General features: G+C 63.6%; 102 protein-coding genes and 3 pseudogenes (1 of these 105 running past the window's edge). 55 read left to right on the forward strand and 50 right to left on the reverse strand.

Translation table 11 applies throughout. The features are described 5' to 3' along the window. Window positions 1-160 precede the first annotated feature (160 nt). Window positions 161-433 carry a hypothetical protein gene (locus tag AC6JBC_RS16295; RefSeq protein ID WP_498026521.1) on the reverse strand — a complete coding sequence of 91 codons (273 nt, stop codon included), beginning with the start codon at window positions 431-433 and terminating at the stop codon, window positions 161-163. Between the two features lie 6 nt (window positions 434-439). On the opposite strand from AC6JBC_RS16295, the gene AC6JBC_RS16300 reads away from it, so the two are divergent. The 21 genes and pseudogenes from AC6JBC_RS16300 (at window position 440) to AC6JBC_RS16400 (ending at window position 18716) form a co-directional block, all read left to right on the forward strand. After that, window positions 440-658 carry a hypothetical protein gene (locus tag AC6JBC_RS16300; protein ID WP_498026522.1) on the forward strand — a complete coding sequence of 73 codons (219 nt, stop codon included), beginning with the start codon at window positions 440-442 and terminating at the stop codon, window positions 656-658. Between the two features lie 68 nt (window positions 659-726). Continuing rightward, on the forward strand, window positions 727-1167 hold the full coding sequence (locus AC6JBC_RS16305; RefSeq protein WP_498026523.1) for a hypothetical protein: 441 nt from the start codon (window positions 727-729) through the stop codon (window positions 1165-1167). A gap of 441 nt (window positions 1168-1608) precedes the next feature. After that, window positions 1609-2592 (forward strand): VOC family protein, encoded by a 984-nt coding sequence (locus AC6JBC_RS16310; protein WP_498026126.1) that lies wholly within the window; start codon window positions 1609-1611, stop codon window positions 2590-2592. A 48-nt stretch (window positions 2593-2640) separates the two neighbouring features. Then, window positions 2641-3539: pseudogene (locus AC6JBC_RS16315) on the forward strand (CoA transferase subunit A). Window positions 3540-3550: 11 nt separating this feature from the next. Next, entirely contained in the window at window positions 3551-4348 is a 798-nt protein-coding gene (locus AC6JBC_RS16320; protein WP_498026124.1) for a CoA-transferase subunit beta, read from the forward strand. Between the two features lies 1 nt (window position 4349). After that, a pseudogene (locus AC6JBC_RS16325) lies at window positions 4350-5257 on the forward strand (enoyl-CoA hydratase). Then, window positions 5257-6347, forward strand: a pseudogene (locus AC6JBC_RS16330) (NAD(P)H-dependent flavin oxidoreductase). Before AC6JBC_RS16325 ends, AC6JBC_RS16330 begins: the two co-directional pseudogenes overlap by 1 nt. A gap of 14 nt (window positions 6348-6361) precedes the next feature. Next, window positions 6362-7111, forward strand: coding sequence for an enoyl-CoA hydratase family protein (locus tag AC6JBC_RS16335; RefSeq protein ID WP_498026122.1), 750 nt, complete (start codon window positions 6362-6364; stop codon window positions 7109-7111). Next, complete coding sequence (locus tag AC6JBC_RS16340) at window positions 7111-8265, forward strand: acyl-CoA dehydrogenase (protein WP_498026505.1); 1155 nt, start codon at window positions 7111-7113, stop codon at window positions 8263-8265. Before AC6JBC_RS16335 ends, AC6JBC_RS16340 begins: the two co-directional genes overlap by 1 nt. A gap of 11 nt (window positions 8266-8276) precedes the next feature. After that, complete coding sequence (locus AC6JBC_RS16345; RefSeq protein WP_498026121.1) at window positions 8277-9323, forward strand: acyl-CoA dehydrogenase family protein; 1047 nt, start codon at window positions 8277-8279, stop codon at window positions 9321-9323. Continuing rightward, entirely contained in the window at window positions 9316-10467 is a 1152-nt protein-coding gene (locus AC6JBC_RS16350; RefSeq protein ID WP_498026120.1) for an acetyl-CoA C-acetyltransferase, read from the forward strand. Before AC6JBC_RS16345 ends, AC6JBC_RS16350 begins: the two co-directional genes overlap by 8 nt. A gap of 18 nt (window positions 10468-10485) precedes the next feature. Further along, on the forward strand, window positions 10486-11136 hold the full coding sequence (locus tag AC6JBC_RS16355; RefSeq protein WP_498026119.1) for a gamma carbonic anhydrase family protein: 651 nt from the start codon (window positions 10486-10488) through the stop codon (window positions 11134-11136). Further along, entirely contained in the window at window positions 11133-11579 is a 447-nt protein-coding gene (locus AC6JBC_RS16360) for a nuclear transport factor 2 family protein (protein WP_498026524.1), read from the forward strand. The genes AC6JBC_RS16355 and AC6JBC_RS16360 overlap by 4 nt, the downstream gene beginning before the upstream one ends. 13 nt (window positions 11580-11592) lie before the next feature. After that, on the forward strand, window positions 11593-12498 hold the full coding sequence (locus tag AC6JBC_RS16365) for an SDR family oxidoreductase (protein ID WP_498026525.1): 906 nt from the start codon (window positions 11593-11595) through the stop codon (window positions 12496-12498). Further along, a complete protein-coding gene (locus AC6JBC_RS16370) occupies window positions 12498-13574 on the forward strand; it encodes an acyl-CoA dehydrogenase family protein (RefSeq protein WP_498026526.1) in 1077 nt (358 codons plus the stop codon). Before AC6JBC_RS16365 ends, AC6JBC_RS16370 begins: the two co-directional genes overlap by 1 nt. Further along, a complete protein-coding gene (locus AC6JBC_RS16375; protein ID WP_498026527.1) occupies window positions 13571-14362 on the forward strand; it encodes an SDR family oxidoreductase in 792 nt (263 codons plus the stop codon). The genes AC6JBC_RS16370 and AC6JBC_RS16375 overlap by 4 nt, the downstream gene beginning before the upstream one ends. Before the next feature lie 2 nt (window positions 14363-14364). Next, the gene (locus AC6JBC_RS16380; protein ID WP_498026528.1) at window positions 14365-14844 is read left to right on the forward strand and encodes a MaoC family dehydratase; all 480 of its coding nucleotides are present in this window, start codon (window positions 14365-14367) and stop codon (window positions 14842-14844) included. A 4-nt stretch (window positions 14845-14848) separates the two neighbouring features. Then, window positions 14849-15292, forward strand: coding sequence for a nuclear transport factor 2 family protein (locus AC6JBC_RS16385; RefSeq protein ID WP_498026529.1), 444 nt, complete (start codon window positions 14849-14851; stop codon window positions 15290-15292). A 17-nt stretch (window positions 15293-15309) separates the two neighbouring features. After that, entirely contained in the window at window positions 15310-16512 is a 1203-nt protein-coding gene (locus AC6JBC_RS16390) for an acetyl-CoA C-acyltransferase (protein WP_498026530.1), read from the forward strand. A gap of 3 nt (window positions 16513-16515) precedes the next feature. Further along, window positions 16516-17688, forward strand: coding sequence for an acyl-CoA dehydrogenase family protein (locus AC6JBC_RS16395; RefSeq protein WP_498026531.1), 1173 nt, complete (start codon window positions 16516-16518; stop codon window positions 17686-17688). Window positions 17689-17768: 80 nt separating this feature from the next. Continuing rightward, window positions 17769-18716 carry an alpha/beta hydrolase gene (locus AC6JBC_RS16400; protein WP_498026532.1) on the forward strand — a complete coding sequence of 316 codons (948 nt, stop codon included), beginning with the start codon at window positions 17769-17771 and terminating at the stop codon, window positions 18714-18716. Window positions 18717-18916: 200 nt separating this feature from the next. Here AC6JBC_RS16400 and AC6JBC_RS16405 read toward each other — a convergent pair whose 3' ends face one another. Then, a complete protein-coding gene (locus tag AC6JBC_RS16405) occupies window positions 18917-19399 on the reverse strand; it encodes a nuclear transport factor 2 family protein (RefSeq protein ID WP_498026533.1) in 483 nt (160 codons plus the stop codon). Continuing rightward, window positions 19378-20466 (reverse strand): DUF1214 domain-containing protein, encoded by a 1089-nt coding sequence (locus tag AC6JBC_RS16410; RefSeq protein ID WP_498026534.1) that lies wholly within the window; start codon window positions 20464-20466, stop codon window positions 19378-19380. Before AC6JBC_RS16410 ends, AC6JBC_RS16405 begins: the two co-directional genes overlap by 22 nt. A 103-nt stretch (window positions 20467-20569) precedes the next feature. On the opposite strand from AC6JBC_RS16410, the gene AC6JBC_RS16415 reads away from it, so the two are divergent. Next, complete coding sequence (locus tag AC6JBC_RS16415; protein WP_498026535.1) at window positions 20570-20971, forward strand: VOC family protein; 402 nt, start codon at window positions 20570-20572, stop codon at window positions 20969-20971. A gap of 72 nt (window positions 20972-21043) precedes the next feature. Here the strand turns inward: AC6JBC_RS16415 and AC6JBC_RS16420 are convergent, their stop codons facing one another. Together AC6JBC_RS16420 and AC6JBC_RS16425 are read right to left on the reverse strand one after the other, a co-directional pair. Further along, the gene (locus tag AC6JBC_RS16420; RefSeq protein ID WP_498026536.1) at window positions 21044-22117 is read right to left on the reverse strand and encodes an alcohol dehydrogenase catalytic domain-containing protein; all 1074 of its coding nucleotides are present in this window, start codon (window positions 22115-22117) and stop codon (window positions 21044-21046) included. After that, window positions 22114-22629 carry a nuclear transport factor 2 family protein gene (locus tag AC6JBC_RS16425; protein WP_460988712.1) on the reverse strand — a complete coding sequence of 172 codons (516 nt, stop codon included), beginning with the start codon at window positions 22627-22629 and terminating at the stop codon, window positions 22114-22116. Before AC6JBC_RS16425 ends, AC6JBC_RS16420 begins: the two co-directional genes overlap by 4 nt. 396 nt (window positions 22630-23025) lie before the next feature. Here AC6JBC_RS16425 and AC6JBC_RS16430 point away from each other — a divergent pair, with 396 nt between their 5' ends. From AC6JBC_RS16430 to AC6JBC_RS16445, 4 genes are read left to right on the forward strand one after another with little or no spacing between them, the layout of a single operon-like run. Further along, window positions 23026-24204, forward strand: coding sequence for an HlyD family secretion protein (locus AC6JBC_RS16430; RefSeq protein WP_498026537.1), 1179 nt, complete (start codon window positions 23026-23028; stop codon window positions 24202-24204). Continuing rightward, window positions 24201-25748, forward strand: a complete 1548-nt coding sequence (locus AC6JBC_RS16435; RefSeq protein WP_498026538.1) for an MDR family MFS transporter — start codon at window positions 24201-24203, stop codon at window positions 25746-25748. Before AC6JBC_RS16430 ends, AC6JBC_RS16435 begins: the two co-directional genes overlap by 4 nt. An 8-nt stretch (window positions 25749-25756) precedes the next feature. Continuing rightward, window positions 25757-27166, forward strand: coding sequence for an efflux transporter outer membrane subunit (locus AC6JBC_RS16440; protein ID WP_498026539.1), 1410 nt, complete (start codon window positions 25757-25759; stop codon window positions 27164-27166). Window positions 27167-27208: 42 nt separating this feature from the next. Further along, window positions 27209-28000 carry an SDR family NAD(P)-dependent oxidoreductase gene (locus tag AC6JBC_RS16445; RefSeq protein ID WP_498026540.1) on the forward strand — a complete coding sequence of 264 codons (792 nt, stop codon included), beginning with the start codon at window positions 27209-27211 and terminating at the stop codon, window positions 27998-28000. Window positions 28001-28105: 105 nt separating this feature from the next. Here AC6JBC_RS16445 and AC6JBC_RS16450 read toward each other — a convergent pair whose 3' ends face one another. The 5 genes from AC6JBC_RS16450 to AC6JBC_RS16470 form a co-directional block, all read right to left on the reverse strand. Next, complete coding sequence (locus AC6JBC_RS16450) at window positions 28106-30487, reverse strand: TonB-dependent receptor (protein WP_498026541.1); 2382 nt, start codon at window positions 30485-30487, stop codon at window positions 28106-28108. Window positions 30488-30716: 229 nt separating this feature from the next. After that, entirely contained in the window at window positions 30717-31334 is a 618-nt protein-coding gene (locus AC6JBC_RS16455) for an EthD domain-containing protein (protein WP_498026542.1), read from the reverse strand. Then, complete coding sequence (gene meaB, locus AC6JBC_RS16460) at window positions 31331-32293, reverse strand: methylmalonyl Co-A mutase-associated GTPase MeaB (protein ID WP_498026543.1); 963 nt, start codon at window positions 32291-32293, stop codon at window positions 31331-31333. Before meaB ends, AC6JBC_RS16455 begins: the two co-directional genes overlap by 4 nt. Further along, window positions 32293-32718: a cobalamin B12-binding domain-containing protein gene (locus tag AC6JBC_RS16465; protein WP_097092952.1), complete on the reverse strand. Its 426-nt coding sequence runs from the start codon at window positions 32716-32718 to the stop codon at window positions 32293-32295. The genes meaB and AC6JBC_RS16465 overlap by 1 nt, the downstream gene beginning before the upstream one ends. A 5-nt stretch (window positions 32719-32723) precedes the next feature. Beyond that, window positions 32724-34445, reverse strand: a complete 1722-nt coding sequence (locus AC6JBC_RS16470; protein WP_498026544.1) for a methylmalonyl-CoA mutase family protein — start codon at window positions 34443-34445, stop codon at window positions 32724-32726. A 123-nt stretch (window positions 34446-34568) separates the two neighbouring features. Between AC6JBC_RS16470 and AC6JBC_RS16475 the strand changes: the two genes are divergently transcribed. Together AC6JBC_RS16475 and AC6JBC_RS16480 are read left to right on the forward strand one after the other, a co-directional pair. Further along, window positions 34569-35438: a helix-turn-helix domain-containing protein gene (locus AC6JBC_RS16475; protein ID WP_498026545.1), complete on the forward strand. Its 870-nt coding sequence runs from the start codon at window positions 34569-34571 to the stop codon at window positions 35436-35438. A 137-nt stretch (window positions 35439-35575) separates the two neighbouring features. Further along, window positions 35576-36433 carry a helix-turn-helix transcriptional regulator gene (locus AC6JBC_RS16480; protein WP_498026546.1) on the forward strand — a complete coding sequence of 286 codons (858 nt, stop codon included), beginning with the start codon at window positions 35576-35578 and terminating at the stop codon, window positions 36431-36433. A 35-nt stretch (window positions 36434-36468) separates the two neighbouring features. Here the strand turns inward: AC6JBC_RS16480 and AC6JBC_RS16485 are convergent, their stop codons facing one another. From AC6JBC_RS16485 to AC6JBC_RS16530, 10 genes are all read right to left on the reverse strand, one after another. Continuing rightward, complete coding sequence (locus AC6JBC_RS16485; RefSeq protein ID WP_498026547.1) at window positions 36469-37686, reverse strand: cytochrome P450; 1218 nt, start codon at window positions 37684-37686, stop codon at window positions 36469-36471. After that, a complete protein-coding gene (locus tag AC6JBC_RS16490) occupies window positions 37683-37889 on the reverse strand; it encodes a ferredoxin (protein ID WP_498026548.1) in 207 nt (68 codons plus the stop codon). The genes AC6JBC_RS16485 and AC6JBC_RS16490 overlap by 4 nt, the downstream gene beginning before the upstream one ends. A 122-nt stretch (window positions 37890-38011) precedes the next feature. Beyond that, window positions 38012-38839: a TIM barrel protein gene (locus tag AC6JBC_RS16495; protein ID WP_498026549.1), complete on the reverse strand. Its 828-nt coding sequence runs from the start codon at window positions 38837-38839 to the stop codon at window positions 38012-38014. After that, window positions 38836-39876: an alpha/beta fold hydrolase gene (locus AC6JBC_RS16500; RefSeq protein ID WP_498026550.1), complete on the reverse strand. Its 1041-nt coding sequence runs from the start codon at window positions 39874-39876 to the stop codon at window positions 38836-38838. The genes AC6JBC_RS16495 and AC6JBC_RS16500 overlap by 4 nt, the downstream gene beginning before the upstream one ends. Further along, the gene (locus AC6JBC_RS16505; protein ID WP_498026551.1) at window positions 39873-40916 is read right to left on the reverse strand and encodes a phosphotransferase family protein; all 1044 of its coding nucleotides are present in this window, start codon (window positions 40914-40916) and stop codon (window positions 39873-39875) included. The genes AC6JBC_RS16500 and AC6JBC_RS16505 overlap by 4 nt, the downstream gene beginning before the upstream one ends. Continuing rightward, entirely contained in the window at window positions 40909-42111 is a 1203-nt protein-coding gene (locus AC6JBC_RS16510) for an acyl-CoA dehydrogenase family protein (RefSeq protein WP_498026552.1), read from the reverse strand. Before AC6JBC_RS16510 ends, AC6JBC_RS16505 begins: the two co-directional genes overlap by 8 nt. Continuing rightward, a complete protein-coding gene (locus AC6JBC_RS16515) occupies window positions 42108-44192 on the reverse strand; it encodes a 3-hydroxyacyl-CoA dehydrogenase NAD-binding domain-containing protein (RefSeq protein ID WP_498026553.1) in 2085 nt (694 codons plus the stop codon). The genes AC6JBC_RS16510 and AC6JBC_RS16515 overlap by 4 nt, the downstream gene beginning before the upstream one ends. Before the next feature lie 14 nt (window positions 44193-44206). Beyond that, window positions 44207-45193, reverse strand: a complete 987-nt coding sequence (locus AC6JBC_RS16520; RefSeq protein ID WP_498026554.1) for an NADPH:quinone oxidoreductase family protein — start codon at window positions 45191-45193, stop codon at window positions 44207-44209. Between the two features lie 124 nt (window positions 45194-45317). Next, a complete protein-coding gene (locus AC6JBC_RS16525) occupies window positions 45318-46223 on the reverse strand; it encodes a LysR substrate-binding domain-containing protein (protein WP_498026555.1) in 906 nt (301 codons plus the stop codon). 13 nt (window positions 46224-46236) lie between these two features. Beyond that, window positions 46237-46755 (reverse strand): SRPBCC domain-containing protein, encoded by a 519-nt coding sequence (locus AC6JBC_RS16530; RefSeq protein WP_498026556.1) that lies wholly within the window; start codon window positions 46753-46755, stop codon window positions 46237-46239. A gap of 289 nt (window positions 46756-47044) precedes the next feature. Here AC6JBC_RS16530 and AC6JBC_RS16535 point away from each other — a divergent pair, with 289 nt between their 5' ends. Genes AC6JBC_RS16535 through AC6JBC_RS16550 form a run of 4 tightly spaced genes read left to right on the forward strand, consistent with a single transcriptional unit; the run spans window position 47045 to window position 51323 of the window. Then, window positions 47045-48637: a GMC family oxidoreductase gene (locus AC6JBC_RS16535; protein WP_498026557.1), complete on the forward strand. Its 1593-nt coding sequence runs from the start codon at window positions 47045-47047 to the stop codon at window positions 48635-48637. Between the two features lie 34 nt (window positions 48638-48671). After that, window positions 48672-49616, forward strand: a complete 945-nt coding sequence (locus AC6JBC_RS16540; protein WP_498026558.1) for an SDR family NAD(P)-dependent oxidoreductase — start codon at window positions 48672-48674, stop codon at window positions 49614-49616. 27 nt (window positions 49617-49643) lie between these two features. Beyond that, window positions 49644-50438, forward strand: a complete 795-nt coding sequence (locus AC6JBC_RS16545) for a glucose 1-dehydrogenase (RefSeq protein ID WP_498026559.1) — start codon at window positions 49644-49646, stop codon at window positions 50436-50438. A gap of 30 nt (window positions 50439-50468) precedes the next feature. After that, window positions 50469-51323 (forward strand): SDR family NAD(P)-dependent oxidoreductase, encoded by an 855-nt coding sequence (locus AC6JBC_RS16550; protein ID WP_498026560.1) that lies wholly within the window; start codon window positions 50469-50471, stop codon window positions 51321-51323. A 42-nt stretch (window positions 51324-51365) separates the two neighbouring features. Here the strand turns inward: AC6JBC_RS16550 and AC6JBC_RS16555 are convergent, their stop codons facing one another. Beyond that, window positions 51366-52139 carry an SDR family oxidoreductase gene (locus tag AC6JBC_RS16555; protein ID WP_498026561.1) on the reverse strand — a complete coding sequence of 258 codons (774 nt, stop codon included), beginning with the start codon at window positions 52137-52139 and terminating at the stop codon, window positions 51366-51368. 177 nt (window positions 52140-52316) lie between these two features. On the opposite strand from AC6JBC_RS16555, the gene AC6JBC_RS16560 reads away from it, so the two are divergent. The 5 genes from AC6JBC_RS16560 (at window position 52317) to AC6JBC_RS16580 (ending at window position 58023) form a co-directional block, all read left to right on the forward strand. Continuing rightward, window positions 52317-52847: a nuclear transport factor 2 family protein gene (locus tag AC6JBC_RS16560; protein ID WP_498026562.1), complete on the forward strand. Its 531-nt coding sequence runs from the start codon at window positions 52317-52319 to the stop codon at window positions 52845-52847. Window positions 52848-52861: 14 nt separating this feature from the next. Then, window positions 52862-53290: a nuclear transport factor 2 family protein gene (locus AC6JBC_RS16565; RefSeq protein ID WP_498026563.1), complete on the forward strand. Its 429-nt coding sequence runs from the start codon at window positions 52862-52864 to the stop codon at window positions 53288-53290. A gap of 114 nt (window positions 53291-53404) precedes the next feature. After that, complete coding sequence (locus AC6JBC_RS16570; RefSeq protein WP_498026564.1) at window positions 53405-55672, forward strand: TonB-dependent receptor; 2268 nt, start codon at window positions 53405-53407, stop codon at window positions 55670-55672. Between the two features lie 56 nt (window positions 55673-55728). Then, window positions 55729-56805 (forward strand): helix-turn-helix transcriptional regulator, encoded by a 1077-nt coding sequence (locus AC6JBC_RS16575; RefSeq protein WP_498026565.1) that lies wholly within the window; start codon window positions 55729-55731, stop codon window positions 56803-56805. Window positions 56806-56880: 75 nt separating this feature from the next. Beyond that, window positions 56881-58023 (forward strand): LLM class flavin-dependent oxidoreductase, encoded by a 1143-nt coding sequence (locus AC6JBC_RS16580; RefSeq protein WP_498026842.1) that lies wholly within the window; start codon window positions 56881-56883, stop codon window positions 58021-58023. Between the two features lie 95 nt (window positions 58024-58118). Here AC6JBC_RS16580 and AC6JBC_RS16585 read toward each other — a convergent pair whose 3' ends face one another. From AC6JBC_RS16585 to AC6JBC_RS16600, 4 genes are read right to left on the reverse strand one after another with little or no spacing between them, the layout of a single operon-like run. Then, on the reverse strand, window positions 58119-58919 hold the full coding sequence (locus AC6JBC_RS16585; protein ID WP_498026566.1) for a sugar phosphate isomerase/epimerase family protein: 801 nt from the start codon (window positions 58917-58919) through the stop codon (window positions 58119-58121). 30 nt (window positions 58920-58949) lie between these two features. Beyond that, window positions 58950-59702, reverse strand: coding sequence for an SDR family NAD(P)-dependent oxidoreductase (locus tag AC6JBC_RS16590; protein ID WP_498026567.1), 753 nt, complete (start codon window positions 59700-59702; stop codon window positions 58950-58952). An 11-nt stretch (window positions 59703-59713) separates the two neighbouring features. Further along, on the reverse strand, window positions 59714-60577 hold the full coding sequence (locus tag AC6JBC_RS16595; RefSeq protein ID WP_498026568.1) for an SDR family NAD(P)-dependent oxidoreductase: 864 nt from the start codon (window positions 60575-60577) through the stop codon (window positions 59714-59716). 12 nt (window positions 60578-60589) lie between these two features. After that, window positions 60590-61669 carry an aromatic ring-hydroxylating dioxygenase subunit alpha gene (locus AC6JBC_RS16600; RefSeq protein WP_498026569.1) on the reverse strand — a complete coding sequence of 360 codons (1080 nt, stop codon included), beginning with the start codon at window positions 61667-61669 and terminating at the stop codon, window positions 60590-60592. Window positions 61670-61849: 180 nt separating this feature from the next. Between AC6JBC_RS16600 and AC6JBC_RS16605 the strand changes: the two genes are divergently transcribed. Beyond that, the gene (locus tag AC6JBC_RS16605; protein WP_498026570.1) at window positions 61850-62260 is read left to right on the forward strand and encodes a nuclear transport factor 2 family protein; all 411 of its coding nucleotides are present in this window, start codon (window positions 61850-61852) and stop codon (window positions 62258-62260) included. A gap of 70 nt (window positions 62261-62330) precedes the next feature. Here the strand turns inward: AC6JBC_RS16605 and AC6JBC_RS16610 are convergent, their stop codons facing one another. Next, complete coding sequence (locus AC6JBC_RS16610; RefSeq protein WP_498026571.1) at window positions 62331-63401, reverse strand: hypothetical protein; 1071 nt, start codon at window positions 63399-63401, stop codon at window positions 62331-62333. Window positions 63402-63641: 240 nt separating this feature from the next. Between AC6JBC_RS16610 and AC6JBC_RS16615 the strand changes: the two genes are divergently transcribed. The 5 genes from AC6JBC_RS16615 to AC6JBC_RS16635 are packed head-to-tail and all read left to right on the forward strand — an operon-like array spanning window position 63642 to window position 68046. Further along, window positions 63642-64907, forward strand: a complete 1266-nt coding sequence (locus AC6JBC_RS16615) for a DUF1214 domain-containing protein (protein ID WP_498026572.1) — start codon at window positions 63642-63644, stop codon at window positions 64905-64907. Between the two features lie 4 nt (window positions 64908-64911). Then, window positions 64912-65325, forward strand: a complete 414-nt coding sequence (locus AC6JBC_RS16620) for a VOC family protein (protein ID WP_498026573.1) — start codon at window positions 64912-64914, stop codon at window positions 65323-65325. After that, a complete protein-coding gene (locus tag AC6JBC_RS16625) occupies window positions 65322-66179 on the forward strand; it encodes a sugar phosphate isomerase/epimerase family protein (protein ID WP_498026574.1) in 858 nt (285 codons plus the stop codon). Before AC6JBC_RS16620 ends, AC6JBC_RS16625 begins: the two co-directional genes overlap by 4 nt. Beyond that, the gene (locus AC6JBC_RS16630; protein ID WP_498026575.1) at window positions 66176-67297 is read left to right on the forward strand and encodes a Gfo/Idh/MocA family protein; all 1122 of its coding nucleotides are present in this window, start codon (window positions 66176-66178) and stop codon (window positions 67295-67297) included. Before AC6JBC_RS16625 ends, AC6JBC_RS16630 begins: the two co-directional genes overlap by 4 nt. Next, window positions 67294-68046, forward strand: a complete 753-nt coding sequence (locus AC6JBC_RS16635; RefSeq protein ID WP_498026576.1) for an SDR family NAD(P)-dependent oxidoreductase — start codon at window positions 67294-67296, stop codon at window positions 68044-68046. The genes AC6JBC_RS16630 and AC6JBC_RS16635 overlap by 4 nt, the downstream gene beginning before the upstream one ends. A gap of 81 nt (window positions 68047-68127) precedes the next feature. On the opposite strand, the gene AC6JBC_RS16640 is transcribed toward AC6JBC_RS16635, so the two are convergent. The 8 genes from AC6JBC_RS16640 to AC6JBC_RS16675 all read right to left on the reverse strand — a co-directional run bounded on the left by AC6JBC_RS16640 (window position 68128) and on the right by AC6JBC_RS16675 (window position 78005). Further along, window positions 68128-70071 (reverse strand): flavin-containing monooxygenase, encoded by a 1944-nt coding sequence (locus AC6JBC_RS16640; protein WP_498026577.1) that lies wholly within the window; start codon window positions 70069-70071, stop codon window positions 68128-68130. Between the two features lie 93 nt (window positions 70072-70164). Next, window positions 70165-70767 carry a TetR/AcrR family transcriptional regulator gene (locus tag AC6JBC_RS16645; RefSeq protein ID WP_498026578.1) on the reverse strand — a complete coding sequence of 201 codons (603 nt, stop codon included), beginning with the start codon at window positions 70765-70767 and terminating at the stop codon, window positions 70165-70167. Between the two features lie 38 nt (window positions 70768-70805). Further along, window positions 70806-72077 (reverse strand): sulfotransferase family protein, encoded by a 1272-nt coding sequence (locus AC6JBC_RS16650; RefSeq protein ID WP_498026579.1) that lies wholly within the window; start codon window positions 72075-72077, stop codon window positions 70806-70808. A gap of 40 nt (window positions 72078-72117) precedes the next feature. Next, window positions 72118-73194, reverse strand: coding sequence for a zinc-dependent alcohol dehydrogenase (locus tag AC6JBC_RS16655; protein ID WP_498026580.1), 1077 nt, complete (start codon window positions 73192-73194; stop codon window positions 72118-72120). A gap of 190 nt (window positions 73195-73384) precedes the next feature. Next, a complete protein-coding gene (locus AC6JBC_RS16660) occupies window positions 73385-74821 on the reverse strand; it encodes an NAD-dependent succinate-semialdehyde dehydrogenase (RefSeq protein WP_498026581.1) in 1437 nt (478 codons plus the stop codon). Window positions 74822-74952: 131 nt separating this feature from the next. Beyond that, window positions 74953-75876 carry an acyl-CoA dehydrogenase family protein gene (locus AC6JBC_RS16665; RefSeq protein WP_498026582.1) on the reverse strand — a complete coding sequence of 308 codons (924 nt, stop codon included), beginning with the start codon at window positions 75874-75876 and terminating at the stop codon, window positions 74953-74955. 13 nt (window positions 75877-75889) lie between these two features. Next, window positions 75890-77044 carry an acyl-CoA dehydrogenase family protein gene (locus AC6JBC_RS16670; RefSeq protein ID WP_498026583.1) on the reverse strand — a complete coding sequence of 385 codons (1155 nt, stop codon included), beginning with the start codon at window positions 77042-77044 and terminating at the stop codon, window positions 75890-75892. 88 nt (window positions 77045-77132) lie between these two features. After that, window positions 77133-78005, reverse strand: coding sequence for a LysR family transcriptional regulator (locus tag AC6JBC_RS16675; protein WP_498026584.1), 873 nt, complete (start codon window positions 78003-78005; stop codon window positions 77133-77135). A 106-nt stretch (window positions 78006-78111) separates the two neighbouring features. Between AC6JBC_RS16675 and AC6JBC_RS16680 the strand changes: the two genes are divergently transcribed. The 5 genes from AC6JBC_RS16680 to AC6JBC_RS16700 all read left to right on the forward strand — a co-directional run bounded on the left by AC6JBC_RS16680 (window position 78112) and on the right by AC6JBC_RS16700 (window position 83275). After that, window positions 78112-78912, forward strand: a complete 801-nt coding sequence (locus AC6JBC_RS16680; RefSeq protein WP_498026585.1) for a crotonase/enoyl-CoA hydratase family protein — start codon at window positions 78112-78114, stop codon at window positions 78910-78912. Continuing rightward, on the forward strand, window positions 78909-80153 hold the full coding sequence (locus AC6JBC_RS16685; RefSeq protein WP_498026586.1) for a CaiB/BaiF CoA transferase family protein: 1245 nt from the start codon (window positions 78909-78911) through the stop codon (window positions 80151-80153). The genes AC6JBC_RS16680 and AC6JBC_RS16685 overlap by 4 nt, the downstream gene beginning before the upstream one ends. Before the next feature lie 204 nt (window positions 80154-80357). Then, a complete protein-coding gene (locus AC6JBC_RS16690; RefSeq protein ID WP_498026587.1) occupies window positions 80358-81257 on the forward strand; it encodes an NAD(P)-dependent oxidoreductase in 900 nt (299 codons plus the stop codon). Window positions 81258-81269: 12 nt separating this feature from the next. Beyond that, the gene (locus AC6JBC_RS16695; protein WP_498026588.1) at window positions 81270-82124 is read left to right on the forward strand and encodes a sugar phosphate isomerase/epimerase family protein; all 855 of its coding nucleotides are present in this window, start codon (window positions 81270-81272) and stop codon (window positions 82122-82124) included. Window positions 82125-82336: 212 nt separating this feature from the next. Continuing rightward, window positions 82337-83275 carry an AEC family transporter gene (locus AC6JBC_RS16700; RefSeq protein WP_498026589.1) on the forward strand — a complete coding sequence of 313 codons (939 nt, stop codon included), beginning with the start codon at window positions 82337-82339 and terminating at the stop codon, window positions 83273-83275. Here AC6JBC_RS16700 and AC6JBC_RS16705 read toward each other — a convergent pair. Continuing rightward, complete coding sequence (locus tag AC6JBC_RS16705) at window positions 83272-84009, reverse strand: helix-turn-helix domain-containing protein (RefSeq protein ID WP_498026590.1); 738 nt, start codon at window positions 84007-84009, stop codon at window positions 83272-83274. The two genes, AC6JBC_RS16700 and AC6JBC_RS16705, sit on opposite strands and share 4 nt — an antisense overlap. Before the next feature lie 123 nt (window positions 84010-84132). On the opposite strand from AC6JBC_RS16705, the gene AC6JBC_RS16710 reads away from it, so the two are divergent. Beyond that, window positions 84133-85203: an aromatic ring-hydroxylating dioxygenase subunit alpha gene (locus AC6JBC_RS16710; RefSeq protein ID WP_498026591.1), complete on the forward strand. Its 1071-nt coding sequence runs from the start codon at window positions 84133-84135 to the stop codon at window positions 85201-85203. 30 nt (window positions 85204-85233) lie between these two features. Further along, window positions 85234-86004: an SDR family NAD(P)-dependent oxidoreductase gene (locus AC6JBC_RS16715; protein ID WP_498026592.1), complete on the forward strand. Its 771-nt coding sequence runs from the start codon at window positions 85234-85236 to the stop codon at window positions 86002-86004. 247 nt (window positions 86005-86251) lie between these two features. Here AC6JBC_RS16715 and AC6JBC_RS16720 read toward each other — a convergent pair whose 3' ends face one another. After that, window positions 86252-86662 carry a low affinity iron permease family protein gene (locus AC6JBC_RS16720; RefSeq protein ID WP_498026593.1) on the reverse strand — a complete coding sequence of 137 codons (411 nt, stop codon included), beginning with the start codon at window positions 86660-86662 and terminating at the stop codon, window positions 86252-86254. 71 nt (window positions 86663-86733) lie between these two features. Between AC6JBC_RS16720 and AC6JBC_RS16725 the strand changes: the two genes are divergently transcribed. Further along, a complete protein-coding gene (locus AC6JBC_RS16725; protein ID WP_464789407.1) occupies window positions 86734-86973 on the forward strand; it encodes a hypothetical protein in 240 nt (79 codons plus the stop codon). A 133-nt stretch (window positions 86974-87106) separates the two neighbouring features. Here AC6JBC_RS16725 and AC6JBC_RS16730 read toward each other — a convergent pair whose 3' ends face one another. The 8 genes from AC6JBC_RS16730 to AC6JBC_RS16765 form a co-directional block, all read right to left on the reverse strand. Beyond that, window positions 87107-87784, reverse strand: coding sequence for a hypothetical protein (locus AC6JBC_RS16730; RefSeq protein WP_464780568.1), 678 nt, complete (start codon window positions 87782-87784; stop codon window positions 87107-87109). 121 nt (window positions 87785-87905) lie between these two features. Beyond that, the gene (locus AC6JBC_RS16735) at window positions 87906-88985 is read right to left on the reverse strand and encodes an aromatic ring-hydroxylating dioxygenase subunit alpha (RefSeq protein WP_498026594.1); all 1080 of its coding nucleotides are present in this window, start codon (window positions 88983-88985) and stop codon (window positions 87906-87908) included. Window positions 88986-89225: 240 nt separating this feature from the next. After that, window positions 89226-90215, reverse strand: coding sequence for a ParB/RepB/Spo0J family partition protein (locus tag AC6JBC_RS16740; protein WP_498026595.1), 990 nt, complete (start codon window positions 90213-90215; stop codon window positions 89226-89228). 29 nt (window positions 90216-90244) lie between these two features. Continuing rightward, window positions 90245-91423, reverse strand: coding sequence for an EAL domain-containing protein (locus tag AC6JBC_RS16745; RefSeq protein WP_498026596.1), 1179 nt, complete (start codon window positions 91421-91423; stop codon window positions 90245-90247). Between the two features lie 96 nt (window positions 91424-91519). Then, a complete protein-coding gene (locus tag AC6JBC_RS16750) occupies window positions 91520-92962 on the reverse strand; it encodes a hypothetical protein (protein ID WP_498026597.1) in 1443 nt (480 codons plus the stop codon). Window positions 92963-93418: 456 nt separating this feature from the next. Then, the gene (locus AC6JBC_RS16755) at window positions 93419-93979 is read right to left on the reverse strand and encodes a 2OG-Fe(II) oxygenase (RefSeq protein WP_498026598.1); all 561 of its coding nucleotides are present in this window, start codon (window positions 93977-93979) and stop codon (window positions 93419-93421) included. 36 nt (window positions 93980-94015) lie between these two features. After that, a complete protein-coding gene (locus tag AC6JBC_RS16760; RefSeq protein ID WP_498026599.1) occupies window positions 94016-95713 on the reverse strand; it encodes a ShlB/FhaC/HecB family hemolysin secretion/activation protein in 1698 nt (565 codons plus the stop codon). A 206-nt stretch (window positions 95714-95919) separates the two neighbouring features. After that, window positions 95920-96867: a tetratricopeptide repeat protein gene (locus tag AC6JBC_RS16765; protein ID WP_498026600.1), complete on the reverse strand. Its 948-nt coding sequence runs from the start codon at window positions 96865-96867 to the stop codon at window positions 95920-95922. Between the two features lie 145 nt (window positions 96868-97012). Here AC6JBC_RS16765 and AC6JBC_RS16770 point away from each other — a divergent pair, with 145 nt between their 5' ends. The 4 genes from AC6JBC_RS16770 (at window position 97013) to AC6JBC_RS16785 (ending at window position 103206) form a co-directional block, all read left to right on the forward strand. Further along, window positions 97013-99526, forward strand: a complete 2514-nt coding sequence (locus tag AC6JBC_RS16770; RefSeq protein ID WP_498026843.1) for a cyclic nucleotide-binding domain-containing protein — start codon at window positions 97013-97015, stop codon at window positions 99524-99526. A 145-nt stretch (window positions 99527-99671) separates the two neighbouring features. After that, entirely contained in the window at window positions 99672-100553 is an 882-nt protein-coding gene (locus AC6JBC_RS16775; RefSeq protein WP_498026601.1) for a hypothetical protein, read from the forward strand. 5 nt (window positions 100554-100558) lie between these two features. Continuing rightward, the gene (locus AC6JBC_RS16780) at window positions 100559-102352 is read left to right on the forward strand and encodes a cytochrome c3 family protein (protein ID WP_498026602.1); all 1794 of its coding nucleotides are present in this window, start codon (window positions 100559-100561) and stop codon (window positions 102350-102352) included. A 5-nt stretch (window positions 102353-102357) separates the two neighbouring features. Beyond that, window positions 102358-103206: a metallophosphoesterase gene (locus AC6JBC_RS16785; RefSeq protein WP_498026603.1), complete on the forward strand. Its 849-nt coding sequence runs from the start codon at window positions 102358-102360 to the stop codon at window positions 103204-103206. Window positions 103207-103350: 144 nt separating this feature from the next. Here AC6JBC_RS16785 and AC6JBC_RS16790 read toward each other — a convergent pair whose 3' ends face one another. From AC6JBC_RS16790 to AC6JBC_RS16815, 6 genes are all read right to left on the reverse strand, one after another. Beyond that, complete coding sequence (locus AC6JBC_RS16790) at window positions 103351-104397, reverse strand: nucleoside hydrolase (RefSeq protein ID WP_498026604.1); 1047 nt, start codon at window positions 104395-104397, stop codon at window positions 103351-103353. 668 nt (window positions 104398-105065) lie between these two features. Then, entirely contained in the window at window positions 105066-108974 is a 3909-nt protein-coding gene (locus AC6JBC_RS16795) for an LVIVD repeat-containing protein (RefSeq protein ID WP_498026844.1), read from the reverse strand. A gap of 149 nt (window positions 108975-109123) precedes the next feature. Beyond that, the gene (locus tag AC6JBC_RS16800) at window positions 109124-110962 is read right to left on the reverse strand and encodes a hypothetical protein (RefSeq protein ID WP_498026605.1); all 1839 of its coding nucleotides are present in this window, start codon (window positions 110960-110962) and stop codon (window positions 109124-109126) included. Between the two features lie 2 nt (window positions 110963-110964). Continuing rightward, a complete protein-coding gene (locus AC6JBC_RS16805; RefSeq protein WP_498026845.1) occupies window positions 110965-112887 on the reverse strand; it encodes a heme-binding protein in 1923 nt (640 codons plus the stop codon). 47 nt (window positions 112888-112934) lie between these two features. After that, complete coding sequence (locus tag AC6JBC_RS16810) at window positions 112935-114329, reverse strand: multiheme c-type cytochrome (protein WP_498026606.1); 1395 nt, start codon at window positions 114327-114329, stop codon at window positions 112935-112937. A 79-nt stretch (window positions 114330-114408) separates the two neighbouring features. Then, a protein-coding gene (locus AC6JBC_RS16815) for a histidine kinase (RefSeq protein ID WP_498026607.1) crosses the window boundary here: on the reverse strand, window positions 114409-115343 show its end. Its footprint extends 4843 nt past the window's final position; 935 of the gene's 5778 nt are visible here — the last part of the coding sequence; its start codon lies off the right edge, out of view; it ends in the stop codon at window positions 114409-114411.

The raw sequence follows: 115343 nt of genomic DNA on the forward strand, positions 1-115343 counted from the left end.
TAGCTCTTGCGGGTCACTTCACTGGCCATGGGGATCGTTCCTTTGGGGCATCATGCGAAAAGCTTGGCCCTGGGTCTTGCCTGAGGGGGAGCTGGTTTTCCAGTCCCGCTGAACGTGACGGCAAGGCTGGAGCGCGCGGCGCGCGCTCCAGCGCAAGACGCTAGATAAAGGTGAAGGCGGGCGGTTCGCCGTTCATCGTGCCGATGACGTCGCTGGTGCGGTTGGCCGGGTCGTTGGCGACATGGGCGCGCGCGGCGTGGAGGTCGAGCCAGGGCTGGAGGATCGGGCTCGACATGTAGACCGCCCGGCCGCCCAAGAGCTTGACCATGCCGTCGGCCAGTTCCGCCATGCGGCGCACGACATTGGCGGACTGGTAGGCAAAGAGCGCGCGATTTTCCATCGGGACGGGCTCATTGCGGCCAGCATAGTCCATCGTTCGTTGAAGGTGGTCCTGTGGGTCAGCTCCATCTCATTGGTCTCGGCGATCGCGCGGGCGATGGCGGCGTGGAGATTGGGGTCGGCCTTGGACGCCTTGCCGGTGTTGGTCGAAACGCGGCTTGCCATGATCTCCATCGCGGCCGAGGTGGCGGCGCGGATACCGCCGAAGGCGGCGCTGGAGACCGAGCGGATGAAGAGCTGCGCCCAGGGGATGCGGTAGAGGGGCGCTGTGTTGGTTTCCTGACCCGGATTGGTGCCGGCAAAGCCGTCGCTCGCCTTGTGGGTGCGATGTTCGGGCACGAAGACGCGCTCGACCACGATGTCGAAGCTGCCGGTGCCCTGGAGACCGAACGTATCCCAGGTGCCTTCGATCACCTGATAGTCGGAGCGCGGCAACAGGAAGGTGCGCATGTCGGGCGGGCCGCCATCGGTGTCGAAATTGATCGCGCCCAAGAGCACCCAACCGCAATGCGAGGAGCCCGACGAGAAGCCCCAGCGGCCCGACAGGTAAAAGCCGCCATCGACCTTTTCCACCTTGCCGACCGGCTGATAGGTGGAGGAGACGAGCATGTCGGGATTATCGCCCCACACTTCCTTCTGCGCCTCGTCATGGAAGAGGGCGAGTTCATAGGGGTGGCAGCCCAGCACGCCGTAGATCCAGCCTGTCGACATGCAGCCTTCGGCGAGCGCCTTCTGGATTTCGAAGAAGACATTGGGTGCATCTCATAGCCGCCATAGCGCTTGGGCTGGAGCACGCGGAAGAAGCCTGCCGCCTTCATCTCGGCAACGGTCTCGGGGGGCACGTCATGGGCGATCGTGCAGGCGCGCGCGCGTTCCCGCAGCGTCGGGATCATCGCCTTGGCTTTGGCAATCAGGCTTTCGGGCGAAGCTATCCCGGCATTCGCCTCGTCAATGGGTCGGCTTGCTACTGCCCCGGTCATGATCTTCTCCATTGTAGGCGACTCTTCTTCAAATTTGCTATATGCGTAGTTTATGTAAATTGCTATTACGCAAACTGTCAAGGCAAACAGGGCTTGCGCATTTGGGTCGATGCTTATAGGCGGATCTGGAACGAATTGCCATAAGCTCGTTGAGCGCGCAGATTGCGCCTCCCCATATAAGCGCAAAACATGCGGCAGTGCTTGCCATATGCGGATGGGGGAGGCCATTTTGAAACGCTCTGCGGGAATATGGTCGGCAGACAGGAAGAAGGGCGAGGCGGCGGAAATGGCAGTGATATCGCTGGGCTATGTGGTGATCGAGGCGCAGGACCTGGGATCCTGGCAGGATTTTGCCTGCAATATCGCAGGCCTCATGGCCGCCCCCTCCCCCAATGACGATGTCGCGCTGTTCCGCATGGACGACCGGCCCTACCGCCTGTGGGTGGAGAAGGGCGCGGCCGACCGGTTCGTGGCGCCAGGCTGGGAATGCGCGAATCGCGAGGCGTTCGAATCGCTGCTGGAAAGGCTCGAGGCGGCAGGCCGCCCGGTGGAACGCGCAGGCGTCATGGAAGCGCGTGGCCGTCAGGTCTATGAACTGGCCCGCTCGTCGGACCCGGCAGGCAATCCCATGGAGCTCTTCTACGGCCGCTTCGTCGACTATGCCCCCTTCACCTCGCCCGCAGGCGTCAGCCGCTTCGTGACCGGCAGCCCCCATGGCGCGGATGGCGACATGGGGATGGGCCATGTCGTGCTGACCGCCCCCAATTTCGAGGAAACCCATGCTTTCTATAAAAGCGTGATGGGTTTTGGCGACACCGACCTTGGCCGCTTCTATCTGATGGGTGGCGGGCCTGACGACCCGGGCATCGGCTTTGCCTTCCTGCACTGCAACCCGCGCCACCACAGCCTGGCGCTGGGGCAGCTGCCCGAAAGCCCCAATGGCGCGGTGCACATGATGCTGGAGGTCGGCTCCCTGGAGGATGTCGGCCGCGCCTATGACCGGGTCTTGAAGAGCAAGGGCAAGGTGCCCCTCTCGGCAACGCTGGGCCGTCATGTCAATGACAAGATGACCTCTTTCTACATGCAGACACCAGGCGGCTTTGACATCGAATATGGCTGGAATGGCCTGGTAATAGACCCGGACACATGGGTGCCCACCACCAGCCTTTCGGTAAGCGACTGGGGCCATAAATGGGCTCATGAGCAAGATTAACTGGTAGGACTATTTGCAGGGCAAGCCCTGCAGGACTGACGCAAAAGGATGACTGACACTATGCTCGACAAGCGCATGACGGTGGACGACATCGTCGACCAGATTTCCGACGGGATGACCATCGGCATCGGTGGATGGGCCACCCGCCGCAAGCCCATGGCGCTGATCCGCGCCATCGCCCGCTCGAACCTGAAGGACCTGACCGTCATGGCGGGCTATGGCGGCATGGACATCGGCCTGCTCGCCGCGACCGGCAAGATCAAAAAGCTCGTCTTCGCCTTTGCCAGCCTCGACCATTATCCGCTCGAGCCCCATTTCCGCAACGCCCGCCAGGCGGGCGCCTTTGAAGTGCTCGAGCTTGACGAGGGCATGTATCATTGGGGCCTGCGCGCAGGCGCGATGAAGCTGCCCTTCCTGCCGACGCGCGTCGGCATCGGCACCGACATCATCACGCAAGACGGCTTCGACTTCAAATTTGTGAAGAGCCCCTATGCCGATGGCGAGGAATTCGTCGCCATGCCAGCGCTGGTGCCCGACATTGCCCTCATCCATGCCCATCGTTCCGACGAGCGCGGCAATTTGCTGACGCTCAGCAAGGACGCGCTGTTCGACGAACTGCTGGTGCGCGCTGCGGCAAGAGCTACGCCACGGTCGAGAAGATCGTGCCGACCGGCGAGCTCGATATGCAGAAGAACAGCCGCTACAATCTGGTCGAGCGGGCGATGATCACCGGCGTGGCAGAGGCGCCGCTGGGCGCGCATCCCGCAAGCGCCGATCCCGACTATCAGCTCGATCTCAAGCACATCAAGACCTATGTCGAAAGCGCCGCCTCGCCCGAAGCCTGGGCCGAGTATAAGGCGAAGTTCATCGATGTGTCCGAAGCCGATTATCAGGCAGCGATCGGCGGCGAAGACGCCGTCAAGCAGCTCCCCGTTCCTATTTACTAAGCGAGAGACCCATGACCCAGAACAGCTATTCGCTCGCTGAACTCGTCATCGCCGCCTGCGCCGAGGTGTGGCGCAGTGATGGCGAGGTGATGGCGACCGGCATCGGCCCCCTGCCCCGCATCGGCGCAGGCCTTGCCAAGCTGAGCTTTGCCCCCGCGATCCAGACCACCGACGGCGAATGCTTCTATACCAGCGAACCCGTCGGCCCCGGCAAACGCACCGCCGAACCGGAATTTGAAGGCATCGCCAATTATGACCGCGTCTTCTCCGCCCTGTGGAGCGGCCGCCGCCACGCACTGGTCGGCCCGGTGCAGATCGACCGTTTCGGCCAGGCGAACATCTCGGTGATCGGCGACCATAAGAAGCCCAAGGCCGCGATGCTCGGCGCGCGCGGCTTTCCGGGCAATTCGATCAGCCATCCCAACAGCTTCTTCTTTGCCAGCCACAACAAGCGGGCGTTCGTCGAAGGCGAGGTCGATTTCGTCTGCATGGCGGGCTACAACCCGGCGCGCTATCGCAATGGCGCTCCGCCCCAGGGCCTGGACCTGCGCCAGATCATCACCAATCTGTGCGTGATGGACTTTGGCGGCCCCGATCACCAGATCCGCGTGATCTCGCTGCATCCGGGCGTCACCTTCGAGGAAGTGCAGGACAATACCGGCTTCCCGCTTGCCAAGGTTGAGGGTGAAATTCCCACCACCCCTGCACCTACGCCTGAGCAACTGGACCTGATCGCGAAGATCGACCCCAACAATGTCCGCGCCACCGTGTTCAAGGACAATCCGGCCGGAGACAGAAGGGCAGCCTGACATGAATGAAGTTGATCGCCTGGTCGAACCGCAGCAGGTCGACATTGTTTACGAGACCGACGAGCCGGTCACCTATGAGGTGATCGACCATGTCGCATGGATCATGATGAACCGTCCGGGCTTCAACAATGCCCAGAACGGCCAGATGACCTACGCGCTCGACGACGCCTTCATCAAGGCGACGAACGACGATGACGTCCGCTGCATCGTGCTGGGCGGCAACGGCAAGCATTTCTCGGCCGGGCATGACATCGGCACGCCGGGCCGCGACGTGCACAGGCATTTCGAGAACCGGCTGATGGTGCCGGGTCATGTCAACAAACCTGCCGCGGAACTGCTCTACACCCGCGAGAAGGAACAATATGTCGCATGTTGCCGGCGCTTGTGGCGCGATACGCCCAAGCCCACCATTGCCATGGTGCAGGGGGCGTGCGTCGCGGGCGGGCTGATGCTCGCCTGGGTATGCGACCTGATCGTCGCCACCGACGACGCCTTCTTCCAGGACCCGGTCAACCGCTATGGGCATTCCGGGCGTCGAATATTTCGCCCACGCCTATGAGCTCCCCCCGCGCATCGCCAAGGAATTCCTGCTGCTGGGCGAGCGAATGAGCGCGCAGCGGGCCGGAGCAGTTCGGCATGGTCAACAAGATCGTGACCCGCGAGGCGCTGCGCGAGACGGTGGCGGCGATGGCCGCCAAGCTCGTGGCGCAACCCCGCCTTGGCAACTGGCTGACCAAGCAGGCGATCAACCATGTCGAGGAGCTGATGGGCAAGCGCAACGCGATGGAAGCGCAATATCATATGCACCATTTCGCCCATGCCCAGAATGACCTCGTCCAGGGCAGCTCGATCGCGGGCCTCGACGCCAAGAAGATGGCCGAGGCGAATAAGAAGCAGGCGAGCGAATGATGGGCGATCCGCTGCATACGGTGCTGACCGAGCGGCTTGGCTGCCGCTGGCCGATCATCCAGACCGCGATGGGATGGGTGGCGGAACCCAGCCTCGTCATCGGGTCGAGCAATGCAGGCGCGTTCGGCTTTTTGGGCGCAGCGGTGATGACGCCGGACGAAGCGCGCGAGAAGATCCTGGCTGTCCGCAATGGCACCGACAAGCCTTTTCGGCGTCAATTTCCACAGCTTTCAGCCCGGCGCAGACCAAATCGTCGAGCTGATCCTCGCCAACAAGGATCAGGTGCGCGCGGTCAGCTTCGGGCGTGGTCCCAATGCCAAGATGATCGGCCGCTTCAAGGATGCAGGGATCCTCTGCATCCCGACCGTCGGCGCGGTCAAGCATGCGCAGAAGATGGTGGAGCTGGGCGTCGACATGGTCAATGTGCAGGGCGGCGAAGGCGGCGGGCATACGGGCTCGGTGCCCACCACCGTGCTGCTCCCCCAGGTATTGGACGCCGTCAACGTGCCGGTGATCGCGAGCGGCGGCTTTGCCGACGGGCGCGGCCTCGCCGCAGCGCTCGCCTATGGCGCGGTCGGCATCGCCATGGGCACGCGCTTCCTTTTGACCAAGGAAAGCCCGGTGCCCGACAGCGCCAAGGCGGAATATCTGAAAGCCTCGGACCGACCGCATCGTCGTCACCACCAAGCTTGACGGCATCCCGCAGCGGATGGTGCGCACCAAGCTGATGGACAAGATCGAAAAGTCCGAAAGCTCGCCATGTGGCTGCGCGCGCTGGAAGCGAGCGCGGCGATGAAGAAGCTGAGCGGGGCGAGCTGGATCGACATGATCAAGTCGGCCAAGGGCATGACCGGCCATGGTCAGGTGCCGCTCAAACAGGCGATGATGGCCGCGACCATGGCCGATGCTGATCCAGAAGGCGGTGGTCGAGGGCGACATCGAACATGGCGTGATGGCGACCGGCGTGGTCGGCGGACGCATTGATGAAATACCCAGCTGCCAGGAGCTGGTCGACCGCATCGTCAGCGAGGCGCATGAGCGGCTGAACGCGCTGGCCGCACTGGGCCGCGAGGCCGCAAGCGCGGCCTGAGGAGAGGAAGAACAATGCCGATTACGCTCACGATCAAGGACAAGATCGCCGAAATCCTGTTCGACCATCCGCCGGTCAACGCCTTCGACACCAAGGGCTGGGAATCGATCCCCGCGCTGGTTTACGAAGCGGCCGCCAACGAGGATGTGCGCTGCATCCTGATCCGGGCCGAGGGCAAGGGCTTTTGCGGCGGCGTCGATATCAAGGAGATGGCGGCGCATCCCGAACGCATCGCCAAATTGAACAAGGATAATTACCTGACCTTCAAGGCGATCCGCGAATGCGCGATCCCGGTGGTCGGCGCGCTCCACGGCTTCGTCATTGGCGGCGGCGTCAATATCGCAGGCGCCTGCGACGCGCTGATCGCGGCCGAGGGCGCCTATTTCTCGCTGCCCGAGATCGATCGCGGCGCGATGGGCGGCGCGGCCTTCATGAGCCGCATGCTGCCCGTGCAGATGGTGCGCGCCAACTTCTTCACCGGGGGCCGTATTTCGGTCGAGGACGCGCATCGTCATGGCTCGGTGCACAAGGTCGTGCCGCTCGAAAATCTGAAGGACGAGGCTTACGCCTTCTGCGAAGTCATCGCGTCCAAGAGCCGCGCCGCGCTGGTCATCGCCAAGCAGGCCTTGAACCTGATCGAGCCCACCGACCCCTCGGCCCATTACCGGATCGAGCAGGGCTTCACGCTCGAAATGTATATGCATGAAGACAGCCAGAAGGCGCGCGACGCCTTCGTCGACAACAAGGGCGCGGCGAAATTCTGATGGACTTGACCTATACCCCCGAACAGCAGGCGTTCCGCGCCGAGGTGCGCAACTGGCTGGAAGCCCATGTGCCGCAGGGATCGCTGGAGCATTTCGACGCGACCCGCGAAGGCTTCGAGGCGCACCGGCAATGGGAAAAGACGCTGAAGTCGGGCGACTGGGGTATGGTGACCTGGCCAAAGGAATATGGCGGCCGCGGTCTCGACCTCATCCAGTGGCTGATCTTCGAGGAAGAATATTATCGCGCCGGAGCCCCAGGCCGCGTCAACCAGAATGGCATTTTCCTACTGGGGCCGACGCTCATCGAATTCGGCACCCATGAGCAGAAGCAGCGCTTCCTGCCCAAGATGGCGTCAGGCGAGGAAATCTGGGCGCAGGCCTGGTCCGAACCGATGGCCGGGTCCGATCTGGCAGGCGTGCGCGCCACCGCAACGCGAGACGGCGACGAATACATCCTCAACGGCCACAAAATCTGGTCGAGCCGCGCGGTCTTCGCCGACTGGGCGTTCGGCCTGTTCCGCGAGCCGGGCTCCGAGCGCCACAAGGGGATGAGCCTCATCTTCTTCCCGCTCGACGCGCCGGGCGTGACGGTCAATGCGATCAAGAAGATCAACGGCCATGTCGGCTTTGCCGAGATCTTCCTTGAAAATGTCCGCGTCCCCGCCTTCAACCGCCTCGGCGACGAGGGCCAGGGCTGGCATATCTGCATGGCGACCGCCGGGTTCGAGCGTGGCCTGATGCTGCGCTCACCCGCCCGCTATCAGGTGGCGGCGAAGAAGCTCGCGGAACTCTGGACCGCCAACAAGGAAACGGCCGACCCCGCGCTCGAAGCCGATGTCGTGCGCGCGCACATGAATGCCGACGCCTATGCGCTCAACATCTACCAGACCGCCTCGCGGCTGATGGCGGGCACGAAGATCGGTCCCGAAGCCTCGACCAACAAGATCTTCTGGTCTGAACTCGACATTCATCTGACGCAGACCGCCTTGGCGATCCTCGGGGCCCAGGCCGAACTCACCCACGAAGCGCCCGGCGCGAACCCCGTCGATTGGATCGACGACTATATCTTCGCGCTCGCAGGACCCATCTATGCCGGGTCGAACGAGATCCAGCGCAACATCATCGCCGAGCGCATGCTCGGCCTGCCGCGCTAAGGGGAATTGAGATGGACTTCACCCTCAGCGACGAACAGCTGATGTTTGCCGAGACCGCACGCACCCTGTTCGCCGACAGCTGCACGCCCGATCATTGGCGCCGCATGATGGAAGCGGGCGTCGCGCGCGACGATGCGCGCTGGGCCGCGATCGTCGAGACCGGCCTCACCCTCATCCTGCTGCCTGAAGAAGCGGGCGGCATTGATCTGACCGAAACCGACTTTGCTCTCATCGCGCAGGAAGCGGGCTATGTCGTCCTGCCCGAACCGCTGGTCGAGAGCGCAGGCGTCGCAGCGCCCCTGCTCGCTGCCCTTGCGCCCGATCATCCGCTGCTCGCCGATCCGATGGCGACCATCGCCATCGCCCACCCCGCCAACCCCTATGTCGCCAATGCCGACAGCGCGGCCGCGATCCTGCTCGAAAAGGATGGCGAGGCTTTCCTCGCCACGCCCGATCAGGTGACGCTGACCGCCCAGCCCAGCATCGATCCCTTCCGCCGCCTCTTCTCGGTAGAATGGAGCCCAAGCAACGCAACGCCGCTCGGGCCAAATAATCAAAATGGGGCCGACTGGGACCTCGCTTTCGACCGCGCCGCCCTGTTCAACGCCGCCTTCGCGCTTGGTCTTGCCCAGCGTTCGGTCGATCTTGCCGTCGATTATGCCAAGGAACGCCAGCAGTTCGGCAAACCCATCGGCAGCTACCAGGCGGTCAAGCATCACCTCGCCTCCGCGCAGGTGGCGATCGAGTTCGCCAAGCCCGTGGTCGCCGCCGCCGCAGCCGAGATCGGCGCGCGTGACACCCAGGCCCGCGCCCGCGTCAGCCATGCCAAGCTGGTGGCGCTCGAAGCCGCCGACAAGGCCGCCCGCGCCTCGATCCAGGTGCATGGCGCGATGGGCTACAGCTGGGAAGTGGACGTCCACCTGTTCCTGAAACGCGCGCTCGCGCTGACCCAGAGCTGGGGTACGCCCGCCACTCACCGCGCGCGCATCGCCACGCGCATCTTCACCCAGCCCATGGGGCCGGACCAGACCTTCGCCCGGGAAGCCAACAATGCCTGAAGCCTATATCATCGACGCCGTCCGCACCCCCGTCGGCCGCAAGAAGGGCAGCCTTGCCCAGGTCCACCCGGCCGATCTGGGCGCCCATCCGATCCGCGAACTGGTCAAGCGCACCGGCATCGATCCCTCTCAGGTCGAAGACGTGGTCTGGGGCTGCACCGAGACAATCGGCGGCCAGGCGGGCGATATCGGCCGCACCGCATGGCTGGTCGCAGGGCTCCCTGAAGAGGTGCCCGGCGTCACCGTCGACCGCCAGTGCGGATCGTCGCAGCAGGCGGTGCACTTCGCCGCGCAGGGCGTGATGAGCGGCACGCAGGACCTGGTCGTCGCGGGCGGCAGCCAGGCGATGAACCAGATCCCGATCATGGCCGCGATGATCGCGGGCGCGCAATATGGCTTTGACAGCCCTTTCCACGGGTCGAAGGGCTGGGTCGAGCGCTATGGCATGGAAGAGGTCAACCAGATCAAGTCCGCCGAGATGATCGCCGACAAATGGGGCATCAGCCGTGAAGCGATGGAGGCGTTCGCGCTCGCCTCGCACCAGCGCGCGCAGGCGGCCTGGGACAATGGCTGGTTCGATCATGAAGTGGCGCCCCTCGAAGGGCTGGCCAGGGATGAAACCATCCGTCCCACCACCTCGCTGGAGGGCCTCGCGTCCTTGAAGCCCGTCAATGAAGGCGGCATCATCACCGCAGGCGTCGCCAGCCAGAATTGCGACGCGGCCGCAGCCCTCCTCATTGCCAGCGAGAAGGCGGTCAAGGACCATGGCCTGAAACCCCGCGCCCGCATTCATCACCTGTCCGTGCGCGCCGCCAATCCGGTCTGGATGCTGACCGGTCCGATCCCCGCCACCCAATATGCGCTGAAGAAAGCGGGCATGGCGATCGGCGACATCGACCTGTTCGAATGTAACGAGGCTTTCGCCAGCGTCACCATGGCGTGGATGAAGGAACTCGACATCCCCCATGAGAAGGTCAATGTGCAGGGCGGCGCAATCGCGCTGGGCCATCCGATCGGCGCGACCGGGGCGCGGCTGATGACCACGTTGCTGGGTGCGCTCGAACGCACCGGCGGGCGCTATGGCCTCCAGACCATGTGCGAAGGCGGCGGCCAGGCCAACGTCACCATCATCGAACGGCTCTAAGAGGGAAAGCGCGGCCCCATGCCCTGCTACGCCTATCAGGGGATCACACCCGTCGTCGATCCGACCAGCTACGTCCATCCGCTGGCGTCGCTGATCGGCGACGTGATCGTCGGACCGGGCTGCTTCATCGCGCCGGGCGCCTCGCTGCGCGGCGATTTCGGGCGGATCGTGGTGGAAGGCGACAGCTCGATCCAGGACAATGTGTCGGTCCATGCCAACCAGCTGCGCGATACCATCATCAAGCGTGGCGCGACCATCGCCCATGGCTCGATCATCCATGGCTGCGAGATCGGCGAAAATGCGCTCATCGGCATGAACGCGGTGATCCTCGACAATGCCATCATAGGTGACGAAAATCTCGTCGCCGCCCTTGCCCTTGTGAAGTCCGACACGGTGACCCCGCCACGCAGCCTGGTCGTCGGCAATCCGGCCAAGGTGGTCAAGAGTTTCGAGCCGCACCAGGTCACCTGGCGCAACAATGGGACAAGCGAATATCAAAAGCTCGCCAAAGCCGCGCTGACTGGACTGGTCGAAGCCGAGCCGCTGGGCGAAGCCAGCCCGGAGCGGCAGGCGCAGCGCGTCGCCTCCGACGCCATCGCCGTGCGCCTGACCGGCAGCACCGCGCAGCATCGCGAACGCCAGGCGGCGCAGCGAGAGGGTCAGCCATGAGCAGCGCCACGGCGATCACCAATCTGCTCTACCGCTATGCCGAACTGATGGACGCAGGCGACCTTGAAGCCGTCGCCGCCCTGTTCGAGCGCGCCCGGATCAAGACAGGCGGCGGCGAAATGGTCGAAGGCGCAGCGCCGATGCTGGCGCTGTGGCAGGCCCATGTACGCATCCATGACGATGGCACGCCGCGCACCAAGCATGTCATCACCAATCCCATCGTCGAGCTGGACGAGGACGCAGGCACCGCCACCTGCCGCTCTTACTATACCGTGTTTCAGGCGACCCCGGACCTGCCGTTGCAGGCGATCTGCGCGGGCCGCTATCATGACAGCTTCACCTACGTGGATGGGGCATGGCATTTTTCCGGGCGGGATTATTCCCTGCTCGATCTCGTTGGGGACCTGAGCCAGCATCTGCTGATCCCCGTCGCAGCGCAATGAAGGAGTAAGGCAAGTGGGTATCTGCGAAGGACGTGTTGCGATCGTGACCGGGGCGGGCAATGGGCTGGGCAAGGCCTATGCGCTGGGCCTGGCGGCGCAAGGCTGCAAGGTCGTGGTCAACGACCTGGGCGTGGGCACCCATGGCGAAGCGGGCGCGACCAAGGGCGCGGCCGAGCAGGTGGTGGACGAGATCAAGGCGATGGGCGGGCAGGCCGTCGCCAACACCGATGACGTCGCCGAATGGGACTCGGGCAAGAGGATGGTCGAACAGGCACTCGACAGCTTCGGCGCGCTTCATGCCGTGGTCAACAATGCAGGCTTCGTGCGCGACCGCATGTTCTTCACCTGTAGCCCGGAAGAATGGGATGCGGTGATCCGCGTCCATCTGCGGGGCCATTTCTGCACCTCGCGCCATGCCGCTGAATATTGGCGCGCGCAGAGCAAGGCGGGCAACCCGGTCGATGCGCGCATTATCAACACGACCTCGGGCGCAGGCCTCCAGGGCTCGGTCGGCCAGTCGGCCTATTCGACGGCCAAGGCAGGCATTGCCGGGCTGACGCTGGTGCAGGCCGCCGAGCTGGGGCGCCTGGGCATCACCGCCAATGCCCTTGCCCCCAACGCCCGCACCCGCATGACCAATACCGGCGCGTTCGACATGGACGCGAAGGAAGGCGAATTCGACCTGTTCGCGCCGGAAAATATGGCGCCGCTGGTCGCCTATCTCGTCTCGGAACAGTCGAAGGGGGTGACTGGCCAGGTGTTTGAATTGAAGGGCGGACAGGTCTTCCTCTCGCAGGGCTGGACCGACAGCCCGGCGTTCGACAAGGGCGCGCGCCTCGAGCCACAAGAAATGGACGCGATCGTGCGCAAGCTCATCGACACCCGCGAACCGGCAAAGCCGGTTTACGGAGCCGCCTGATGGATTTCGCGCTCAGCGATGATCAGCGCGCGATCCAGGACGCCGCCCGCGACTTCCTGACCGACGCCGCCAACCCCGACGTCATCCGCGCCGCCGTCGAAGGGACGAGCGGCTTTGACGAGAGCCTGTGGGACAGCCTTGGCGAGATGGGCTTTACCGGGCTCATGATCCCCGAGGCCCAGGGCGGCCTTGGCCTGGGCGCGGTCGAAATGGCGCTGGTGCTAGAAGAAACCGGCCGCGTCCTTGCGCCCGTCCCCTTCTTCGAAACCGCCGTGCTCGCCGTGCAGGCGGTGCTCGCTGCGGGCAGCGAGGAACAGAAGGCGGCGCTGCTGCCCCGCCTCGCCACCGGCACGCGCGCAACTTTCGCTGGCACAGCAAGCCGCCCCACTCTCGCCAATGGCCGCCTCACCGGCACGGCGCAGTTCGTGACCTTCGGCCATGTCGCGCAGCTCATCGTCGTGGCGACGGCTGACGACAGCCTCGTCATCCTCGAAGCCGACACCCCCGGCCTTGCCATCGAGGCGCTGCCCGCGCTCGACCGCACCCGCCGCTTTGCTTGCCTCACCTTCGATTGCGACGTGACGCCGGAGATGATCCTTGGCGCCCCCGGCAGCGCCAAGGCCGCGATCGAGCGCACGCTGACCATCGGCGCGGGCCTCCTTGCCGCCGAGCAGACCGGCGGCATGCAGTACAGCCTCGATGCGACGGTCGATTATGCGAAGCAACGCGTCCAGTTCGGCCGCCTGATCGGTTCGTTCCAGGCCTATAAGCATATGCTCGCCGACATGATGCTGCTGGTCGAAGCCTCGCGCTCGGCGGCCTATTATGCCGCCGCCGCGATCGATGAGAATGGCGAGGAGCTCGCCGAAGCCGCCCATGCCGCACGCGCCTATGTGTCGGACGCTTATTGCTCGGTCAGCGGCGACGCGATCCAGCTCCATGGCGGCATCGGCTTCACCTGGGAACATCACGCCCATCTCTATTTCAAGCGCGCCCGCGCCTCTGCCAGCTGGCTCGGCACGCCGGACCAGCATCGCGAAGCGCTCGCCAAGATCATCATGAAGGACGCCGCATGACCCCGACCTCGCCTGTTCCGCCCTATCCGACCCCGCTGGGCATGCTCAAGGGCAAGACCGTGGTGGTGACCGCGGCAGCGGGCACCGGCATCGGCTTTGCCGCCGCCAAGCGCGCGGCGGAAGAAGGGGCCAGGCTCCTCATCAGCGATTTCCATGAACGCCGCCTCAATGAAGCAGCCGACCGCATCGCCGATGAAGCCAAGGTCGAGCGTCCCGCCACCTTCGTGTGCGACGTCACCAGCGAGGAAGCCGTGCAGGGCTTGCGCGACGCGTCGCTTGACCATCTCGGCAAGGTCGATGTCCTCATCAACAATGCCGGGCTGGGCGGCGAGGCCGATATCGTCGACATGACCGACGAGCAGTGGGCGCGCGTGTTCGACGTGACGCTGACCTCGCTGTTCCGCATGACCCGCGCCTTCCTCCCCTCCATGTATGCGAACAAGTCGGGCGTCATGGTCAACAACGCCTCGGTCCTTGGCTGGCGCGCGCAAAAGGGCCAGGCCCATTATGCCGCCGCCAAGGCAGGGGTCATGGCCTTCACCCGCTGCGCCGCGATCGAGGCGGCCGAACATGGCGTGCGCATCAATGCGGTCTCGCCCAGCCTTGCCATGCACCCCTTCCTCGCCAAGGTGACGACGCAGGAAGCGCTCGACAAGCTGGTCGAGAAGGAAGCCTTCAAGCGCCCCGCCGAGGTCTGGGAAATCGCCAATGTGATGATGTTCCTCGCCTCCGATCTCTCCTCCTACATGACCGGCGAAATCGTCGCGGTCTCGAGCCAGCGGGCGTAACAATGGCGACCATCTTCGAAAATCCGCGAGACCTGCTGGGCAAGGAAGGGGCAAAGCTCGACACGTCGGACTGGCTCACCATCGAGCAGTCGCGCATCGACGCCTTTGCGACATGCACCGGCGACCATCAGTGGATCCATGTCGATCCGATCCGCGCGAAAGATGGCCCGTTCGGCGCGACCATCGCCCATGGTTACCTCACCCTCTCCCTCGTCAACCTGTTCATGCCGCAGATTATCGAGGTCCGGCGTTTTTCCGCAGGGGTCAATGTCGGCATGGACAAGACCCGCTTCCTCAATCCGGTCGTGGTCGGCTCGCGCATCCGGGGCTCGGGCGAAATCGTCTCGGTCGAGGAAGTGAAGGGCGGCGCCATCCAGGCGGTGATCCGCGTCACCGTCGAGATCGAAGGTCCAGATGGTCAGCCTACCGCCAAGCCCGCCTGCGTGGTCGATACCATCAACCGCTATTTCCCGGAAGGCTAAGGCCATGGCCGCCCGCCTCCTGATCGCACTTGCCGCTACCCTCCTCACCCCTGCCCTAGCCGGAGCCAAAGCCATGCCCGATCCTGTAAAAATGGAAGCCGCCGTCAACGCCTATGTCGCAGCGTTCGAAGCGGGCAGCGCCGACCAGGTCGCCGCCCTCTATGCGCAGGACGCCACGGTCGAAGACCCGATCGGCTCGCCCATCCGCAAGGGCCGCGAGGCGATCCGCGCCTTCTATGCCGAATCGATGCAGACCGGCGCGAAGCTGAAGCTCGAAGGCCCGGTTCGGGTCGCGGGCGACTATGCCGTCTTCCCCTTCTCGGTGAACCTCAACCATGACGGCAAGGCCATGCGCATCGACGTCATCGACACCTTCCGCTTCAACGAAGCCAATGAAGTGACCGAAATGCGCGCCTATTGGGGCCAGTCCAACATGCACGGCTTTTAATTCAAGGATCGATAAACATGCGTGAAGCAGCCATCATCTCCACCGCCCGCACCGGCGTCGGCAAAGCCTATCGCGGCGCGTTCAACGACACCGAAGCGCCGTTCATGTCCTCCCATGTAGTCGATGCCGCCATCGCCCGCGCAGGCATCGATCCCGCGCGCGTCGATGACGTGTATCTGGGCGTTGCCAACCAGTGGAACACGCAAAGCTACAATGTCGGCCGCCTCACCGTCCACGGCTCGGTCCTCCCCGACACCACGGCCGGTTTCTCGATGGACCGCAAATGCTCGTCCGGTTTGAACGCGCTCGCCTTTGCCGCGCGCGGCATCATCGCCAACGAGATCGACTGCGCCGTCTCGGGCGGGGTCGAGAATGTCTCGCTCACCATCGACAAGCACTATCCCGCCTTCCGCAACCGCTCCGAGTTCATCAAGGAACGCGATCCCAACGCCTATATGGTGATGATCGAGACCGCCGAGATCGTCGCGGAACGCTATGGCATCAGCCGCGAGGACCAGGACCGCTTTGCCGCACAGTCGCAGCAGCGCGCCGCCGCCGCCCAGGAAGCAGGCAAGTTCGATGACGAGATCGTGCCGATCACGGTCACCAAGGCGCTGTTCGACAAGGAAGGCAATGAGACCGGCAAGGAAGAACTGACCATCACCAAGGATGAAGGCATCCGCGCTGGCACCACTTATGAGAAGCTCGCTGAATTGAAGCCCGTGTTCAAGAACGGCACGGTCATCAAGGAAGGCAAGCACGTCACCGCCGGTAACGCCAGCCAGCTCTCCGATGGCGCATCGGCCCAGGTCGTCATGGACCTTGCCACCGCGCAGAAGGAAGGGCTCCCCGTCCTCGGCATCTATCGGGGTTTTCAGGTCGCAGGCTGCGGCGCGGACGAAATGGGCATTGGCCCCGTGTTCGCCATCCCCAAGCTGCTGGAGCGCACCGGCCTCAAGATCGACGACATTGGCCTGTGGGAGCTCAATGAAGCCTTTGCCAACCAGGCGATCTATTGCCAGCGCACGCTTGGGCTCGATCCGGAGAAGCTCAACGTCAATGGCGGCGGCATCGCCATCGGCCATCCCTTCGCCATGACCGGCTCGCGCCTCGTCGGCCACGCCCTCATCGAAGGCAAGCGCCGCGGCGTCAAATATGTGGTCGTCTCCATGTGCGTCGCGGGCGGCATGGGCGCGGCCGGTCTGTTCGAGGTCGCCTGATCCATGCAACTTGCCTTCGCCCCTGAACTCAAAGCCTTCCGCGAGGAGGCCGCGAGCTGGCTCAACGAACAGCTCTCCGGCCCGTTCAAGGCCATCCGCGGCCAGACCAACCAGGTCGACAATGTCGAGCTTCGCCGCGCCTGGGAAGCGGCGCTGGGCGAGGCGCGCTGGAGCGTCATTGGCTGGCCCGAGATATGGGGCGGGCGGGGTGCCTCGATCGCGCAGCAGATCATCTTCGCCGAGGAATATGCCCGGGCCAAGGGTCCGCCCCGCGCCGGGCACCTTGGCGTCGAACTGCTCGGGCCGACGCTGATCGCCATGGGGACCGAGGAGCAGAAGGCCCGGTTCCTGCCCGACATCGCCACCGGCAAGGCGATCTGGTGTCAGGGCTATTCTGAACCCGGCGCAGGCTCCGACCTTGCCAACGTCAAGACCAAGGCGCGGCTCGAGGGTGACAAGTACATCATCGACGGGCAGAAGATCTGGACCTCGATGGGCACGATCGCCGACTGGTGCTTCGTCGTTGCCCGCACAGAGCCCGGCAGCGTCGGCAACAAGGGCCTCTCCTTCCTCATGGTCCCCATGGACCAGCCCGGGGTCGATGCCCGCCCGATCCGCCAGATGACCGGCGAGGCCGAGTTTGCCGAGGTGTTCTTCGACGGGGCAGAGGCGCTCGCGATCGACCGCATCGGCCAGGAAGGCGAAGGCTGGAAGGTCGCCATGGCGCTCCTTGGCTTTGAGCGCGGGGTCTCCACCCTCGCCCAGCAGATGCAGTTCAGGAACGAACTCGACGACATCATCGCCATCGCCAAGGCCAACGGCAAGGCACAAGACCCGCTCACCCGCCAGAAAATCGCCACCGCCCATGCAGGCCTCAAGATCATGCGCTACAACGCCCTGCGCATGCTCTCCGGCGGCGAAGCCAACCCCGAACTCACAGGCGCCGCCTATACCTACAAACTCTACTGGTCCCGCTGGCACGTCGCATTGGGCGACCTTGCCATGGCGGTCATGGGACAAGAGGGGGAAATAGGCATCAACGACGAACGCATGGGCTCCCTCACAACCATGCACCTCATGTCCCGATCCGACACCATCTATGCCGGAACCGACCAAATCCAGCGCAACATCATCGCTGAACGAGGATTAGCTATGCCAAGAGAACCCAGAGGATGAGGAATGTCCGGTGCGGCGCTCCGGCGGCGCTCTGTTTGAATTAAAGAAGAAGATGCACAATTGAAACGAGGAGAATAGAGATGCCGCTAGACCCGCAGCTTGAGGCCATGTTCGCCAGTCAGCCGGAATGGCCGCCGATCCGGACCATTCCGGTTTCTGCGTTGCGGGAGGCGGTGCGGGCGAGTTCGATCCAGCTTCCGCCCCCTCCTGTATCCCTTGCCTCGATCGCCGATCGGACCATTGCGGGTCCGAACGGTGAGATACCGGTGCGCATCTATACGCCCGAGGGCGCGGGACCTTTCCCGGTCACTGCCTATTTCCATGGCGGCGGGTTCGTGGTGGGCGATCTCGACACGCAGGACATGATCGCGCGCGGACTGGCGGCGGGTGCGGAGACCATCGTGGTGTCCGTCGACTATCGGCTCGCGCCCGAACATAAGTTCCCGGCAGCCTTCGAGGATTGCTGGGCCGCGACGCAGTGGGCGGCGGCCCATGCGGCTGAACTGGGAGGCGATCCCGCCCTGATCGCCGTCGCTGGCGATAGCGCGGGCGGCGTGCTGGCGAGCGCCTGTGCCCTTCTGGCAAGAGACGCGGGCGCGCCCCGTATCGCGGCGCAGATCAACTGGTATGGCCCCGGCATCCATCCGATCCCGGAAGAGGGGTCCGCGCTGGAATTTGCGAATGGCCCGGTGCTCCGCCTGGAAGATGCGCATTATTTCTGGGAACTGCACATCAAGGACAAGAGCGATTATGATGATTTTCGCGCCAGTCCGATGAAGGCCGAGAGCCACAAGGGCCTCGCGCCTGCCTTTATCGCCGCCGCCGAGTGCGATCCCATTCGCGACGCGGTGGAAGCCTATGGCCCGGTGCTGGAAAGGGCCGGGGTGGAAGTCGAAGTGAAGCGCTACCCGGGCATGGTGCACGGTTTTGTTTCATGGCTGGGTTTCCTGCCGGGCGCGCAGGAAGCGATGGCCGACGCATGCGCTTTTGCCAAGAAGCAGTTCGCCGCCGCGCGCCAGACTGCCTGAACCGCATGAGGCGAAGGGCGGCGCCCCAAGTTAGAGCCGCCCTTCGGCAAAGAATGATCCTGTCCGAGTGATCCTCATGCCGGGCACGATCCGGGGGCGCTTCTAGCTGATGCGAACGAGCAGCGGGACCCCGGATCAAGTCCGGGGTGACGAAAGAAGCGGATGCTTCGATGTAAGGCGATCACGCCCCTTACCCGCCGCTATCGTCCACCAATCAACGCACGCGCTTCGGCCGATCCGTCAAGCAAACGGTTGATGCGCCGGGCCACCTTCCATTCCGTGCCGACCCGCACGAGATGCCACATATTGGCGGAGGCGCGGTGGGCTTCCCATATATCGTCCGCCTTGCGGAAGACGACCGAATAGGTCCGGGCGGTTGCCCTGTCGCCGTCCAGATCGATGACCGGCGGGCTTAGGACATGGGCGGCGCCTCCATGGATCAAGCTCTGGTGGCTTTCACCCTCCAGCAAAGCCTGGATTGCGGCACGGCCCGTGTAGCTGCCGAACCCGCCGACCTCGTAGACGCCATCCTCGGCCCACAGAGCGGCGGCACCCGCGCAATCGCCCGCGTCCACCAACGGACCATAGCGCGCGATCAGGTCGCGTATCGCCTCCCTGTCTTCCAGTATGGCGATACGCGCGGGGAAGTCAGCCGAGGCGATCAGAGCTTTATGACCTTGCATTGCGGCACCGGATGCTCGTCCGCCTCGATCCAGCGCCAGAGGCCGGTGCCCTTGCGGTGACCGGACAGGTCGATCCAGTTGCCGTAGCCGGGGTCCTTGTCAGCGCAGACGAGGATGACGCTGCCGTCATCCTCATATTTCGCCTGCGCGCCGTTGACCCATACCTTACGGTTCACATGGTCCATGGATTCCATCCACCAATTGTCGATTTGGAAGTTCCAGAAGCGGCAGCGCGGTGGTTTAGCAGTGAGGACCAGCGCCTCATCGGGCGCCAGATCGTAATAGATATGTCCGTACCAGATTTTCGGGTCACCCCCGGCGCGCTGATAAACCGACTGTTCCTTACCCTCATAGATGCGGTTGGGCTGTTCCATGAACCATTGCGACCAGTCCGCGAAAGTGTTCGCTGTTCCGCGCACCCATGCAGCAGCGCCGTTAAGCTGCGTTTCAATCGTTTCGGGCGCCAATATGGCGGGGACGGCAGGCCCCTCGCTGATCCGTTCGATATGCACGTCCGCCGCGACTTCAGCGCGCTTGTCATTGAAGGTTTGACGGATGATCAGCAAGGTCGTGTCATCCGCCATCGGCAGCCAGTTGCCGGGCTTTTGCGTCTTGCTGACGATGATCTCGAAGCTGCCATCCGGCCCGACCTGCATGTCGGCAAGTTCGATCTCGCCCGTGGAGGCCATGGTGCCATCGATGGCGTAACGGTTTGCCTTCGACCCGATCGAAAAATAGGGCACGCTGTTCCGCTTGCCAGTGATGCGATAGTCGCGATCACCCCGGACGACGATTTGCTGATAAAGATTGTCCGGATTATCGGCCCCGATCTTGATCGCGTCATCGGTCAGCAGGAAAATGCGCGGAAAATCCGGATCGCTGGAATCGACCAGCATGTTGAGCGCCGTCCGCGTCAGCCGGGAAAGATAACGCAATCCCTCTGCCTGGTCGATCGCGGTGCCGGGCGCGCTGGGGCGGTCCAGAACGTCGCCCGCCTGCGCCAGCTGGTCGCAGAAAGTCCGCCAGACTGCCGACAACCGCAATTCTCCACCTTCCTGTCCGGTCACCCTACTCTCCTATATGCGTATTAGATGGACTGGTTTACGCCATTTTCAGGCGCTGATATGGAGATTGTCTCACATAAATGCGTAACATGAAAGGGGTTGAGGAATGACTGCATTAGCCTTCAGTTTCACCAAGATCATCGTTGGGGATCTTGCCGCCGCCGAACGCTTTTACACCCAGCTGTTTGGCCTTGAGGTGGTGGGGTATATCAATCTTGGCGAAGGCGAAGCGTTGATGAACGAGGTAATCCTCAAGACTGCTGGCGCCCAGCCGCCCGCCCCCAACTTCATTCTGGTCAGCTATCCCAACCGGAATTGCCCCGCCACCGGAGAGGCGACGACGGGGTTCGTGGTGGATGATCTTCACGCGACCCTGGCAGCTGCGACCGCCGCCGGTGCGACGATCGAACTCGGTGCGACCGACGTACCCGAACATGATTTGCGGATGGCCTATATCCTCGACCCCCAAGGCCACAGGATCGAGTTGCTACAGATGCTGAACGCCTAGGATGTGGGGGTTTGAATGATCGTCACCCCGGACTTGATCCGGGGTGACGGAAAGGCGCCAGATGCCCCTCAATCACATTTCGTGGTCGATGAGGGCGCGGGTCACTTCCCCCGCCTTCAGCGCGGCGATGGCATCGTTGATCTGATCGAGCGGCCAGATGCCGCTGATCTGGTCGGCGATGTTCAACCGGCCGTCGCGCGCCTGCGCGATGAGTTCGGGATAATCCCGATCCGGAAGCGCGCCGCCGTTCATGGTTGCGATCACCTCGCCACCCATGACGAAGCTGCCGAGCGGCAGTGCCGCTTCTGCACCGGGGCGTGACATGCCGATCAGCACCACCCGTCCCCCGCGCTTCGTGCAGCGCAAGGCGGTATTGATCGCGCCGACCGCGCCGCTGCATTCCACCACCACATCGATAGGGCCATACTTGCCAGCCAAGGCGGCGGCGGCCGTTTCGCTGTCCTGTGTGGGATCTGCCAATACAAAGTCGGTCGCGCCAAATTGCCGCGCCGTCGCTTCCTTGGCCGGATTGGCATCGACAGCGATCACATGGGCGCCGTTCCGAGCAGCACCCTGGATGGCGTTGACGCCGATGCCGCCGACACCAAAAACGGCCACGGTGTCCCCGGCGCGCACGCGGCCCAGAACGCGGGCGGCGCAGACTCCCGTCGAGACCGCGCACCCGATCAGCGCGCCCTGGTCCAACGGAAGATCATCGATGGCGAAGAGCTGCGACGCCTTCACCACGATCTCGCTGGCGAAGGAGGAGACGTTGGCAAAGGACGCAACCGGCTTTCCATCCAGCGTGAAGGGGAAGCCAGGCGCGAAGCCCCAATTGATGTCGCAATTATGCGGTTCGCCACGCTGGCATTCACGGCATTCCCCACAAGGCGTTTGCGTGCCCACACAGACATGGTCGCCTATGGCCCAGCCTTCGACGCCAGCACCCAGCTCCGCGATCTCGCCAGCCGCTTCATGGCCCAGGACGACCGGCAGGTTAGGCAGATGCGGGGTCAGCATCGCGATGTCGCTATGACAGATGCCCGAACGCAGCACGCGGACGCGCACCTCGCCGGGACCGACAGGGCGAAGCGTCAATCGGTCGCTGACGAAGAGCGACTGTCCATCCCAGATCGCGGCCCTCATGCGCTCAACCCCGCCAGCAGGGGATATCGGAAGGAGGGATCGTCCCGATCCGCGCGGCCATTGGGTGCGTCCTTGCTCATGCGTTCAAAAGCCTCTTCATCAACGGGCACGATCGATCCATGATCGAACACCAGGCTGCGATATATGAATTTCCATTCGCCATCCCGCCGTTCATATCGATCAAGATAGCGGCCAAGGGCGATGAACAGCTTTGCGCCCGGCCCGTGGGTCCGGTGCCATGCCTCCACATAATGTTCACCCTCGGCATGGTCGCCATCAATGACGAACAAGCTGTTCGTAATATTGTGGCGAGTGAGGTCCCAATGCGCGGTGATTTCGGGCAGCCAGGCAACGAAGTCGTCCGGACCTCCCTGAAACATTGCCCCGTGATCGTCGATGGCGTCATCATGATACAGCGTTCGCACCAGGGCGAAGTCGCGGCGATCACATCCACGGCAGTAGCGCATGACCAGATCATGTAGTGCAATCCGGTCGAGCAATGGCTGCGACATCTATCTCTCCATTAGGGGGCGGTTACTCGCATATTATCACTAGGCGGGATAGCCCCCATCCCGCCGGTAAGGAAAGCGCAAAAGAGTCCGTCTGCCATTTTCGCGACAGGGCAACTGCCGGCCGTCCAAATCATTTGGCGAGAGGGCGTAGATCCCCTATAATCCATCCAACCCCGCCAAAGAAAATGGGGAAGAGGATGGAACCTGACAGCTCGGTATTTCTGCTCTGTCCATTTCGATTGCTGTGCCTGGCCAGCGGCCTGTCCGCGCTAGTGGGATTCAGCGTCATCCTTCTGCTGACATAATTTCATTTCCGATTCCGCGTCGGAAAAAACTTGCCTTCCGCCTGCGGCAAACTTTAAGTCATCGCTTCGAAGCCCAGACGGTAGGATTTCCATGACAGAGCCAAAGGGGTCGTTGGCCGATGCGGTCGATGCAGAGCCCCTCCCCGACGATGCGATTGACGAAGGGGCAAGCCGCCCGAAGCGGCGGAGGCTGGGCCTTGTTCTGGGCATTACGGCCGTGGTCATTCTTATAGCCGGTGCGTTCTGGTTTGCCCGTTACCAGCTGTACGGCAAATATCAGCAAAGCACCCAGGACGCCTATTTGCAGGCCGACAGCGTCACCGTTTCGGCGCGGGTGTCCGGTTACGTCAGTGAAGTGCTGGTCCATGAAAATCAGGATGTGAAGCCGGGTCAGCCATTGTTGCGGATCGAGGCGCCCGATTATCCGGCGCAGGCGGCGCAGGGGCAGGCGCAGATCAACCTGGCGCAGGCGAACGCCGCCAATGCGGAAGCGCTGATCGGGGAACAGGAAGCGGCGATCGAGCAGGCGCGCGCGCTGCTGGCGGCGGCGCAGACGAAGGCGCGGTACGCAGCGGCCGAAGTTGCGCGATACAGTCCGCTCGCGGCGAGTGGCGCGGAACCGGCGGAAAAGCTGGCGACGCTTCGCACCCAGGCTGCTCAGGCGGCGCAGGATGTGGCGGCGCAGAAAGCATCGACGCAGGGCGCGGAGCGGCGGATCGGCAGCCTGCGCGCCCAGATCGCTCAGGCAAAAGCGCAAGGTCAGAGCGCTCGTGCCCAACTGGACGCGGCGCAGCGCAACGTCCGGGACATGGTGATACGCGCCAGCGTCGCGGGGCGGGTGGGCGATCTTGCGGCGCGCATCGGCCAGTTTGTGCAACCCGGCCTGCGCCTGATGTCGGTCGTGCCGGTGGAGCAGCTTTATCTGGAAGCGAATTTCAAGGAAACGCAGCTGGGGCTGATGCGTCAGGGGCAACCGGCGGAGATCGATGTGGACGCTCTGCCGGGGGTGACGCTGCATGGCCATGTCGCCAGCCTTGCGCCCGGCACCGGGGCGCAATTTTCGCTGCTGCCTCCGCAAAATGCGACGGGCAACTTCACCAAGATCGTGCAGCGCGTGCCTGTGCGCGTCGCCATAGATGCCGACCCGTCGATCAGGAAGCTGTTGCTGCCCGGCATGTCGGTTGAGGTTTCGGTGGATACCCGGTCAGCCCGCGAGGAGCTGGAACGGCTGAAAAATAGCAAGCAGGTTCGGCCGGAAGCCCGCAAGTGACAGCAGGCCAGCCTGAGACAGCCGAGCGCGCAAGCGTTGCGGACTGGCTCGCGGTGGCGGCTGGCACGCTGGGTGCGATGATGGCGATGCTCGACATCTCCATCGTCAATTCCGCCCTGCCGATCATACAGGGCGAAATCGGCGCGAGCGGGACGGAAGGAACCTGGATCGCGACGTCGTTCATTGTCGCGGAAATCATCATCATACCCTTGGCGGGCTGGTTGCAGCGGCTTCTGGGGCTGCGCAATTTCCTGCTGATCGCTACCGTGGGTTTTGTGGGATTTTCGATGATCTGCGGCATGGCGCAGACATTGCCCGTCATGATCGGCGGGAGGATCGGTCAGGGCATTACGGGCGGGGCGCTGATCCCCACGGCGATGACCATCATCGCGACGCGACTGCCGCGTCATCAGCAGCCTGTGGGCAATTCCCTGTTCGGGGCGACCGCGATTCTGGGGCCTATCATGGGGCCGGTGCTGGGGGGCTGGCTGACCGAGAATATCAGTTGGCATTATGCCTTCTTCCTCAACCTGCCGGTCGGGATCGCTCTGCTGCTGCTGCTGCTGGTCGCGCTTCCCCATGAGAGGCCGCGCCTTGACCTTATCGGCGAGGCGGACTGGCTGGGCGTGTTCGGCCTTATCCTGGGGCTGGGCGGGCTTACCGTCGTGCTGGAGGAGGGCGAGCGGGAGCAATGGTTCGAGTCATCGACGATCATATGGCTGACCATCACGGCCGTGGCCGGGTTCGCCATGCTGCTGGCCGGGCAGCTGCTGGCCAAACGGCCCGTGATCCGGTTGCGCCTGCTACTGGACCGGCAGTTTGGCGCTGTGTTCATCATGGCGATGATGATCGGCATGGTGATTTACGGCACATCCTATGTGATCCCCCAATTCCTCACGCTGATCGCAGGCTATAATGCGCTTCAGTCGGGGCAGATCGTGCTGCTGTCGGGGATACCGATGGTGCTCATGATGCCGTTCATGCCATGGGCGATCCGCACCATACCGATCCATCTTTCGGTCCTGATCGGATTGGTCCTGCTGATCCTGAGCACCTATATGGAAACATCACTGACGTCGGCGTCCACAGGCGCCGATTTCGTCGATTCCCAGTTGATGCGGGGTGTCGGCACCATCTGCGTCATGATGTTCCTGAACCAGGCGGCAATCCGTTCCGTGCCCATGTCTTTGGCAGCCGATGCGTCGGGCCTCTACAACGCCGCGCGCAATCTGGGCGGCTCCTTCGCGCTGGCTGGCATCGCGGTGGTACAGGACCAACGGCTGTGGCTTCATGCGCGGAGGATGGAGGAGAATCTCGCGGCCAATGGCGTTGATCTTCAACATTATGTCGATGCGCAGGCACTCGCACTGGGCGGCCGGGATGCGGCATTGCGCGTGATCGAACAGGGCATTCAGACGCAGGGGCTCACCATGGCCTTTATCGACCTGTTCTGGATGCTGATCATCGCCATCCTGTGCACCGCGCCGCTCGTCTTTTTCCTCCGCCCGCTGCCACAGCATGCTGAGCCAGTGGCCGCCCATTGAGATTGTCGATGCGTAACCGATCCGCCTTTGCCTTTGCCTTGCTCCTGACCACGGCCTGCACCGTTGGCCCCGATTATCGCGGCCCTGCGGACGTAGCCCCTGCCCCACCGCCGCATTTCGTCCGGGGAGATGCGGGGGCCGCGCCAGTGGAAGCGGCCGCGCCATGGTGGAGGAGCCTTGGCGATCCGGTGCTGAACCAGTTGATGGATCAGGCATTGGCCGGGAACCCGCGCCTGGACGCGGCAGCAGCGCGCATCCGGCAGGCGCGCGCGGCCCTGCGCCAAAAGAGGGCGGAAGAGCTGCCGACGGTCAACGGCTCAGTCATCTATGCCAAGGCGCGCTTGCCCGGACAGTCGGAGGATGGGAGCGCCACCACGCTCGACCTTTATAATGTCGGTTTCGATGCGAGTTGGGAACTGGATCTTTTCGGCGGCGGCCGCCGGGCTATCGAGGCGACGCGCGCCGATGTCGCGGCGAGCGAGGCAAGGCTGGACGACGCCCGCGTCAGCCTGTCGGCGGAGGTTGCGCAAAGCTATGTCGAGCTGCGCGATCGGCAGCAGCGCCTGTCTCTGGGTGTCGAGGCGTTGGCGTTGCAGGATGAGGAGGTCGCCCTCACCCGGCAACGTTTTGAACGGGGGACGATTGCGCGAGGCGAACTGCTGCAACAGGAGTCCGACCGGGATCGCGCGCGCGCGCAGTTGGCGCCGATGCGGGCCGAGATCGACGCGTTGAAGGACAAGCTGGCGGTGCTGACCGGCGCTGTTCCGGGGACGCTGGACGGCTTGCTCGACCCGTCGGCTGCTTTGCCGCTGCCCCCTGCGGAGGTCACGGTGAGTGATCCGGCGGCTTTGTTGCAGCGCCGCCCCGATATACGCGCGGCGGAACGCAAGCTGGCCGCCCAGACCGCACGGATCGGCGTGGCGGATGCGGCGCGCTTTCCGCACATCAGTTTCCTGGGGCTTATCGGGCTTGGCGGATCGGCGCCGGAGGATCTGGTCGATCTGGACAAGTTCACGGTGGCGGCAGTGCCGCGCATCAGCTGGTCTTTCCTCGATTTCGGAAAAGCGCGCGCGCGGATCGATGCGGCGGAGGCGCAGCGGGATGAGGCGGCGGCGGATTACCGCGCGGCGGTGCTGAACGCGTTGCAGGATGCCGAGGGTTCGCTGGCGCGGTTTCAGCGGCAGCGGGAGAGCCTGGCCGATCTGGCGCGGGCCGAACGGCAGGCGGCGATGGGAGCAGAGCTTGCGCGGCAGCGGAGTCAGGCCGGGACGATTTCAGGAATAGATTATTTAAAGCAACGGCGTCTGGTTTTGGCGGCTTCGCAGGCAAGGGTGCAGGCGGCGGCAGGACTGACCGTCAGCTTTATCAATGTTCAAAAGGCCTTGGGGCTGGGATGGCAGGGGATGATCAGCCGCTGAGGCAAATTCATTACGGATAGAAAATAAAATAGGAGAGACAGGATGAGCGTGGATCTGGCCATGGGTTGCCGCCGTCTGGTGGACAAGGTCGTCGTCGTGGCGGGCGCGTCCACCGGCATCGGGCGGGGGACCGCGTTGCGGCTGGCGGCGGAGGGCGCGACGCTGATCGTCGCAGCGCCCGGCAGTCACAAGGACAAGATCGACAGCCTGGTCGACGAGATCGCCGCGATGGGCAGCCGCGCCACCGGATGCGCGTTCGATGCGACCGATGACGCGTCGATTGCGGCGCTGATCGATATGGCGGCAAGGACCTATGGCGGGATCGACGGGGTGCATGCCAATTTCGCCGACCTGCAAATCCTGTTTTCCGACACCGATGCGCTGACCGTAACCGACGAGGTGATGGAGCGTACGCTGGACGTCAATTTGAAGGGCATGATGCGGATCACCCGCCATGCCCTGCCCAAGCTGCTGGAGCGCGGCGGCGGGGCCATGATCTATACCTCATCGGGCGCGGCGATCGCCGGGGAGCCGGTGCGCCCCTGCTATGCGATGGCGAAGGCCGGGATCAACGCGCTGGTGCGCCATGTCGCCAGCGGCTGGGGCAAGCAGGGTATTCGCGCCAATGCCATCATGCCAGGGTTGGTGATCACGCCAGAGCTTCGCGCCACGATGCCGACGGATTTTCAGCAGCAGGTGCTGGAGGAAGGACGGTCTCCGCGCCTTGGGCTGGTGGAAGATATCGCGGCGATGGTCGCGTTGCTGGCGAGCCGGGATGGCGAGTGGATCAGTGGGCAGTGCATCGCGGTGGATGGTGGATCGACCATTAGTTAGGGGGGAAGGTCGCCACCCTACCGAGGGCGTTCCAAGGATCAGCGCGAACGAAAACGGCGGCTCTCCGTGGAGAGCCGCCGTTCGCGTTTCAGGGGATTGCCGTGATCAGAAGGCGATCTTGGCATCCACGCCGTAGGAGGTCGGCTTGTTGAACGTCGCGCCTGCGAAGCCCAGGGCGCCGAAGTCGATGCCATAGACCAGCCGCTTCTGGTTCAGCAGATTGTCGCCCCAGATGCCCACGTCGAGCTTGCCGCCGCCCAGATCGAAGCCTTCGACAGACAGACGCGCCTTTACGTTGGTCTGGCTGGGCGAGACGATCTGTTCGTTGAACGGCGCGGTGTTGTCGAGCGCGTTGAAGTAGATCTTCGTGCGATAGGAATAGTCGCCACGCAGACGGACGAGCGTGTCACCGCCGCCGATCGGGTGCGAATATTCAGCGCCGACATGGACGTTCCACTTTGGCGTGTAGAGCGGCCGTGCCTCGTCCGCGACGTCCACCACCGTGTTGGTGCCCGGATCGCGGAAGAGGAAGGTCTTGTAGTCATGCTTCACATAACCGACCGAACCATCGATCTGGAACCCGCTGAAGGGCACAGCCGTCAGTTCCGCTTCAAAGCCCGACAGACGCACCTTGCCCGCGTTGACGATCAGGGAGGTGGCGCCACCGCTGCCCGCGGCAAATTGCTGGACCTGAAGGTCGTCATAGTCGGTGATGTAGCCAGCGACGTTCAGGCGCAGGCGATTGTCGAACCACTGCGATTTGACACCAGCTTCATATGAAGTCGCCTTTTCCGGATCGAAGCCGTTGATGCTGCCGCCGCGCGGGTTGATGCCGCCCGAGCGATAACCGGTCGATACGCGGCCATAGACCATGACATCGTCCATCACCTCATAGCTGACCGACGCCAGCCAGGAGAAGTTGTCGAAGCTGCGGCGGCCGCGCTGTACGGGGAAGACGTCACCGGCCAGATAGATGGTCTTGTCATCGGCGGTATGGCGGCCGCCCAGTGTGACTTCCAGCTTATCGTCTAGAGAGGACGGCTTCCAGCTGACCTGACCGAACACGGCCATGGACTGCGAGGTGCCGCCGAACGCCTGAACGGGGTTGAGGTTCAGACCGATGTTTGTGAGGCCGGGATTGGCCGCCGCGATAGCGTCAGTCGTTGGCTGATCGAAGCCAAGGAAAGGCAGACCGGCGATAGGCGTCACGATGGTCAGTGCCTGGTTGTTATATTCCGACGATTTTTCGTAGAAATAATACATGCCGAGCAGGTAGCTGAAGTCACCGACCTTGCCGAGCGCCTGGAACTCCTGGCTGAACTGCCACTGCTTCTGAGGCGCGTTGTTGCCGGTGTAGGGAACCACATCCTGAACCGAAACGAGAGTGGGCGAGGTGAAGTCGATCACCGGCCCACGCAGCACGCCATTACCCGACAGGTTCAGGATCGTATCCTGGAAGAACTTCCGGTAGCCGGTGATCGACTTGACCGTAAGTTCCGGAATCGCCTCATAGCTGAGGGTCAGCCCATGGCCCTGAACGCGTGTCTTGCTGCCATAGCGGAAATTGCCGTTGCGGTCAGTGAAGCCCGCCTGCTGGACCGTGCCCTGACGATCCGGGCTGACGAGGAAAGGTGCGCCGCCGAAGTTGGGCGATTGCGAATAATAGTCCTGCGCCAGCGGCGTGGTAGCCACGATCTGGAAGAAGGCAGGCGTGCCCTTACGATTGTCATAGTCGAAATTATAATTGACCGTGAGGTCACCCAGATCGGCCTGCAAACCGATCGCAACCGAGTCCGCATTCAGTGAACCGGGGTCCTGCGAAGCCGGGGTCAGCGTGTTGTTCACATAGCCATCGCCCTCACGGTGCTGATAGGCGATCGACGCCTTGAGGACGTCGCCCAGGATGTAGCCGGTATCGAGCCGCGCGCGGGCATACCATTCGTTGAACCGGCCGTAGCCCGCCTTCGCCGTGACATGCATGTCATTGGCGGGCTTCTTGGTGATCAACTGCAGCGCGCCACCGATGGTGTTGCGGCCGAACAGCGTGCCCTGCGGACCGCGCAGCACTTCGATACGCTCAAGGTCGATAAGGTCGAAGACGGCACCAGCCGCACGGGCGAGGTAGACGCCGTCGAGATAAACGCCCACGCCCTGTTCCGAAACGGCCGAAGGTTCGTTGTTGCCGATACCGCGAATGTAGATGGTCGCGGCCGAAAGACTCGACGGCTGCTGTTCGATCGTGATGTTCGGCGCGAAGTTCGGCACATCGGTCGGATCGGAGATATTCTGCCGTTCGATGAAGTCGCCGCTGAGCGCGGTGACGGCTACGGGAACGTCCTGCAACGTTTCAGCGGAACGGCGCGCGGTTACGACAATGTCGCCCAGGCTGGCTGATGGCTCCTGCGCGGTGCTTTGTTCCTGAGCGTTCGCTGAAACTGAAAAAGGCACCAAAATTGCGGTAACGCCCGCAAGCAATATGGATTTCATATATCCTCCCAACACATGCTGCTCTTAGTCAACAGTCCCGGTCTTTATCGTTATGTGCATGCGCTACACGGGAAAAAGCGCCTGTTGACCCCGAACATGGATAAACATGTCCGATGCAGCTCTGTTAGTCGCAATTATCGCTTACATCAAGGATGATCGCATCAATATGCGTATTATCTTACATTTATATCTACGCTGTTGCACATTTGCACTTTGGCAATCTTGGCGCCTACCCAGAGGCGGAATGGCCGCCCAGCAACTGCGAAGGCGGAGTTGCGACATGGCGGAACAGCAGCGTTTGAGTGGAAAGACCGTACGGAATGGCGGCCTGGGCTTGCCATCCCGGCAGCCACAGGACGGCCCTTGCCGGAAAGGCGAGGTCGGTCCAGTTACTCGTGAAGTCGACCGAAACGCCCGGCATGTCCTTGGCGAATCCCCGCGCCCACTCCATCACCGTTGAGCGCAGATCGACGTGTTCGGGCGCATTCTGAACCAGCAAGGCGGTTCGGCGGCCGTCAGTTCCGGCAGGGTTTCCGGAGGAAAGAATGACTTCTTCGACCCCAGCCGAGGCGATGAGGGGCCGGTTCATGAAGCGCTGCTCATCAGCCGCCATGATCTTTCCCACTGGTCCGGCCATGAGGGCCGCCGCTTCCTCTATATCGTCGGCCCAGAATTCGCTGATCGTGTCCCAGCGGAATAACTGCGCCCCTGTGACGTGGTTGCGGGCGTAGGCAGAGAAGGGGAAATAGCTGATCGCCAGCGGAGCGTGATTTTCCTCATAATAAAGCTGGAAATCTTCGCGAGTGGTGCCCGGCTTGTGGGCCAGAGCGCAGATGGACTTGGTCATGCGGCGGCACTCTTTTCGGAAAGGGCGGCGACAATTTGCTCTGCGGCGGCGTAAGGATCAAGTTGCCGCGTTTCGACCTGATCGAGTATGGCCTCGCCGCACAGGGCCATCGCGCGGGATGCGAACGCGTCGCGGACTAGCGAGAAGAGCTGTTCGCGGGCGCGCACGCGGTTGCGGTTCGTGAAGTCACCCTGCGCGTGGAGGAAATCGCGGTGGGCAGCGATGGCATCGGCGATGGCGTCGGCGCCCTCTCCCTTTGCGGCAACGGCGCGCAGCAGGGGTACGTCCCAGCGTTGATCTGTGACGGTCTGCGCGCGCAGGTGCAGCATCAGTTCCATCTGGCGGTGGGTGGCGTCATAGCCGTCGCGGTCGGCTTTGTTGACGACGAAGATGTCGCCTGCCTCCATGAGGCCCGCCTTTACCGCTTGGATCTCGTCGCCTAGGCCCGGCACCGCGACGATGACGGTGGTATGGGCGAGGTTCACGACGTCGATCTCATCCTGACCGACGCCGACGGTTTCGACGAGGATGATGTCATAGCCCATCGCGTCGAAGACGAGGCAGGCGTCATGGGTGGAGCGGGACAGGCCGCCCGCCTGACCCCGCGTGCCGAGTGAGCGGATGAAGACGCCGGGATCAAGCGCGTGACGGCTCATGCGGACGCGATCGCCCAAAATCGCACCGCCGGTGAACGGGCTGGAGGGATCGACGGCGATGACGGCGACGCGCTGGCCACGCTTGCGCCACTCAGCGACGAGCGTGTCGGTGAGGGTGGATTTGCCCGCGCCCGGCGGGCCGGTGACGCCGACCACCTGGGCGCGGCCGGTGTGCGGGTAGATGGCGGCGAGCACTTCCGCGCCGCGCGGGTCGCGGTCATCGAGCCAACGGATGGCGCGCGCGCCTGCCGCCACTTCCCCGGCGAGAAGGCGGTTCGCGACGTCCGCCGCGTTTTGCATCATCAGGCGGCGTCCTCCGCCAGCCGCTGCGCCCACCAGCTTTCGAGATAGGCGACGATGTCGCGCGTGTCGGAACCCATGGTGAAGATGCGATCGACGCCCGCCTGTTCGAGGATCGGCTTATCCTCTTCGGGGATGACGCCGCCCGCGACGAGCAGCTTGTCGCCAGCGCCTGCTTCGCGCAGCAGGCGGGCAAGCTTGGGCAGGCTGCGGGTGTGGCCGGCGGAGAGGGTGGAGATGCCGACCACGTCCACATCCTCCTGCACGGCGGCGGCGCAGACCATTTCCGGGGTTTGTTTGAGGCCGGTGAAGATCACCTCCATCCCCGCTTCGCGCAGGGCGTGGCCAATGACGGTGACGCCGACGGTGTGGGTGTCCATGCCGAGCTTGGCGAGCAGGACGCGCAGGGGGCGCTTGAATGTGGTCATGCTGGTCAAATCCCCATCAGCTGGCTGTCGGCGCTGTGAACGCCGAAGACGTCGCGCATTGCGTTGCAGATTTCTCCATGCGTGGCGTAGAGTTTGACCGCTTCAAGGCAGGGCGGCACCATGTTCGCGCCGGTGCGGGCGGCCTCGCGGACCTTTTCGAGGGCGGCATCGACGGCGGGCTGGTCGCGGCGGGCGCGCAGGTCGCGGACCTTGCGGATTTGCTCCTCCTCCATTGCTTCATCGAGGCGGAAGATTTCGATCTCGCGCTCTTCATCTTCGCGGGTGAGGTGGTTTACGCCGACCCATTTGCGGCGGCCCTCCTCCACGTCCTTGTTGCGCTCATATTGCTCGCGGCCGAGCGCGCGCTGGATATAGCCGGTTTCGATGGCCTTGAGAGCGCCGCCCATGGCGAAGATCTTGTGCATTTCGGCGAAGGCGGCGTCTTCCATCTGTTTGGTGAGGGTTTCGACATAGTAGGAGCCTGCGAGTGGGTCGATCGTCTCGGCGACGCCGGTTTCGTGGGCGACGATGTGCTGGATCGCGGCGCCCACGCGGATGGCGTTTTCGGCTGGCAGGGCGTGGGCTTCGTCATAAAGCGGTGTCGTCATCGCCTCCCCCGCTCCGCCGAGCGCGCAGGCGGTTGCCATGATGCCGAGGCGGGCGATGTTGTTCAGCGGCTGCTGGAGGGTGAGCGCGATGGTGGTCGGGGAGGTCATCATGCGGATCTTGAGCGCTTCGGGCTTACTCGCGCCGTAACGCTCCTTCATCAGCCGCGCCCAGCATTTGCGGAAGGCGCGCAGCTTGCAGACGCCTTCGAAGAAATCCATGTCCACATTGACGACGAAGTGATTGATGTAGGGCGCGACCGTGTCGATATCGAGCCCGCGCCCCAGCACCGCGTCGATATGGGCGCAGGCGATGGCGAGCGAATAGGCGATCTCCTGCACCGGGTTCGCCTTGGCGGGCTGGAGCTGCGCGGAAATGATCGAGATCGGCGCCCAGTTAGGGTGGTTGCGGATGATATATTCGATGCAGTCGGTGGCGATCCGCAATCCATGTTCGGGCGGATATATATAGCGGCCGACGCAGGTATATTCGATCAGGATGCCGTTCACGATGTGGAGGACGAAGTCTTTTGGGTCCACGCCCTTCTTTTCCAGCGCCGCGATGATCATGGCGAGGTTTACGGGCTGCGGCGCGTTGCAGACGCTCATCAGATATTTGAGCTTGTCGAAGGGGAGATCGAAGGCCTTTTCCAGGTCTTCCAGGCTGTCGAGCGCCATCCCTGCCCGGCCGACTTCGCCCTCCACGATGGGATCGTCGCTGTCATAGCCGTTGGTGGTGGCTAGGTCATATTCGAGGATCAGGCCGGACAGGCCCTGGTCCAGCATGTAGCGGGCGCGCTTTGCCCAATCCTCGCCTTTGCCGAAGCCGGTGACCTGGGTCATCGTCCAGAAATCGGTGCGGTGGCCGTTGGGGCGGGTCGAGCGGGTGTAGGGATATTCGCCGGGGAAGCCGAGGTCCGCCTGATAGTCGAAGCCGATCGCGTCGAGATCAGCGGGCGTGTAGAGCGGCTTGATCGGCCATTTGAGCGCCTGCGTCACGAATGGGTCGCGGCGCTCGGGGCGGTCGCCCATGGCGGGGCCGCGCGTTTCCTGCTGCCAGCGCGCTTCTTCCTGAGCGATCGGATCGGCGGAAGGCGTGATGGGTCCGGTCGGGCGATTCATGGGGGCACTCTCCTTGACCATATTGCTATGCGGCGGGGGCGGGTGCGCAAGGTTCGCTGGAGTGAAAGCGCATGATTGTCGCATGATCTCGTAATATTTCGCGCTATGTGATAAGCGGTGCCCATGGATGCCATTTCGATCCGGCAGGCGCGCGAGAGCGCCGACATTGTGCGGCGATCGGCGCGGCTGGATGGAGCGGTGGTCGAGATTTGCGCCTATCCCGAAGTGCGGGAAGAAACCGTGCAGATGGTCGAGGCGCAGTCGGTCCTGATGCTGGGGCTGTCGCGGCTGCTGACCGGGTCGGAGGGGCGGAAGGCGGGCGATCCGCGCCGTCCCTTTGGGCGCATGGGGGCGCTGGCGCTGCGGCCTGCTGGGGTGCCGATGGAGTTTCATGTGGCGCAAGGCGCTTTCGATACCATCCGCATCCGCTTCGATGACCAGCGGATTGCCCCGGCGCTGGCTGGGATCGGTTTTGACGATGCGACGCTGAGCGCCTGTTTCGACATGCACGCTCCGCCGATCGAGGAAGCGATGCTGCGGCTGGCGGCGGAGGTGGAGCATCCCGGCGGCGACAGCGCGGATGTCGGGGAGGCTTTGGTGCGGCTGATCCTGCTCGACCTGCGGCGGTTTCTTACCCAAGCGGCGGAGCGCGCGGGGCGGCGGCGTGGCGGGCTTTCCGCGCGAGCGCTGCGCATCGCGCTGGCGATGATCGACGCGCCTGGTGATGCACCCTCGATCGATGCGATGGCGGAGCGGTGTGGGATCAGCCGGGATCATTTCATTCGCTGCTTCCACCATAGCACGGGGATTAGTCCCGGCGCGGCTATCCGGCGGCGGCGTATCGATCGGGCGAAAGCGATGCTGACGGAGGACAATGGATCGATTGAAGAGATTGCGCGGGCGTTGGGCTATGCTGGGGCTCCGTCCTTTACGGCAGCGTTCCGGCGCGAGACGGGGCGGCCGCCGGGTGCCTGGCGGGCGTTGATGCGGTAGGAGAGAAATATACTCAACCTCCGTTCGGGCTGAGCTTGTCGAAGCCCCTCACTTCCTTTCTGATGTGCGGACTATGAAGAAGTAAGGCCCTTCGACAAGCTCAGGGCGAACGGGGGAGAATAGGTTTTGAATCAGCAATGAGTGAAATCGACTTCACCGCCACGGTCATCGCATCCTGCCCAGTATCGGGCGGGCGGTTCGAGCTGGTGGAATGGCATTGGCCCGACATGGTGAGTTTCGAGCAGACGCAGCAGCAACTGATGCTGGAAATGTCGCTGCCTCCGATGGCGGCCGACGCGTCGGCTTACTTCCCGGATATCGACCCTGAACGGCGCTGCTTCATGGGAGCGTTGTTTGTCCGTCATCCGGGCGTGGCGATCGGCGGGCGATCGGAAGGCAGGCAGATCCGCGTGATACGGTGCCTTTTCGATGAGCAGCATGGGGCGGCGATCGTGGGCGGCGGCGAGCCTTCACTGTCGTTCCTGCAGGGACTGCTGAATATTCGTAACGATGCGCTGCGTAGCCTGATGCGGCTGACCCATCGGGAGTTGATCAATCCGATTGATCGGTCAACCGAGGCGATGGAGGCGCTGTTCCAGCTGGTGCGGGTGGAGCTGGGCCGCGTGTTCCATCAGGCCGCGGGTGCGGCGACGGCCAGCCGCCTCGCGCCCTGGCAATTCCGCCGTATCCGCGAGCGGATAGAGGCAGGCGCGCCGATGCCCGGCGTTTCTGAACTGGCTGCCCTGTGCGGGATCAGCACGCGGCATCTGCACCGGCAGTTCCTGGCGCTGACCGGCAAGACCATTTCAGACTATATCGAAACCTACCGCATCGAGCAGTCGAAGCTGCTGCTGGCGCGCGGCGATGTGCCGATGAAGCAGGTGGCCGAGCAGGCGGGATTTTCTCACGGCAACAGCTTTGCCCGAGCCTTTCGCCGGGCGACGGGTTTGTCGCCGCGCGAATATCGGCAGCGGTCGGCGGCTTTGATGAAGTGACGCGGAGGACTGGTTTGGAGCCCTCCGCTCCCTCGTTACCAGCGCAGTTTGAGCGAGGTGAAGCCCATGACCGGGCCGCCGAAGACGGACTCCGCGTCCTGATCAGGGTCCAGTTCAAATTCGGGGATTTGCCGCAGCCACTCCTGTAGCGAGATCATGATCTCTCGCTTGGCGAGGTGCGATCCAATGCAACGGTGCGGCCCTAGTCCGAAGGTCACGTGATTGTTGACCTTGCGATCAAGGTCGATCGTCTGCGGATCGCTGAACACTGATCGGTCACGGTTGGCCACTGTGTTGGGCAGGACCACGCGGTCATTGCGGCGGAACTGCACGCCCTTGAACTCACAATCATGCGTGACGCGGCGATAGATGTTGGAGACCGCGTTGATGCGCATCAGTTCCTCGATGGCGAGGAGGAATGCGGATGGATCGTCCAGCCGGTCGCGGAATTTCTGCCGCGCGTCGGCCGATGTCGCGAGGTAGCGCCAGACATAGGTCATGGTGTTCGTGACCGTATCCAGCCCCGCGACGAAGAGCAGGAAGCCGCAATTGATGATGTGTTCCCAAGGGAAGGGATTGCCATCCGCATCCCGTGATTGGACGACGGTAGAGGCTATGTCGGTGCCGGGATTGCGCTCCTTCTCCCGGAACAGTTCCTCCAGCACGTCATAGATTTCCAGCAGGTTTGCCGCCCTGATGTCCGGGTCGGTGCTGCGGAAGAAGGTGTCGGAGATGCGCAGGAATTCGGGCAGGCGCTCTTCGGGCAGGCCGAACAGTTCGAGGAAGGTGCCGGTGGGGAATTTGGCGGCATAGTCGCGCACAAAGTCGCACCCGCCATTCCCGGCGAAACCGGAGATGAGGCGTTCGGCGCGGCTTTGCAGGCCATCGGTCATCCGGCGGACGGCGAGCGGCGTGAACATGGGAGCCAGCAATTTGCGGAACACGTCATGCTGTGGCGGATCGACGCCATTGGGCTGAAGAACCGGATAGGGTTCGAGCGGGGGAATCTGCGCCTTGTGCGTCGAGAAAATCTCGTGATTGCGATAGGCTTCGGCGATGTCGGCGTAGCGCAGGAACACCCAATGGCCGCCATTGCGCGGCGTGTAGAAGATGGGCGGCGCACCTTTTTGGATAAGGCCGTGCCAAATCTGCACCGGATCGGACACGTCCGCAGGCATGTCGAAAAAGTCGAAGTCGCGGATCAGGTCTTCAGGGACATGGGTTGGCGCGGCGGGGAAATAGGTGACGGTCATGCCGCCGTTCCCTTTGCGATGCGGAGCGCGCCTTCGGGGCAATTGCGTACGGCCAGCCGTACCTTTTCCTCAAGCTCCGGGGGGAATTCGGGCTGTTCTATGACGACCTTGCCCTCAACCGCGTCGGTGGAAAACACCTCCGGGCACAGGTCTTCGCATCGGGCGTGCCCCTGACATTGGGCAAGATTGGCAACCACTCGCATTGAGGCAGACTCTCCTGATCTTCGTTGCCGCCTTTTACCAAATCGGTGATCGGGGGCCTATTGTCGCGACGGAGCAGAATGCGTCATCAGGAACAGATCAGGACATTGGTACTGGTTGCCGGTCAGAAGATGCCAAAGGCTTTCAGGCGGTCGAGCATCTGGGTTTCGCCCGTCGCGCTCACATCCACCGGTTCGAACTCAAGTTCGATCATGCCGTCATAGCCGCCAATCGCTTTAAGGATCGCGGGCCAATCTAGTTCGCCAAGGCCGGGATCGACGCGATCGGGGACGTCGGCGAACTGGATAAGGCCGGTCTCCTTTGCGCAGGAGGCGAAGGATGAGGGCACATCATGGCCCATCATCGCGACATGGCCGGTGTCGAACAGCAGGCGGACTGATGGCATGGCGACCGCGCGCACCATCTCTACCGTATCCTCCAGCCGATCGAGCAGGAGGCCGGGAATGCGGCTGGGGGCGATGGGTTCGACAAGCAGGGTCAAACCGCTACGCGCGGCTTTTTCGGCGTAGCGCTTCAGATTCTCCGTCATCGCACGGATTTGCACCTGGCGGGGGCGCTGATTGTCGAGGCCAGCCACGCAGACGACGCTGCCGCCGTTGAAGCGGGCGGCGATCTCGATGCTGAGGTCCACGCTGCTGCGCAGATGTTCGAGGCCTGCTTCATCCTCGGCGCTCCAGACCGGCTGGTTCCAATATTTAAGGTCGCTGAAGCTGGACAAGATGAGGCCGCGGCTCGCCATCCGATCGGCCATCGCGACTTGCTCAGCCTCGGGCCGCAGCATCAGGAACAGGTCCTGCACGCCGCGAAAGCCATGATCGGCAAGCGCGTCGATCTGGTCGAGCGGGCTGTTGGACCGCGCGAGATGCGCGAGCATCGGTTGGTCGGGTGAGCTAAGGCCCAGATGACCGCCGATGGGCCAGCGGGCGGTCATTGCGTCACCGAGCGGGCGAAGTCGAGCAGCGCCCGGTTGAAGGCTTCGGGTTGCTCCTGCTGCACGAAATGGCCCGCTTCCGGGACGGCGATGATCTCGCGCAGGCCCGGCACGCGCTTTCGCAGCCTTTCCTCCCAATCGGTGAAGAAGCCGAAGGACGGGTCCTTTTCGCCATAGAGGAACAGGGTGGGCGTTTCGACGTCATGGTCAGCCCATTTTTCGCCGATGCGCCAGTTGACGTCAGCGGTGCGATAGCTGTTGAGGCCGCCGATGAAGCGGAGCATCGGGTCGGCGGCGACATATTCACTGACGAAACGGTCGAACTCTGCTTGGCTAAGCCAGGGCCAGGGGAGCGGTGGTGCGGGCGGCAGGACGTCGAGATAGCCGCTGCCGACTGACGAGACCGTTTTCCAGCTCCAGAGGTCGCCTTTTGATGAGAGGGCGTAGAAGAGGCGGGCGAGGAATTCGGGGGCTCGGTCGGCGAGTTCGCGTTCGGCGGGGCCTGCTTCCATGAAATAGTGGAAGTGGACGAAATGCTCGGCGGCCATGGCGGCGAAGCGTTCGCTGGGGAGGCGATCCGGTGAGGACGCCTCCGGTTTGGGGGGAGCGTCGGGGGGCAGGCGCGGGGCGCTGCCGAGCATGGCGCGTCCGGCCATGTCATAATCATAGGGGATGGTGGCGATGAGGCCCGCCACTCTTTCGGGAGCGCGCACGGCAAGGTTCCAGGCATATTGCGCGCCGAAATCCTGGCCGACGATCACGGCCTTGTCCGCCTCATAATGGTCGAGCAGGGCGATGAGATAGGCCTGCATCCGGTCAGCGTCATAGGCGGACGGATCGGTGGGACGGTCGCTGCCGCCATAGCCGAGGCTGTCGATGGCGACGGCGCGGAAGCCTGCCGCTGCGAGCGGCTCCATCTGGTTCCGCCACGACCAGGCGAGGCCGGGGAAGCCGTGGATCATGAGGACCAGCGGCCCCTCCCCCTGCTCCACCGTGCGCAGCCGGTAGCCGCCTGCGTCGATAAGTTCTTCTGTCATAGATGGGCATCCTCTTCCCCGCGGGCGATGCGCCAGGCGAGGCCTGCTATTTCTCCGGCACGCGCGCCGTGGATGGCGGCGGCTTCGCTTGATGCATTGCCGCTGATCGCGCGGTGATAGACGCCCTGGCGGATGGCGGCGTTGCGGAACATGGCGAAGGCGAGGGCGTAGCGCCAATGGGCGGGGTCGATGGGGCCTGCGCCGCTGCGCTGTGCATAGCTTTGCAGATAGTCCGCTTCGGACGGGATGCCGAGCGTGGGCAGGTCTGCGTCGGACAGGCCGCGATAGCCTTCCTTCGGTACGCGCCACGCCATGAGATGCTGGGCAAGGTCGGCGAGGGGATGGCCGAGGGTTGAGAGTTCCCAGTCGAGGACCGCGATGATGCGGGGTTCGGTGGGCGCGAAGATCATATTGTCGTTGCGATAGTCGCCATGGACGATGCGGCTGGCTTCGAGGCCGGGATCGTTGGCAGGGAGCCAGTCGATGAGCTGCTCCATCGCGTCGATCTGCTGCGTCTGGGCGGCGCGATATTGCCTGGTCCAGCGGGCGACCTGCCGGGCGAAATAATTGCCGGGTTTGCCATAGTCGGACAGCCCGACTTCGGCGGGGTCGATCGCATGCAGAGCGGCGAGGACGCGGTTCATCTCGCCATAGATGGCGGCGCGATCGGAGGGCGTGAGATCGGGCAGGCGCGCGTCCCAGAAGTTGCGGCCCTGCGCATAGGCCATGATGAAGAAGGGCGTGCCGACGATGCTCGGGTCCTCGCACAGGGCAAGCGGGCGAGCGACGGGGACGGCGCTATCCTTCAGCGCATCGGTGACGCGATATTCGCGCTCGATCGCGTGGGCGGAGGGGAGCAGCACGCCATCGGGCTTGCGGCGCAGGACGAAGCGGGGTTCGCCGTCCACCGAGAGGAGATAGGTGGGGTTGGACTGGCCGCCTGCGAATTTTTCCGCAGCTATCTCACCGTCCGCGCCCGGCACATGGGCGCGAAGCCATGGACTGAGGCGGCTGGTGTCGAGCGTGCGGACGTCAGTCATATTTCGCAAGTTCAAGGCGGCCGAGCTGATGGCGGTGCACCTCATCCGGGCCATCGGCGAAGCGGATCTTGCGGGCGTGGGCATAGTAGCTGGCGAGGAAGAAATCCTGGCTGATGCCCGCCGCGCCATGGGCCTGCATCGCCCAATCGATGACCTGACAGGCCATGTTGGGGGCCGCGACCTTGATCATGGCGATGTCGGCCTTCGCCACCTTGTTGCCGACCGTGTCCATGCGGTGCGCGGCGTGGAGGGTGAGCAGCCGCGCCTGATCGATCATGATGCGGCTGTTGGCGATGCGTTCGATGATGACGCCCTGTTCAGCGAGTGGCTTGCCGAAAGCGACGCGGCTCTTCACGCGGCGGCACATCGCTTCGAGCGCCCGCTCCGCCATGCCGATCATGCGCATGCAGTGATGGATACGACCGGGGCCAAGGCGGGCCTGCGCGATCTCGAACCCGCGCCCTTCGCCGAGCAGCATGTTGGAGGCGGGCACGCGGACATTCTCGAAGAGGATTTCCATATGGCCATGAGGCGCGTCGTCATAGCCGAGCACGGTCATGGGCCGCAGCACGGTGATGCCGGGCGTGTCGCGCGGCACGAGGATCATCGACTGCTGCTTGTGCTTGGGCGCTGTCGGATCGGTCTTGCCCATGAAGATCATGAGCGCGCAGTCCGCCTCGCCCATGCCGGAGATCCACCATTTGCGGCCGTTGATGACATAGTCATCGCCGTCGCGCACGATTGAGCTTTCGATATTGGTGGCATCAGACGAAGCCACCTGAGGCTCGGTCATGGCGAAGGCGGAGCGCATTTCGCCCGCCAGCATGGGTTTCAGCCAGCGTTCCTTATGCTCGTCGGTGCCGAAGCGTTCGAGCGTTTCCATGTTGCCGGTGTCGGGCGCGGCGCAGTTGAAGACGGCGGGGCACCAGTGAACGCGACCCATTTCCTCGCACAGCGGGGCGTATTCGAGGTTGGTGAGGCCCGCGCCATGGGTGCTTTCGGGGAGGAACAGGTTCCAGAGACCCGCTTCCTTCGCCAGCGGCTTGAGGTCATCGATGAGGGTGACATGCGCCCAGCGGTCGCCGGTCGCCACTTCCTCATAATAGGCTCGCTCATTGGGATAGATATGCGCGTCCATGAAGGCGCGCAGGCGGGCGAGCAGGTCGGCGGTCTTCGCATTGGGTTCGTAGCTCATGCGTAGAAGCCCCTGCCCTGCGCCGCATATTGGACGAGCAGCGGCGCGGGAGTCCAATAGGCGTCCCCCTGTTCGGCGCGGAATTTCTCGATCGTCGCCAGCAGCTTGTCGAGGCCGATCTGGTCAGCCCAATGCATCGGGCCGCCGGTATAACTGGGCCAGCCGAGGCCGTTCACCAGCGCGACGTCGATTTCGTGCGGGCGCGGCACGATGCCTTCGCTCAGCAGCTTCGCGCCTTCATTGACCATCGCGTAGAGCAGGCGTTCCCGGATTTCATCCTCGCCAATCTCGCGCAGGGTGAGGCCGTGGCGCTCCGCATGGGCGGCGATCATTTCGTCCGTCAGCGGGTTGGCGCTGGCCTTGCGGTTCTCGTCATAGCTGTACCAGCCCGAGCCGGTCTTTTGCCCCAGCCTTCCGGCGGCGACCATCTGTTCGGGGAAGTCGGCGCGCAGCTCGCGCTCCGTCGCCGTGGCGGCGCGAGCCTTGCGCGCGGCCGCCTGCACGTCGAGCCCCGCAAGGTCGCCAAGCGCGAACGGCCCCATGGGGAAGCCGTAGGACAGCAGCACCTTGTCGATGGCGGCGGGCTTTGCGCCCTCCTCTACAAGGAAGAAGCCTTCGCGGGAACGCTTCGACAGCATGCGGTTGACGATGAAGCCGTCGCACACGCCCGACAGGACCGGCAATTTGCCGATGCGCTTGCCAAGCGCCATGATGGTCGCGACAACTTCGGGATCGGTCTTGGCGGCGCGGACATTTTCCAGCAGGCGCATGACATGGGCGGGATTGAAGAAGTGCATGCCGCATACATCTTCTGGCCGCCCGGACGCCTCAGCCAGCGTGTCGATGTTCAGGAAGCTGGTGTTGGAGGCGAGGATGGTTCCGGCGGGCGTAACCTCGCCGAGTTTGGCGAAGACGGCCTTCTTGATGTCCAGATCTTCGGTCACTGCCTCGATCACCAATTGCGTTGGCGACAGGTCGCGGGGGTCGTCGCTAGTGGTGATGAGGGCGAGGCGCTTGTCCATCGTCTCCTGCGACATGCTGCCCTTCGCGACGGAGGAGGACCACATCTTGGTGATGGCCTTCATCGCGGCGTCGATATTGGCCTGGTCGAGGCCCACGGCGATGACGGGGATGCCGACGCTGACGACCGCCATGACGATGCCGCGTCCCATGACGCCGAGGCCGATGACACCCACCCGTTCGATGTTGCGAGTCTGGGTTTCGGGTGCGAGGCCGGGGATGCGTGCGACTTCGCGTTCGGCGGCGAAGAGGTGGCGCAGCGCTTTTGACTGCGATCCGTGCATGCATTCGCGGAAGATCGCCAGTTCCTTTTTCACCGCCTCGTCGAAGGGCAGTTCATAGCCGAGGCGCATCGCCTCCAGTGCGCGCAGCGGCGCGGTTTGCCCGCGCATCTTTTTGGCGACGGTCTTGCGCGCCTCTTCGAACAGCGCCGGATCGTCGGCGGGCATGGGCAGGGTGGAGGAACTGCGCGGCCCCTTCCCTTCAGCCACCAGCTTTTCCGCAAAGCTGCGGGCTTCGGCGGCAAGGTCGCCGCCAGTCGCAATGGCATCGATGAGGTTGGACTTCAGCGCATCGTCGGCGCTGATCTGATTCCCCTCCGTCACCAGCTTGATCGCGGTGGCGAGGCCAGCAAGGCGCGGCGTCCGCTGCGTGCCGCCGCCGCCGGGCATGAGGCCGAGCTTCACTTCGGGGAAGCCGAATTTCGTGCCCGGCGCGGCGATGCGGTAATGGCAGGCGAGCGCAACTTCGAGGCCACCGCCCAGCACCGTGCCATGGACGGCGGCGACGATCGGCTTCGTCGAATGATCCATCATTTCCATGACCAGCGGCAGGCCCGGTTCAGCCATGGGCTTGCCAAATTCCTTGATGTCCGCGCCCGCGATGAAGGTCTTGCCTTCGCAACGGATGACGAGCGCTTGCAGGGCAGGATCGGACTCCAGCTGGCGGATGGCTTCGGACAGGCCTTGGCGCACGCTGGCGGAGGTGGCGTTGACGGGGGGATTGTCGATCACCGCTTCGGCGATCGCGCCATGGATGTGGAAGCTGACTGTTTCGGACATGAGGGGTTTCCTGTTCAGGACGCGGGCTGGAGGGTCAGGAGCACTTTCCCCTTCACCTTGCGCTTTTCGAGATGCTGGAGCGCGGCCACTGCGTCAGGCAGAGGAAAGCGCGTGTCGATGACGGGATTCAATGCGCCTTCAGCGAGCCAGGCGAGCAGCTGGCGCATGTTGGCGCCCTGCACGACCGGATCGGCGCGGACGCTGTTGCCCCAGAGGACGCCAACCGCTGACGCGCTTTTGAGCAGCAAAAGGTTCGCCGGAATGGAGGGGATGTCGCCACCGGCAAAACCGATGACGAGCAACCGGCCGCCCCATGCGAGGCTTTTCACCGCCGTCAGGTTCATCGGGCCGCCGACAGGATCATAGACGACATCGACGCCCTTGCCATCGGTGAGCTGCTTGATGCGTTCGCGCAGATCCTCCTGCGCATAATCGATCAGTTCGTCGGCGCCCTGCGCCTTGGCGAGCGCGAGCTTTTCGGCGCTGGACGCAGCAGCGATCACGCGCGCGCCCATATGCTTGCCAAGTTCGACGGCGGTCAGGCCGACGCCGCCGCCCGCGCCCAGCACCAGCAGCGTTTCGCCGGGCTTCAACTGGGCACGGTCCTTCAGCGCATGATAGGAGGTGCCGTAGGTGATGGAGATGCCCGCCGCGACCTCCAGATCGACGCCCTCGGGCACCGGCCAGACCTGCGTCGCGGGGACGCGCACCTGCTCGGCAAAGGCGCCGCTGCCGGTGAAGGCGATGACGCGGTCCCCGGCGGTGAAGCCTGTAACATCAGGTCCAACGGCGGCGATGCGCCCCGCTGCTTCACTGCCGGGAACGAAAGGCAGGGCTGGCTTTGTCTGATATTTGCCCTGCACGATCAGCACGTCGGGATAATTCACCCCGGCGGCCGCCACGTCGATCACCACTTCCCCCGGCCCTGCTTGAGGCTCGGGGAAATCGCCATGGTGCAACTCTTCGACCGGCGCGAATGCGCTGCAGATCATGGCTTTCACATCACTCTCCTTGAACACACCTACCGGGCGTGCATGACCTGATTAGGCCTTTGGAGGCGATGCTACCATTTCGTATTTCCGACGCATGACGTCAGAAAAACTGACGGATAGGCGATTGGAGAAGCTATTTTCCTGATCCGCCTATCTGCTTGCCCCATTGTCGGGCAAATTCGTGAAAGGCGCGGCAGGCTTGAGGCTGCTGGGTGTCTCGGCGGCTGACCAGGCTTACGATGCGGGTGAAGTGCAGTTCCGGCACGGGCAGCTCGACCAGCTCGCCGCGCGCCAGTTCATCGGCGACGGTCAGGCTGGACAGGCAGGCGAGGACGGCACCGTCGCGGACGATGCGCTTGATCGCTTCGACGCTTTCGCCTTCGAACACGATGTTGAGCGAGTTCATGGATTTGAGCGTTTCGACGGTGAAGGAGATGCGTTCGCTCGACAGGGTCTTTTCCAGCGCCCATGGCTGGTCAGCGAGGTCCGCGAGCGGCACCGCCCGGCGTCCGGCGAGGGGGTGGTCAGGAGCGGCGCACACGACCAGCCGGTCGCGCAGCCATGGCTCCGCCTCCAGATAGCTGCTGTTGACTGGCGCGCCGACGAAGCCAACGTCCAGCGCCATGTTGCGCACCCCCTCCATCACTTCATGAGACGGCATGATGCGCATTTCCACCCGGACGCCGGGGTGCAGGCGCATGAAGGCCGCGCAGAGGCCGGGCAGCACATAGTCGCCCACGGGAACCGCTGCCCCTATGCGCAACCGCCCGCGCACTTCTTCCGGCAGGGAAAGGGATTCAAGGTCCGCGACCTGCACCAAGATGCCGCGCGCCATTTCAAGGATCGGGCGGCCCCGGTCGGTCAGCAGCATGCGTCGGCCCGACCGGGCGAACAGTTGCACGCCCAGATGGGTTTCCAAGTCCTTGAGCGACATGCTCGCCGCCGAGGGGCTGAGCCCGATCTCGTCAGCCGCGCCCGCCACGCTGCCGGTGCGGGCGACGGCCTCAAATACCGCGATCTGGCGTAATGTTACCCTCACGCGGCCGCTGCGATCAGCTGATCTCGCCCCGGTGCATCGCTTCGGCACGCGCCTTGAGTGCCTTGGCCGAGTCGTTGAAGGCTCGCGTCACCCAGGGACCGCAGAAACGCATGACATGGATGCCGTTGGGGCCTGTGAAGGCATCGGTCGATTGATAGCGGCACTTGTCCGGCCCCAATTCCTCAATGATCTGATCGCGGCGGGCGGGATAGGGCCAGGCTTCACTGTCAGGCAGCTCCCACGACAGGAGACGGCCCGGTTCAAACGCGCAGACATATTCGCAATTGGGCGCGAGCGAGCCCGGATTGGCATAGTTTACGAGTCGCATATAGACGGGCGCGCCCATCTCAAGCGTCGATTCCGCCCATACGCAGAAGGGGTTCCATTCGCCATAACGGGGCATGTCGGTCAGGATCTTCCACACGACCATCGCAGGCGCGTCGATTTCGATGGGGTCGGACGCGACCAGCGTTGCAGGGTCGTAGACGGCGAACGGGTCTAACCGATCGGCATTCAGGCTTTGGGTGGACATCCTCTTCTCCTTGATTTCTGTGGCCCGGCACACGCCCCGCCGCGATTTGGCGACGCGAATATCGCAGGTTTCGCGACATGACGCGCCTGTTTGCGTAGACAATAACAGGCGTCATCCTCCGGTCAATGGCATGGACGGGGGCAAATCCGGCTTGACCTGCGTATCATATTGACCAATTCAGCACGCAAGACATCATATGCGATCCTGCTGAACCGGCATATTCAGCCGAGTCCTGCGGCGTCAGCATCGCACAGCACAGCAGACGTCAGCATGACGCCCGGGAGAGACCATGGCCGACAGTTACGACTTCATTATCGCTGGCGGCGGATCGGCAGGGTGCGTGTTGGCCGGGCGGCTGTCGGAAGATCCGCGCAATCGCGTGCTGCTGCTTGAGGCAGGCGGCAAGGACAACAGCGTCTTCATCCACGCGCCCGGTGGGCTGTTGCCCATCATGTACCGCGGCATGTTCCAGTGGATGCATGTCAGCGTGCCGCAGGCCAATGCAGGCGGGCGGCAAATGTATACGCCGCGCGGCAAGGTGCTGGGCGGTTCCTCCTCCATCAACGGCATGGTTTATGACCGGGGCGCGGCGGCAGACTATGACGGCTGGCGGCAGCTGGGAAATGAAGGGTGGAGCTATGACGATGTGCTCCCCTATTTCAAGAAGCTGGAGGATTTTCAGCCCGGCGGCGAGGATGGTTATCATGGCCGGGGCGGGCCAGTGCTGGTCACGCGGCCGGGGATCAACAATCCGCTCGCCAAGGCGTTTCGCGATGCTGCGGTCGCGGCGGGCGTGCCCTATAATGACGATCCCAGCGGATCACAGCGAGAGGGCGTGGTGCCCGCCGATGTCACCGCCTCTGCCGGACGGCGGTGGAGCGCGGCGCGCGCCTATCTGACGCCTGCGCGCAAGCGGCCCAACCTGCGCGTGATCACGGGCGCGAATGTGGAGCGCGTGATCGTGAAGGAGGGCCGCGCGACCGGCGTTGCGTGGCGGCGCGAGGGGCAGCTGGAAGAGGCGACTGCGACGCGCGAGGTCATCCTGTCCGCAGGCGCCATCCATTCGCCCTGGATATTGATGCTGTCAGGGATCGGACCAGCGGATAATCTGCGCCAGACTGGGGTGCCGGTAGTGCATGACCTGCCCGGCGTAGGGCAGAACTACCGCGACCATGTGGCAGTCAGCGTGAAGCAATATTGCACGCAGCCCGTGTCGCTCTTCAACGTTTTCCATCCGGTCGTCGCGGCCAAGGCGGTCGCGAACTTCCTGCTGTTCCGCAAGGGGCCGCTGGCGAGCCCCCCGGCGGAGATCGGCGCCTATCTCAAGACTATGCCGGGGGCGGAATATCCCGATGTGAAGGTGCATTTCGCGATGGCCCTTTACGAAGCGATGGGGCGCAAGCTGATCATGGATCATGGCTATTTCGCGCATATCGACCTGCTGAACCCGGAGAGCGTGGGCGAAATCAAGCTGACCGGTCCCGACGCGTCCGCGCCGCTGTCGATCGATCCCAACATACTTTCGACGCCCAAGGACATGGCGATGGGCCGGGCGGCGATCCGGGCGGTGCGCAACATCTTCGCGCAGGCGCCGTTCGATCCCTTCCGAGGCGAGGAACTGGCGCCGGGCGCAAGCATCCAGTCGGATGATGAGCTGGATGCCTATCTGCGCGAGACCGCCATTTCCGACATTCATGCCGTGGGCACCTGCCGCATGGGGCATGACCCCATGGCGGTCGTGGACCCGCAGTTGCGCGTGCGCGGGGTTGCCGGACTTCGCGTCGTCGATGCATCCGTGATGCCACGCGTGCCCGGCGGCAACACCAATGTCCCGACCATGATGGTGGCCGAAAAGGCGGCTGACATGATCTTGAAAGTCTGACGCCCTTGCGATCGGGAAGATAAAGGAGAGGCCGATGTCTGAACTGCGTTTCGACGATAAGGTGGCAATCGTCACGGGTGCGGGAGGTGGCTTGGGCAAGGCCTATGCCGCCCTGCTCGCCGCGCGTGGGGCCAAGGTGCTGGTCAACGACCTTGGCGGCAATTTCCAGGGCGAGGGCAAGGATCAGGGCTATGCCGATGCCGCTGCCCGCGAGATCCGCGATGCTGGCGGCATTGCAGAGGCCAATGGCGAAAGTGTCGCGACATCGGCGGGTGCAGAAGCGATCGTGCAGGACGCGCTCTCGCGATGGGGCCGCATCGACATATTGGTCAACAATGCGGGCATCGTCAGTGCATCGGGTCCGTTGTCGACTGTGACCGATGAGCAGTGGGACAAGGACATGGCCGTGTCGGCCAGCGGCACCTTTTACCTGTGCCGCGCGGTATGGGGCGGCATGTTGGAGCGCAATTCCGGGCGGATCGTCAACATCTCGTCCGGATCATGGTTCGGCATGGGCAGCGCGGTGCCCTACCCCGCCGCCAAGGGTGCGGTTTGGGCCATGACGCGCGCGCTGGCGTCCGCGACGCAGGCGCAGGGCAAGGACGTCAAGATCAATGCCGTCATGCCGATCGCGGGCAGCCGCATGACGCAGCTTATGGGACCGGAAATTCACGGCCTGATGGAGCGCGACTTCCCCGCGCGCGCGGTTGCGCCGGTGGTGGCGATGCTGGCTCATGACAGCGCGCCCTGCAATGGCGAGATGTTCACGGCAGGGGGCGGCGGCTATACGCGGGTGTTCGCAGGTGTCACGCGGGGCTATCGCGCGACGGACAAGGACTGGACCCCTGAAACGGCGCTTGCACAATTTGACGCAGTGATGGACACGAGCGGCTTCCACATCCCCGCAGGATCGATGGATGAAGCCGCCCTCTATACCTCGGACGTGCCCTGGGACGCGTTCAAGGCCTATATTCAGTAGTTTGATCAGCAAGGAAGAGCAGGAATCATGACTGGCAGGTTGCAAGACAAGGTCGCCATCGTCACTGGCGGTGCGCGTGGCATGGGCGAAGCGACAATCCGCCTGTTCGCGCGCGAGGGCGCTAAGGTGGTTATCGCCGACGTGCTGGAAGCCGAAGGCCAGGCATTGGCCGCCGATATTGGCGATGCCGCGATGTTCCAGCGCCTCGACGTGTCCGACGAAGGCAGCTGGACCGCGCTGGTCGATGCCGTGATCGCCCGCCATGGCCGGATCGATGCGCTGGTCAACAATGCGGCGGTCGTGGCTTTCGGCCCCATTACCGCTCTCAGCGTCCAAGACATCGACCGCGTTCTTGGCATCAACGTCAAGGGCACGATGCTGGGGATGAAGCATGTCGGGGCGAAGATGTGCGCCGCCGGGCGCGGATCCATCGTCAACATATCGTCGGTGGACGGCCTTCGCGGCGTCAATTCGGTTTCGCTCTACAGCAGCTCCAAATGGGCGGTGCGCGGCTTTACCAAGAGCGCGGCGCTGGAGTTCGGGCATCAGGGCGTGCGCGTCAATTCGGTGCATCCGGGCGGCGTCAACACCGCCATGGGCAACCCGCAGGCGCTGGAAGGCGACGCGAAGAATTACGGCTATGAGCGCGTGCCGTTGCAGCGGATCGGCGAGCCCGAGGAAATCGCAGCGGCCAGCCTGTTCCTCTGTTCCGACGAGGCCAGCTACATCTGCGGCGCTGAACTGGCGGTCGATGGCGGCTGGGCAGCGGGCTATTACCACCATTATCTGCCCGCCGCCCCCGCATCGCTAAGCTCGATATGATCGCGGCACGATTTTTGGAGAAGCATGGACATGACTGAAGAAGAAAAGCTCTTTTCGGGCGGCGTCGCCGTCATCACCGGCGCGGGCGCTGGCATCGGCATGGGCTTTGCCCGCCGCTGCGGCCAGATCGGCATGACCGTCGTCGTTACCGACATCGACAAGGGCCGTGCCGACAAGGTTGCCGCCGAGATCATCGCGGCGGGCGGCAAGGCCGAGGCCATCCAGCTTGACGTGTCAAAGCCCGAAGCGCTCGACGCGCTGGCGCAGGATGTGTTCGACCGGCATGGCGCGGTTCGCCTGCTGATCAACAATGCGGGCATCGAAACCATCGGCAATGTCTGGGAAATCCCGACCGCCCGCTGGGAAACCACGCTGAACGTCAACATCCATGGCGTCGTCCATGGCGTCCGGGCATTTGTGCCGCACATGCTGCGCGTCGGTCAGGAAGCATGGATCGCCAACCTCGCCTCGATCGGTTCGTTCGGTCAGATGCCGACCCAGACCGCCTACATCATGAGCAAGCACGCCATCCAGTCGTTCAGCGAGTGCCTCTATCTGGAGATGCAGGTCGCAAAGGCGCCGATCAACGTCTGCTCGATCATTCCGGGCATGCTGAAGACCAGCATCTTCGACGCCGATGCAGGCGTTGGCGAACCCGAAAGCGCGGCGGGTCATCGCGCCACCATGGCCCATATGATGGCCAATTACGGCATGGACCTGGACGAAGGCTGCCGCGTCTTTGTCGAGGGCCTCGCCGCGCGCAAATTCTGGATTTCGAGCCAGCCGGAAATGACCGAGCAGGCGGTCGCTGGCCGTATCGCCTTCTTCCAGGAACAGAGCAATCCGGAACTGGGCGAGCAGCAGCGCGCGCTGCTGGGTATCTGAAGCAAAGGCCGGGCGGGTTCACGCTCGCCCGGCCCTTCTTTATCAGGCCTTCGCGGCCTCTTCCTTGACGATTTCCAGGAACAGCGGCCGTTCGCCGCCGCCATGGACTTCAAGGCGCGCGCCGCTGATATAAGCGGCGGCTGGCGAACCCAGGAACACCACCGCTTCGGCGATGTCGCTGCCCCGGCCCATGCGCTTCAGCGGAATCGATGACGCGATCCGATCCTGCGCCGTCTGCGAACCATAGGTCATTTCGGCCGTCTCGGTCTCGATCAAGCCGACGATGATCGCGTTGACCCGCACCTCCGGCCCCCATTCCTGCGCCAGGCTGGTGGTGAGGCTGAGCAGGCCAGCCTTGGCCGCGCCATAGATCGCGGTATCGGGGGAAGGCCGCGCACCAGATACGCTGGCGATATTGACGATCGATCCGCCAACAGCCTTCAGATGCGGATAGGCGGCCTGCGCGACATGCAGGGGGGCGAGCAGGTTCAGTTGCAGGATGCGTTCGAAAAAGCGCGGGCTGGCCGTCGCGGCGTCGGCCTGCGGCGATCCGCCCGCATTGTTGACGACAAGGTCGATGCGGCCATGGCGCGCGACAAGCTGGGCAATCCAGTCCGACACTGCCGCAGGATCGCGAATGTCGCAGGATGCGAATTCCGCCGTCTTTCCGTCGATCCCGATCGGTTCATCCGGAGCAGTTCGGCCGCAGGTCGCTACCGCATAGCCCTCCGCCAACAAACGCCGCACAATCGCCGCGCCTATGCCGCGCGTGCCGCCTGTGACGATCGCAACCTTGCCAACTCCCGTTTCGCCCACGGCCCTATCCTTTCCTTTTCGAGAAATGCGCAGTGGGCGCATCGCATGGATAGGCCCCATACTCAATCTGCGCCATCCTTCGCCAGACTTAATGCAGTGGTCATTGCAGATTGTTACGCAGATCAGGTATAGGGGATGCATAACAAGCGCATATCGCGTCACATATGGAGAGGTTTGATGGCTTATACTGTGCAGCAGCTCAGCGATCTGGAAGATATCCGGACCCTCAAGCATCGTTATTTCCGGGGAATCGACACGGCCGATCTTGCGCTGCTCGGCACCCTGTTCACGGAAGACCTGACCGTCGATTATCGTGGCGGCACCTATCGTGTCCGGCTGGCGGGCCGCGACAATATGCTGGAGTTTCTGGCGAACAGCTTCCATTCCGGCGCGGTCGCCATGCATCACGGCCACATGCCCGAAATCACCCTGACCGGCGAAAATGACGCCGAGGGGCTATGGTATCTGGAGGATATCTTCATCGATGTGGAACGGGGCAGCCACACCATCGGCAGCGCCATTTACCGCGACGTCTATCGGCGTGAAGACGGCGTGTGGAAGATCGCGCGCACCGAATATGACCGCGTGTTCGAAATGATCCGTCCGCTGGCCGCCGACGCGCAAATCACCTCGCACCACCTCGCCACCGCAGGCCGCAAGCCCGAACAGCGCAGCGACATCAGCCATTTGATCGAATGGGCCGCCTGACGGGGAGCACGCATATGAACGCGCAGGACGTTGCTGACCGGCTGGCCATTCATGACCTGCTGGCCCGTTATTGCCACGCCATCGACCAACAACGGTGGAACGACCTGCGCGCATTGTTCGCCGATGATGCGCGGGTCGATTTCACCGCTTTCGGCGGCCCGCGTGGCGATGCCGATATGCTGATCGCGTTTCTGCGGCCCGTGGTGGAAGGATTGGCGGGCACCTATCATTCGACGACCAGCATCATGTGCGATCTTGATGGGGATAGGGCGACCGTGCGCTCCGCCGCTCATGTTGTCATGTCATCCAAAGGACCCAACGGAGGCGAGCAGCACAATCATGTCGGGCTTTGGTATGAGGACGAACTCGCGCGAGCCGACACGGGATGGTGCTTCGCCAGCCGAACACAGAAACGAGCCTGGGTGGATGCCGTAGCATCTTAATGATGCATGGATGCAACAGATGCGGCATTTTTGCGGCAGCCTGCTAGAGAATGGGGCGGCCGACGTTATAGTCGCCCGCAATAACAGAATGACGCTTTTTTTGGGGAGGAAAGCATGCGCAAGACGCTATATCCGATCGTATCGCTGATCGCTCTGGCCGCACCGGCGGTCGCGCTGTCGCAAACGGCAGCGACGGGGGCAGACGCCGCCAGCGACAGTGACATTGTCGTCACGGCCCGCCGCCGCGAAGAACGGTTGCAGGATGTGCCGATCGCGGTGAGCGCGGTGGACGCCTCAGCTCTGAACAGCCGGGGCCTCGACAATGTGACGCAGATCAGCCAGATCGCGCCCAATATCCAGTTCACGCCGGGCCAGGGCGGCAACAGCGGCGGCATCGCGCCCTTCATCCGGGGCGTGGGCGAGAACGACTTCATCATCACGTCCGATCCTGCCGTCGGCGTCTATATCGATGGCGTCTATGTCGCCCGCACATTCGGCGCGACGACCGAATTGCTGGGCATCGACCGCATCGAAGTGCTGCGCGGGCCGCAGGGCACGCTGTTCGGGAAGAATACGGTGGGCGGCGCGATCAACATCGTGTCGGCGGTGCCGGGCCGGGAGCAGAAGATCGAAGCCGACCTGCGCTATGGATCGTTCAACACGGTGCGCGGTCGGGTCTATGCGCAAACGCCGCTGTCGGACAGCTGGTCGCTGGGCGTTGCGGCATTGGGCGAGTTTGGCGAGGGGTGGCAGAAAATCCCGTCCGGCGACAATCTGGGCAACCGCAACGTCGTCGCGGGCAAGCTGGCGCTGCATTATGATGGCGAAGGGCTGGACGCGGTGTTGCAGGTCGATGGGCTGCACCGGCGCCAGCACAGCGCGCCGCACAGCATGATCGCCTTCACGCCGACCTTCTTCTCGATCCTGCAATCAACCTTCATCGCGCCCTGCTGCACCGTGCCGGGCGACATCGACCGTACCGACAGCAATCCCGAGCTGAACAAGGATCAGACCGACGCGGTGAACGCATCGCTGACGCTGACCAAGGATCTGGGCGGGGCGACGTTGAAGTCGATCACCGCCTATCGCTATGTCGATGCGTTGTTCGGCCGTGACGGCGACGCGTCGTCGGCGGTCAACTATGCGGGCGACATCCATGACGAGCGGGCGCGGCAGATCAGCCAGGAATTGCAGCTGTCGCTCGACCTTGGCGGGCGCGGCACATTGTTGCTGGGCGCGTTCGCCTATCGCGAAAAGACGCGGGACAATACGCGGCTGATCGTCGCGGATGGGCTTTTTCCGGCGCTGGTGGCGGCGGGGCTTGATCCTTTCCCGGTTCCTTTCCCGCCCTTTGCGGTTCCAGCGTCTTCGCTCGACTTCAACATCGATTTCCGCAACCGGCAGCGCACCGACAATCTCGCGCTGTTCGCCAACGGCAATTATGAACTGACCGACGGCCTCTCGCTGGAACTGGGCGCGCGATATACGTGGGAGAAGAAGAAGTTCTTCCAGTCGGCCATGCGCATTTATTCGGGCGAGCCGCTGCTGGCGGGGACGCCCAGCTATACGCTGGAAAAAAGCTGGGACGCCTTCACGCCGCGTGCCTCGCTTTCCTACAAGTTCCGGCCGAACCTGATGACCTATATGTCCTATTCGCGAGGCTTCCGGTCGGGCGGGTTCAACGGGCGGCCTACGTCGCTGGAGGAAATCGGCTCCTATGATCCGGAACATCTGACCTCCTACGAAGCAGGGCTGAAGGCAGGATTCGGCCGTATCGCCACCATCAACCTAGCCGTGTTCCGCAACGAATATCGCGACCAGCAGATATTGGTATCGACCGTCAGCCCGACGACCGGCCTGATCGTGGTCCGCAACGAGAATGCGGGCCGTTCACGCATTCAGGGGATCGAACTGGAAGGCGCGTTCAAGGTTTCGCCGCGCTTCACCGTCACTGGCGCGCTCGGCTTGCTGGATGCCAAATATCTGGAATATGTGTCAGTCATTGGAGGCGTGCCCACGGATGTCAGCAACCGCAAGCTGAAGCAGGCGCCCGATATCACGGCCAATGCCAGCGCGGTCTATCAGGCGCCGCTCAGCGACAATGTGGAAGGCGTCCTGCGACTGGACGCAGCCTATAAGAGCCAGGTCTTTGTCGACGCGGAAAACACACCGCTCCTGCGGCAGCCCGATCATGCGATCCTCAACGCCAGCGCCGAACTGCGCTTTGCAGACAGCGGCGTGTCGGTGCGCGTGGGGGTGGATAACATCACCGATCGCCGCATCATCACGGCGGGCTATGATGCATCGACCAGCTTCGGCTTTACGGAGGCCTATTATTCGCCGCCCCGCCGCTACAGCGTGACGCTGGCCCTGCGACGCTGAACCGGGTACGGCCTCGACGGTAACTGCCATCGTCGAGGCTGGAGGCGGGAATCTGAATGATGAGCGATGACACCGCCTTTGCCGACCTGTTGCAGACGCTCTACGGCGGGCTGACGCAGTCACCGCCGTGGGAGGATTTCCTGCGGGCGCTGGCGGCCATCACCGACACGACCTTTGCCACGCTGCTGATCGGTCGGGGGAGTGCCGGGATCGATGCCCATGTCACCCCCGGCGCGGACCCGGAGCGCACACAGGAATATCAGCGCATCTCGCAGGCCGATCCCTTCGTCGGCCTGCCCGAGGGGCAAGTCGTTTCCTTCCGTGATTTCGTGCACCATGTCCCGGCGCGCTTCCGCGACTGGCTGGACGTGGCGCGCAGCAGTGAAATTCTGGGCGTGGACCTGCATCGTCTGCCTGATATCGCCGTCCGGCTGCGCCTGACGCGGGACGAAGGCCAAGCGCAATTTGGCGACACCGAACGGGAATTGCTCGAACGGCTGATTCCGCACCTGCGCATCGCGCTCGACCTTCACGCGCGGCTCACAAGTACCCAGGCGGAAAGCCAGCTGTTCAGCAGCGCCATGGCTGGTTTGGCGGTAGCGACCCTGATCCTTGATCGGGAAGGCCGCATTCTGCGCCGCAACACGCTCGCCACGCATATGCTGGAAGATGGCGCCATCGTTTCCGAGCAGCATGGCAAGCTGGAGGCCAGGACCGGTTCCAGCGCTGCGGCGATCAACCGCATCCTTTCCTCTCCGCCGCCACTGGGCGAGGAAATCCTGTTCGAAATCGCCTCTACCGTCGGGCAGCCGTTGCATGCGCGGGCGCGGGCCATCCCTTCCTCCGCCTATGGCGACGGTGCCTGGATCGCCCTGTTCATCGCGGACCCCAGCCGACCCGCCGGTCCATCGGAAGAGCTGTTGCGCGAACGATTCCAACTCACGCGGGCGGAAGCGGGCCTTGCCGTTCATCTGGCGCAGGGCGCCACGTTGGCGGACGCGGCGGACGCTTTGGGCATCGCCTACAATACGACGCGATCCCATCTGCGCGCGATATTTGCCAAGACCAACACGCATCGGCAGGTCGAACTGGTCACGCTGCTGCGTTCCATCGGCAGTGAGTCTGAAATCTGATCCATTTGGATGATGTAGCGGCACGGCACTCGGCATAGCCTGTCTCCACGATCAGAAAGTTTTGTGGAGAAGATGATGAAATTCTCGATCATTTACGAAGCGCAGATGGCGGACACGTCGCGCCAGAACGAACAGCAGGTGTTCCGCGACATTATCGAGCAAGCCATCCATGCCGAGGAAATGGGCTTCGACACGATCTGGGCCGTCGAGCATACCGCGCTGACGCAATATGCGCATATGTCCGCACCGGAAACTTTCCTCGCCTATCTCGCCGGGCGTACGTCGCGCATCGGCATCGGCCATGGCGTCGTCTGCCTGCCGCCCGCGATGAACCATCCGGTGAAGGTCGCTGAACGCATCGCCACGCTGGACATTCTGTCGAATGGCCGCGTGCATTTCGGCATGGGCAAGGGCGGGACGCAGCAGGAAGCGGGCACCTTCGGCTATAATCTCGAAGACCTGCCGCCGATGATCGACGAGAGCATGTATCTGATCCCCAAGATCCTGAAGCATGGCGAGATCGAACATGATGGCCAGTTCGTGAAGATCCCGTTCCGCCCGATCCATCCCAGCCCGATGCAGGACCCGCATCCGCCGATCTACATGGCCTGCACCCGCGCCGACACGCTGACCACCGCCGGATCGCGCGGCATCGGCGCGCTGGTGCTGGGTTTTGCCGGACCGAGCGACATCGCGCAGAAGAACGCCATTTATCGTGAGGCTTTCAAGAACCGGAAGGCCGAGGATCAGGTTGGCTACCGTCCGACCGAACATCTCGCGGCCCTTTGCCCCGCCGTGGTTCTGGAAGACCGGGAGAAGGCCCGCCGGATCGGCCTTCGCGGACAGCGCTTCTTCGTGGAATCGCTGGGCCACTGGTATTCGGGCGGCCCCGCTCCCGATGTGGAGGACCTGGACGCGAGCGAAAGCCTTGCCGCGCTTCAGCGCCACAAGGAAGAAACGGTGGCCTGGCTGTCGGAAGAGAAGATCACCATCGGTGGCCACCACACCGAATCCTTTGAGGTTGTCGAAGACGCCTATGGCACCCCGGAAGATTGCATTCGGCAGGTCAAGCGCCTTCAGGATGCGGGCGCCGACGAAATCCTCTTCATGTTCCAGATGGGCGGCATCCCGCATGAAGTGATCATGGATACCATCCGCAATATCGGCGAGAAGGTAATCCCCTATTTCCGTGAGCAGGCGACGCTGGCTGCGGAATGATGAATTTTCCGGGCGGGGCAGTGCGCTCCGCCCGGAACACCGCGAGCATCCCAACACCGTTCGGGCTGATGGTGGTGCTGATATAGGACGATAGGCTAGCCCTGCGCGTACAGGGCAATCATCGCTTGCATCAGCCGCGCCGCGCGTTCGTGCGGTTCCCCGGCCGCCAACGCACGCGACGGCGCTTCCACGGCTATGGTCGCATGGGCCGGAAGCAGCGGGAGGAGCGCCCCGAGGCCGAACTCGCCTTCACCGGGCAGCAGGCGGTCGAACACCGCTTCGTTGACGCGGTCATGCGGTGGTTCGATCGGGCCGTCGTTCAGTTGGACATGGCGGATACGCTCAGGCGGCAGGCAGGCCACATCGTCCCAGCTTCCGCCGCTGCGGATGACGTGGAGCGTGTCGATGCAAAGGCCTACCTCCGCGCCCAGGGAATGGGCGATCTCAAGCGCCTGTGAAGGCGACCGGATCGAGGATAGCGGATAGGGTTCGATAATGGCGGGAGCACCCGCCCGCTGGCAAATCTCCACCATGCGCGCCAGCGACTCCCGCAGCCGTGCATGATCCGGGTCGAGGCCCAATATATTGACGGTCCCGCCCAATTCGGCGGTCAGTTCGGCGCTGCTTTCCAGCAGCCCCCAATCGGGGTCGGCATCGAGCATGAAAGGCTCGATGACGCCTGCTCGCAGGCCGGTATCGCGCAATGCGGAAATCACCGCCTTGCGCGCCCTCTTGTCCAGGATGAGGTCAGGCGTCGGGCTGATCGGGATCGGCGTGACAAACAGGCTGACGGCAGTAAAGCCTGCGCTGGCGGCGGCCTCGATCACCGTCAGGGCGTCGAGGTTCACCAGCGAAAGATGGTCCAGGCAAAAGCCATTCTGAGGAGGGGGCGTCATGAGGACCAGCCCCCTGCCACGCCCGAGAGTTCAGGCGTGAACGCCCCCGTCAACGCGCACGATTGCGCCATTCATGTGCCCTCCATCCTCACTCGCCAGCATGGCGATGACGCCCGCAATTTTGTCGGGTGTCGCAAATCCGTTGATCGGACCCAGGTGATTATACAACTCCCAATCGGCGCCTTCCACCATGCCGGTTTGGACGCTGTTGGCGAGCGGCGTTTCGATGCCGCCCGGCGCGACAGCATTCACCCGCACGCCGCGCTTGACATATTCCCAGGCGAGGCTCTGGGTGTAAGCGGCGACCGCGCCCTTGCTGGCGGCGTAGCCGGTGAGGAAGGGATGGCCGAAATGGCTGGAGGTGGACGCGGCGTTGACGATGTTGCCCTTCGCCTTTTCCAGATGCGGCAAGGCTTCGCGACACATCAGGAATGTGCTGCCCATATTGACCGCGATGATGGACATGAAGGCTTCATAGTCGGTCGTTGCCGCATGGCTCGACCGGATGATGCCCGCCATGTTGACGAGGACGTCGAGTTGCCCGGCCTCTTCGACCCACTGCGCCACGGTCAAGCGGGCAGTCGGTTCGTCCGCCACCGATCCCGCGCGGATGGCGATACCTGGCTGGTCCTGCCTTAGCGTTTCCAGCCCTTTTTCGTCCAGATCGACCGCCAGCACCCGGCCGCCCTCTGCGGCAAGGCGGATCGCGGTCGCGCGTCCGATGCCGGACGCCGCGCCAGTGACGATGATCGACTTGCCTGCAAAGCGACGCCCGAAGTCCATGGTCTACTCCTTTACGCCACGATGGCAGGGTGCGGGATGCGGGGTTCGCCGAGCATCCCGCGATAGGATGGCGGCGTCCGCCCGCCCGCTTCGGTTATGCCATATCGGTGCGCGATTTCAGCCGTGATCAGCGTCTGGCCATTGAGTTCATCGCGGTTTGGATCGTCATGGATCGCGGCGATCACCCGGCCATTAAATTCGGGCGTTTCCGCATCGGCCATGAACTTTTCATATTGTTCCCGATGCTCCGTAAGGGTGCGGGTGGTGCGTTCGGTCAGCAGCGGCCCCATCCAGAGCGAGATGGCGGTGACGCCGGTGCCGCGAAAGTCCACGCCCATATCGGCAGCGAATTTGTCCACGCCTGCCTTCTGCGCGCCATAGGCCGCACCGTGCATGTAACAGACCGACCCGAAGGAGGAGGTGAAGGCGATAAGACCTTTGCCTGCCGGAACCATCATGCGTGCGGCATGCCAGCTCGCCAGATAATGAGACCGCAGGCCGACTTTCAGTATCTCGACGAGCCCGATGGATTTTTCCCAGAAGGGGCCGGGCTTCACAAGGTCGTCATCCAAAGCGGCGACATTGTTGACCAATATGTCAAGGCGGCCGCTTTCGTCGCGCACACGCTCGAACAGCGCGGCGATCGCTGCGTCATCGCCATGATCGACTTGCACCGCGCGGCCCTCGCCACCCGCTGCGTCGACCTGCGCCGCGGTGGCGCCAATGGTGCCAGGCAGTGCCGCATCGCCTTCGCGGATGGAGCGGCCCGTCACATAGACGCGATAGCCCTTCTCCCCTAGCGCGACGGCAATGCCGCGACCCGCGCCACGGCTGGCGCCTGTTACGATCGCGACCGGACGTTCACTTCTCTCCATATTCTTTTCTCCTTATGCCGCCTGCGTGGAACTACGCTTGTCGAGTGTCACATGCAGGCCATTGGTGCGCTTGTGCATGTCGGGCGTCTTGTCGCGGGGATTGTAGAACTGCTTGTACCAGGTCCGAACCTTGCCATAGGGGCCGTCATTGGGGATGACGAGCGGGTTGAGGCAGGCCCGCTTGTTCTGCCAGATCTCGACATCCTGGGCGAAGGCGAGGCGGCTGCCTTCCTGATATTCCAGCGCGGCGGCGCGCAGATCGTCGGTGACGGGCGCGGTACCGTCATTCACCTGCACCATCAGGCCATGCCAGACGCGGATCTTGCCATCCTCGATCGGCGTGTGGGTGATCATGATGAAGCTGTCGAAGGTTCCCGCCATCTCCGACTGGAGGATCGAGGGGCCGGTGTACCAGGTGTCGAGCGTCAGCACGTCTTCGGGATTGAGCGTCAGCGTGCGGTGCCCGGCGGCATAATATTGGTGGACGATGTGATCCTTGAACTCATTGGCGAAGTAGACAAAGTCCTTCGCGCCATGGATCGGGATGAAGTGGCCAAAGTCGGCCATGTTGTCGACCACCTCGATCGGGTGGATGTCGAGATCGCCCATATAGTCGATCTTCCAGTTGACCCAGCCCGGCGCATCATAATGGCCGCCAAAATCGGGCAGGTCGAAATTGGGTTCGAGCCCTTCGGGATCATGCCAGATCCAGATCGTGCCCGCGCGTTCCATCGCCGGGAAGGTCTTGAGCTTGGCTGCCTTGGGCACGAAGTCGGAATAGGGAATGTTCTTGCACTGGCCGTCCGGGCCATATTGCCAGCCATGGAAGGGGCAGCGGATCGACTCGCCCTCCACCTGCTCGCCATCGCGCACGATGTAGCTCGTCGTGTTCTTCGCCAGATGCGCGCCCATGTGCGGGCAATAGGCCTCCGTCACATAGACCTGGCCGCTCTCGCCACGGTACATCACCATGTCCTGGCCGAGGTAGCGCATCGCCTTGGGCGTGCTCGTCGCCTCAGCGCTCTCACCCACCATGAACCAGCCACGCGGAAAGGTGAATTCCCCCAGACGATAGTCCGACGATGTCGCCATTTCTTGATCCTCTCACTGCCCATGGCAAATTAGCAGCTAATGCGGCGAGTCACAGCCTCGCTTATAGCCTTTTTGAAATCTTCCTCTTTCTACGCAAAACATCATTATAAAGGCAAGATCATATGTTAAATGCGCGGTCCAACGCCGTTATGACTCTATGGATAACAAGGTAAACAGGGTATGTCCGAATCCTCCCCACCCGGCGTGCCGGGACCCAATCAGGCGCACATGCGGGCCGCGCTTCAGGCCTATGTGGATCGCATCAACGCGGGCGATCGGGACGGCGTTCTGGCGCTGTTCGCGTCCCATGCGGTGATCGAGGACCCGGTCGGTTCTCCGCCCAAAACCGGCGAGGAAATCCGCGCATGGTTCAGCGACACGATCGCTTTTGACACACATATCCGACCGGTCGCACCGATCCGGGGATCGCATGCCAATGCGGCCGCGCTCGTGTTCGATGTGACGTTTCAACCGCCGGAAGGCCCGCGCCTGCTCATCAGGTCGCTGGATGTCTGCACGTTCGATGGAGAGGGAAAGATCGCCAGCCTGAAGGCCTATTGGGGTCCGGAGGACATGGAGCCCGCTCCCTGAAAGGTGGCCCTGAAAAAAGGGGCGCCCCGACGGGACGCCCCTTCTTCCTACTCTTGCTGTCCGGCAGCGCTCAGGCGGCGACCAGCTCGCGCGGCGCTTCGGCCGGATATTCGGCCGGGCCACCATAGTCGTAAGCGGCGTTCAGTGCCTTGATGAAAGCCGGATCGTTCAGTGGATCAGTCGGCGTCTCAATCTGGAAACCGCGCGAACGGACATCCTTGATCAACGTGTCGAACACGTGATCATAGCTGAGGTTATCAGACCCATCCATGTTCTTCTTAAGCTCGGCATAATCTTCGAACACTTCCGCCGACCAGTGGACCAGGAAGCGCAGATCGTCGGTATGGTAACGCTCGATGACTTCGTCCCCGGTCTTCACCAGCCAGCCATCGGGGTTGCCCGGTTCGCCGCTGAACATGGAGTCAAAGCCCAGCCCCTTCGGCTTGCGGCGCTCGATCGGGCCGTTGGCTTCGCCGCGATGGACGAGCATTTCATTCTGCACAATCACGCCACGGTTGTAGACGGGCGGCTGTAACCGCGCGGGCTTTTCCAGCGGACCCTTGGGCCAATAGGTGAAGCCGCTATTGGGATCATGGCTGAACCAGGTGATCACCTGCGCCATTTTGATCAGATAGTCCTGGAACAGGCCCGACCGGCCCATGATCGAACACAGCCAGGTGGGCGAGTTTTCGAAACGCACGCCACGGAAGCTGGGCGAATCCAGATGGCCCGGATCAGTATTGCCGCAGGGGCCGTTCACGTTGAACAGCATCATCTGCGGCTTGGCATAATCAGCGTTCCAATAGGATTTGGCATATTCCAGGAACGTCGGATTGTAGAAGGTATCCTGAATCTCCGGGTACATGCAGGTCGAATAATTGGCGTAGAAGCCGCGGAATGTCGGCGTCAGGAACATGTCGAGCGTCGGCTCGAAACCTTCCGGAAAACCGCCCGCGAAGGTGGCGATCAGAGATTCCGGCGTCGGAAAATGCTGCGCGATGATGAGCTTCCAGGCGCCGCTATGGACGACATCCAGCAGCCGCCGACGTTGATCCTCGGTGTATACGTTGCTTACCTCACGAGGCGGGGAAACAGGCTGCAGCATGTCGGACAACCGCCGTTTCTGCTCATTGCTCAACATGATTCTGCAACTCCTCTCCAAATGTCGGGCGAATCATTCCATCCGCCTTTGAACGCCGTAAAGTTATCGAATTATAACTTTTTCGTCAATCCTGGTTGGCATGGAAATGTCCATCGGCCCGGTCGGGATGTTTTGCGTCACACAGGAAGGATAATGGCACGGTATCGACAGAAGATTGGCTGGCCGCGCGACAGGGATGATGGCACCTTCCTCCATCAAATAAGGAGAGGATGCGGCGCGATGACTGACGCCTTGAAAGGATCGATGGACAAGCGCGAGATTGAATCGCGGGCCGCCCAACGGCTGTTGTCCGGCCAGTCGTGGGAAGATTTCTGCGACGTCCTGAAAGTCGCCGGTAAAATGATAGACCGGTTCGGCGATGATCCGTCCGATCTCGACAGGGCGGAATGGTATCGCTTTCTGACGCGGGTCGCCCGGTCGAGCTTCGAGCGGCTGATCGAAAATGCAGAACCCACCCGGCCGCGCCTGCGCGACATGGTATGGCGCCAGTCGATCAACGTGCAGACGGTCGATCAGGACCATCTGATGTGCCAGTTCGATGAGGCCCGCGATTACCGCATCATCGGCACGCGCGGGACCATACCCTATTTCATCTTCGCCATATTGACCGCGCCAGCGCCCGACGATTTGGGCGCGCGTGATTGGGCACAGCTCGGCGTAGAGGGATTGAAACAGTTCGACCCTTCCAACCTGAAAACCACCGGCTTCCTGGGCAGTCAGCAGCTTCATATCGAAGATGACGGGACGTTCGAGATCATCATGTCGCAAAATGATCCCGGCGAAGGAAAGAATTGGCTGAAGCTGCAACCGGATACCAATTGCATCCTCATCCGGCTGGTCTGGAGCGACCGGGAAAAGGAAACCGCTCCGGGCTTGCAGATCGAGCGGATGGATGGCGCGGCGCCTGAACCCGTGACGCCCGCGCTGATGGCGAACAATCTGGCATGGGCCGCGCAGGGCGTGCTGGGCTATGCGGAACTGGTGCGGAACTGGTGGAACGGCACGCAGGGCAATTTCGCGGCGAAGCTGAACCGGCTAGATTATAGCCGCGCGCAATATCTGTCGAACGGTGGCGTGCCCGATCGCCACGTCGCCTTTGGCGGTTGGGAAAAGGGGCTGGACGACGCCCTGGTGCTGGAATTCGTGCCGCCTGAGTGCGAATATTGGAACTTCCAGATCTGCAACATGTGGCAGGAAAATCTCGACACGTTCGAGGATGGCAACGGATGGGTGAACAACTATCGTTTCGTTGCCGAGCCTGATGGCCGGGTCCGCATCATCATCGCCGAGCGCGATCCGGGCCTCGGCGGCAACTGGGTGAATAGCTATGGGCATGAGCGGGGCATTTGGGGGCTTCGGCTGGTGCGAACCGAAAGCACGGCGGAAGTAAATCTGTGGCGCTTGCCGCTCGCGCGCTTGGAAACAGAAGGCGCGGCCGCACTTGATCCCCGCGCGGCAATCCTGACCGGCCAGTTCGTGGATTGATGTCATGACTGTACGAACACTTGACCATGTGAACATCCGGACAGCCGACGTGCCCGGCACCGCCGCCTTCTTCCGCGACGTGCTGGGCCTTCGCGCCGATGTCGCGCCGGGGGCGGAGTCCATCGACAAGGGGTGCTGGATATATGATCCTGACGGTCGTCCGATCATTCATATCGGCCCTGTCGAGGGCCGCTATCCCAGCGACGACGCGTTTCCCTTCACTCCTGCGCGGGGCAGCGGCGCTGTGCATCATGTGGCGTTGGAATGCGACGACCTGCCCACGATGTTCGCGCGACTGGAAACCGCCGGTCTTGGCGTCGTGCGCAAGGATTATCCGCCGGCCAATCTCTGCCAACTATTCGTGGAAGAGCGGAACGGGATCATCCTGGAACTGAATTTCCGCCTGGAGGACGCATGACGAACGATCCCATGCTGGTCCTGTCTGCCCCGCCCTTCATCCAGGTTCCGCTGCTGGAACGGCTGGCGCCCGCTCGGGCAGCCGGGTTTTCCGCCATATCGCTGATGCCCGGCGACATCTGGGCTTTGGAAGAGGCGGGGATGAATGCCGCCGACATCGGCATGCGGATAGCGGACCACGGCTTGGCAATCATGGAGATGGATTGCACGGCCTGTTGGCTGCCCAGCCATCGCAGCGCTGGGGATGATGTCCCTATGGCCGCCCTGCTCCGCTCGATGACGCCAGACCGCGTGATGGAAACCGCCGCGCGCATCGGGTCATCCTCCGTCACGGCGGTGGAGATGATGGGCGTCACGCCGTCGCTTGATGAGGCTGCGGAAGCCTTTGCCGATTTGTGCGACCTGGCCGCCCGCCATGGCATGAAGGCGCATATCGAGTTCCTTCCTTTTGGCGGCATCCCTGACCTGGCGAGTGCTTGGGCGATCGTTCAGGCGGCGGGCAGGCCCAATGGCGGCCTGACCCTCGACAGCTGGCATTTCTTCCGCAGCGGGGCGAACTTTGATCTGCTGGAGCGCATTCCGGGGTCGCGCATTCACACCATCCAGATAAACGACGCGCCCGCGCAGCCGCAATCCGACCTGATGCACGAGACGATGACTGCCCGTCTTGTGCCGGGACAGGGCAGCTTTGACCTCACCCGTTTCATCCGCACGCTCGATCGGATCGGGGTGACTGCGCCTATTTCGGTCGAAATTTTTTCCGCTGCGACCAGTGCAGCGCCGATGGATGAAGCCATCGCCTCATGGGCGCCAGCAGCCCGCGACATCATCAGAAAGGCCAGAGAAGTACAATGAGTGGAGAAGAAATAGGCGCGGTCGTCGTAGGCACCGGCTTTGGCCTGTTCACGCATGTCAGGGCGCTGCGGGAGGCGGGCTTCGAGGTTCGTGCTATTGTCGGGCGCAACAGGGAACGCACGGCGGAGCGTGCGGCTCCCCTCAGCATCCCGCTGGCATCCGATAATCTGGAGCAGGTGCTCGCCGACGATCCGGCGATCCGCCTGGTGACGGTCGCAACGCCGCCGCACGCGCACTACACACCCGTGATGCAGGCGATCGCCGCCGGACGTAACGTGATGTGCGAAAAGCCCTTTGCGCGCGATCTGGCGCAGGCGCGCGAGATGCTGGACGCAGCGAACAAGGCTGGCGTCGTCCACGCCCTGGGCGCGGAGTTCCGGTTCGACAGCGCGCAGGCGCTGCTGCGGCGCGTGGTGCAGGATGGCCTGATCGGCGATCCGCTGATGTTCAGCCGCATCTACCAGCAGCCGGGCACGGGCGAGGAAGAGCCTCTGGCCGATTGGTGGACCGATGCTGCGCAAGGCGGCGGCTTCCTGGGCGCTTTCGGCACGCACATGATCGATCAGGTTCGTTCGACCTTGGGAGAGATCGTGGCGGTCAACGCGATCTTGCGCAAGCTTTCCACGACCCGCCCCGCAATGACGTCCGACGACTATTATAATGTGCAGTTCAGGACCGCGAGCGGATGCATGGGCGTGATCGAGGCGGCGATGAGCTTCCCCGGCCCGTTCGTCATGGCGACCAAGGTGGCAGGGACGAAGGGCGCGGCCTGGATTCAGTCTGGCAACGCCTTTGGTGATCCCGAAGAGGTGTGGATCAAGGACGGGAACGGCGCGCGGCAGGTTCCGATGCCTGCCGAACTGGTCAATCCCGCGCCCGAACCCTTTGCCGTCGCCGAGCTTATCCAGACGGAAATGGATCGCTGGCACACGCAGGGGTTCGATGTCGCGCCTTATGCCAAGCTGTTCCGCCAGATGAAGGCCAGGATCGAAGGGCGCACGCCGCCGCTGCCTGATCCGGCGGGCGATTTTCTTGATGCGGCGGCAGGACAGGCCGTGCTCGATGCTGCGCGCCTTTCCGCAGCGGAAGGCCGCTGGGTTGAAGTGGAGACTGTATGACGAACCCATCCTATGATTTTTCCGGGGCGCATGTCCTTGTCACTGGCGGCACCAGCGGCATAGGTGCCGCCGCCGCTGCCGCCTATCTTGAAGCCGGGGCGATTGTGACGATCACCGGCACGCGCGGAAGCGCCAGCGAATATGATGGCGACCTATCAGGCTACCGCTATCTGCAGATGGATATTGAGGACGGCGAAAGCATCGACGCGGTGGCGGCCAGCCTGGATAAGCTCGACATTCTGGTGAACAACGCCGGGGTGGCGCTGCCCAGTCTCGGCCTTGACGAATATGAGCCTGATGTTTTCGCGCGCTCCGTCAACATGCTGCTGATTGGCGCTTTCCGCATGGCGCGGCAGAGCGCGGACCTGCTGGCTCAAAGCAACATGGCAGGCGGTGCAAGCGTCGTCGGCATCGCGTCGATGAGCAGCTATTTCGGCATTCCGATTGTGCCGGGCTATGGCGCTGCCAAGACCGGCCTGCTCGGCCTGACCCGGTCACTCGCAGTCAGATGGGGGGAGCGCGGCATTCGCGTCAACGCCGTCGCCGCAGGGCTGACGCGCAGCCGCATGACCGAAGGGACCTTCGCGCAAGAAGAGTGGATGGCACCGACGCTCGCAAGGACGCCGCTGGGCCGTCCCGGTGCGCCCGAAGATATCGCCAATGCGATCCTTTTCCTTTCGAGCCCCGGCGCGGCCTGGATTACCGGTCAGACCCTGGCTGTTGACGGTGGCTATACAATCTCAGGCTGATTGCGCGCACATAGGCAGAAACGATAAGAGCCGGTCCTTACAGACCGGCTCTTTCGCTATGTCGTTCCTTTCGACCCGCGATCAATGCAGCTCGAAATTCTCCTTGGCGGGACCACGTGTCTGGTTCCACAGGTCCACCAGTCGCCACGGCCACGACAGAAACACGCGGCCCTTCGAGTTATTATAGTAGCTGTTCGCCCTCGGGTGGGTCCAGATCATGTTCTTCATCTGCTCTTCAACCTGCCCGTTCCAATGCTCGAAGGCCTGCTGCGTAGGCTCGACAGCACGAGCACCGGCTTCATTGACCCAGTCCAGGCATTCGATGATGTAGTTCACCTGCGCTTCGGAGATCAGGTTCTGCCCGGCCGCATGGTTGGGCGCGCTGTTGGGACCGACCGTCATGAAGTAATTGGGATAGCCCGGCACCGTCACGCCCAGATAAGAGCGCGGATCGTCCTTGCCCCATTCATCGCGGAGCGAACGGCCGCCCTTGCCGTGGATTTCCAGCTTGCCCATCATGTTGGCGACGTCGAAGCCGGTGGCGCAGACGATGATGTCGAATTCATACTCCGTCCCGTCTTTCAGGCGGATGCCCTTGGGGGTGAAGCATTCGATGCCGCCCTGTTCCAGCGTGACATTGGGCTGTTTGAGCGCGTCCAGCCAGCCGGCGTCCAGGATGATGCGCTTGGAGAAGATCGGGAAGTCCGGCGTCATCTTTTCCTTAAGATCGGGGCGATCGTGGAACTTCGCCTCAAGATGGGCGAGTGCCCACTGCCGCGCGCCTTCGTTCATGGCGGACACGGACGGGCTATCGACCGGCCATTCGGGATCCTTGACGACATTGGCGTAGAGGCCGTCGGCCGCGAACCAATAGACGCGGAAACGGAACCATTCGCGGAAATGCGGGATGTAGCGCAGGGCGAACTTCATGCCCGGCGAGACTTCGTGATTGATCTCCGGATTGTAGATCGTCCAGTAGCGGGTGCGCTGGAACACGGTGAGTTCGCCGACCTGATCGGCGATCGCACCGATCAACTGCGCGGCGCTGGCGCCAGTGCCGATGATGCCGACGCGTTTGCCTTCGATCCGGGTGGACGGATCCCAGGTCGCGGTGTGCATCATCTTGCCCTGGAATTCCTCGCGGCCCGGAATATCGGGCCACTTCCAGCGGTTCACCGGGCCGTGAGCATTGATGACGGCGTTGGCGCGAATGACTTCTTCCGTGCCGTCCTTGCCGCGAACCGTGACGTTCCACACGGCTTCCGCATCGTCATAGCGCAGGGCAACCACTTCGGTGTTGAAGCGGATGTTGCGGCGCAGGTCGTACTTGTCGGCTACGTGCAGCAGATACTTCTGCATATCCACGCCCTTGGGATGATAATGGGTCCATTCGGGCGTGATTTCGAACGAATAGGAATAGAAGTGGCTGGGCGTATCGACGCCGACGCCGGGATAGCGATTTTCGTACCAGGTGCCGCCGACTTCGGGATTCTTCTCGATCACGATATGCTCGTAACCGCCTTCTTCCAGCTTCAGCGAGGCAGCAAGGCCGGTCATGCCCGCGCCGATCACCAGCACCTTGAAACTGGGCTGGGGCGGCGTGCGCCCTTCAATTTCCTTGCGGGGTTTGGGCAGTTTGAAACCGATCTGGTCGAACAGCAGCGGCAGGAATTCGTCCGCGACCTCCTCGCCCACGCCGACGCTCATCATCCGCTTCATCAGCGCTTCGGAAGGATCATCCTCCCGCGCCGCGCCCGGCGTGGTCAGCACATGCAGCAGCTTGGCACGCAGTTCGTGCAGATATTCGGCCGGGATTTCGGTGCCAGGGACGGAGAAGGGCGGTTTGATATAGTTGCCGAAAATGTCCAGCATCGCCGCGTCGTGCGTCAGATGCACATAGACCATCAGCAGCGTCTGGATGTTCGCCTCGTCCAGAGCGTTCCGCAACTCTTCACTGTCGGCAAGCGGCAGGCTGCGATCGTGCCAGTCCCGTGCCATCACTGCGCTATCGGCATGTTCAACCATCGCCTTACAACCTCTCCGACTCAATGTACTTGTAAGTGTTTACTTACTTATGGATATTCAGGCCCGCTCCCGAAGTCAAGCGACGCTGTCGTCCTAGCCGTCACAGCCTTGCAAAAAGGTGCGCACCGCCCTGCTGACATGGGCCGCGCATCCCTCTTCATCCGGCAGAGCGGCGTCGATCAGCAGATAACTGTGAACCGGCATCAGGAGCATCGACAGAAGCAGCTTGGCTGCTGCCGTCCTGTTGTCCTGCGCGATGCCCGCCCGATCCAGATGGTTGGCCAATGGCAGGACAAGATAATCATCCTGGCTCTGCTGGATCATCGGCGCGAATTCGGTGAACTCATGCGCTTCGCGCATCAACAGCCGCGCCATGCCAACGGTGGATGGCCTGGTGAATTCGCGGAGCAATGCGACGCCAAAGACGCGCAGATCGGCCTCAAGATCCGCCGGCTCGCTGAATTGCGGCAGCGGGAAACGCTCCACCCCGGCGGCGAGGCACGCCCGGAACAGCGCCGCCTTGTCTTCATGCCAAAGGTAGAGGGAGCGCTTCGACACGCCCGCCGCCTGAGCAATCGCGTCCATGGTGACCGCCCGATAGCCCTGGCGGATGAACTCCTCGCGCGCGATCTGGAGCAGGCGGCGCTTCTTTGCGAGCGTCTGGTCTGCCCGGCCGACCCGCGCCGGGACAGGCACTGATTTCCCTTCAGCAGATGCGGTTGCGGACGTCCCCATCAGGCCTCATGCCGCACTGGAAAGCGGTCATAATAAAAGGCGAAACGTTCCCGAGCGGCGGCTTCGTTCAGGCCGAACACCCCTTCGAGGTCGTAGATCACCTTGCCATGCTTGTTCCGCGGATTTTCGTTGAGATAGCCAAGCAGCTGATTTTCGACCTCTGGGGTCAATTCCAGCCCCGCCAGCGCGTAAACCTCCCGCATCACCCGTTCCTGATCGGCCATATATTCGTGGAACAATAGATCGGCCGATTGTTCCGGACCCCATGCGTCCCGCTGATCGACACAGGCGCGCAGCAGCCGCTCGATCCGGTCCAGCCAGAGGCGGGCAAGCGCAGGAGGATCGATCGGGTCGCGGCGGATACGGTCGCTATAGCCAAGCATGGTGGTCAGCGACCGCAGAACAGCGATGGGATCGCGATGCGTGATGACCATCGTCGCATCGGGGAAAACAGCCTTGATCGCGGCCAGATTTTCCATGTGTTGCGGCGATTTCAATAACCAGCGATTGGGACCGCGATGCCAGGTCAGCACCTGTAGTACCTTCTTTTCATAGGCATAGCTGGGCGTGCGGTCATGAGCGAAATAATGGTCGATCCAACCCGGAATGCGGGACTGGAACTCCCAGCTGTAACAGTTGAGGTCCATGTAGAGCAGTTCATTATCCTCATGGATCGATGCTGCATCCATGCCGTGCATCGCCGCCATGTGGGGCAGCATCGCTTCGAACGCCCCCCATAGCTCCGCGCTGCGGGTTATACGCGGGTCAACTTCGCCGGGCGCAAGTTCGCGCACTTGGACGGGCTCCTCTGCCTCCCAGAGCGTCAGCGACCGCAGCCGCTCATCACGGGCGAGCCAGTTCACGAGATGCGTCGTGCCCGAACGCGGTAGCCCCGCGATGAACAAGGGACGATCGATCTGGATGTCCAGGATTTCAGGATGGCGCTTGACGACATCCTCGATCCGCAGGCGGTTCACCATGACGCGGACAAGATGGTCGAGCAGGGTGATGCGCCCGCCACGGGCCAGGCCTTCATCCTCATCCCACGCCTGAAGCGTCACCGCCATGCGTTCGCGAAAGCTCTGATCCTCACCGAAATCATCGAGGCCGCCGGAGTTGGCAACAGCCTGGGCCAAAACCTGATCCACCGTCATATGGTCGGGCCGGTCGGCGGGTCCCTGGCGGGCCGCCTCGATCATTGGCGTGACAACCGGGTCCGCCATGTCGTCGATATGAATTTCCTGCGGCTCGGGCTGCATGGTTTCGCTCATTTTTAATCCTTCTCAGCGTGTAGCGTGGCGCAAGCCCGCTTCACGCAGCCTGTGGGAAAGTGACGATGACCTTGGCAGATGCTTCGGTGTCCGCCGCGATGCGGAAGGCCTCATCCAATTTGTCGAACGCGATACGATGGCTGATCAGCGGATCGACATTGATCTCGCCGCTCGCCAGCATCTGGAGGCATTCGTTGAATTCGTCTTCCCGGTCGGTCGCGATCGACCCGGAAATGCTGAACTCATTGGCCATCATCTTCCACAAATTGACCGGCATCGGCTTTTTGTGAAGCGCAACGATCACGATCCGCGCGCGGAATTTGGCGACGTCGAGCAACTCAGCCAGTGGCGGCTGCGCTCCGGCGGCGTCGATGATGACATCGGTCCCGACAAAGGGCATGCCGAACCTCTCACCGGTTCCGTGCGTCCCGATCGCCTCGACAAGCGGTTCGCGCGATGGGTTGACGGTGATCGCAGCGCCAAGTCGGCGAGCGCGTTCAAGTCGGGCGTCCGACAGGTCGGCGATCAATATGTCCTTCACGCCACGATGGCGAAGACAGATGATGGTGCACAGGCCGATCGGACCCGCGCCGAGGATCACCACCTTGTCGCCCGGCTGTACCCGACCGATGTTCACGCCGTGCAAGCCCACGGACAGAGGCTCGGCCAGCGCTGCTTTTTCAAGCGGCAAGCTATCGGGGATAGGGCAGATGTCGGCGCCAGCGCGGGCGTGCGGAACTAGGATGAACGGAGCAAAGGCGCCCGTCGGCCCGCCCCCACCGATCAGCCCCGCATCGGGATTGACGGCGCAACGCTGACCCGGCTGAATGCCATGCACTTGCGCGCCCACCTTTTCCACGACGCCCGCAAATTCATGGCCAATGGGCAGGGGTTCAACGAGCGGCGCGCCGCCGCCCAGGCCACCTGCGGCAACATAGCTCAGGTCGCTGCCACATACACCGATGGCGCCGATGCGCACCAGCACATCATGGGGACCGACGACCGGCATGGCGACCTGATCGACGCGCATGTCACCAACGCCATGAACGCGCGCCAGCGGCATGGTTGCGGAATTTTGCTGATCCGGATTCGCGCCCGCGCCTTGGGAATCGCTCATGACGTCCTCTCCTCACTTTTTGTTCGGCGAAATTGGTAAACCAATCAGTTTCCGAGTCAAGAAGAGAAGCGGCTAACGGCGGGCCGAGTGCAGGCCGAACGAAAACTGCCCCGCACCTTTTGACAGGCACGGGGCAGCATCATTCGATCAGCATTAGGCAGCCCCTTCACGCCGGGGCACGACGGCTATTTCATCCGATCTTTGCAGAGATGAGGAAGGGCCTGAGGTAAGCTTCCATGCCTTCGCTGCCGCCTTCGGACCCCATGCCGCTGTCGCCCACTCCGCCAAAAGGCGTTTCCGGCATCGCCATCGCGAAATGGTTGATGCCCAACATGCCCGCATAGATTCCTTCGGAAATCTTGCGTTCGGTGCTCATGCTGTTGGTGAAGGCATAGGACGCAAGACCATAAGGGAGCCGGTTCGCCTCCGTCAGCGCGGCGTCGATGTCGTCGACCGGCATCACGAGCATGAGGGGACCGAACGGCTCCTCATTCATCGCGTCCATTTCGGGCGTCATCCCCGACAGCACGGTCGGCTGGAAGAAGTAGCCGCGATTGCCGATGCGCGACCCGCCGGTTTCGATCTTCGCACCGCGTTGCACCGCGTCCGCCGCCAGCGCCTCGATCTTGGAAAGCTGGCCTGCTGTCGTCAGCGGCCCCATCTGCGTGTCCGCAGCCATGCCATCACCGACGCGCAGCTTACTGGCCACTTCGGTCACGCCCGCGACGAAATCGGCATAGAGCGGCTTTTCAATCAGGAACCGGGTGGGGGAGACGCATACCTGCCCTGCATTGCGGAACTTGAATTCCGCCGCCAGCGGAACGACCGTGGCAAGATCGGCATCACGCGCGACGATCACCGGATTATGTCCGCCCAGTTCCATCGTCACCTTCTTCAGGTGCTGCCCGGCCGCACGCGCCAGCAAGCGGCCAACGCGGGTCGATCCCGTCAGCGTCACCTTGTGGATTTCCGGCGCCGCGCAAAGGGTGGCGGAAATCGCAGCCGGGTCACCCCAGATCACGCTGATCGCGCGGGGTGGCAGGCCAGCAGCCAGCAGCGCCCGACCGATGCGCCACCCGGCGCTCGGCGTTTCTTCGGCGCACTTCAGCACGACCGAACATCCTGCCGCCAGTGCCGGTGCGACCTTCTGCATGACGGTCCATGCCGGGAAGTTCCACGGCGTGAACGCGGCCACGGGACCGACGGGGCGGCGCTGCACGGCCCAGCGCATGTCGCTCGCGCGCGTCGGAATTAAACGCCCATAAGCCCGGCGGCCTTCTTCCGCATACCAGTCGAGCAGATCCGCCGACCCCAGCCATTCGCCCCGCGCCTGCGCCAGTGGCTTGCCGCCTTCGCGCGTCATTTCAGCGGCGGCTTCGTCAGCCTCAGCACGCATCAGGTCAGCGGCGCGGCGCAGGACCTTACTGCGTTCGAAGGGCGAGATGGCGGACCATTGCGCGAAGCCTTCAACCGACAGCCGGGCTGCTTCAGCCGCTTCTTCAGCCCCGCAGGACGGCAGCGTTGCGATCAGTTCTTCGGTAGCCGGGTTGACCAGTTGCATCGTGCCGAGCGAACCTTGGCTGCGTTCCTGACCATCGATGATGGGGCGTGGCGTCGAATTGGTCATATGCAGGGTTCTCCAGGTCTTGGGTGCGCTGCAAAGCTCAATTCCTTGACGATCAGCGGCGCATGGGTTGGCGGCTTCTTACCCTTCCTGATCGGTAGGGGGAAGGTCCGGCCGCCGACGAAAGGCGCGGTTCAGGCGCCCCGAATGAAATCAGCGGTCGGCGATGCAGCGGCCGCTAGCCTCAACTCACCCAATATGCCCGCCCAATAGCTTTCCGACCCATCAGCCAGACGCCAACCATGCAGGCGGCGGGTGAGCAATTGCAGGTCATATTCCTCGCTGATGCCGATCGCTCCATGAACCGCATGGGCGATCGCCGCGACCTGACCTGCGGCGAGGCTCGTGCCATGCTTGGCGATTGCGGCGTCGGCAAGCTTTGGCTGAAGTCCCGAGCGCGCGCCGATCGCGGCGGCGATGCGGGCGGCTACGGCCTGTTCGGCGAGGACGGACAATTGCTGCTGCACTGCCTGCTGCTTGCCGATGGGCTTGCCGAACTGGACGCGTTCATTGGCATAGGCAACGGTCATTTCCATGACCCGACCGGCCGCGCCGGAGATGAGTTGCGCCCGAAGCACAGCAGCGACGGGGCGCAATGCAGCCCCGTTCAGCCCTGAAGCATAGGCGTCCGCATCATGGGGAATGCCGGTTGGTTCGACCTTTGCGGCGGTCAGCACCGGCGCGTCGGGGGCGCCCGACAAAATGTGCGAGGCGACTGCGGCGAAGGGCACTGCGCCAGCGCCCGTGGCGATCGCGATCGGACCTTCGGGCGCATCAAGGCCAGCTGCGGCGAGCAGCGCGCGGGCGATCATCGTATCGCCAACCGGCAGCGGCACGGCATGGCGGCCGAGCAAGGCGATCAGTGGCGCGGCATCCTCCAAAGAGAGTCCTGCCCCGCCCGACTCTTCGGCGACGAGGGCGTCGAGGAAACCGGATTCGACAAAGGCATTCCACATCGCGCTGCTGTCGCCGCCCTGCTCGATCTCGCGGATCGCGGCGGGGGTGCAGACGTCTTCGATCAGGCGAGCGAAGGGATCGATCAGTTCGGACATGTCCATGAAGTGGCTCCCTTCAGCGCAGGCCAAGGCCGCGGGCGATGATGCCGCGCAGGATTTCACGCGTGCCGCCGCGCAGCGAGAAGCTGGGCGCGATATGGGTGACATAAAGCAAAGTGCGGTATAATTCAGGATCGACCGCCTCGTCCGGATTGGCGGCCAGATCGTCACCGATCAGCTGCGGCACGGCCTGTTCGAAGCTGGTGCCGAGGTCCTTCATCAGGGACGCTTCGACAACCGGGCTTTCACCCGCGACCAGCCGGGCGGTAACGGCCAGCGACATTTCGCGCAGCACCGCCTGCTGCGCCATCAGTGATCCGACGAGACGGAGCGTGGCGCTGTCCTTGCGGCCGACGGCTTCGAGATGGCGGACCCAGGCGTCGATCAGCACGACGGAGGAATAGATGCGCTCTGGCCCGCTGCGTTCGAAGGCGAGTTCGGCCGTGACCTGCTTCCACCCCTGCCCTTCCGCGCCGATCAGCGCGTCGGGGGCGAGGCGGACGTCTTCGAAGAAGACTTCCGCGAAATGGGCGTCGCCGGTCAGGTCAACGATCGGACGGATGGTGATGCCGGGCGCTTTCAGATCGACGATCAGCTGCGACAGGCCCTGCTGACGGTCAGCGCTGGTGCCGGAAGTGCGAACCAGGGCGATCATATAATCGCTGTGCATCGCGTTGGTGGTCCAGATCTTCTGGCCATTCAGCAACCAGCCGCCGTCGGCCTGCTGCTCGGCGCGGCTGCGGACGCTGGCGAGGTCGGAGCCGGAGCCCGGCTCGCTCATGCCGATGCAGAAAAGCGCTTCGCCCTTTGAAATGCGGGGAAGGTAGAAGCGGCGCTGTTCTTCGGTGCCGTAATGCAAGATCAGCGGGCCGCTTTGGCGGTCGGCGATCCAATGCCCGGCGACCGGGGCGCCTGCGGAGAGCAGTTCCTCGACCACGACGAAGCGGGTGAAGGGACCGCGGCCGACGCCGCCATATTCCTTGGGCAGCGAGAGGCCGAGATAACCGGCTTGTCCCAGCTTTCGGCTGAAGGCGGCGTCGAAACCCTGCCAGGATCGGGCGCGGCGGTGTACCGGCAGTTCGGCAATCGCTTCCTGAATGAGCGCGCGGAGGGCCGGGCGGATCGCCTCATCTTCGGGCGGGAGGGCGGAAAGGGTGAGTGTTTCGAACAAGCCGGCCTCGTGAAACCAAGAAGGAAGTGGCGAGTAAATCGCGTTTTGTGACTTTATAGTCCAATATCGAATTTTGGTTATTCGATATTCAATGACTATCGGAGGCGATGGCGGCGAAGTTTTTGGCGAGGGGGTTGGCTGCTTCGCGAGGTAAAGCAACACCTGTCAGGACCGGCACTTTCGTCGCCAGGCGAACGAGGCGGACGCCCTGCGGCACCGAGCCTGCGGCGCGGGAGGGCACGAGCGCCACGCCGAGGCCGGAGCGGACCAGGGCGAGAACGGCGCTCAGTTGCGCGGCTTCCTGCGCGACGATGGGCATGAAGCCGGCCTTTTGACAGGCGGTCAGCGTGATCGAATGGAGGACGCTGATGCGGCTTTGCAGGATGAAGGGCTGTTGCGCCAGATCGCCAAGGGCCACGCTTTCCGCGTCGGCGAAGGGGCTGCCTTCGGGCAAGGCCGCGTGCAGTTCGTCGGGGTCGATGACCTGCGTGTCCACGGCCGCGATCTGAAGCAAGGGCAGGCGGACAAGGCCAACGTCCAGCTCGGCGGCGGCGAGTTTTCGCGCGATTTCGGCGCTGGTCGCTTCCTCCAGCACCAGTTCGACGGCCGGGTAGCGGCGGCGATATTCGGCGATGAGGCGGGGGAGCAATTCGAAGGTGGCCGATCCGACGAAGCCCACCCGCAACTGGCCGCGCTCCCCCGCCGCGCCTTCCCGCGCGGCCTCCCGGAAGCGGTCCGCCTGCGCCAAGGTCGCCTGGGCCATCTCCAGCGAAGCCCGGCCTGCTGCCGTCAGCGTGACACCTCGCGCGCTTCGCACGAAGAGGGCGGCGCCCAATTCTTCCTCCAACTTGCGGATGGCGACCGTTAGCGGCGGCTGCGACATGTTGAGCCGCTCCGCCGCACGGTGGAAATTGCCGGTTTCGGCGAGCATGACGAAATAGCGGAGCTGGCGCAGTTCCATGATAGCTTCCATATATCGGATGAGCGAAAATCAATATTAGCTTCAATGAGAGCCAACGCCTAGCGTCCCGCGATCTTCTTTCCATGCTGCCTTGGGAGAGTCCCGCTTGGAACCGTTCCTTCTCGTCGAGCGCGACGGCCCCGTCGTTGTCGCCCGCTTCAACCGTCCCGACGAACGCAACACCATCACCGAGGTCGAGCAGAGCGAGGAGATCGTCGATTTCTGCCGCCAGATGGTGCGGGACAATTCGGTGCGCGCCATCGTCCTGACCGGCAATGGCAAGGCATTCAGCGCGGGCGGCAATGTCAAATATATGGCCGAACGTTCCGGCATGTTCGGCGGCACGCCCTATGAAATTCGCAACGCTTATCGCACCAGCGTGCAGATGATCGGCCCGGCTATCCATGAACTGGAAGTGCCCATCATCGCGGCGATCAACGGCCCGGCGATCGGCCTTGGCCTGGACATCAGCTGCATGTGCGACATCCGCCTGATGGCCGACACTGCCGTGGTCGCCGAAAGCTATGTGAAGTTGGGCATCATTCCCGGCGGTGGCGGCGGATGGCTGTTGCCGCGCCTGATCGGGCCGCAGCGCGCCAATATCATGACGCTGACCGGCGATGCGATCGATGCCAAGACCGCGCTGGAATATGGGCTGGTTGCCGAAGTGCTGCCCGCCGACAAGCTGATGGACCGGGCGCTGGAACTGGCGGGCAAGATCGCCGCCAATCCGGGTCATGCGACACGCATGGCGAAGCGGTTGATGCGCGAGGGCGCGGACATGAAGCTGCCGACGCTGCTGGAAATGGCGGCGGGGTATCAGTCGCTCGCCCACTATACCGAAGACCATCATGAAGCGATCGCCGCCTTCCTTGGCAAGCGCGCACCGGAGTTCAAAAACAAGTGAGCGATCAGCAAACCTCAACCGGTCCCCTAGCGGGGATCAAGGTGCTCGACCTGTCGCGCGTATTGGCGGGGCCGTGGACGACGCAGATATTGGGCGATCTGGGCGCGGACGTGATCAAGGTCGAGCAGCCGGGTCAGGGCGACGACACACGCCGCTGGGGGCCTCCCTTCCTTGACGACGGGTCGAAGGACGCGGCCTATTATCTGTGCGCCAATCGCAACAAGCAGTCGGTCGCGATCAACCTGGCCGACCCGCGCGGGGCGGAGCTGATCCGAGAGATCGCGCTGGGCGCGGACATCGTCGTGGAGAACTTCCGCGTTGGTGGCCTCAACAAATATGGGCTGGATTATGCATCGCTGTCGGCGATCAATCCCAAGCTCATCTATTGTTCGATCACCGGCTTTGGTCAGGATGGTCCGTACAAGGATCGCGGCGGGTACGACTTCCTGATCCAGGGGATGAGCGGGCTGATGTCGATCACCGGCCGCCCCGACGGTGAGGCGGGCGGCGGGCCGATGAAGGTCGGCATCCCGATCAGCGACCTTGTGACCGGGCTATATTCGGCGATCTCCATCCTTGCCGCGCTCGCCCATCGCGACCGCACGGGCGAGGGCCAGCATATCGACATGTCGCTGCTCGATACGCAGGTGGCGCTGCTCGCCAATCAGGCGTCCAATTACATGAACGGGGGCATGATCCCCCGGCGGCTGGGCAATGAGCATCCCAATACCGTGCCCTATCAGGATTTCTCCTGCTCCGACGGCGACATATTGGTAGCGCTGGGCAATGACCGGCAGTTCCGCAGCTTTTGCGATCTGATCGGGCGGCCGGACCTGCCGGACGATCCGCGCTTCATCGACAATGGCAACCGATCGCCCAACCGCAAGGCGTTGCAGGACGAGATGGGACCGGCGATCGCCAAGTGGAAGTCGGACGATCTGATCGCCGCGATGGAAGCGGCGAAGCTGCCGGGTGGACGGGTCAATGAGATACCCGACATTCTTGCCGACGAGCATATCGCCGCGCGTGGCGTCATCAAGGACATGGTCCGGTCGGACGGCACGCCGGTCAAGGTGCTGGGCTATCCGGGGAAATTTTCCAAGACGCCCGCCGACTATCGCCGCGCGCCGCCGCGTTCGGGTGAGGACACGCGTGACGTGTTGAGCGACGTGCTGGGATTGTCCGAAGGGCAGATCGCGGCGCTTGTGGAAGCGGGGGTTATCGCGGAAAAGCTGCATTGAGTTTTTTTCACGCGGAGGCGCGGAGACGCGGAGAAGGTGCTGAAGGACGCAACTCCTCGTCACCCCGGACTTGATCCGGGGTCTCGCTTCTTTGTTCGCCGCGCCCTGAGGGCAGCGGGACCCCGGATCAAGTCCGGGGTGACGGAGTAACGGGGTTCATCATGCCGGGACCGCCCGGCTCGAAATTTGAGAGAGGAAGATAGAATGACCACCAAGATCGGCTTCATCGGCCTGGGCGCCATGGGCCTGCCCATGTCATCGAACCTTCAGCGCAAGGGCTTTGCCGTTACGGTGTACGACATCGACGCGGAGAAGATGGACAAGGTTGCAGCGCTCGGCGCGGCCAAAGCCGCGAGCGTCGCGGAAGCGGTGCGCGGTCAGGACATCGTCTTCACCGTTCTGCCCGCGACCCAGCATGTCGAGGCGGTGGTGCTGGGCGAAGATGGCGTGCTGGCGCACATCGATGCGGGCACGCTGCTGGTCGATCTGTCCACGATCGACACCAAGGGCACCGATCGCGTCATCGCGGCCTGCCGGGACAAGGGCATCGCCTTCATCGATTCGCCGATCGGCCGCCTGTCTTTCCATGCCGAACGCGGGGAATCGCTGTTCATGGTCGGCGCGGAAGATGCGGACTTCGCGCGCGTCGAGCCAGCCCTGAAGGCGATGGGCACGGACATCTTCCGCTGCGGCAAGCCCGGCTTGGGCACCCGCATGAAGATCGTCAACAATCTGATGCTGCTGTCGACCGCGCAGATCGACGCGGAGTGCATCGCCCTTGGCACCAAGCTGGGCCTCGACATCCAGACGATGCATGATGTCACCGGCGGCACTACGGCACGCAATGGTTCCTTCCATGTGCTGATGGCGAACAAGGTGCTGAAGGGTGATATGGAGCCCGGCTTCACCATCGACCTCGCCTTCAAGGACCTGACGCTGGCGATGAACGCGGCGGCGGAAAACCGCGTCGGCCTGCCCATGGGCGCGGCGGCGCATGCGGCGTTCGGTGGCGCGCGGGCAACCGATTATGCGACGAAGGATTATTCGGCGCTGCTCGACTATGCCTGCCGCAATGCGGGTATCAAGACGCCACGGATGGACTGATCCGGAAAGGCCGTGAGCGCGCCGCAACTGATCGCCACCTGCTGGACCACGGCAGGCAATGTCCGGCCCGACCGGCCGGACAATCTGGGCCGCTTTCCGCTGGAGCAGCGGATCGAGGCGGCGGCGCGCGCGGGCTATGCGGGGACCGGCTTTTGGCTGGGCGACCTGCTTGCCTGGGAGGCGAGCGGGCGGGACTATCGCTCGCTTAAGCGGCGGCTGGATGATGCCGGGCAAAAGATCGTCGAGCTGGAATATCTGGCCGACTGGTTTGCATCGGGGGAGCGTCGCGCTCGGTCGGATGCGGCAAGGGCTGAACTGTTCCGCGCCGCCGATGCGTTGGGTGCGCGCCATATCAAGGTGATGCCGCCGTTCCTGCCCGACGATCCGGCGGGTGACGATCTGGCTGGTGAATTTGCGGCGCTTTGTGCGCAGGCGGCGGATCATGGGCTGATGATCGGGCTGGAGATGCTGCCCTTTTCGATGCTGCCGAACCTGGGTGCCGCGCTGGAGATGGTGGCGGCGGCAGACGCGGCCAATGGCGGTCTGCTGGTCGATATCTGGCATGTGATGCGCTCTGGCGGCACGATGGAGGAGGTTGCGCAACTGCCAGCGCGCTTCATCATATCCGCTGAACTGTGCGACGCGACGATGGCGATGCAGGGTGAGATCACGGAAGATACGATGCGCCATCGCAAGCTGTGCAGCGAGGGTGAGTTTGATGTGCCGGGCTTCATCCGCGCGATGGGTCGGGGGGGCTATGACGGCCCTTATGGCGTCGAAATCCTGTCCGATGCGTTTCGCCAGCTTCCGCTGGCCCAAGCCGCGCGGCGCAGCTTCGATAGCAGCGTGGCGCAGTTTGGCCGCTGATCCTTTAGGCATGATCGTGTTTGAGTGATCGTCACCCCGGACTTGATCCGGGGTCAGGCCCGGGGTGACGGAAAAGGAGCCTTGATACAGATGCGATCGATTGTCCTGTATGCACTGACGATTGCGCAGAAAGGCATTTCCGTCGCATCCGCCCTGTCATAGGAGGTGCATGGCGGCGGGGGCGATACCGTCGAGCATAAGGGGCACTGTTCATGGCTGTGACGATACTGGGCGCGCTGGTCCCGGTGTTTGGGCTGATCCTGATCGGCTATGTGTGCGGGCGCTATGACATATTGGGCGATCGCGCGTTCGAGGTGCTGAACCGCTTCGTCATCGCTATCACCCTGCCCATCCTTACCTTTCGGTCGATCGCCCATATGGACCCGAGCAATCTGGCCGTGCCGGGCATGTTCATCGCGGTGACGCTGGGCGCGCTGATCACCTATGCGCTGGCCTTTGCGATTGCCCGGCGGTTCGGGCGGTCTGGCGCGAATGCGAACATCGCGGCTTTGTGCGCCTGTTTCAGCAATACGGGCTTTATCGGCCTGCCGGTGGCGACGCTGGCCTGGGGACCGGAGGCGATCGCGCCGGTATCCGTGACGATGCTCATCTACTCGGCGATCGTGTTCACGGTCGGTCTGGTGATGAGCGAGGTGACGGCGAGCCACGGCCATGGGGTGGGCACCGGATTGAGGCTGGCGGCGCGGTCGACGGTGCGCAATCCGTTGATCCTGATGGCGGTGCTGGGGTGCGTCTGGTCAGTGTTGCGCCTGCCGCTGACGGGACCGGCCGACATATTGATGCAGACGCTGGCGCAGGCGACGGCGCCCTGTGCGTTGACGGCGATCGGCATCTTCATCGCGCTGCCCCGGCAAAGCGCCACGCCCGGGCCGATCGGGCGGGTCGTTGCGCTGAAGCTGCTTGTTCAGCCGCTGATCACGGCGGGGCTGTTGTGGATGCTGCCGCCGATCCCGCCGCTTTGGGCGAAGGTCGCGATCCTGATGGCGGCGATGCCGGCGGGCGCGTCCAGCTTCGTACTGGCGGGCAAGGCGGGGCGTTGGGCGATGGAACTGAGCGCGTGGGTGGTGATGCTGACGACGACGATGGCGTCGATCACGCTGATCGGGATGCTGTGGTGGCTGGGGGCTTAAAGGTCTTCGGTGACGCGCGCCATTGCCAAGGGGCGGACGAGGAGGAAGAGGGCGGACCAGTCGCCGGTGTCGGCAGCGGCTTCGCGTTCCTGCCGGGCGATCAGATAGGCGTCGTCGCGCAGCCGCTCGAAGAGGGCCTGCACCCGGTCGCGGCCGTTGGGGCCTAGCCAGAGCATGTCCGAGACATAGCGCGCGTCCCCCTCCAGCAGCGAGGGGCCGAGGAAGAAATGCTTTACCACCCGGTTGAAGGCCTGGTCGAGCGGGCCGCCGGGGCGCCAGCGCACGGCGCGGCTGGTGAGTGGGCGCAGGCGTCCGCCGGGCAGGCTGTCGACGAGGCCGAGGCGCCGCAGCCGCTCGATCGCTTCGTCCAGCGCCGCCGTGTCGATGCCGAGCGTCGACTGGCACTCCGCCCGCTGCGCGCCGTTGAGGATGAGGAAGAAGAGCAGCGCGAGGCTGCGGTCGGCGGCGAGGACCCGCTCCTGCGCCAGGGTGAAGCGATCCGCGCCGCTGTCGGCCGATCGAGCGAGCAGGTCGCGCACGTCGATTCCGATGGCTAGGCAGAGGCGGTCGAGATTGTCGAGCGTCAGCCCCCTGCCCCGCAGCCAGCGCCACAGGGTCGGCTCGGCGACGTCCATGCGGGCGGCGAGGTCGGCGACCCGGACGCCTTGCACACGCAGTTCGTGGCGGAGCTGGGCCAGGATGGCGACGACGCCGGGGCTTTCATTTTGGGGCATGTGTGAAGTCCGATCGCTAAATGATCGTATGGGATCATATAATGATCGTTAATGGCAAGCGCGAATTGATCCGGCTGCGTCCTTATCCCACTATGCACGCGAGATAAGAGAGAGGATGGACGGATGGCGACCACGGCCGACTATGGCTTGGGCGAATATGCTTTCCCCCGTGGCTGGTTCATGATCGCACGGGGCGAGGATGCCATATCTGCGCCCAAGGCGCTGCGCATGTTCGGGCGCGATCTGGTGCTGTATCGGGGGGAAAGCGGGCGCGCGGCGCTGCTCGATGCCTATTGCCCCCATATGGGCGCGCATCTGGCGGCCGAGCAAAGTTCAGGCGCGGGCGCGCAGCGCATCGAGGGAGACTCGATCCGTTGTCCCTATCATGCGTGGCGCTTCGGGCCGGATGGCATTTGCAACAATGTGCCCTATTTCGACGGGCCGCTGCCCCCGGCGGCGCGGGTGCGCGCTTTTCCTGTGGAGGAGCGGTTCGGATGCCTGTTCGCCTGGCATGATCCCGAGCAGATGGAGCCGGACTATCCCCTGCCCGACCTGCCGGAATGGGAAGATGCGGGCTGGGTGCGCTGCGTCTATGATGATCTGGGGCAGATACCCGTCCATCCGCAGGAGATTATCGACAATCTGGTCGATGCGCGGCATTTCGGGCCGGTGCACGGGCAGCGGCTCGCCTATTTCAACTCGCGCTTTGAGGGCGTCACGGGGCGGCAGCTGTCCGGCGGAGGTCATGAGACGATGACCAGCGAGGGCGGCGTGCTGGACGTCGATGCTTATTATACCGGGCCGGGCATATTGATCGCGCGCTTTTCCGGCGAGACGGATGCGGTGCAGATCGTGCTGCATACGCCGGTCGAGGATGGTGTGACCCATGTGTGGCATGGTATCATCACGCGGGGACGGCAGGTGCCGCCTTCCGCAGGGGATGTCGAACTGCATGGGCAATATCAGCAGCTTGGCTTGTCGGCTTTCTCGCAGGATTTCGAGATTTGGCGGACGAAGGCGCCCGCGTTGCAGATATTACGATTGCCGACCGATGGGCCGTTCCACCGCAACCGCGCATGGTATCGGCAATTCTACAATCCGCGCGCGCAGGCGGGGGGCCATCAGGGCCGCGCCAATGGCGACCATGCCACCAAGGGGCTGGATCAGGCGCCGACGGCCGCAGCGGCCGAATGACATTCATAACAGACAGAGGATAGTAGAGAAATGAACAGGGATTTCCCGGAAGGCGCGGCGCTCATCTTTGGCGGCAGCGGCGGGATCGGCAAGGGCGTCGCGGTAGAGTTCGCCAAGTCGGGCACGGACGTCGCCATCTGCTATCGCAGCAAGAAGGACGTGGCAGAGGCGACCGCGCAGGCCATTGAAGCTTTGGGCGTCAAGGCCAGCCTGCATCAGGTCGATGTGCGCGATCGCGCTTCGGTGGATGCCGTCGTTGCGTCCGCCACCGCCGCCCATGGCCGCGTGCATAGCGTCGTCTGGGGCGCGGGGCCGCTGGTGCCGCAGGTCGCGATCGCCGAATGGAGCGACGAGCAATTCCGGCAGGCGATGGAGGTCGAGGTGTTCGGCTTTTACAATGCCGCCCGCGCCTTCATCCCGCACATGCGCGAAAAGGGCGGCGGATCGTTCGTCCATCTGGGATCGGCGGGGCATGACTGGTGGCCCAAGCTCGACGGCCTGTCGGTCGCGCCCAAGGCGGCGAACGAGGCGCTGATCAAGGGCATCGCGAAGGAAGAGGGCAAGCATGAGATCCGCGCCAATTCGGTGCTGGTCGGCGTTATCGACGCGGGCATGTTCCATGAACTGACCGCGCAGGGCGTGTTCGACGATTATTGGATCGCCGAGACCAAGAAGCTGCTGTGCCTGAAGCGTTGGGGTCAGTCGGAGGATATCGGGCAGGCGGCGGTGTTCTTCGCATCCGAACGCGCCCGCTATGTGACGGGTCAGGTGATTTCGGTGTCGGGCGGCTTCGGGGTCTGATGCTCGTAGGGCGGTTGTGAGGGGTTCTTAGGGGGGTAGGGCTTACCACCCTCTCCTTTCCCTTCCTGTCCGCTATAGCGTAATCATGTTTGCGTGATCGTCACGCCGGACTTGCTCCGGGGTCCCGCTTCTGTTCTGACGCTGCCGAGGCAGCGGGACCCCGGGTCGAGCCCGGGGTGACGGAAAAGGAGCCGAGGGCGTAAACTCATACGGGCGGGAAGCCGATCCTGATTTGGAGCGCCAGGCTTTAAGTACGCCGCAGGACATGTTCGACGCTGTCGTCCGCCGTCCCGGCTTTCCCTTCGTCGCGGCCGACTTCCCTTTCCAGCGCGGCGCGGATTTCTTCGACCTCGTTCGCGCTGCGATGCTCTATGCCGATAAATTGTTCGCGCGCGGCGTCGAGAGCGCGGATGACCTCGTCCAGCTTTGCCTGCATGGCGGCGGCGTCGCGATTCTGGCTGTTCTGGATCAGGAAGACCATCAGGAAAGTGACGATGGTCGTGCCGGTGTTGATGATCAGTTGCCATGTGTCCGAATAGCCGAACAACGGGCCGGTCACGCCCCATATCAGAATGAGCCCCAGCGCGAACACAAAGCTGAGCGGCTGGCCAGCGGCCGAGGCGATCCGGGTGGCCATGGCGGTGAAGATGCGGTCCATATCATGTCCCTAATGCTGCTGCCGCTGGTCATTGGGAACCAGCAACATTTAGAAACATTCAACCAAGCGAAATGATCAACGCCGCCGCAATAAAAGCCACGGGATACGCAATATCTACCCTGAGCGTCATCCTGCTGGGCTTTGTGTCATGGCAAAGCGCGCATAGTGATCCGCTGCTGTCGCTCTGCCTCGCCGCCGGGGTGGTGACGTCCATCGTCGGGATGGGGTTGCGATGGCTGTCCTATCGCGTGGACGAGACAAAAAATGAGGCCGTCAACAACGCCAGCCCGAACGGCGGGCGTGGGACATGATGTGATGCATCACCTGATCTATGCGGGCGCGATGGCGCGCAGCTTGCCGCATAAATCTGATGATCATGGTGGGTGAGGGAGCCGCCGCGCCGCCATCGGCGGCTGCGAGCAGGCTCCCTTTGCTACCCGTAGATTAGAGTTCCACCACCGACAGAATGTGGCTGTCAAAACCCGGCCACACATAGTCGAACTCCAGGATCAGCGTGTCGCCGATCTGGCCACTCGTCAGCAAATCCGTCTCGACAAACAGCTGAAGGCCGTTGCGGCCATAGGCATAGCGCGTGACGTTGCCGAAGGCCGGTGACGCGTCCAGTTGCGCATCGATTTCCGCATTGCCCTGACGGGGGCGATTGACCTTTACCTTCAGGCGGCCCTTGAGGTCCGGATCATTTTCGTTCGCGTCGATGAGGGCGAGCGTCATCTTTTCGATCACTTCGAAAGAATCGACCAGCGTTCCGATGTGGAACGTATATTCGGGATCGGACTCCACCGCCTCACGCAGCGCAGCAACCGCTGCATGTTCCTTGTCCGTGCCATAGCCCAGCGCTTCGCGCGCGGCCTTGTTCAGCGCGGCCTGCGCCGCGGGCAGCGCAGCCAGGTAGAAGATGCCATCGCCGCGGCTGCGGTTGTCGTTATGCACCACGAAACGATAGAAGTTTCCCTGGGGAAAGGGCAGCATCTGCGTTTCCACGAAGCCCAGAAGCTTGAGCAGCTTGGCCGCGACAGGGCCGTCCTCCGCATTCGGATAATATAGGGCAACATGCCCCATCGAACGCATGCAATCCTGCGCCTCTACCGCCAACGTCGCCATTTTTCGTGCCTCCTGATCCGGCCGCTCACACGGCCGTCATTGCGTGGAAAATTCGCCCGATCGGGCCATCCGTTACGCCGTTAGTTGCGCCAAGCGACCGTTGGCGCAACCTGACCCGCCATTATGCCGCCTGCGTGGAACTACGCTTGTCGAGTGTGACATGCAGGCCGTTGGTGCGCTTGTGCATGTCGGGCGTCTTGTCGCGGGGATTGTAGAACTGCTTGTACCAGGTCCGAACCTTGCCATAGGGGCCGTCATTGGGGATGACGAGCGGGTTGAGGCAGGCCCGCTTGTTCTGCCAGATTTCGACATCCTGGGCGAAGGCGAGGCGGCTGCCTTCCTGATATTCCAGCGCTGCGGCGCGCAGCTCATCCGTCACCGGCGCGGTACCGTCATTCACCTGCACCATCAGGCCATGCCAGACGCGGATCTTGCCATCCTCGATCGGCGTGTGGGTGATCATGATGAAGCTGTCGAAGGTTCCCGCCATCTCCGACTGGAGGATCGAGGGGCCGGTGTACCAGGTGTCGAGCGTCAGCACGTCTTCGGGATTGAGCGTCAGCGTGCGGTGCCCGGCGGCATAATATTGGTGGACGATGTGATCCTTGAACTCATTGGCGAAGTAGACAAAGTCCTTCGCGCCATGGATCGGGATGAAGTGGCCAAAGTCGGCCATGTTGTCGACCACCTCGATCGGGTGGATGTCGAGATCGCCCATATAGTCGATCTTCCAGTTGACCCAGCCCGGCGCATCATAATGGCCGCCAAAATCGGGCAGGTCGAAATTGGGTTCGAGCCCTTCGGGATCATGCCAGATCCAGATCGTGCCCGCGCGTTCCATCGCCGGGAAGGTCTTGAGCTTGGCTGCCTTGGGCACGAAGTCGGAATAGGGAATGTTCTTGCACTGGCCGTCCGGGCCATATTGCCAGCCATGGAAGGGGCAGCGGATCGACTCGCCCTCCACCTGCTCGCCATCGCGCACGATGTAGCTCGTCGTGTTCTTCGCCAGATGCGCGCCCATGTGCGGGCAATAGGCCTCCGTCACATAGACCTGGCCGCTCTCGCCACGGTACATCACCATGTCCTGGCCGAGGTAGCGCATCGCCTTGGGCGTGCTCGTCGCCTCAGCGCTCTCACCCACCATGAACCAGCCACGCGGAAAGGTGAATTCCCCCAGACGATAGTCCGACGATGTCGCCATTTCTTGATCCTCTCACTCGCTACCTGACGTAGCAGGACGGGCCGTTCGCCCATATGAACCATATGGCGATCAGCCCGACCACGATAACTGCTGCCATATAATTTACGCAAAGCCATCCGCTCGCGCAAGTTACTTATCGCCAATAAGCTTGAACTGGCCCTTAATGCTGCGCATTGGAGAAACGGCCACCCGGCGTCACCCCGACGTTGCGTAGGCCCAAAATCACGGAGCCGTGGCCGCTTAGGCCATCGCCCGCGCGGCCGATATGGTGTCGTGCAAGGTCGCGAGCAAGGCGTCGAGATCGGCATCATTGGCGATGCTGATGTCCAGCATGACGGCCCCCTTGGCGACCCGTGCCCGCCCGATGCGGTCGCCGCCCGCCAGGATGGCGATCTCACCCATATCCCTGGGCCGCCGCGCGGCGGCCTGACGCAGGCGGGACAGGACCGTCGCGGATGGCAGCAGCGGCCCGTCACCGGCCGCCCGCGCCTGCTGCTCTGTCGCGATGATCCGCGCTTCGGCGATCACGTCCGCTCGCTGCTCGTTCCTGCGCAGCAGCGGGGTCAGCAATTCGGAATAGCGGACCTTCAGATCTTCCTTCGTGGCGAAGGCCTGGATCACCTCTTCGGGAAGTTGGGCAAGGGCGAGCAGGCGGCTCAACTGGCTGTTGGACAGGCCCAGCGCTTGCGCCATGCGCGATTGTACGCCGCCGTAGAAGCGGTCGACCGCCTGCTGATAGCTGCGCGCGCGGTCGAGTTCGCAAATGTCGGCCCGTTCCCGATTCTCGATGTCGGCCAGCCGGAAGGCTTCCTCGTCCGACAGCTCGACCAGCAGCGCGTTGAGGCGCAATTCAGGGCGGCCATTATGGTTGAGCCAGTCGATCGCAAAGCGGCGCCTGCTGCCGACCAGCAACTGGTAGGGCTGTTCCGACGCGCCGGGGTTCAACCGCACCAGCACGGGAATGCGGTTGCCGCCCTCGGCCGCTATGGATTCGATCAGCGACCGGCAGCTGTCGGGATTGAGGCCCGGCTGATCGCGCGGATTGCCGTCCCAGACCACGCATTCGTCCGGCCGGATCAGCATCGGCGCGCGGCTGTCGATCCTGGCCTCGGCAAAGCTGGTGAGCCGGTCGTCCAGGCGACCCAGCGCCTCCTGCTCCGCCATGGCCGCGCGGCCGGTTTTGCCATCGCGGGACAGCGTCGCCATCATCTCCCGTATCAAGGCCACCATTCCATCGATCCTCCGTTGCCGGGACTGCACTAGCGCCATGCGCCCTGCCCCGCCCGCTGGACTGCGTCCGTAATGGTGCGAGTGAGGGGCAGCGGGAGCCTTCTTTGCGTGTACGCAAAAGCGGGATCAGGGTAGGCCGACCCGGCGCCATCGACGATCACGGTCGATGTCATGGTGCGGGCAAGACCCAGAAGATAGGCGACGCGCGACTGGTTACGTTCCGATGCATGGGCCGGGTGCAGGAAAGGGCGGTCCAGCTTCACCATGTCGGGGGACAGCGCCATCAGCTGCCCTACCGACGCGCGGCCCGACCCGAAGCGCGATACCGATATCCGGACGCCCAACGCACGGAGCGTCCTGACAAAGGCCAGCGCGTCGCGAAACAGGATGATGTCGCTATGGTCGCTAATCTCGATCACCAGCCGCCGCGCGACCTGTGGCGCTTGCCTTAGCCGGTCGAGCAGTTCGCCCCAGCCCGCCCCTTCGCCATGCAGGTTGAGGGACAGGCTTTGCGGCGACAGCGCGACGGACAGGCAGGCGGCCGGATCGCCTTCCAGTTCGCGCAGCACGTCGCGCACCAGCAATCGGTCGATCAGATGGGCCAGGCCAAGCCGCTCCAGCGCGGCGTAGCTTGTGGCGCAGTCGGTCTGCTCGCCGGTCTGGCCCGCGCGCCGCAGCATTGCTTCATTATATAGGGTGGCGTCTGCATTCTCGACCCGCGACACGGGGCGCCACCGGATGAAGGCCGTGCCGTCGTGCACCTGATGCAAAAGGGCGGCCGCCTGCGCCATGTCCTGTCGGTACAGAGCTGTGGCATCGCCGGGTCGGATGGCAATGGCCCCCTGATGAATGCTGGAGGCCGCGAGCCGGGCGCGCGCCTCCCCTTCCCCGGCGGTGGCATGGCCCGCTGACACGGACAGCAATATATCGCGGCCTTCGTACCGGAGCGGTTCGCTGTCGAGCGCTTCGCAGAGCTTTTCGACCAACCTTTCCACAGGCTGGGATCGCATGAGCGGATAGCGCGCGGTCAGGGTGATCCGGCCTCCCTCCACGCCGCGAAGGTTGATACGGCCCAGATGTCGCCGCGCCGCATGGGTCAGATGATCGACCGCGCCATCGGCGGCACCGGCACCATAAGCCGCTTCGATCGCATCAAAATTATTGAGATTTATGACCAGCAGATGCTCGGCCTGATGAGGCTTCGTCAAAGGCACATCCTTTCAGTGAACCCAGCGCACAAGGAAAAGGACGGGAAGGTTCGAGGAGGCGGCGGCCACCGCCTCCTCTCCCCTCCGCGGGAAGGCTTAGCGACCCAACAAGCCTCCCAACAGGCCGGTAACCGGCGCGATCGGGCTTTGTTCGCCCGTCGATGGAGCCGAAACGCCACCGAGCAATCCGGTAACTGGCGCCAGCAGCGATTCCCCGCCGCCGCCACCGCCTGCGGGCAGTGCCGGGGCCAGCCCGTTGACGGCGTCGAGTACGGGGGAGACGACGCTGTCGACGGTGGATGTCACCGTGGCAACGACGGGCGCGGCGCCGGTCACGACCTGATTGACCGCAGCGCCCGCTTGCGCCCCCAGCACGCCGCCGACGAGGTTGCCGACCGGCGCGAGCCCGGCCTCCACACCCGCCGTGGTCGTGGGCACCGTCACATCGACGATCGTCCCCTGCGTCAGCACATCGGCGGTCAGCAGCTGCCCCTGCGCGGGGGCCGTGGTGGACGGCAACAGGTTGACCCCGGCCAGCGTGCCGCTGGTGGAGGGACCCGTTACCGCCTCACCACCGACATTGGCGCCGATCAGCGGAGCGCCAAGCAGCGCGCCCGGCGCTTCGCCGCCGCCACCAAGCGCACCTGTCAGGCCGCCCGCGACGGTTTCGACCAGCCCCGTAACGGGAGCAAGCGCGCCATCGCTGCCGACAAGCGGAGCCGTGATGGGTGCGAGCGCGCCGTTCAGCGTGTCGAGCAGTGGCGCCGTCACCTGGGTGGCGGCGGAGGTCACCGTTGCCACTACGGGGGCGAGGCCATCGGTCAGTTGCGTGACGGTGTTGCCCGCCTGATCGCCCAGCAAAGTCCCGGCGAGCGAACCCACCGGCGCCAGTCCCTGCTGCACGCCCGCGACCGTGGTCGGCAGGGTGGCCTGCACGACGGTGCCATCGCCGTTCAGCAGATCGACCGTGGCAACGGTTCCGGTCGCGCTCCCGGCGTTGGAGAGGGCATTGAGGCCGACCAACGATCCGGGACCTGTCGGACCCGTGATCGCCTCGCCACCCAGATTGACCCCGATCAGCGAGCCGCTGGTCGGGCCAGTCGGACCACTGGGGCCGCTGGGTCCGCTGGGTCCAGACGGACCGGTCGGGCCAGTGGGACCACCGGGTCCAGTAGGGCCTCCGGGACCTGTCGGGCCGTTCGGTCCTGTTGGGCCGCCGGGGCCTGTCGGACCACCTGGACCGGTAGGACCGCCGGGGCCGGTGGGGCCGCCCGGACCCGTTGGGCCACCGGGGCCGCTGGGACCGCCCGAACCATCTGGGCCGCTCGGGCCGGATGGACCACTCGGCCCACTTGGACCACCAGGACCTGTCGGGCCGCTGGGACCGGTTGGCCCCGATGGCCCGGAAGGCGTGTTCCCGCCTGCCGTGCGGACACTGAAACCAACGCCATCGGAGCAGGCGCCGAGTAGGAAAAGCGGAATCGCCGTGGCGCAAAGCAGCAGACGCCGCCCTGACCGCGCTGGCCCAACCAAAGACATGCTACAACCTCCCTGTTCAATGCGAACATCATCGCAAGGCCACAAGGCTAAGCACGGCATTCCCTTACGGCTTCTTCTAAAATCACCGATTTGGTGAGATTGGGGTTTCGATTGGTGGGAGATGCGGAAGGCCATAAGGAAGGCGGGGGATCAGATACGCAAATGGCGCGCAAGCGCTGTTGGGGGTTGGAAAACCGCCGGTCAGGTCCGGGAAATGGCGTTCGGCCTGCTTGCAACCGTGCAAAATGGCGTGGTCGGGATGATTCCGTTCTTTATCCATTATGGCTCGATCTTTGTTCAATGCAGTCGGTGCAGTGGGAAGAGGGAACGGATTAGGCGAGCGGGTTTTCCGTCACCCCGGGCTCGACCCGGGGTCCCGCTGCCTAAGCAATGTCAGAAAAGAAGCGGGACCCCGGATCAAGTCCGGGGTGACGATCACTCAAACATGATCATGCACTAACGCCAGCGTGGTCCTTCGATCCAGGTCACCAAGCTCCGCCGTACCCCCGCCGTCACCGGCAGCACCCGATGTTGCAGGAAGGACGGAAAGATCAGCAGGCTTCCCCGCGCCGCGAATGTCGCGCCGGGTTGCGCGACGCAGAAGAATTCGAACGTGCCGCCTTCATACTCCTCGGGCTCCGACAGTTGCACCACGACCGACAGCTTGCGGTCGAAGGGGCGTCCTGATTCCAGCCACACATCCTGATGCCAGTCATATTTGCCCTGCTGGGTGGCGTGATATTCGGTGAACTGCACTTCATAGGGCGCGACGATGTCTACGCCGAAGTTGGTCCGGTTGGAGGCGCCGACAAATTGCATCACCCGATCGACGATGTCCTTTTCACGCAATGGATCGAACCAGCGGATGATCGAAGACCGATACGCCTGATCGTCGCGGCTGCTGTCAGCAAAGCCGACCGTCGCGGACTGGTCGGCATAAAAATCCGCCCGCTTGACGATCGCGTCGCATTCGGCAGCCGTCAGGGCCGACGGCCACACTTCCCACACATTATTCATGATCTCAGCCTTCCTTTGCGTACACGCAAAACGGGGTCAGAAGGCGCGCCCGATCCCGAAGAAGAAGCGCGCCCGGCGCGAATCTGCGCTGGCGGCGCGCTTGATCGGCACCGCCAGCTCCGCGCTCGCCCGCCATTTGCTGCCGATGCCGATGCGCACGCCGCCACCAACCGATGCGAGCGAGAAATCCTCGGCAGGCAGGCGGTAATAAGGACGGGCCATCGCGTGCGCGACCGCGCCATCGGCATAGGTGAAGAGCGTCGCCTTTTGCAAAACCCCCGCGCGCGCAGGCGTCCAGCTGAGTTCAGCGCCGCCCGCGACGGCCTGTTCGGCGGTCCTGATCCCCACCGGGAACGCCATGCCAGCCCCGCTGCCGCCTAGTGAAAAGCGCTCTGTCACGGGCAGCCTGTCGCGGGAATATTGCGCCTTCGCATTCAGTTTCAGGGCGACGCGCTTCGACAGGGTGCGCACGGCCACCGCCTGCACATTGACCTTGGTGAAAATCTTCTCCGAAAAGCCGGTAAAGGCCCGCGCGCCCAATAGGCCCACGCCCCGACTGACGACCGCCGACAGCGCCTGCCCCTGCTGCTGATCGGAATGCGACCAGGATGCACCCAGCCGCACCGCCCGCGATTTATAGTCGCCAAACCGGACATCGAGGAAGTAATTGCTGCTGTCGATCCCGTCGATCGAGGCGTTGACGGTCAGGTTGGTCTTGTTGGACCGGACCAGCGCGTGGCTGATCGCCACTCCCGCCAGCGTCGCTTCCCCTTCGATCGGCCGGTCGCGTACGCGGCTTTTCATATAGGCGATGTTGGCGGACAGCGTCGTGCCGTTGCTGCCGATCGGGGTCGAATGGCTCAGGGAATAATATTGATAGCGCTCCGGATAAAAGGGCAGATAGCCCGCGATCCGGCTACTGTCGCCTTCGCGCAACAGCCCATTGGCCGTGACGGACAATTGCGCCTGAACGCCGTCGATCACGTTGCTGACGGCGCTATTATCGATCAGGATTCCGATCTGCACCTGCTCCCGTTTGACGATCAGGTCCAGGATCAGATCGCCTTCGCCGCCGCCCTGACGCACCCGCGCCTCGACGCTTTGGCCCGGTATGTCGCGCAGCAGGCCCAGCGCGCGTTGCAGCGTCGCCTTGCGCAGCGGAGTATCGCGCTTCAGCCGCCGCATCTGCGCTTCGATCAGGCGGATCGGCATGCTGGGGGAAACGCCCGCCAGCCGATATTCCTTCACCCGTCCTTCGACCAGCCGCACGATCAACTGACCGCCTGCTGGCACCTGCGCCGGGATGGATACGGCATAAAAGGCGATGTCGCTGCGGGCGTAGGCATCGCTTACCGCCTTCGCGACCGCCTGCAATGCCTCACGCGTCAGTGGGCGTCCGATCAACGGAGCCACCGCCTTGTCCAGCAGCGGCGCAGGCAGCGAGCTTCCCATATAATGCACCCGCGCCAGCCGGACGCTCTCGGCCGAATTGCCCACCGATCCAACGGCCGGAGCGGGCGTAGCGACGGTCACGGAAGGGGCAGGCGCAAGGCCCGGTGCAACCCGATCGGCCCTGTCCCGGTCGATCACCGGCGCAGACGCACCCTCTCCCGGCCCGGCGATCTGCGCCGCTGCGGGAGCGGTCATTGTGACGAGCGCCACCGCCGCCACAACCGCCTTCAGCCCGTTGATTGCCCTGTCGAAACCCATTTGCCCCATGCCGCCCCGCGCCATGGAAAATGGCGCCTGCCAGCATCAGGGCCTAGAGCAATGTCTTTGCGATTTGCCCCGGAAGTGGAACCGATTTGGTGCATTTCCGTCCATTGTTCAGCGGGACAAGCGGCGATTGTCACCAGATTGGTGGGATCGTCCAAGAGGTGGAGCGGGATAATCAACTTCCGTCATCCCGGCGGAAGCAGGGATGACGTGATATGAAGGGATCAGATTCCGGGCACGCCCAACAGTCGCGCCTCGTCCTTCAGCCTCGCGGCCTGCCCCGGATTGGCCTTGCGCGCTGCCTCATACACCGCCTGCGCCTTGGCCGTTTCGCCGAGCGTCATGCGGCTGCGCATGAGCATGATCCAGCCATCGACATTGCCGGGATTGGCCTTGAGCTTGGCCTCCAGCCCTGACACCATGCCCTCTATCATCGCGTCCTGCTGACCCTTGGAAAGTTGCGACGCCGACTGCATCTGCTCCCGGCTAGGACCGGGGATTGCCGCTGTTGCTACCGAGCCGATCGGCGGATGTGGCGCGGTGGGTTTTACTGCGGCCAGCCTTTCCTGCACATCGATGCCGTTGATCTTGCCAACCTGTTCGATCGTGCGGCGCAAGTCCGCTTCCCATGGCGCGCCGGGGGGCGTGTCGGCGAGCAGGGCCAGCCAGTCGCGGATCGCGCCCTCATGATCCTTGGCCAGGTCCTTGCGCACTGCCTGAAAATAGCGCGCGCGTGGCTCCTTGGGGTCGAGCTGTACCGCCTTGTCGAAAGCGTCTGCCGCTTCCCGGGGCATCGGGTCATGCTCGCTTGCCATCACCAGCGCTTCGCCGAGCGATGACCAGAAGGTCGCATTGTTCGGTGCCAGCTTCACCGCACGGCGGTAAGCCCGCGCCGCGTCGGCGTGGCGGGCACTTTCGAAATAGGCCCAGCCGAGCATCTGCCAGCCTTCCGCATCGTTGGGATTGGCGCCGACACGCTCCTGCAAACCACGGATGACGCTTTCCGGATCGGTGGCCTGCTGGCCCGCCGCCGCGAAGGGGGCCGACGCGGATGCCGTCTCCGCCTTTTCCGGCCGGTCGCGCCAGACATTATAGCCGACCGACACAATCGCCAGCCCGGCTGCCCCGATGAGAGCCATGCGCCCCACGCTCAGCTTCGTCACTTGCACCATCCCCGATAATCTCAACTGCTCTCTAGCGTGACGCAGCGGAATTGATAGAGTGCCCAAAGACTTGATCCGCGCACCATAAACCGGCAGGGGCATCGCCGGGGCTGCGGGTGATCTCGCAAGAGGGGGGCAATAAGTGACTGAGCGCGTGCGTATCGCGATCGTCGGGTCGGGACCGGCGGGGATGAGCGCGGCCGCGCGCGCGGCGCAGCTGGGCATATCGCACCTTCTGATCGAAAAGACGGACCATCTGTCCGACACGATCTTCAAATATCAGAAGGGCAAGCATGTGATGGCGACGCCCAGCCAGCTCGTGCTCCGATCCGATTGCGATTTCGATGCGGGCAAGCGCGAGGCGATCCTTGGCCGCTGGAACGAGCAGGCCGACGGGTTGGGCCTGAACGTCGCTTATAATGCAGAGGTGAAGGCGATCACCGGGACGGGCGATCCCATTGCCGGGTCGGTCCAGAAGATCGTGGAGCGCAAGCGGGACGGCTCCAGCGAGACGAAGGAGATCCAGCGGCTCGCTCCGCCCTATCGGCTGACGCTGACCGACGGGCGGGAAATTATTGCCGACGCGGTGATCATGGCGATCGGGACGCAGGGCAATCCCAACCTGATGCGCGTTCCGGGCGCGGATTTACCCCATGTCCAGTATCAGCTGGACGACCCGGCCGATTATAATGACGAACATATCTTCGTCGTCGGTACAGGCGACGCGGGCATTGAGAATGTCATGGGCCTTGCCGCTGACGAAGCGCAGGGGAATGTCGTCACCATCCTTAACCGGGGAACGGAGTTCGCCAGCGCGAAGCCCGCCAACGTCAAGGCGCTGATGGCTGCGGCGGAGGCCGGGCGCCTGTCGATCATGACGGAATCGACCACGGCGAAGATCGAGCCGGGCTTCATCACGCTCGACAGCCGCGATGGCGAGGTGAAGGTGCCATGCGACCGCATCATCGCCCGCATGGGGTCGGCACCGCCGCGCGCCTTCGTCGAAAGCTGCGGCGTCGAATTTGCCAGCAATGATCGGCTGGCCTTCCCGAAGCTGTCGCCGGTGTTTGAAAGCACTGCGCCCGGCATCTTCGTGATCGGCGCGCTGGCGGGCTATCCGCTGATCAAGCACTGCATGAACCAGGGCTATGACGTTGCCGAATATATCAACGGCAATCGCGATCTGAAGCCTGCGGACGAACCGATACTCGCCGCCAAATTCGCCGCGCTGCCGGGGCAGAAGGGCGTCGCGGAATGGCTGGAATATCTACGGACCAATGTGTCGATCCTGGAGGGGCTGTCCCCCCTTCAGATGCGCGAGTTCATGCTGGACAGCGAGGTTCGCGCCTATCGCGCGGGCGAGGTGATCTTCGAGAAGCATGATCCCGGCTCCTCGCTGTTCGGCATCGCGGGGGGACAGGCGCTGGTGGAGGTCGCTTCCGGCACCAATGTGCCCATCGACGCGGGCAGCATCTTCGGTGAAGTCGGTCTGATTTCCGGCCGCCGCCGTGGTTCGACGGTGCGCGCGGGGACGGATTCGATCATGGTGGAGGTGTCGCGGACGGCGGCGCTCAAGCTCATGTCCTCCAACCCGCCCGCCAAGCGCGCGATCACGCGCATCTCGACCGAACGGCAATTGCTCCAGATGTTTGGCGCGGGGCTGACGCCCGCCGACCTTAGCGAAGTGCTCGACAGCGCCGAGATCAAGACCGTCAAGGCGGGCGAAGCGATCCTGACTGAAGGCGACCTGGGCAACGACATCTATGTGATCCGCGTCGGATCGATGATCGTGGAGAAAAAGATCGGCGGCAGACAAGTCTTCCTCTCCTATCTTCCCGCCGGGTCCTATGTCGGCGAAATGGCGCTGATCGCGGGCGGGCCGCGTACCGCCACGGTCAAGGCCACCGTGAAATCCGAAGTCATCAAGCTGAACGGCGACGCCTTCGCCCGGCTGATGGCGGCCAAGCCCGCCTTGCTGGAGCGCGCGCGCCGCGACATGGCGGCGCGGCAGGACGTCAACGCCTTCATCGAAAGCCGCAAGGATAGCTTTTCCACCGTCGTCGATATGTATAGCGAGACGGCGAAATTCCTGGTCGATAACGGCATCGGCGAGGCGACCGACGTGCTGCTGATCGACGAGCATCTTTGCGTCGGCTGCGACAATTGCGAAAAGGCCTGCGCGGATAGCCATGAGGGCTTGTCACGCCTCGACCGGGAGGCCGGGCGTACCTATGCGCATCTGCATGTGCCGACGAGCTGCCGCCATTGCGAGCATCCGCACTGCATGGCCGACTGCCCGCCCAACGCCATCCATCGCGGCCCGGACGGCGAAGTCTTCATTGATGAGACCTGCATCGGATGCGGCAATTGCCAGCGCAACTGCCCCTATGGCGTGATCCGCATGGACAGCGTGCCGCCCAAGAAGCCGGGCCTGCTAAGCTGGATGTTTTTCGGCGCTGGGCCGGGGCCGGGCGAGCCGTCCAAGAAATGGCGCTACAAACATGCCGAACCGGGGGTCGAGAAGCCCAAGAAGGCGATCAAGTGCGACATGTGCTCGGGCATTGACGGCGGCCCGGCTTGCGTGCGCGCCTGCCCGACGGGTGCCGCCATTCGCGTGTCGCCGGAGGATTTCCTGACCGTCGCCCGCCTTGATGGGCAGGCGAATTGAGCATGGCTGAGGCTTGTCCCTTTTTGATCGAGACATGGCGTGCTCCTGCGAAGGCAGGAGCCCAGTTCGAACCTCGCTGCTGGGCTCCTGCCTTCGCAGGAGCACTGGATCATTTCATGCTCCAAATCAAAGCGGCCACCCTCTGATGGCCACCCGAGCATCCCCCGCCCGCCCTCGCCGCGTCAAAGGCGAAACCCTCCATGACGGCTTCCTGCGCCACGCGAACTTCCGCTGGCTGAAGATCGCTTGCGTTCTCTGTCTGCTCGCCATCGCCAGCTATCTGCTCGTGGACGTCACGCCGCATCATAATGGCGGTAGCTGGTACGGCTACACGCTGGGCACCATCGGCGTCGGCCTCATTCTCTGGCTCACCCTGCTGGGCCTGCGCAAGCGCGCCATGACGCGCGGCCGCTGGTCGCTGAAGGCGTGGACGAGCGCCCATGTCTATCTGGGTTTGAGCCTGATCGTCATCGGCACGCTGCACACCGGCTTCCAGCTTGGGTGGAACGTTCATACGCTCGCCTATGTGCTGATGATGCTGGTGATCCTTTCCGGTCTGTTCGGCATCATCGTCTATGCGACGCTCCCCACCGCGCTCAGCAACAACCGGGCGGAAATGACGCAGGTGCAGATGCTGGAAGCGATCCGCGCCATCGACCGTCAATTGCATGACGCGGCGCAGCCCCTGCCCCACGAACAGGCCGGCCTTGTCCGCCAGTCGCTTAATGACGATCCCTTCGGCGGCAGCCTGATCGCGCGCCTGTCGGGCCGTTACCCGCGCTGCGCCACCGCCGCCGCGCAGGCGGCGCTGCGCTATTGGACCGGCGACCATCCGGATACGGGCAAGGAACCTTTGGAAAAGGTCGACGCCCTGCTCGAACGCAAGCAGGCGATGCTCGCCCGCCTCCGCCGCCACCTGCGTTTAAAGGCGCTGCTGGAGATCTGGCTCTACGTCCATGTGCCCGCCACCTTCGCCCTGCTGGCCGCGCTGACCGCGCATATCGTCAGCGTCTTTTTCTACTGGTGAGCGTCATGAGCTTCACAGTCCGCCAGATCAGCCTAACCGCAGACGGGCGCGAGATCGTCCGCAGCGCGACGGTCGCAAAGCCGCAGCTTGTCCTCGGTCGTGCGTCAAGCAGCGACATTCACCTTCCCGACCTCGCGCTCGAACCCGACCACGCGCGGATCGAGCAGGTCGACGCGCGCACTATCCGCGTGCGCGCCACCGGCACGCTGGGCTTCGATATCGAAGGCCGCACCACCCGTTCGGCCGACATCGACACCGCCAAGGGCGCGGAACTGCGCTTCGGCGGCCACCGCATCACGGTTTCGCGCGAGGACGACGCGACCATCCTGTCCATCCGCCGGGTCGACGCCGTGTCGCAAGCGTCGGAGGAAAAGGAGGAGGCCCGCGTCTTCTCCTTGGCGCGCCTGCTGCCGGGCAAGCGCCTCACCGCGTGGGGGCTGGCGCTCGCTATCCTCATCGGCTTCCTCGCTGTTCCCATCTACAGCTACGCCACCCGTCCGGCCGACGACATGCGCAACATCTACAGCGTGAAGGGCGATGGCGCATGGTCATCCGGCCCGTTGAGCCAGGCGCACCACGCGCTCGAAGGCAAGTGCGAGACCTGTCACCAAAAGGCGTTCGTGTCCGTCCGCGATACCGCCTGCCAGACATGCCACAAATCCGTCCACGATCACGCCCCCGCCGCGCGCATCGCCATGGCGCGCGCGGAGCCGGGCATCGGCGGCAAGTTCCTGAACCTCGTCGCCACGACCTTTGGCAAGCCACCCGAAGGTGCCTGCGTCGATTGCCACCGCGAACATGAAGGCGCAGGGCCGATGCAGCCCGCGCCCCAAGCCTTCTGCACCGACTGCCACGGCAGCCTGAAGGATCGGCTGAAGGACAGCAAGCTCGCCAACGCCAGCGATTTTGGCACGGATCATCCGCAATTCACCGCGCTCGTCCAATATAATCCCGGCAAGCACCCCAGCTTCACCCGCGCCAGCCTCGACGCGAAGCCGATGGACGACAGCGGCCTGAAATTCCCGCACGACGTTCATCTGTCGAAGACTGGCGGCGTCGCCCGTATGGCCCGCACGCTGGGCGCGCAATCGGGCTATGGCGACGCCCTCGCCTGCAAGGATTGCCACCGGCCGACCGCCGACGGCGTGCGCTTTCTGCCCGTCGATATGGAGCGTGATTGCCAGTCCTGCCACAGCCTCGCCTTCGAGACGATCGGCGGCACCGTCCGCACCCTGCGCCACGGCCAGCCCGATCAGGTGATCGCGGACCTTCGCGCCTATTATCGCTCCACCGCGCCCGCCGCGCCGCTATCGCTCGGCGGCATGGCAAGGCGCCGCCCCGGCGACTATGCGCAGGGCCGCGTCTATCACGCCTATTTCGGCGCGGCGGCCGCTCGACCCTCCCGCGCCGACGACGCCATCCGCGCGGTCTTTTCCAAGGGCGGCGCCTGCTATGACTGCCACATCGTCACGGGGGGCGGGACAAGCTGGCAAGTCACCCCCGTCAACCAGCCCATGCGCTACATGATGAAGGGCTGGTTCGATCATAAGGCGCACGCGACCGAGAGTTGCGAAAGCTGCCACGCCGCGCCCAAAAGCCATGACGCGCGCCAATTGCTGCTGCCCGGCATCGACAGCTGCCGCACCTGCCATGGCGGTGAGAAGGCGAAGGCCGATGTGCCGTCCGGCTGCGCCATGTGCCACAGCTATCATGTCGGCGACGGCGCGCCATGGACGCCCGCCGATCGCGCCGTCAGACGGGATCAGGCGGACAGGCTGCGACGGGTAAGGGGGAGCTAAAGACCATGCTGATCGCCCAGATCACCGACATTCATCTCGGCTTCGACCCCGGCAATCCGGCCGAGCTTAACCGCCAGCGGCTCGATCAGGTCCTGCGCGCTCTGATCGACGGCCCCAACCGCCCGGACCTGCTGCTCGCGACCGGCGATCTGACCGAACGGGGCGACACCGAAAGCTACCGCGCCCTTGCGGATGCCTTTGCGCAATGCCCCTTCCCGGTCTGGCCCGCCATGGGCAATCATGACGACCGCGCCAATTTCGCGCAGCATTTCCCCCACATCCCGCGGCAGGACGGCTTCGTCCACTACGCCATCCCGCTGGAAAACCGCCGCATCCTGATCCTCGACACGCTGGAGCCGGGCCGCCACGGCGGCGCCTTCTGCGAAGCCCGCGCGGAGTGGCTGACCGCCCGCCTCGACGAGGATGCCGAAACGCCTACCCTCATCGTCCTGCATCATCCCCCGGTCGAAGCCGGGATTGAATGGATGAACACGCACCCGGACGAACCGTGGGTCCAGCGTTTCGCCGCCGCAATCGCAAACCGCCCCAACATCGCTGCGCTCCTCTGCGGCCACCTCCACCGCACCATCACCGCGCCGTGGCAGGGCACCACCGTCGCCATCTGCTCTTCAACAGCCCCGCAGCTCGCCCTCGACCTGCGTCCGATGGACCCGGACGCCCCGGACAACCGGCCGATGATCATCGCCGACGCGCCTGCCTATGCGCTCCACCGCTGGACGGAGCATGGCCTTGTCACCCATTTCGAGACGGTGGACGATCATGTCGCGCTGGCCAAGTTCGACACCGGCATGCAGCCGCTGGTCCGCATGCTGATGGATGAGCGGCCGGGTTGACGGCTCCGTTGGGTGGGGAGCGGAATGGCGGCTTGCGGGAAGCATGGGCCGATAACGGTCACTCCCGCATTCAGCATTCACAGATAATCGGCAAAGTCACGCGGCTGACTCCTACATCCGGTCACCATAGGACGGCCTGCGACGCTATTTGTCCTGGCTCACAGCCAGCTTGGCGAAGAAATCCTCCAGCATCATGCGAGTATCCAAATCGCGGTAAATCCGTATCCGCCGCCCCTCTTGGCGCGGCTGTGGATGACCTTTCTGATCCAGCATCGGCGCAGCTTCATCTTTGAAGGGACTGGAACTCGTATTCTCGTAGATGGGCTGCTTGCCCAGCCGCGTCGGGGGCCAGTCGGTGAGTGCGGTCAGCAGCACCAACGGATTGTCGCCGAGCGTATAGGTTTCGCCAGTATTGATCCGAAAGCCCGCCAGCCTAGCTTCCGCGTCCAGCAACTTATCGTAAAGCCAACGACCCACCTTCCCGGCAGGTGCGACACGCGCTTGCAACTCTGTGGTGGATACAAGACAGGCCCCATAAGCCTCAGCCGGCACCTGCCACAGGGGAACGGTTGACTGGTTGAAGACGAACTGCGCCGCGAGCGGATCAATGCCGAAATTATACTCACGCGAGATCGTTTCGGACGAGATCGTGCCGCCGATCCACACCAGCGTCATTCTGTCGGCGATCGCCGGTTCGATGAGCAACGCGCTCGCCACCTCGGTAAGGCCGCCGCCGACCGCCACATAAAGCGGCAGTTCAGTATCGGTGCGCATCGCCTCGTCGATGATCGCCTGCGTGCCCGCCGATGTCATCGGCTGATTGGCGGCTTTCAGCTTGCCCTGCGCCCCGGCAAAAACAGGGACCTTGCCCGCTCGACCCGTCAAGCGCACCATTTCCTCGCCCAACAGCACTGACATCGCCGTCGTCTCACGCGGGGTGCCTGTGGTGGTGCCGATGATGCCGCGCAGATCGATCGAAGGGGAAAGCAGGGCATGGATGGTAGCGAACAAGCCATCCACATCACCGCTAAGGTCGTTGACGAACAGCACCCGTTTGCGAGGGCCGAAGGCGGGCGCGAAAGGTGAGCGCCCATTTTGCGCACGTGGCGCAGCGAGGCTCCGTCCAGCAACAGCGAAGACTCCAACGCCTGCTGCAAGCGTCATCATCAATTCACGCCGCTGCCATGTCATGGCTATCTTCCCCTTACTTTGTCGTTGCACGATGAGCTTACCACAGAGATCGCCAACCACCGTTTCAACCCTGGCGGCTATGTTGAACACATCAAGTCGTCCTGCCACAATAATGCGACGGTATCGTTCGATTTTCAAGCGTTATTGTGCCGGGAGGGAGTTGCAAGTGCGAAAGCGCATAGGCGGATATTCGTCCTCCAGCGTTTAGTCCGCGCTCCACCACAATCAGCTGTTCTCGTGAGCGCCCGCTTTCCGGGACAGAAGAAGGCGTCACCAACGTCATATGATGGTCGAAACTGGTCGTTAGCAAACGCTCAGCCTGTCATCTCCTGCGAAAGCAAAACATTAAAACAACCCTCGCCCTACTCCATCGTCCCCATCGCATTTCGCTCCCGAAACATGATAGGTTGCGCGCTGCCATCGTCGGCACCACGATCGGCGGCAGCAGGAGAGCAGCGAATGGCTCGGAACGACGATGATCTGTCAGTGCTCGATGTGCTCATCGTCACCGCGCTGATCGGCCTTACCCTGGGCGTAGGCTGGAAACTGTGGGGATCGCTCTTTACCTCGTAGGTGCCGAAAGCGATGTGGCGGTCCATGGTCAGGCTGGCCCACAGATCGTGCAACCAACGCCCCCCTTCAACGGCCAACGCGACCGCTTGCTCCCGTTACCGCAGCAAAGGCGGTCGCCACGCCTTCATGTCCACATCGTCGCTGACCTTGTAGCGCACGCCCTTCGACGTCAGGAACAGCCGTTCCATCTCCGGCCGGGTGAAGGGCCGCGATCCCAGTCGTCCGAATACGGCGATCTGTCCGCCCGTCTCATCCACGGCCCGGTCGCGGTCCAGCCCCTTGGACAGCGCCACCGCAGGCGTGGGCGTGCGCGCCCAGGCGATCAGTTCGGGCTTGGGCGCGGGGGAGAAGCCGTAGAAATTGGGCTGGCTCGCCGGGCTGGTCAGCTGGATCACCTTCATGCCGTTCCGGCCGTCCGCGACATAGGCGAAGAGCGAGGCGTTGGTGGTGCCGACGATGACATCCTCCACATCCGTCATCTGCCCGCCGAACGTCTCCCTGGCATAGAGGCTGGGCTTCAAGGGATTGGTGATGTTGACGATCGCCAAGCCCTCCGCCTTCGCCGCGACATAGGCATAGGTGCGCGCCAGATAGATGCGGCGCGCGTCCTTCAGCGGCACGGTCGCGGATGGCACGGCCACCGGATCGGTGAGCTTCGTCACATCGAACAGTTTCAGCCCTTCGGCGTCGGTGACCCAGAGATAGCGAAACTGGATCGCGCTCGCCCGCGCATCCTTCATCGGTCGGACGGCGGCGAGGCGCGGGTGCAGCGGATCGCTCAGGTCCACGACCACAAGCCCCACATCGGCCGTAATATAGGCGATCTGCCCGGCCAGCTGGATATGTCGCGCGCCATTCAGCACGCCATCCGGGTTCCAGGCCACCGCCCGCTTCAGGAAATTGTTGCGGAACTCGCCATCGGCCATGGTCTCGATATTGACCATGATCAGCCCCTCGACGCTGTCGGTCACCGCCGCATAGCTGTAGATCGGCAGGAACGGCTGTTCCTGATTGATCTCGCGCAGTTCCTTGGTGCTGCGCAGCGGGTTGATCGGCTGATTGGTCGGCAGCGCCATGCAGGTCGCATTCTTCGTCGCCACACCCGTATTGTGGCCGAGCTTCGAGAAGGGGCCGCTGACGATTGGTTCGGAAAAGCCCTTGTTGGCGATCGACGCGACGTCATAGACGCGGAATCCGCCCTTCCCTTCCGCCACATACATATATTCGCCGCGCAGTTGCAGGCAGCCGACGCGATCGGCGGTGCCCTTCACGACATTGCGGAATTCTTCGACCGGGCGCGTCTCGCCCGACGCCTTCTTGTCGAAGGTTCGCCCACGCACCCAATTCTTCAGCTCGCGGCCATTCTGCTCGACATGCAGCTTCCAATAATCGGGATAGGCATATTTCTGGAGATAGCTGCCGATCACCGCCTGCGGCTCGTCCCATTCGGTGACGCGGATCGCTTCGAACCCGCCTTCAAGCCCGGTCCAGGCATTGAGGCCGACGAAGTTCACGAAGTTCGTGCCGAGCAACATCAGCTGCGACATGATCGCGTTGTTATCGTCCTTCGCCGACAGGTGGCAATCCGAACAGGTCTTCGTCTCGGTCTTTCGCACCGTATGCGGGAAGTGCGGCGCGAACGCCTGTGACGAAAAGCCGATGCCCGAAATCGGCGGCTGCTGGATATAGATGCGCTCGCGGTTGATGTTGGTTGATGACAGCACCAGCGCGGACGTCGATCTGACCGGGGCCGTCTCATTCCCCTTGGTCGTCATATGCTTGCCGAGCTGGAACATCTCGTCGCGCGCGACCTGCGGGTTATAGGTCGCGAAGTTGCGCGTCTCCTCCCCATCATAATGGTGGAGTGAGGTTTTCCAGTTCGCCTCGATCGGCAGGTGACAGCCGCCGCAACTCGTCGTCCAGCTCAGGTGACAGGTAAAGCAAGCCATCGAGTCATCGCCATGCGCCCGATCTGCCTTTGCCACGCCGGGACCGAAAGCGAAGCTGCCATCCTCCGCGCCCGACTTGCTCATCAGCTTCGCGCGCGCCGCCTTGGCATTGAAATGCGGGTTGGCGGGATCGACGCTGTCCTTGACGAGGCTCACCTCCCACTCAAGGCTAGGGTCCACGATCGACCGCTGGATCAGCTTGCGCCGCCCGCTCGCATCGTAGAACCATTCGAAGCGGCGCTTACCGTCCGGATTGCGCAGCAGCGCCAGGTTCGTGCCTTTGGGCGGCGCGGCCGGTCCCGAAGTCAGCAGCGTCGGATAGGCGTCCGCCGTGCCGTGGCAATCCTTGCACCCGATCTCGATCGCGTTCGCGACTTCGCCGTAGATGAAGCCGTTGCCGTGGCTGTCCTGCGCGAAATGGCAGTCGGCGCATTGCAGGCCCTTTTCGGCGTGGATGTCCATGAGGTGGACGGACTTGCCCGGATTGACGCCGGGCTGGACGAACTTGCCCTCACCCTTCTTGCGCCATTTCTCCGGATCGTCGTTCGACACGACCTTTCCATCCGCGTCGAGCAGATTGCCCTCGCGATCGCGCTTGAACACGCCGCGGAAGTTCCAGCCATGGCCGTGATAGTCGGCGAATTGCGTATCCTTCGCCTTGTCATTGAGGTCATAGACGTTGCGCAGGAAGTCCAGGTCGGCCCATTTGCCCTTCGGCCCAGCCCCTTCCGGATTGCGCTCCAGCGTTTTGTGCACCTCGGCTGCGTCGGGATATTTCTGCTTCTCCGGCCACATCAGCGCCGCGTCGGACTCATAGTCCCACATGGTGTAGCCGAGATAGCTGTTCAGGAAGATATTGGGCTGGTGCATGTGGCAATTCATGCACTGCGCAGTGGGGATGGCCCGAGTGAAAGCGTGGCGGATCGGATGCCCGCTTTCCTTGACGGCGCCGATGGGATGATCGGGCGTCTCGCCATGCGCGCCCTTCAAAGCGCCATGTTCCATCTTGTTCGCGATGGTCGGATCGACCGTGGCCGTCTGCCCGTCGCGCCCATATTGCGCATAGGTCAGGCTATGGCGCGGCTCGCGATCATTGGCGTAGACGACATGGCAGCCCGAACAGCCCGAATGGCGATAATCGCCCGGCTGATCATTGGTCCCCATGAACCACATATAGGGGTCGTTGAGGCGCGTCTTGTGCAGGTTCAGCACCGGGATCGCCACGCGCAGGCCCGTGCCCGGTCCCCGGCTCGACTGCTTCAGGTCAGGCCGTCCCGGTTCCTCCAGCCGCTGGATGGCGCCGGTGGGATTGGGCAGGCCGATCTCGGCAAACTGCGTCGAGATATTGCGCCCGCCGCGCTCGAACACGCGGAACACGTCGCCCGGTGGCGTCACCTGCCAGTTGGGTAACGGATAGAGTTCGGCCAGCGCGCCGCGCGCCTTCTGCTCGGCGGTCAGCGTGCCCGGCGGCGATCCGGGCGACACGATCTTCGCGGGCTTGCCATCCTTGGTATAGGCCTCGCCGAAGATGTAATTCTTATACGGCACGATGCCATTATTATAGGCCGCCCCGCCCCACAGCATGGCGCCAGACGCCATCAGCGACCGCTCCGCAGCCTCGATCGTCTGCATATGGCACGACCCGCAAGCCTCCCGCGCCACGCGATAGTCGCTGGGGTTGACGAAGCGCACGAACTCCGGCGCCTCCCGGTTGAGCAGGGCGTAGGTCCGCTTCGGGTTTGCCGAGGACGGATAATGCCAGCTTCCCGGATAGCGCGGCAGGACATGCGCCTTATCCCGCGCCGCCACATAGGCGGGATCTTCGAAGCCATGGGCAGGATCGCCGCGCACCGTCGCGTCGCCGCCGTGGCAATCGACGCAGCCCAGCATCACCGCCGGGGTCGCGTGCATCGACGGCTCGTCCGTCTTGGTGTGGCAGCTGTAGCAGCCGTCCGACTTGGCCGCGACCTGATCCGCCGTCTGGCTCATCGGCGCGGGCGGGGTCTTGGCATAGACGCGCTCGACCGGCTTTTCCGCGTCCGAGGCGTGGAGCATGGCCACGGGTAGCAGCAGCGCTGCGAGCAGTAGCGTTACCAGTGCGGCCAAACCATTACGTGTTCCTGCGAAGGCAGGAACCCAGTTCCACCATCCCAACTGGACTCCTGCCTTCGCAGGAGCACGCACGAGAGAAACGAACCGGCCCATCAATAACTCAGGATCAAATTGCCGAGCACGGAATAGTAATTCCGGTTGCGCTCGCTATTGGTGAAAAGGTCGCGAAAGCCCGCGCCCGGCAGCAGGGTCGCGCCCGAGAGGCGGAACACGATATTCTGTGTCGCCTTTGGCCGCCAGATCGCGGCGGTGGACAGGTCCCATCCGATCGACTTGGGAATGCTCCCCTCGTTGCGCAGCGCCTGCAAAGTCGCCGTGTTCTGGAACCACAGATGATTGGCATTGGCCGACAGCCGGAGTTCCGGCAGCAGATCGAAATCCGCCCCCGCCCCCAGCAGCATCGTGCCGGGGTTGTTGAAATTCGACTGCCCCTGCTCCTTCGAGGACCGCAGCGAGTTCAATATGCCATTGCGCCCATTGATCCCGATGACGCGCCCGCCGCCCGCAAAGGGGATGGTCTGCCTGATCCAGTAGCTCGTATCCGCGCCCGCAAAGACAGGATTTTCAAAGATCGCATCGAACCCGGTTTCGCGATTGTCATGCGGGTCGCCGTCGCCGCTCGCATAGAGTCCGGACAGCCGGAACCGCATCCAATCCTTGTCGATGCTCGCCTCGGCAGCGGCAAAGAACGCCCTGATCTGCGCAGGCTCCGACGTAAAGAAGCTGTTCCGATCCTCCCCCAGCGCCCCGTAAACCGACGCCGTCAGGTTGATCCGCCCAACCCGCCCATCGGCATTATAGCCGAGATACACGACATCATAATCCCGCCCGCGCAGGTCGCCCAGCAGGGCAGGCCGCACCGGAAAGCCATTGTCATCGACCTCGATCCGCCCGGCCTCACGGTTCATATTATAAACGGCGGTAATCTGGCTGGTGAGGCCGGGGATCAGGAAATCCTGCCGATACAGATTCGCCAGAAACACCCAATCCCGTCGCGGCGACTGCATCACGCTGTTGAGGCCGCTGTTCGTGTCCTTTTCCAGCCGCCAAAAGGCCGCGAGGTTGAACTGGAAGCGGTTGTTGTCGCGGTTGCCGAACAGCCGGATGCCCAACTGCTGGTCATTGAACAGGAAGCCGCGAAAATCGGACTGGAATGGCTGAATGCCAACGCGGATCGACCGGAAATCATAGCGATCCGACGTATTCGCCAGGTGATAATCGACGAACAATTCCTGCACGCCCAGAAAATGGTCGGTGCGGTGCGAAGGCTTGGACGGCTGCACAAACAGCACGCGCCGTTCGGGCACATTCACATGATTGATGTTGAACGCGAGCGTCAGCCGATATTCGATCTCCGGCGGCTTGAACGCGGTCGATCCCTTGATCAGCGCCACGCCGCCGATGAAGGTCTGGCTCAGCACATAGCTCGCATCCTTGCCGAACACATCGATGCTGCCCGGCCGCTCGGTCGTCTGCACGCCCACCGGAATGGGAAAAGTGCGCGGCTCGATCACGGTATCGCTCACCGCATTGGCGACGAAGAACCAGTCGTCACCCTTGATCGGCAGCCACTTGACCTTCTCGCGATCAATCGGCCGGTCGCCCTTCAGCGTGTTCTGGCCATAAGGATCGAACCAGCGCTCCTTCACCACGCCCAGCGATTCAATCAGCCGCCATCGATCCGGGATCGGCACCTGATCGACGGGAAAAGCCTCGGGCGGCGGGGCGCGCATCGCGCCCGGATTGTCCTGCGTCACCGCCTCGGGCAACGGCGCTTCATAGCCCGGCCGCCGCCGTCCCTCGATCGACTGGTCATCGGCACCCACTTCGGGCGCGTTCAATATCTCTTCCCAATTGTCGGGCGGAGGGGGCGGCACGGGCTCGCCCGGCTGCGCCAGCGCCAAGAGCGGCAGGAAGGCGGCAAGCCCCACTGTTACAGCCCCTGACACACATTTTGCGACGAGCTGTCGAGGAACGGGGCGAACGGGCAACTGACATAGCGCAGCCGCACCGATGCATTGCCCAGATCCACCACGATCTGATCTGCCCGGATTGCCGCCGGTGCATTGCCGATGCCGCCACCGCGTTGCCCGCCATTATGTGCGCCCAGGAAGCTGATCATGTCATCCTGATCGATGCCGTCGCCCGACACGCCGATTGCGCCGACCAGCACATTACCGCGATAGATCGGCACCGATCCGGGAAAGATCTGCACCCCATTCTGGATGCGATTGCCCGCGCCCACGCCGGTGACCGCCGAACAACGCTGCGGCGTGTCGGTCGCACTCGCGCCGGTCACATAGGCGAGATGCGCGGCCAGATCACCCACCACCAGCGCCGATTGCAAGCCGGTGGAGAAGGGGTTGAACTGCGCGATCGGGCGGGAGAATGGCCCATTGGGCCGCCCGACCTCGCCATCGGGGAAATAGGGCCGCGACAGATTGCCGTTTGCCCGGTCGGTAAAGGCATGGGTGCCCGTCAGCGCCGAAGGATCGTTGAGGAACGTCCGCGCCTTGCCCACGAAAGCCGCGACATCCGCGCTGCTGCTCGCCAGCAAGTCCGGCCCGGCATGAGCACCGGAGAAGAAAGCCGCCGTCCGCGCCTTCTGCAAGCTCACATCCGTGCCGAAGATCGGCGCGTCGGGCGACCGCACGATGCCCAGCGCCGCGCCCCGCGTATCGACGACGCTGATCGTCACCTGCGCCCGGCTGTCGAGCGGCTGCCTGATCTGCGCCCGCGCGCGGCTCATGATGGCGAACGCTTCCTCCAGCACCGCCGTCACCTCGGCCGCGCTCAGGGGCTGCGCCACATCGCCCGCATCGGTCGCCGCGCGGATCGGGAAGCGGTTATTCCCCGACCCGTCTGTCAGCACGAAGGCGTCGCGATTGGCAAACTCCGCCACGCGCGAAGCCCGCACGCCCGAAAGCTCGCTGCCATAGGCGACGCCAGCCAGCACCATCGGCGCGGGATCGCCATAATAGCCGCGCACCGCCACCAGGCTCCCCGCGCTGCCGTTGATCGCGGCAAAGCTCGCCGAGCCGCTCGCCATCAGTCCCGAATAGGCCGCATCCGAATAGCGCAGCGACGTGCCGTCCACGAAGATGCGGTTCGCGCGCACGCTGTCGGGCGCTTCAAAGCCCAGCGTCCCGGCCAGCGCGATATATTCTTCCGGATCATTGTCCGTGTCGGTGACATCAGGATCGGACCCATAGACCCCATCCGCCATCACCCCGACGCCGCCGACCACGACGCCATTCTTATAAAGCGGAAATCCCCCCGGATCGGCCGCCAGCCCCAGCGGCGACCGCTTCGGGCCGATCATCGCCTGCGCGCCCGACGCCATATAGCGCGCCGAAAGGTCCGAACAGGGCAGCTGGCTGAACTGCACTCCGAACAGCGGGCCGCTTTCCAGCCCCACCGTATTGGGCGCAGGCGGAAAATGCTCCTGCACGATCATGCTCGCCGTGCGCGTGGAAAAGGCATTGCCGCCGCTCGACAGATAGGCCCCGGTGATCGCCTTGCTGATCGCGCCAGCCTCGGCCGGGACCGTCAGATTCTGCGCATCGATATTCTGTCCGTTGGGCGCGGCGCTGGTGGTTGCGCTCGCCCGCGCGCCGTTCATGCGGAACACAGCCAGCACATTGCCGACCCGATCCGTCACCGCGATCACGGCAGGCAGGCTGCGCGCCTGCGCCTCCGCCGCCGCATGCGCGACGACATTCTCCACATCGGCGACGCTCAGCGCCTCCTGTGCCGGATCGGCATAGAGCCGGGTCGGTGTGGGCGTAGGCGTTGGAGTAGGCGATCCGCCACTTCCACCGCTACTACCGCCGCCACCGCCGCAGGACGCCAGCATCAACGCGGACAGCGCCGCGAACGCGCTCAATCTGTGCCGCAATCCGCTCACCGCAATGCTCCGATACTGCGCGCCGCACTGCCCAAGGCGCTGCGGAAAGCGGTGGGTTGGTAGCTGTTGGGTTCCTTGACCGCTCCGTAGGCGCGATTGACGTCCGCCCGGATGCCTGCCGCTGCGCCCACCGTCACGCGCCCCGACTTCACCATGGAGTTGAGCAGCGTATCGATCGCCATCACCGCCTGCACCGACCCTTCATAATCGGTAAAGCGCGGGCTGATCGCCCCGCCCGCAATCTCGCTTACGATCGCAAAGGCCATGTCCCCGCTCGTCCGCGCCCCGGCAAAGCCATTGGCCAGCGCCCGCGCGCTCGCCGCCAGTTTGCCCGCCGCCGCAACAGCCGCACCGCGATCCCGCGCGATGGCGGCATGGAACGCCCGGCTGTCCGCATCGAACCGCGCCGCCGCGCCGGGCGCAATCACCTTCGCCGCCGCCGACAGCATGATCATATTCTCGTCATTGAAGGGCGGCATGCCCGCCGGGATCGGGCGTCCGGGGTTCGCTTCCCACGTCTTGCTCCGCTCCGCCTGATCATAGATGCGCCGGTGGCAGCTCTGGCAATCGAAGAAGTAAAATTCCGGGAAAGCCCCCTCGCTTCCCTTCGCGCTGGCATAGAGGGTGAGCGCCCGCTCCACCGCCATCGCCTGCCCCACGGCCCAGAATTTCAGGCTGTCCGTCCGCCCCTTGCGCCGCGCATAGTCGGCATCCTCGTCATGATGCGCCTGCATGGAAGAAAACAGGTCCAGCTCGAACGAGACGCGCGGATGCCCCGCCGCCATCATGCGGTGATCGACAAACTGCCCCGCCCGCTCGCTCCCGAAATGGCAATCGAGGCACACCGAAGCCCGCGCCTGCGGCCGGTCCAGCGGCATCATCCCGGCCGCGACGTTCGACGCATGGCTCGCCCCGACAGCATAGTGCGACGCGATCCAACCGCCCGCCGCGCCGTGGCAAGCCTCGCACCCGACGCCATCCTGCGCCAGAAAGCGCGCACCTTTGACCGCCGCCGGAGTCGAATGGCACCCCAGGCACGCAGGCGCCGCCGCCGCATCGCCCAGTCCCAGCGTCGCTGCGATCTGCCGCCCGCGTGTACCGCTCAGCACCGCAAAGGCGCGGCTGTGTGCGCCGCCGGGCGTCGAAGGCTCCTGCCAGCGCATCAGCTCATCCTGGCGCACGACCTTGCCGTCGCCTTCCATCCGGCCGTGGCATGTCGAACCCGCGCAGGAGGCAACGCCGGTAAAGCCGCGCGTCACCGGAGCCGCATCAGCCGCCCCCCGACCGCCTCCCGGCAAGGCGCACAGCAGCAGCACGAGCAGCATCGCCGCGCCCAGCACCACCATGCCAGCCGCCCGCCTGCTTACTCCGTAGCTCCTGAAGCCCCCCATTCACACGCCCCCCTTGCGCGCAGTCGCTCTAGCCGCGTCCGCGCCACCCTTTCAATCCCGTTTCGCCTGATCTTTCCGCTTATTGCGCATCGCAGGCCGGTTCGCCGGGCTCGCCGCATGAGCGATCCCACAGATCCTCATTGCCCGCGCCCGTCACTGGCTCGTCGATCAGCGGAGGAAAGCCCTCCGTCACGACATCCCGCAACTCGATCAACGCCGTCGGGAAGATGCGCGACACCGACACCGTGGGATCGAGCAATCCGTCGAACGTTTCCCGATTATCGAAGCTCAGCGTGGTGCAGGAGCCGAAGAGGAAGCAGCCGTTGATCTTCGACCCCACGGCATAGCGCCCATCGATCGCCACCAGCGGGATCGTGTCGAGTCCGGTTGCAAAACCCCCGCCAGCCAGCGCCAGCCGCCCGTTGATCGCGATTTGCGGCCGCCCGTTCCCGCTGCTGATGATCAGGCTGTTGGCGGTAAAGCCGCGCCGGTCGGCAAAGCTGGTCGACAGCCCGCTATTCTGGATGAAGATGCCGTCGGTCGCGGCCAAACGGATCGTCCCCGCCTGCAACATCCCGGCGTCCAGCGCCAGCCCGTCATTCTGCGCCAGCCGCAAATCCCGCGCCGTCACTGAGTCCGCCGCCCGCACATCGGCAATCGCCTCCGCCGTCGCGACATAGATGGACGGCGCGTCAAGCGTCAGCACGCCGCCCAGCCCGCCATTGCCGTCACTGATCGCGATGGAGCCAAGCCCGGCAATCACCTCCAGCGCGTCTCCCGCCGTCAGCGTCAGCCCGCCAGCACCAGTTCGCCCGGTCATCGCCACCGCGCCCTGCACACGCAACAGCCCGGAAGCGCCAATGCTCATCACGCCGCCGCCCGGAAGTATATTGGTCCCGATCGTCAGGTCGCGCACGGCCACGTCCCCCGCGCCCGTGATCACGATCCCGCCAGCCGATACACGGCCCAGTTCCGCCGCCGACAGGCTGTAGCCCGCCGTCGCATCGCCACCGC

This window comes from Sphingobium sp. RC1 (assembly GCF_059738765.1).

Excerpts from the sequence above, each read along its gene's own strand:
- AC6JBC_RS16630 (WP_498026575.1), top strand. The coding sequence starts at position 66,176 with ATGAGTGGAGAAGAAATAGGCGCGGTCGTCGTAGGCACCGGCTTTGGC.
- AC6JBC_RS16735 (WP_498026594.1), bottom strand. The coding sequence starts at position 88,985 with ATGGCGACATCGTCGGACTATCGTCTGGGGGAATTCACCTTTCCGCGT.
- AC6JBC_RS16675 (WP_498026584.1), bottom strand. The coding sequence starts at position 78,005 with ATGGAACTGCGCCAGCTCCGCTATTTCGTCATGCTCGCCGAAACCGGC.
- AC6JBC_RS16415 (WP_498026535.1), top strand. The coding sequence starts at position 20,570 with ATGACTGCATTAGCCTTCAGTTTCACCAAGATCATCGTTGGGGATCTT.
- AC6JBC_RS16730 (WP_464780568.1), bottom strand. The coding sequence starts at position 87,784 with ATGGCGACGTTGGCGGTAGAGGCGCAGGATTGCATGCGTTCGATGGGG.
- AC6JBC_RS16565 (WP_498026563.1), top strand. The coding sequence starts at position 52,862 with ATGAACGCGCAGGACGTTGCTGACCGGCTGGCCATTCATGACCTGCTG.
- AC6JBC_RS16370 (WP_498026526.1), top strand. The coding sequence starts at position 12,498 with ATGGATTTCGCGCTCAGCGATGATCAGCGCGCGATCCAGGACGCCGCC.
- AC6JBC_RS16320 (WP_498026124.1), top strand. The coding sequence starts at position 3,551 with ATGACCCAGAACAGCTATTCGCTCGCTGAACTCGTCATCGCCGCCTGC.
- AC6JBC_RS16590 (WP_498026567.1), bottom strand. The coding sequence starts at position 59,702 with ATGGACTTCGGGCGTCGCTTTGCAGGCAAGTCGATCATCGTCACTGGC.
- meaB (WP_498026543.1), bottom strand. The coding sequence starts at position 32,293 with ATGATGCAAAACGCGGCGGACGTCGCGAACCGCCTTCTCGCCGGGGAA.
- AC6JBC_RS16570 (WP_498026564.1), top strand. The coding sequence starts at position 53,405 with ATGCGCAAGACGCTATATCCGATCGTATCGCTGATCGCTCTGGCCGCA.
- AC6JBC_RS16490 (WP_498026548.1), bottom strand. The coding sequence starts at position 37,889 with ATGCGAGTGGTTGCCAATCTTGCCCAATGTCAGGGGCACGCCCGATGC.
- AC6JBC_RS16710 (WP_498026591.1), top strand. The coding sequence starts at position 84,133 with ATGGCGACCACGGCCGACTATGGCTTGGGCGAATATGCTTTCCCCCGT.
- AC6JBC_RS16395 (WP_498026531.1), top strand. The coding sequence starts at position 16,516 with ATGCAACTTGCCTTCGCCCCTGAACTCAAAGCCTTCCGCGAGGAGGCC.
- AC6JBC_RS16600 (WP_498026569.1), bottom strand. The coding sequence starts at position 61,669 with ATGGCGACATCGTCGGACTATCGTCTGGGGGAATTCACCTTTCCGCGT.
- AC6JBC_RS16470 (WP_498026544.1), bottom strand. The coding sequence starts at position 34,445 with ATGAATCGCCCGACCGGACCCATCACGCCTTCCGCCGATCCGATCGCT.
- AC6JBC_RS16775 (WP_498026601.1), top strand. The coding sequence starts at position 99,672 with ATGGCCACCCGAGCATCCCCCGCCCGCCCTCGCCGCGTCAAAGGCGAA.
- AC6JBC_RS16810 (WP_498026606.1), bottom strand. The coding sequence starts at position 114,329 with ATGGGGGGCTTCAGGAGCTACGGAGTAAGCAGGCGGGCGGCTGGCATG.
- AC6JBC_RS16560 (WP_498026562.1), top strand. The coding sequence starts at position 52,317 with ATGGCTTATACTGTGCAGCAGCTCAGCGATCTGGAAGATATCCGGACC.
- AC6JBC_RS16545 (WP_498026559.1), top strand. The coding sequence starts at position 49,644 with ATGACTGGCAGGTTGCAAGACAAGGTCGCCATCGTCACTGGCGGTGCG.
- AC6JBC_RS16640 (WP_498026577.1), bottom strand. The coding sequence starts at position 70,071 with ATGGTTGAACATGCCGATAGCGCAGTGATGGCACGGGACTGGCACGAT.
- AC6JBC_RS16660 (WP_498026581.1), bottom strand. The coding sequence starts at position 74,821 with ATGACCAATTCGACGCCACGCCCCATCATCGATGGTCAGGAACGCAGC.
- AC6JBC_RS16350 (WP_498026120.1), top strand. The coding sequence starts at position 9,316 with ATGCCTGAAGCCTATATCATCGACGCCGTCCGCACCCCCGTCGGCCGC.
- AC6JBC_RS16655 (WP_498026580.1), bottom strand. The coding sequence starts at position 73,194 with ATGAGCGATTCCCAAGGCGCGGGCGCGAATCCGGATCAGCAAAATTCC.
- AC6JBC_RS16430 (WP_498026537.1), top strand. The coding sequence starts at position 23,026 with ATGACAGAGCCAAAGGGGTCGTTGGCCGATGCGGTCGATGCAGAGCCC.
- AC6JBC_RS16760 (WP_498026599.1), bottom strand. The coding sequence starts at position 95,713 with ATGGCGCGGGGCGGCATGGGGCAAATGGGTTTCGACAGGGCAATCAAC.
- AC6JBC_RS16705 (WP_498026590.1), bottom strand. The coding sequence starts at position 84,009 with ATGCCCCAAAATGAAAGCCCCGGCGTCGTCGCCATCCTGGCCCAGCTC.
- AC6JBC_RS16305 (WP_498026523.1), top strand. The coding sequence starts at position 727 with ATGTTCGGGCACGAAGACGCGCTCGACCACGATGTCGAAGCTGCCGGT.
- AC6JBC_RS16755 (WP_498026598.1), bottom strand. The coding sequence starts at position 93,979 with ATGAATAATGTGTGGGAAGTGTGGCCGTCGGCCCTGACGGCTGCCGAA.
- AC6JBC_RS16535 (WP_498026557.1), top strand. The coding sequence starts at position 47,045 with ATGGCCGACAGTTACGACTTCATTATCGCTGGCGGCGGATCGGCAGGG.
- AC6JBC_RS16440 (WP_498026539.1), top strand. The coding sequence starts at position 25,757 with ATGCGTAACCGATCCGCCTTTGCCTTTGCCTTGCTCCTGACCACGGCC.
- AC6JBC_RS16765 (WP_498026600.1), bottom strand. The coding sequence starts at position 96,867 with ATGGTGCAAGTGACGAAGCTGAGCGTGGGGCGCATGGCTCTCATCGGG.
- AC6JBC_RS16375 (WP_498026527.1), top strand. The coding sequence starts at position 13,571 with ATGACCCCGACCTCGCCTGTTCCGCCCTATCCGACCCCGCTGGGCATG.
- AC6JBC_RS16720 (WP_498026593.1), bottom strand. The coding sequence starts at position 86,662 with ATGGACCGCATCTTCACCGCCATGGCCACCCGGATCGCCTCGGCCGCT.
- AC6JBC_RS16725 (WP_464789407.1), top strand. The coding sequence starts at position 86,734 with ATGATCAACGCCGCCGCAATAAAAGCCACGGGATACGCAATATCTACC.
- AC6JBC_RS16575 (WP_498026565.1), top strand. The coding sequence starts at position 55,729 with ATGATGAGCGATGACACCGCCTTTGCCGACCTGTTGCAGACGCTCTAC.
- AC6JBC_RS16615 (WP_498026572.1), top strand. The coding sequence starts at position 63,642 with ATGACTGACGCCTTGAAAGGATCGATGGACAAGCGCGAGATTGAATCG.
- AC6JBC_RS16515 (WP_498026553.1), bottom strand. The coding sequence starts at position 44,192 with ATGTCCGAAACAGTCAGCTTCCACATCCATGGCGCGATCGCCGAAGCG.
- AC6JBC_RS16465 (WP_097092952.1), bottom strand. The coding sequence starts at position 32,718 with ATGACCACATTCAAGCGCCCCCTGCGCGTCCTGCTCGCCAAGCTCGGC.
- AC6JBC_RS16425 (WP_460988712.1), bottom strand. The coding sequence starts at position 22,629 with ATGTCGCAGCCATTGCTCGACCGGATTGCACTACATGATCTGGTCATG.
- AC6JBC_RS16355 (WP_498026119.1), top strand. The coding sequence starts at position 10,486 with ATGCCCTGCTACGCCTATCAGGGGATCACACCCGTCGTCGATCCGACC.
- AC6JBC_RS16650 (WP_498026579.1), bottom strand. The coding sequence starts at position 72,077 with ATGAGCGAAACCATGCAGCCCGAGCCGCAGGAAATTCATATCGACGAC.
- AC6JBC_RS16455 (WP_498026542.1), bottom strand. The coding sequence starts at position 31,334 with ATGACCAAGTCCATCTGCGCTCTGGCCCACAAGCCGGGCACCACTCGC.
- AC6JBC_RS16380 (WP_498026528.1), top strand. The coding sequence starts at position 14,365 with ATGGCGACCATCTTCGAAAATCCGCGAGACCTGCTGGGCAAGGAAGGG.
- AC6JBC_RS16400 (WP_498026532.1), top strand. The coding sequence starts at position 17,769 with ATGCCGCTAGACCCGCAGCTTGAGGCCATGTTCGCCAGTCAGCCGGAA.
- AC6JBC_RS16540 (WP_498026558.1), top strand. The coding sequence starts at position 48,672 with ATGTCTGAACTGCGTTTCGACGATAAGGTGGCAATCGTCACGGGTGCG.
- AC6JBC_RS16345 (WP_498026121.1), top strand. The coding sequence starts at position 8,277 with ATGGACTTCACCCTCAGCGACGAACAGCTGATGTTTGCCGAGACCGCA.
- AC6JBC_RS16740 (WP_498026595.1), bottom strand. The coding sequence starts at position 90,215 with ATGGTGGCCTTGATACGGGAGATGATGGCGACGCTGTCCCGCGATGGC.
- AC6JBC_RS16335 (WP_498026122.1), top strand. The coding sequence starts at position 6,362 with ATGCCGATTACGCTCACGATCAAGGACAAGATCGCCGAAATCCTGTTC.
- AC6JBC_RS16605 (WP_498026570.1), top strand. The coding sequence starts at position 61,850 with ATGTCCGAATCCTCCCCACCCGGCGTGCCGGGACCCAATCAGGCGCAC.
- AC6JBC_RS16485 (WP_498026547.1), bottom strand. The coding sequence starts at position 37,686 with ATGACCGTCACCTATTTCCCCGCCGCGCCAACCCATGTCCCTGAAGAC.
- AC6JBC_RS16790 (WP_498026604.1), bottom strand. The coding sequence starts at position 104,397 with ATGACATGGCAGCGGCGTGAATTGATGATGACGCTTGCAGCAGGCGTT.
- AC6JBC_RS16390 (WP_498026530.1), top strand. The coding sequence starts at position 15,310 with ATGCGTGAAGCAGCCATCATCTCCACCGCCCGCACCGGCGTCGGCAAA.
- AC6JBC_RS16445 (WP_498026540.1), top strand. The coding sequence starts at position 27,209 with ATGAGCGTGGATCTGGCCATGGGTTGCCGCCGTCTGGTGGACAAGGTC.
- AC6JBC_RS16665 (WP_498026582.1), bottom strand. The coding sequence starts at position 75,876 with ATGGACATGTCCGAACTGATCGATCCCTTCGCTCGCCTGATCGAAGAC.
- AC6JBC_RS16495 (WP_498026549.1), bottom strand. The coding sequence starts at position 38,839 with ATGACCGCCCGCTGGCCCATCGGCGGTCATCTGGGCCTTAGCTCACCC.
- AC6JBC_RS16700 (WP_498026589.1), top strand. The coding sequence starts at position 82,337 with ATGGCTGTGACGATACTGGGCGCGCTGGTCCCGGTGTTTGGGCTGATC.
- AC6JBC_RS16475 (WP_498026545.1), top strand. The coding sequence starts at position 34,569 with ATGGATGCCATTTCGATCCGGCAGGCGCGCGAGAGCGCCGACATTGTG.
- AC6JBC_RS16340 (WP_498026505.1), top strand. The coding sequence starts at position 7,111 with ATGGACTTGACCTATACCCCCGAACAGCAGGCGTTCCGCGCCGAGGTG.
- AC6JBC_RS16580 (WP_498026842.1), top strand. The coding sequence starts at position 56,881 with ATGAAATTCTCGATCATTTACGAAGCGCAGATGGCGGACACGTCGCGC.
- AC6JBC_RS16510 (WP_498026552.1), bottom strand. The coding sequence starts at position 42,111 with ATGAGCTACGAACCCAATGCGAAGACCGCCGACCTGCTCGCCCGCCTG.
- AC6JBC_RS16805 (WP_498026845.1), bottom strand. The coding sequence starts at position 112,887 with ATGCTGGCGTCCTGCGGCGGTGGCGGCGGTAGTAGCGGTGGAAGTGGC.
- AC6JBC_RS16595 (WP_498026568.1), bottom strand. The coding sequence starts at position 60,577 with ATGGAGAGAAGTGAACGTCCGGTCGCGATCGTAACAGGCGCCAGCCGT.
- AC6JBC_RS16635 (WP_498026576.1), top strand. The coding sequence starts at position 67,294 with ATGACGAACCCATCCTATGATTTTTCCGGGGCGCATGTCCTTGTCACT.
- AC6JBC_RS16500 (WP_498026550.1), bottom strand. The coding sequence starts at position 39,876 with ATGACAGAAGAACTTATCGACGCAGGCGGCTACCGGCTGCGCACGGTG.
- AC6JBC_RS16295 (WP_498026521.1), bottom strand. The coding sequence starts at position 433 with ATGGACTATGCTGGCCGCAATGAGCCCGTCCCGATGGAAAATCGCGCG.
- AC6JBC_RS16480 (WP_498026546.1), top strand. The coding sequence starts at position 35,576 with ATGAGTGAAATCGACTTCACCGCCACGGTCATCGCATCCTGCCCAGTA.
- AC6JBC_RS16405 (WP_498026533.1), bottom strand. The coding sequence starts at position 19,399 with ATGCAAGGTCATAAAGCTCTGATCGCCTCGGCTGACTTCCCCGCGCGT.
- AC6JBC_RS16420 (WP_498026536.1), bottom strand. The coding sequence starts at position 22,117 with ATGAGGGCCGCGATCTGGGATGGACAGTCGCTCTTCGTCAGCGACCGA.
- AC6JBC_RS16385 (WP_498026529.1), top strand. The coding sequence starts at position 14,849 with ATGGCCGCCCGCCTCCTGATCGCACTTGCCGCTACCCTCCTCACCCCT.
- AC6JBC_RS16505 (WP_498026551.1), bottom strand. The coding sequence starts at position 40,916 with ATGACTGACGTCCGCACGCTCGACACCAGCCGCCTCAGTCCATGGCTT.
- AC6JBC_RS16780 (WP_498026602.1), top strand. The coding sequence starts at position 100,559 with ATGAGCTTCACAGTCCGCCAGATCAGCCTAACCGCAGACGGGCGCGAG.
- AC6JBC_RS16450 (WP_498026541.1), bottom strand. The coding sequence starts at position 30,487 with ATGAAATCCATATTGCTTGCGGGCGTTACCGCAATTTTGGTGCCTTTT.
- AC6JBC_RS16785 (WP_498026603.1), top strand. The coding sequence starts at position 102,358 with ATGCTGATCGCCCAGATCACCGACATTCATCTCGGCTTCGACCCCGGC.
- AC6JBC_RS16360 (WP_498026524.1), top strand. The coding sequence starts at position 11,133 with ATGAGCAGCGCCACGGCGATCACCAATCTGCTCTACCGCTATGCCGAA.
- AC6JBC_RS16715 (WP_498026592.1), top strand. The coding sequence starts at position 85,234 with ATGAACAGGGATTTCCCGGAAGGCGCGGCGCTCATCTTTGGCGGCAGC.
- AC6JBC_RS16795 (WP_498026844.1), bottom strand. The coding sequence starts at position 108,974 with ATGCTCCACGCCTCGGACGCGGAAAAGCCGGTCGAGCGCGTCTATGCC.
- AC6JBC_RS16610 (WP_498026571.1), bottom strand. The coding sequence starts at position 63,401 with ATGTTGAGCAATGAGCAGAAACGGCGGTTGTCCGACATGCTGCAGCCT.
- AC6JBC_RS16530 (WP_498026556.1), bottom strand. The coding sequence starts at position 46,755 with ATGTCCACCCAAAGCCTGAATGCCGATCGGTTAGACCCGTTCGCCGTC.
- AC6JBC_RS16550 (WP_498026560.1), top strand. The coding sequence starts at position 50,469 with ATGACTGAAGAAGAAAAGCTCTTTTCGGGCGGCGTCGCCGTCATCACC.
- AC6JBC_RS16750 (WP_498026597.1), bottom strand. The coding sequence starts at position 92,962 with ATGTCTTTGGTTGGGCCAGCGCGGTCAGGGCGGCGTCTGCTGCTTTGC.
- AC6JBC_RS16585 (WP_498026566.1), bottom strand. The coding sequence starts at position 58,919 with ATGACGCCCCCTCCTCAGAATGGCTTTTGCCTGGACCATCTTTCGCTG.
- AC6JBC_RS16625 (WP_498026574.1), top strand. The coding sequence starts at position 65,322 with ATGACGAACGATCCCATGCTGGTCCTGTCTGCCCCGCCCTTCATCCAG.
- AC6JBC_RS16690 (WP_498026587.1), top strand. The coding sequence starts at position 80,358 with ATGACCACCAAGATCGGCTTCATCGGCCTGGGCGCCATGGGCCTGCCC.
- AC6JBC_RS16620 (WP_498026573.1), top strand. The coding sequence starts at position 64,912 with ATGACTGTACGAACACTTGACCATGTGAACATCCGGACAGCCGACGTG.